The sequence below is a fragment of the Nocardia sp. CA-120079 genome, assembly GCF_050955745.1.
Taxonomy (GTDB): domain Bacteria; phylum Actinomycetota; class Actinomycetes; order Mycobacteriales; family Mycobacteriaceae; genus Nocardia.
The window spans coordinates 7663598-7778940 of record NZ_CP192088.1; the positions used below are offsets into that span (position 1 = coordinate 7663598).

Annotated in this window: 94 protein-coding genes, 2 tRNA genes and 2 pseudogenes (2 of these 98 running past the window's edge); 42 read left to right on the plus strand and 56 right to left on the minus strand. The window is 66.3% G+C overall.

The features are described from left to right. Positions 1 to 450: the end of a glutamine synthetase gene (locus tag ACQPYR_RS34965; RefSeq protein ID WP_433623210.1), read on the plus strand. It extends 924 nt beyond the left edge of the window; 450 of the gene's 1374 nt are visible here — the last part of the coding sequence; the start codon falls outside the window, past its left edge; the stop codon is at positions 448 to 450. 1 nt (position 451) lies between these two features. Beyond that, positions 452 to 1507 carry an amidohydrolase family protein gene (locus tag ACQPYR_RS34970; protein ID WP_433623212.1) on the plus strand — a complete coding sequence of 352 codons (1056 nt, stop codon included), beginning with the start codon at positions 452 to 454 and terminating at the stop codon, positions 1505 to 1507. Here ACQPYR_RS34970 and ACQPYR_RS34975 read toward each other — a convergent pair. Further along, positions 1504 to 2244 carry a DsbA family protein gene (locus ACQPYR_RS34975; protein ID WP_433623214.1) on the minus strand — a complete coding sequence of 247 codons (741 nt, stop codon included), beginning with the start codon at positions 2242 to 2244 and terminating at the stop codon, positions 1504 to 1506. The two genes, ACQPYR_RS34970 and ACQPYR_RS34975, sit on opposite strands and share 4 nt — an antisense overlap. Before the next feature lie 204 nt (positions 2245 to 2448). On the opposite strand from ACQPYR_RS34975, the gene ACQPYR_RS34980 reads away from it, so the two are divergent. After that, the gene (locus tag ACQPYR_RS34980; protein ID WP_433623216.1) at positions 2449 to 3672 is read left to right on the plus strand and encodes an RtcB family protein; all 1224 of its coding nucleotides are present in this window, start codon (positions 2449 to 2451) and stop codon (positions 3670 to 3672) included. A 186-nt stretch (positions 3673 to 3858) separates the two neighbouring features. Here ACQPYR_RS34980 and ACQPYR_RS34985 read toward each other — a convergent pair whose 3' ends face one another. Next, on the minus strand, positions 3859 to 4341 hold the full coding sequence (locus ACQPYR_RS34985; RefSeq protein ID WP_433623218.1) for a hypothetical protein: 483 nt from the start codon (positions 4339 to 4341) through the stop codon (positions 3859 to 3861). A gap of 322 nt (positions 4342 to 4663) precedes the next feature. Here ACQPYR_RS34985 and ACQPYR_RS34990 point away from each other — a divergent pair, with 322 nt between their 5' ends. Both ACQPYR_RS34990 and ACQPYR_RS34995 read left to right on the plus strand, forming a co-directional pair. Further along, positions 4664 to 6796 carry a RecQ family ATP-dependent DNA helicase gene (locus ACQPYR_RS34990; RefSeq protein WP_433623220.1) on the plus strand — a complete coding sequence of 711 codons (2133 nt, stop codon included), beginning with the start codon at positions 4664 to 4666 and terminating at the stop codon, positions 6794 to 6796. 205 nt (positions 6797 to 7001) lie between these two features. Further along, positions 7002 to 7160, plus strand: coding sequence for a hypothetical protein (locus tag ACQPYR_RS34995; protein ID WP_433623222.1), 159 nt, complete (start codon positions 7002 to 7004; stop codon positions 7158 to 7160). A gap of 28 nt (positions 7161 to 7188) precedes the next feature. On the opposite strand, the gene ACQPYR_RS35000 is transcribed toward ACQPYR_RS34995, so the two are convergent. The 4 genes from ACQPYR_RS35000 to ACQPYR_RS35015 form a co-directional block, all read right to left on the minus strand. After that, positions 7189 to 7398: a hypothetical protein gene (locus ACQPYR_RS35000; protein WP_433623224.1), complete on the minus strand. Its 210-nt coding sequence runs from the start codon at positions 7396 to 7398 to the stop codon at positions 7189 to 7191. Positions 7399 to 7461: 63 nt separating this feature from the next. Then, positions 7462 to 8043: a hydrolase gene (locus tag ACQPYR_RS35005; RefSeq protein WP_433623226.1), complete on the minus strand. Its 582-nt coding sequence runs from the start codon at positions 8041 to 8043 to the stop codon at positions 7462 to 7464. A gap of 3 nt (positions 8044 to 8046) precedes the next feature. Continuing rightward, complete coding sequence (locus ACQPYR_RS35010) at positions 8047 to 8739, minus strand: MFS transporter (RefSeq protein WP_433623228.1); 693 nt, start codon at positions 8737 to 8739, stop codon at positions 8047 to 8049. Between the two features lie 108 nt (positions 8740 to 8847). Next, positions 8848 to 9288 carry a MarR family winged helix-turn-helix transcriptional regulator gene (locus tag ACQPYR_RS35015; protein WP_387291032.1) on the minus strand — a complete coding sequence of 147 codons (441 nt, stop codon included), beginning with the start codon at positions 9286 to 9288 and terminating at the stop codon, positions 8848 to 8850. Positions 9289 to 9401: 113 nt separating this feature from the next. Here ACQPYR_RS35015 and ligD point away from each other — a divergent pair, with 113 nt between their 5' ends. From ligD to ACQPYR_RS35050, 7 genes are all read left to right on the plus strand, one after another. Next, the gene (ligD, locus tag ACQPYR_RS35020; protein WP_433623230.1) at positions 9402 to 10358 is read left to right on the plus strand and encodes a non-homologous end-joining DNA ligase; all 957 of its coding nucleotides are present in this window, start codon (positions 9402 to 9404) and stop codon (positions 10356 to 10358) included. A 109-nt stretch (positions 10359 to 10467) separates the two neighbouring features. Then, a complete protein-coding gene (locus tag ACQPYR_RS35025) occupies positions 10468 to 11424 on the plus strand; it encodes a D-isomer specific 2-hydroxyacid dehydrogenase family protein (protein ID WP_433623232.1) in 957 nt (318 codons plus the stop codon). A 212-nt stretch (positions 11425 to 11636) separates the two neighbouring features. After that, positions 11637 to 12623, plus strand: coding sequence for an alpha/beta hydrolase (locus ACQPYR_RS35030; RefSeq protein WP_433623234.1), 987 nt, complete (start codon positions 11637 to 11639; stop codon positions 12621 to 12623). A gap of 1 nt (position 12624) precedes the next feature. After that, positions 12625 to 13605: an SDR family NAD(P)-dependent oxidoreductase gene (locus ACQPYR_RS35035; protein WP_433623236.1), complete on the plus strand. Its 981-nt coding sequence runs from the start codon at positions 12625 to 12627 to the stop codon at positions 13603 to 13605. A gap of 50 nt (positions 13606 to 13655) precedes the next feature. Next, positions 13656 to 14570 (plus strand): ferritin-like domain-containing protein, encoded by a 915-nt coding sequence (locus tag ACQPYR_RS35040; protein ID WP_433635322.1) that lies wholly within the window; start codon positions 13656 to 13658, stop codon positions 14568 to 14570. A gap of 38 nt (positions 14571 to 14608) precedes the next feature. Continuing rightward, the gene (locus tag ACQPYR_RS35045; protein WP_433635323.1) at positions 14609 to 16132 is read left to right on the plus strand and encodes a flavin-containing monooxygenase; all 1524 of its coding nucleotides are present in this window, start codon (positions 14609 to 14611) and stop codon (positions 16130 to 16132) included. Positions 16133 to 16234: 102 nt separating this feature from the next. After that, positions 16235 to 17005 (plus strand): MerR family transcriptional regulator, encoded by a 771-nt coding sequence (locus ACQPYR_RS35050; protein ID WP_063047106.1) that lies wholly within the window; start codon positions 16235 to 16237, stop codon positions 17003 to 17005. A gap of 300 nt (positions 17006 to 17305) precedes the next feature. Here ACQPYR_RS35050 and ACQPYR_RS35055 read toward each other — a convergent pair whose 3' ends face one another. Together ACQPYR_RS35055 and ACQPYR_RS35060 are read right to left on the minus strand one after the other, a co-directional pair. Further along, a complete protein-coding gene (locus ACQPYR_RS35055; RefSeq protein ID WP_433623238.1) occupies positions 17306 to 20047 on the minus strand; it encodes an ATP-binding protein in 2742 nt (913 codons plus the stop codon). A gap of 60 nt (positions 20048 to 20107) precedes the next feature. Then, positions 20108 to 20407 carry a hypothetical protein gene (locus tag ACQPYR_RS35060; RefSeq protein ID WP_433623239.1) on the minus strand — a complete coding sequence of 100 codons (300 nt, stop codon included), beginning with the start codon at positions 20405 to 20407 and terminating at the stop codon, positions 20108 to 20110. A gap of 149 nt (positions 20408 to 20556) precedes the next feature. Here ACQPYR_RS35060 and ACQPYR_RS35065 point away from each other — a divergent pair, with 149 nt between their 5' ends. Both ACQPYR_RS35065 and ACQPYR_RS35070 read left to right on the plus strand, forming a co-directional pair. After that, the gene (locus tag ACQPYR_RS35065) at positions 20557 to 20730 is read left to right on the plus strand and encodes a hypothetical protein (RefSeq protein ID WP_433623241.1); all 174 of its coding nucleotides are present in this window, start codon (positions 20557 to 20559) and stop codon (positions 20728 to 20730) included. A 77-nt stretch (positions 20731 to 20807) separates the two neighbouring features. Further along, positions 20808 to 21275, plus strand: a complete 468-nt coding sequence (locus ACQPYR_RS35070; RefSeq protein ID WP_433623243.1) for a hypothetical protein — start codon at positions 20808 to 20810, stop codon at positions 21273 to 21275. Between the two features lie 26 nt (positions 21276 to 21301). On the opposite strand, the gene ACQPYR_RS35075 is transcribed toward ACQPYR_RS35070, so the two are convergent. The 8 genes from ACQPYR_RS35075 to ACQPYR_RS35110 are packed head-to-tail and all read right to left on the minus strand — an operon-like array spanning position 21302 to position 32357. After that, positions 21302 to 22234, minus strand: a complete 933-nt coding sequence (locus ACQPYR_RS35075) for a hypothetical protein (protein WP_433623245.1) — start codon at positions 22232 to 22234, stop codon at positions 21302 to 21304. Continuing rightward, positions 22231 to 22863 (minus strand): nitroreductase family protein, encoded by a 633-nt coding sequence (locus ACQPYR_RS35080; protein WP_433623247.1) that lies wholly within the window; start codon positions 22861 to 22863, stop codon positions 22231 to 22233. The genes ACQPYR_RS35075 and ACQPYR_RS35080 overlap by 4 nt, the downstream gene beginning before the upstream one ends. Next, positions 22863 to 23849 (minus strand): ScbA/BarX family gamma-butyrolactone biosynthesis protein, encoded by a 987-nt coding sequence (locus ACQPYR_RS35085; RefSeq protein ID WP_433623249.1) that lies wholly within the window; start codon positions 23847 to 23849, stop codon positions 22863 to 22865. Before ACQPYR_RS35085 ends, ACQPYR_RS35080 begins: the two co-directional genes overlap by 1 nt. After that, positions 23846 to 24766 (minus strand): nucleoside-diphosphate kinase, encoded by a 921-nt coding sequence (locus tag ACQPYR_RS35090; protein WP_433623251.1) that lies wholly within the window; start codon positions 24764 to 24766, stop codon positions 23846 to 23848. Before ACQPYR_RS35090 ends, ACQPYR_RS35085 begins: the two co-directional genes overlap by 4 nt. Beyond that, positions 24763 to 25854, minus strand: coding sequence for an SDR family oxidoreductase (locus ACQPYR_RS35095; RefSeq protein WP_433623253.1), 1092 nt, complete (start codon positions 25852 to 25854; stop codon positions 24763 to 24765). Before ACQPYR_RS35095 ends, ACQPYR_RS35090 begins: the two co-directional genes overlap by 4 nt. After that, entirely contained in the window at positions 25851 to 26177 is a 327-nt protein-coding gene (locus ACQPYR_RS35100; RefSeq protein ID WP_433623256.1) for an acyl carrier protein, read from the minus strand. The genes ACQPYR_RS35095 and ACQPYR_RS35100 overlap by 4 nt, the downstream gene beginning before the upstream one ends. Further along, positions 26174 to 29575 (minus strand): AMP-binding protein, encoded by a 3402-nt coding sequence (locus tag ACQPYR_RS35105; RefSeq protein WP_433623258.1) that lies wholly within the window; start codon positions 29573 to 29575, stop codon positions 26174 to 26176. Before ACQPYR_RS35105 ends, ACQPYR_RS35100 begins: the two co-directional genes overlap by 4 nt. Next, a complete protein-coding gene (locus ACQPYR_RS35110) occupies positions 29562 to 32357 on the minus strand; it encodes a phosphoenolpyruvate synthase (RefSeq protein ID WP_433623260.1) in 2796 nt (931 codons plus the stop codon). Before ACQPYR_RS35110 ends, ACQPYR_RS35105 begins: the two co-directional genes overlap by 14 nt. Positions 32358 to 32608: 251 nt before the next feature. Here ACQPYR_RS35110 and ACQPYR_RS35115 point away from each other — a divergent pair, with 251 nt between their 5' ends. Both ACQPYR_RS35115 and ACQPYR_RS35120 read left to right on the plus strand, forming a co-directional pair. Further along, the gene (locus ACQPYR_RS35115) at positions 32609 to 33322 is read left to right on the plus strand and encodes an ESX secretion-associated protein EspG (RefSeq protein ID WP_433623262.1); all 714 of its coding nucleotides are present in this window, start codon (positions 32609 to 32611) and stop codon (positions 33320 to 33322) included. 86 nt (positions 33323 to 33408) lie between these two features. Next, positions 33409 to 33783 (plus strand): hypothetical protein, encoded by a 375-nt coding sequence (locus tag ACQPYR_RS35120; protein ID WP_433623264.1) that lies wholly within the window; start codon positions 33409 to 33411, stop codon positions 33781 to 33783. 34 nt (positions 33784 to 33817) lie between these two features. On the opposite strand, the gene ACQPYR_RS35125 is transcribed toward ACQPYR_RS35120, so the two are convergent. Then, positions 33818 to 34300, minus strand: coding sequence for a hypothetical protein (locus tag ACQPYR_RS35125; RefSeq protein ID WP_433623266.1), 483 nt, complete (start codon positions 34298 to 34300; stop codon positions 33818 to 33820). Between the two features lie 1144 nt (positions 34301 to 35444). Between ACQPYR_RS35125 and ACQPYR_RS35130 the strand changes: the two genes are divergently transcribed. Together ACQPYR_RS35130 and ACQPYR_RS35135 are read left to right on the plus strand one after the other, a co-directional pair. After that, positions 35445 to 35666, plus strand: a complete 222-nt coding sequence (locus ACQPYR_RS35130) for a type II toxin-antitoxin system VapB family antitoxin (RefSeq protein WP_433635324.1) — start codon at positions 35445 to 35447, stop codon at positions 35664 to 35666. After that, a pseudogene (locus ACQPYR_RS35135) lies at positions 35666 to 36049 on the plus strand (type II toxin-antitoxin system VapC family toxin); the annotation flags it as partial. The gene ACQPYR_RS35130 and the pseudogene ACQPYR_RS35135, both read left to right, overlap by 1 nt. Positions 36050 to 36107: 58 nt before the next feature. On the opposite strand, the gene proB reads toward ACQPYR_RS35135, so the two are convergent. From proB to ACQPYR_RS35180, 9 genes are all read right to left on the minus strand, one after another. After that, positions 36108 to 37235, minus strand: a complete 1128-nt coding sequence (proB, locus tag ACQPYR_RS35140) for a glutamate 5-kinase (RefSeq protein ID WP_433623268.1) — start codon at positions 37233 to 37235, stop codon at positions 36108 to 36110. Between the two features lie 198 nt (positions 37236 to 37433). Further along, complete coding sequence (obgE, locus tag ACQPYR_RS35145; RefSeq protein ID WP_433623270.1) at positions 37434 to 38888, minus strand: GTPase ObgE; 1455 nt, start codon at positions 38886 to 38888, stop codon at positions 37434 to 37436. Positions 38889 to 39076: 188 nt separating this feature from the next. Further along, positions 39077 to 39343 (minus strand): 50S ribosomal protein L27, encoded by a 267-nt coding sequence (rpmA, locus tag ACQPYR_RS35150; RefSeq protein ID WP_063047669.1) that lies wholly within the window; start codon positions 39341 to 39343, stop codon positions 39077 to 39079. A gap of 40 nt (positions 39344 to 39383) precedes the next feature. After that, positions 39384 to 39695, minus strand: a complete 312-nt coding sequence (gene rplU / locus ACQPYR_RS35155) for a 50S ribosomal protein L21 (RefSeq protein WP_040687720.1) — start codon at positions 39693 to 39695, stop codon at positions 39384 to 39386. A gap of 305 nt (positions 39696 to 40000) precedes the next feature. Further along, positions 40001 to 43258 (minus strand): translation initiation factor IF-2 N-terminal domain-containing protein, encoded by a 3258-nt coding sequence (locus ACQPYR_RS35160; protein ID WP_433623273.1) that lies wholly within the window; start codon positions 43256 to 43258, stop codon positions 40001 to 40003. A gap of 560 nt (positions 43259 to 43818) precedes the next feature. Then, complete coding sequence (ndk, locus tag ACQPYR_RS35165) at positions 43819 to 44235, minus strand: nucleoside-diphosphate kinase (protein ID WP_433623275.1); 417 nt, start codon at positions 44233 to 44235, stop codon at positions 43819 to 43821. 95 nt (positions 44236 to 44330) lie between these two features. Next, a complete protein-coding gene (locus tag ACQPYR_RS35170; protein ID WP_433635325.1) occupies positions 44331 to 44657 on the minus strand; it encodes a DUF4233 domain-containing protein in 327 nt (108 codons plus the stop codon). A 315-nt stretch (positions 44658 to 44972) separates the two neighbouring features. Beyond that, entirely contained in the window at positions 44973 to 46433 is a 1461-nt protein-coding gene (gene folC / locus ACQPYR_RS35175; protein ID WP_433623277.1) for a bifunctional tetrahydrofolate synthase/dihydrofolate synthase, read from the minus strand. Next, positions 46430 to 49108, minus strand: a complete 2679-nt coding sequence (locus tag ACQPYR_RS35180) for a valine--tRNA ligase (protein ID WP_433623279.1) — start codon at positions 49106 to 49108, stop codon at positions 46430 to 46432. Before ACQPYR_RS35180 ends, folC begins: the two co-directional genes overlap by 4 nt. Before the next feature lie 457 nt (positions 49109 to 49565). On the opposite strand from ACQPYR_RS35180, the gene ACQPYR_RS35185 reads away from it, so the two are divergent. Next, positions 49566 to 50255: an AAA family ATPase gene (locus tag ACQPYR_RS35185; protein ID WP_433623281.1), complete on the plus strand. Its 690-nt coding sequence runs from the start codon at positions 49566 to 49568 to the stop codon at positions 50253 to 50255. Between the two features lie 10 nt (positions 50256 to 50265). On the opposite strand, the gene ACQPYR_RS35190 is transcribed toward ACQPYR_RS35185, so the two are convergent. Beyond that, positions 50266 to 51222, minus strand: coding sequence for a YegS/Rv2252/BmrU family lipid kinase (locus ACQPYR_RS35190; RefSeq protein WP_433623283.1), 957 nt, complete (start codon positions 51220 to 51222; stop codon positions 50266 to 50268). Beyond that, positions 51219 to 52796 (minus strand): FAD-binding oxidoreductase, encoded by a 1578-nt coding sequence (locus tag ACQPYR_RS35195; RefSeq protein WP_433635326.1) that lies wholly within the window; start codon positions 52794 to 52796, stop codon positions 51219 to 51221. The genes ACQPYR_RS35190 and ACQPYR_RS35195 overlap by 4 nt, the downstream gene beginning before the upstream one ends. Positions 52797 to 52949: 153 nt before the next feature. On the opposite strand from ACQPYR_RS35195, the gene ACQPYR_RS35200 reads away from it, so the two are divergent. Then, the gene (locus ACQPYR_RS35200) at positions 52950 to 53558 is read left to right on the plus strand and encodes a TetR/AcrR family transcriptional regulator (RefSeq protein ID WP_433623285.1); all 609 of its coding nucleotides are present in this window, start codon (positions 52950 to 52952) and stop codon (positions 53556 to 53558) included. 28 nt (positions 53559 to 53586) lie between these two features. Then, a complete protein-coding gene (locus tag ACQPYR_RS35205; protein ID WP_433623287.1) occupies positions 53587 to 55140 on the plus strand; it encodes a glycerol-3-phosphate dehydrogenase/oxidase in 1554 nt (517 codons plus the stop codon). A 2-nt stretch (positions 55141 to 55142) separates the two neighbouring features. Here the strand turns inward: ACQPYR_RS35205 and ACQPYR_RS35210 are convergent, their stop codons facing one another. Further along, positions 55143 to 55685, minus strand: coding sequence for a GNAT family N-acetyltransferase (locus tag ACQPYR_RS35210; protein ID WP_433623289.1), 543 nt, complete (start codon positions 55683 to 55685; stop codon positions 55143 to 55145). A 5-nt stretch (positions 55686 to 55690) separates the two neighbouring features. Further along, positions 55691 to 56362 carry a TetR/AcrR family transcriptional regulator gene (locus tag ACQPYR_RS35215; RefSeq protein WP_433623291.1) on the minus strand — a complete coding sequence of 224 codons (672 nt, stop codon included), beginning with the start codon at positions 56360 to 56362 and terminating at the stop codon, positions 55691 to 55693. 226 nt (positions 56363 to 56588) lie between these two features. Between ACQPYR_RS35215 and ACQPYR_RS35220 the strand changes: the two genes are divergently transcribed. Both ACQPYR_RS35220 and ACQPYR_RS35225 read left to right on the plus strand, forming a co-directional pair. After that, entirely contained in the window at positions 56589 to 57419 is an 831-nt protein-coding gene (locus ACQPYR_RS35220) for an SDR family oxidoreductase (protein WP_433623293.1), read from the plus strand. 433 nt (positions 57420 to 57852) lie between these two features. Beyond that, positions 57853 to 59331 (plus strand): FHA domain-containing protein, encoded by a 1479-nt coding sequence (locus ACQPYR_RS35225; protein ID WP_433623295.1) that lies wholly within the window; start codon positions 57853 to 57855, stop codon positions 59329 to 59331. 126 nt (positions 59332 to 59457) lie between these two features. On the opposite strand, the gene ACQPYR_RS35230 is transcribed toward ACQPYR_RS35225, so the two are convergent. The 3 genes from ACQPYR_RS35230 to ACQPYR_RS35240 are packed head-to-tail and all read right to left on the minus strand — an operon-like array spanning position 59458 to position 63739. Next, positions 59458 to 61908: a protein kinase domain-containing protein gene (locus ACQPYR_RS35230; protein ID WP_433623297.1), complete on the minus strand. Its 2451-nt coding sequence runs from the start codon at positions 61906 to 61908 to the stop codon at positions 59458 to 59460. Continuing rightward, positions 61905 to 62738 carry a hypothetical protein gene (locus ACQPYR_RS35235; RefSeq protein ID WP_433623299.1) on the minus strand — a complete coding sequence of 278 codons (834 nt, stop codon included), beginning with the start codon at positions 62736 to 62738 and terminating at the stop codon, positions 61905 to 61907. The genes ACQPYR_RS35230 and ACQPYR_RS35235 overlap by 4 nt, the downstream gene beginning before the upstream one ends. After that, the gene (locus ACQPYR_RS35240) at positions 62735 to 63739 is read right to left on the minus strand and encodes a hypothetical protein (RefSeq protein ID WP_433623301.1); all 1005 of its coding nucleotides are present in this window, start codon (positions 63737 to 63739) and stop codon (positions 62735 to 62737) included. Before ACQPYR_RS35240 ends, ACQPYR_RS35235 begins: the two co-directional genes overlap by 4 nt. A 324-nt stretch (positions 63740 to 64063) precedes the next feature. On the opposite strand from ACQPYR_RS35240, the gene ACQPYR_RS35245 reads away from it, so the two are divergent. The 3 genes from ACQPYR_RS35245 to ACQPYR_RS35255 all read left to right on the plus strand — a co-directional run bounded on the left by ACQPYR_RS35245 (position 64064) and on the right by ACQPYR_RS35255 (position 67805). After that, the gene (locus ACQPYR_RS35245) at positions 64064 to 66373 is read left to right on the plus strand and encodes an FdhF/YdeP family oxidoreductase (protein WP_433623303.1); all 2310 of its coding nucleotides are present in this window, start codon (positions 64064 to 64066) and stop codon (positions 66371 to 66373) included. Continuing rightward, the gene (fdhD, locus tag ACQPYR_RS35250) at positions 66370 to 67203 is read left to right on the plus strand and encodes a formate dehydrogenase accessory sulfurtransferase FdhD (RefSeq protein ID WP_433623305.1); all 834 of its coding nucleotides are present in this window, start codon (positions 66370 to 66372) and stop codon (positions 67201 to 67203) included. Before ACQPYR_RS35245 ends, fdhD begins: the two co-directional genes overlap by 4 nt. A 68-nt stretch (positions 67204 to 67271) precedes the next feature. Beyond that, on the plus strand, positions 67272 to 67805 hold the full coding sequence (locus ACQPYR_RS35255; protein WP_433623307.1) for a hypothetical protein: 534 nt from the start codon (positions 67272 to 67274) through the stop codon (positions 67803 to 67805). A gap of 63 nt (positions 67806 to 67868) precedes the next feature. Here ACQPYR_RS35255 and ACQPYR_RS35260 read toward each other — a convergent pair whose 3' ends face one another. Both ACQPYR_RS35260 and mihF read right to left on the minus strand, forming a co-directional pair. Next, positions 67869 to 68252, minus strand: a complete 384-nt coding sequence (locus tag ACQPYR_RS35260) for an NUDIX hydrolase (protein WP_433623309.1) — start codon at positions 68250 to 68252, stop codon at positions 67869 to 67871. A gap of 79 nt (positions 68253 to 68331) precedes the next feature. Further along, complete coding sequence (mihF, locus tag ACQPYR_RS35265) at positions 68332 to 68646, minus strand: integration host factor, actinobacterial type (protein ID WP_040687687.1); 315 nt, start codon at positions 68644 to 68646, stop codon at positions 68332 to 68334. A gap of 549 nt (positions 68647 to 69195) precedes the next feature. Here mihF and ACQPYR_RS35270 point away from each other — a divergent pair. Then, complete coding sequence (locus ACQPYR_RS35270; RefSeq protein WP_433623311.1) at positions 69196 to 69573, plus strand: nuclear transport factor 2 family protein; 378 nt, start codon at positions 69196 to 69198, stop codon at positions 69571 to 69573. 60 nt (positions 69574 to 69633) lie between these two features. On the opposite strand, the gene ACQPYR_RS35275 is transcribed toward ACQPYR_RS35270, so the two are convergent. The 6 genes from ACQPYR_RS35275 to ACQPYR_RS35300 form a co-directional block, all read right to left on the minus strand. Further along, positions 69634 to 69972, minus strand: a complete 339-nt coding sequence (locus ACQPYR_RS35275; RefSeq protein WP_433623313.1) for an STAS domain-containing protein — start codon at positions 69970 to 69972, stop codon at positions 69634 to 69636. Positions 69973 to 70380: 408 nt separating this feature from the next. Next, positions 70381 to 71661, minus strand: coding sequence for an ATP-dependent Clp protease ATP-binding subunit ClpX (gene clpX / locus ACQPYR_RS35280; protein ID WP_063044679.1), 1281 nt, complete (start codon positions 71659 to 71661; stop codon positions 70381 to 70383). 428 nt (positions 71662 to 72089) lie between these two features. Continuing rightward, positions 72090 to 72758 carry an ATP-dependent Clp protease proteolytic subunit gene (locus ACQPYR_RS35285; protein ID WP_063044696.1) on the minus strand — a complete coding sequence of 223 codons (669 nt, stop codon included), beginning with the start codon at positions 72756 to 72758 and terminating at the stop codon, positions 72090 to 72092. A 47-nt stretch (positions 72759 to 72805) separates the two neighbouring features. Further along, on the minus strand, positions 72806 to 73414 hold the full coding sequence (locus ACQPYR_RS35290; RefSeq protein ID WP_084509095.1) for an ATP-dependent Clp protease proteolytic subunit: 609 nt from the start codon (positions 73412 to 73414) through the stop codon (positions 72806 to 72808). Positions 73415 to 73672: 258 nt separating this feature from the next. Then, positions 73673 to 75046, minus strand: a complete 1374-nt coding sequence (tig, locus tag ACQPYR_RS35295; protein WP_433623315.1) for a trigger factor — start codon at positions 75044 to 75046, stop codon at positions 73673 to 73675. A 168-nt stretch (positions 75047 to 75214) separates the two neighbouring features. Next, positions 75215 to 75805 (minus strand): FKBP-type peptidyl-prolyl cis-trans isomerase, encoded by a 591-nt coding sequence (locus ACQPYR_RS35300; RefSeq protein WP_433623317.1) that lies wholly within the window; start codon positions 75803 to 75805, stop codon positions 75215 to 75217. Between the two features lie 270 nt (positions 75806 to 76075). Here ACQPYR_RS35300 and ACQPYR_RS35305 point away from each other — a divergent pair, with 270 nt between their 5' ends. The 4 genes and pseudogenes from ACQPYR_RS35305 to ACQPYR_RS35320 all read left to right on the plus strand — a co-directional run bounded on the left by ACQPYR_RS35305 (position 76076) and on the right by ACQPYR_RS35320 (position 84567). Next, complete coding sequence (locus ACQPYR_RS35305; RefSeq protein ID WP_433623319.1) at positions 76076 to 78544, plus strand: phosphoketolase family protein; 2469 nt, start codon at positions 76076 to 76078, stop codon at positions 78542 to 78544. Positions 78545 to 78598: 54 nt separating this feature from the next. Next, on the plus strand, positions 78599 to 80293 hold the full coding sequence (locus ACQPYR_RS35310) for a 3' terminal RNA ribose 2'-O-methyltransferase Hen1 (RefSeq protein WP_433623321.1): 1695 nt from the start codon (positions 78599 to 78601) through the stop codon (positions 80291 to 80293). Continuing rightward, a pseudogene (locus tag ACQPYR_RS35315) lies at positions 80293 to 82862 on the plus strand (polynucleotide kinase-phosphatase). Before ACQPYR_RS35310 ends, ACQPYR_RS35315 begins: the two are co-directional and overlap by 1 nt. 466 nt (positions 82863 to 83328) lie before the next feature. Then, positions 83329 to 84567 carry a serine hydrolase domain-containing protein gene (locus ACQPYR_RS35320; protein ID WP_433623323.1) on the plus strand — a complete coding sequence of 413 codons (1239 nt, stop codon included), beginning with the start codon at positions 83329 to 83331 and terminating at the stop codon, positions 84565 to 84567. A 234-nt stretch (positions 84568 to 84801) separates the two neighbouring features. Here the strand turns inward: ACQPYR_RS35320 and ACQPYR_RS35325 are convergent, their stop codons facing one another. Beyond that, positions 84802 to 85518, minus strand: a complete 717-nt coding sequence (locus ACQPYR_RS35325) for a TetR/AcrR family transcriptional regulator (RefSeq protein ID WP_433623325.1) — start codon at positions 85516 to 85518, stop codon at positions 84802 to 84804. A gap of 98 nt (positions 85519 to 85616) precedes the next feature. On the opposite strand from ACQPYR_RS35325, the gene ACQPYR_RS35330 reads away from it, so the two are divergent. Next, positions 85617 to 86318, plus strand: coding sequence for an NAD(P)-dependent oxidoreductase (locus ACQPYR_RS35330; protein WP_433623328.1), 702 nt, complete (start codon positions 85617 to 85619; stop codon positions 86316 to 86318). 35 nt (positions 86319 to 86353) lie between these two features. Here ACQPYR_RS35330 and ACQPYR_RS35335 read toward each other — a convergent pair whose 3' ends face one another. From ACQPYR_RS35335 to ACQPYR_RS35350, 4 genes are all read right to left on the minus strand, one after another. After that, positions 86354 to 86530 (minus strand): hypothetical protein, encoded by a 177-nt coding sequence (locus tag ACQPYR_RS35335; RefSeq protein ID WP_433623330.1) that lies wholly within the window; start codon positions 86528 to 86530, stop codon positions 86354 to 86356. Between the two features lie 62 nt (positions 86531 to 86592). Beyond that, positions 86593 to 88092, minus strand: a complete 1500-nt coding sequence (locus ACQPYR_RS35340; protein WP_433623332.1) for an ATP-binding protein — start codon at positions 88090 to 88092, stop codon at positions 86593 to 86595. Next, complete coding sequence (locus ACQPYR_RS35345; RefSeq protein ID WP_433623334.1) at positions 88089 to 88805, minus strand: response regulator transcription factor; 717 nt, start codon at positions 88803 to 88805, stop codon at positions 88089 to 88091. The genes ACQPYR_RS35340 and ACQPYR_RS35345 overlap by 4 nt, the downstream gene beginning before the upstream one ends. 66 nt (positions 88806 to 88871) lie before the next feature. After that, positions 88872 to 91475: a LuxR C-terminal-related transcriptional regulator gene (locus ACQPYR_RS35350; protein ID WP_433623336.1), complete on the minus strand. Its 2604-nt coding sequence runs from the start codon at positions 91473 to 91475 to the stop codon at positions 88872 to 88874. Positions 91476 to 91588: 113 nt separating this feature from the next. On the opposite strand from ACQPYR_RS35350, the gene ACQPYR_RS35355 reads away from it, so the two are divergent. Continuing rightward, the gene (locus ACQPYR_RS35355) at positions 91589 to 92803 is read left to right on the plus strand and encodes a styrene monooxygenase/indole monooxygenase family protein (RefSeq protein WP_433623338.1); all 1215 of its coding nucleotides are present in this window, start codon (positions 91589 to 91591) and stop codon (positions 92801 to 92803) included. Positions 92804 to 92828: 25 nt separating this feature from the next. Here ACQPYR_RS35355 and ACQPYR_RS35360 read toward each other — a convergent pair whose 3' ends face one another. The 4 genes from ACQPYR_RS35360 to ACQPYR_RS35375 all read right to left on the minus strand — a co-directional run bounded on the left by ACQPYR_RS35360 (position 92829) and on the right by ACQPYR_RS35375 (position 95966). Then, a complete protein-coding gene (locus ACQPYR_RS35360; protein ID WP_433623340.1) occupies positions 92829 to 94079 on the minus strand; it encodes a cytochrome P450 in 1251 nt (416 codons plus the stop codon). 25 nt (positions 94080 to 94104) lie between these two features. Next, positions 94105 to 95214, minus strand: a complete 1110-nt coding sequence (locus ACQPYR_RS35365) for a GAF domain-containing protein (protein WP_433635327.1) — start codon at positions 95212 to 95214, stop codon at positions 94105 to 94107. A gap of 560 nt (positions 95215 to 95774) precedes the next feature. Continuing rightward, positions 95775 to 95848, minus strand: a tRNA-Pro gene (locus ACQPYR_RS35370). 44 nt (positions 95849 to 95892) lie between these two features. Next, a tRNA-Gly gene (locus tag ACQPYR_RS35375) sits at positions 95893 to 95966 on the minus strand. 513 nt (positions 95967 to 96479) lie between these two features. Between ACQPYR_RS35375 and ACQPYR_RS35380 the strand changes: the two genes are divergently transcribed. Further along, positions 96480 to 97433: a diguanylate cyclase domain-containing protein gene (locus ACQPYR_RS35380; RefSeq protein ID WP_433623342.1), complete on the plus strand. Its 954-nt coding sequence runs from the start codon at positions 96480 to 96482 to the stop codon at positions 97431 to 97433. A 40-nt stretch (positions 97434 to 97473) separates the two neighbouring features. On the opposite strand, the gene ACQPYR_RS35385 is transcribed toward ACQPYR_RS35380, so the two are convergent. The 6 genes from ACQPYR_RS35385 to ACQPYR_RS35410 all read right to left on the minus strand — a co-directional run bounded on the left by ACQPYR_RS35385 (position 97474) and on the right by ACQPYR_RS35410 (position 101783). After that, positions 97474 to 98256: an alpha/beta fold hydrolase gene (locus ACQPYR_RS35385; RefSeq protein ID WP_433623344.1), complete on the minus strand. Its 783-nt coding sequence runs from the start codon at positions 98254 to 98256 to the stop codon at positions 97474 to 97476. A 24-nt stretch (positions 98257 to 98280) separates the two neighbouring features. Next, positions 98281 to 99216, minus strand: a complete 936-nt coding sequence (locus ACQPYR_RS35390) for a PDR/VanB family oxidoreductase (protein ID WP_433623346.1) — start codon at positions 99214 to 99216, stop codon at positions 98281 to 98283. Continuing rightward, the gene (locus ACQPYR_RS35395) at positions 99213 to 99407 is read right to left on the minus strand and encodes a hypothetical protein (RefSeq protein ID WP_433623348.1); all 195 of its coding nucleotides are present in this window, start codon (positions 99405 to 99407) and stop codon (positions 99213 to 99215) included. Before ACQPYR_RS35395 ends, ACQPYR_RS35390 begins: the two co-directional genes overlap by 4 nt. Next, on the minus strand, positions 99404 to 100483 hold the full coding sequence (locus ACQPYR_RS35400; protein WP_433623350.1) for a Rieske 2Fe-2S domain-containing protein: 1080 nt from the start codon (positions 100481 to 100483) through the stop codon (positions 99404 to 99406). Before ACQPYR_RS35400 ends, ACQPYR_RS35395 begins: the two co-directional genes overlap by 4 nt. A gap of 85 nt (positions 100484 to 100568) precedes the next feature. After that, positions 100569 to 101312, minus strand: a complete 744-nt coding sequence (locus tag ACQPYR_RS35405; RefSeq protein WP_433623352.1) for an IclR family transcriptional regulator — start codon at positions 101310 to 101312, stop codon at positions 100569 to 100571. A gap of 12 nt (positions 101313 to 101324) precedes the next feature. Continuing rightward, positions 101325 to 101783 carry a MarR family winged helix-turn-helix transcriptional regulator gene (locus ACQPYR_RS35410; protein WP_433623354.1) on the minus strand — a complete coding sequence of 153 codons (459 nt, stop codon included), beginning with the start codon at positions 101781 to 101783 and terminating at the stop codon, positions 101325 to 101327. Between the two features lie 189 nt (positions 101784 to 101972). On the opposite strand from ACQPYR_RS35410, the gene ACQPYR_RS35415 reads away from it, so the two are divergent. From ACQPYR_RS35415 to ACQPYR_RS35450, 8 genes are all read left to right on the plus strand, one after another. Further along, the gene (locus ACQPYR_RS35415) at positions 101973 to 103427 is read left to right on the plus strand and encodes an aldehyde dehydrogenase family protein (RefSeq protein ID WP_433623356.1); all 1455 of its coding nucleotides are present in this window, start codon (positions 101973 to 101975) and stop codon (positions 103425 to 103427) included. A gap of 19 nt (positions 103428 to 103446) precedes the next feature. Continuing rightward, on the plus strand, positions 103447 to 104547 hold the full coding sequence (locus ACQPYR_RS35420) for an NAD(P)-dependent alcohol dehydrogenase (RefSeq protein WP_433623358.1): 1101 nt from the start codon (positions 103447 to 103449) through the stop codon (positions 104545 to 104547). 26 nt (positions 104548 to 104573) lie between these two features. Then, positions 104574 to 105497: an SDR family oxidoreductase gene (locus ACQPYR_RS35425; RefSeq protein WP_433623360.1), complete on the plus strand. Its 924-nt coding sequence runs from the start codon at positions 104574 to 104576 to the stop codon at positions 105495 to 105497. Next, entirely contained in the window at positions 105494 to 106369 is an 876-nt protein-coding gene (locus ACQPYR_RS35430) for an amidohydrolase family protein (protein WP_433623362.1), read from the plus strand. Before ACQPYR_RS35425 ends, ACQPYR_RS35430 begins: the two co-directional genes overlap by 4 nt. Before the next feature lie 41 nt (positions 106370 to 106410). Beyond that, a complete protein-coding gene (locus ACQPYR_RS35435) occupies positions 106411 to 107871 on the plus strand; it encodes an acyl-CoA synthetase (protein ID WP_433623365.1) in 1461 nt (486 codons plus the stop codon). Positions 107872 to 107907: 36 nt separating this feature from the next. Continuing rightward, a complete protein-coding gene (locus ACQPYR_RS35440) occupies positions 107908 to 108366 on the plus strand; it encodes a MaoC family dehydratase (protein ID WP_433623367.1) in 459 nt (152 codons plus the stop codon). 163 nt (positions 108367 to 108529) lie between these two features. Continuing rightward, positions 108530 to 109879, plus strand: a complete 1350-nt coding sequence (locus tag ACQPYR_RS35445) for an alpha/beta fold hydrolase (RefSeq protein WP_433623369.1) — start codon at positions 108530 to 108532, stop codon at positions 109877 to 109879. Continuing rightward, positions 109876 to 115343: the 5' portion of a hypothetical protein gene (locus tag ACQPYR_RS35450; RefSeq protein ID WP_433623371.1), read on the plus strand. Its footprint extends 112 nt past the window's final position; the window shows 5468 of its 5580 coding nt (coding positions 1-5468); it begins with the start codon at positions 109876 to 109878; its stop codon lies beyond the right edge, outside the window. Before ACQPYR_RS35445 ends, ACQPYR_RS35450 begins: the two co-directional genes overlap by 4 nt.

Sequence of the window (115343 nt, forward strand, 5' to 3'; positions counted from 1 at the left end):
CAACCCTCGCGGTGGGCCGGGGTCTGGCAGTGCTGGGGCCGGGAGACGCGGGAGGCGGCGCTGCGCTTCATCACCGGCGTGCAGGGCACCGAGGAATGGGCAGCCAACGCCGAGGTCAAATGCTTCGATGCGACCGGCAATCCGTATCTGACCGTCGGTACGGTCATTGCCGCCGGACTCGCCGGTATCGCCGAGGAATTGCGCCTGCCCGCCGAAATCAGCGGCGATCCAATAGGATTCGATGCCGAACAACTGATGCTGTCGGGTGTGCGACGATTGCCGACCAGTTCGATGGAGGCCGCCGACGCACTCGCGGACTCCAAGGTGCTCGCCGAGGCGCTCGGCGTCGAGCTGCACGACGCGCTGCTCACGGTGCGCCGGGCAGAAGCCGAACGCTATCGGGATATCAGCCCGGCCAAGGTGATCGAGATGACCCGCTGGCGGTTCTAGCGTGCTCACCGATGGTGTCGCACTCACCGATCACCATTGCCACGGCGTCGTCGCCGCGGATCTGGATCGCCCCGGCTTCGAGCGACTGCTCGGCGAAGGGCAGCGAGGCACCTTCGATTCTGCTATCGGCCTTGCCGTAAGGCGTTGGTGCGCACCCATTCTCGACCTGGAGCCGCATGCCGATCCGGAAAGGTATCTGGCGCGCAGGGCCGAACTCGGCTGGCGTGAAACGACCACCCGACTACTGCGCGCCGCCGGCACCACGCGATGGTTTCTCGATACCGGATTCGGCGGTGGCCGAGCGGAATTCGCCGCTGTCGCCCCTGGCGAGGTGCGCGAGATCGTCCGGCTCGAACAGATAGCCGAACAGGTGATCGCCGAAGTCAGCATCGCGACGATGCCTTTCGAGGATATCGAAACCACATTGCGCGGTCGGGCCCGAAATGCGGTCGGCCTCAAGACCATCGTGGCCTACCGCTATGGTCTGAACTTTCCCGTCACCGATGCCCTGCCATCGACGATCATCCACGAACTGCGCCTCACCGATCCGGCGACGCTCGGCTGGCTGGTCGGACTCGGTGCCCGCATCGGAGCGGAATTCGGCCTGCCGCTGCAGTTCCACACCGGATTCGGCGACACCGATCTGCGGCTCCAGCACACCGATCCGCTGCTGCTCACCGACTTCCTGCACGCCACCGCGGGCTCCGGATTATCGGTCATGCTGCTGCACTGCTGGCCCTTCCACCGCAATGCCGCCTACCTCGCGCACGCCTTCGATCATGTGCACCTAGACCTCGGCCTGACAATCCCCTACGTGGGACAACGAGCCACGGCGGTACTCGGCGAAGCCCTCGAACTCGCGCCGTTCCGCTCGATGCTCTACTCCTCCGACGGCTACGGACTCCCCGAGCTGCACTACCTCGGCGCACTGCTGTGGCGGCGCGGTCTCGGCCGACTACTGGACGAATGGATCGCCGACGACGCCATCACCCTCGCTGATGCCGAAGGGCTCGTCATCGCGATCGCCCGTGGCAACGCCGTGCGCACCTACCCCTAGCGTGCGGCGGCGATGGCGGCGTCGAGTCCGTTGGACAGCTGGCTGGAGTCGAGTTTCTTACCGTTGACGAAGACGGTCGGAGTGGCGTTGACGTCGCCGTTGAGGACCTGCTCGGTCTTGTCACGGAGATAGGTGTCGTATTTGCGATCGGTAATGCACTGGGCAACCGATGGGTCGGTGTAGCCCGCATTCTTGGCGATCTCGACGAGTTTGCTATCGGGCAGGCCACTGCCACCCTCTGCGGGCTGCTGTTCGAACATCGCGGCGAACCAGCCCTGATACTTCGAATGGTCTTGTCCGGCAACACAATACGACGCGTTCGCGGCGCGCGAGGAGTACTGGGTGCTGGAGGCGCGGTCCAAGAACGAAATGACGTCGTATTCGATGATCGCCGCGCCGTTCTTGGCGGCGTCTTCGAGCGTCTGGGCGTTGCGTTTCTCGAATTGTTTGCATGCGGGGCACTGCAGGTCCGCGACCACGCGGACGACGACCTTCGCATTCGAATCGCCGACGCGGACCGCACCGGTGGCGGTCACGCCCGCCGGGGTCGTCCCGGAACCGGCGCCCGCTGCCGTCGCGGCACCCGAAACGACGTTGCTCTTCTGCACCACCACGACGCCGACCACGCCCACGACGACGAACAGCACTGCGGCGACCACCACCAGAATGACGACAGCGCGGTTGCTGGACCGGGACGGTGACGGTGGAACGGCCCATCCCCCCTGAGGGTTGCTCACGGTACCTTCACCACGCTTTCGCTCGCCGAAAAGTTCCGTCCCGCACGATAGCGGTCGCCGAACGCGGCATGCACGTCCGGTCGCGCGCTGAGGACGCCTGACCGCCGATTCCTCCCCGTCTGGTTCTCGAATATTGAAGTGCGCACAGCCCTGCGTGAATCTAGCGTTGATAGGGAACAGACCGAACGAGAAAGGACGCTTCCCATGTTTCCCGTCGAGCTGCGTGGCACCAGGGCGCAGACGCTCATGTGGGCCAACAAGCACGAAATCGAGCAGTCCGCGCTGCGGCAGCTGCGGAATATCGCGCAACTGCCTTGGGTCCACGGCGTCCGCGTAATGCCCGACGTGCACCTCGGCAAGGGGGCGACCGTCGGCTCGGTGATCGCCATGCGCGATGCCGTCGCACCCGCGGCTGTCGGCGTGGATATCGGCTGCGGCATGGAGAGCGTGCAGACCGACCTCACCGCGGCAGACCTGCCGGACAATCTGCATTCGCTGCGCTCGCGCATCGAGGCGGCGGTCCCGGTGGGATTCCAGGCGCACAAGAACGCGGTCGACGTTGCGAAGCTGGGCGCGCAGTTCGCCGCCTCTCATGGCGAGTTGGCCAAGCACGTCGGCGGCTGGAAGCGTTTCTGGTCCGAGTTCGGCGCATTGAATCCAGGCGTGCAGGCGCTGGAATCGAAGGCGCACAAGCAGATCGGCTCGCTCGGCTCCGGCAACCACTTCATCGAGGTCTGCCTGGACGAGCACGATTCGGTGTGGATTCTGCTGCACTCCGGTAGCCGCAATATCGGCAAGGAACTCGCCGAGCGGCATATGACGGTCGCACGCGCATTGCCACACAACCAGGACCTACCCGATCGCGATCTGGCCGTATTCCTCTCCGGCACACCGGAAATGGAAGCCTACCGGCGCGATCTGACCTGGGCACAGGAATACGCAGCACGCAACCGCGCGGTCATGCTGTCGCTTGTGTGCGGTGCCGTGCGCGCGGAATTCCCCGGACGCGAGGTGCGTTTCGACGACCCGATCAGCTGTCATCACAATTATGTGGCGGAGGAGGAGATCGACGGCGTGCCGATGCTGGTGACCCGTAAGGGCGCGGTGCGAGCGGGCGCAGGAGATCTGGCGTTGATTCCGGGTTCGATGGGTACGCGCTCATATGTGGTGCGCGGCAAGGGAAATCCGGCTTCGTTCCAGTCGGCGTCGCACGGTGCGGGTCGGCGGATGAGCCGGAATGCGGCCAAGCGGCAGTTCACCGTCGCGGATCTGATCGCGCAGACCGAAGGCGTGGAATCGCGTAAGGATGCGGGTGTAGTCGACGAGATCCCAGCCGCGTACAAGGATATCGACGAGGTCATCGCCGCACAGAGCGATCTGGTCGATATCGTCGCGACCCTGCGTCAGGTGCTGTGCGTGAAGGGGTGAGACGTGGCCGAATTGCGGTAATTACAACCGCAATTCGGCCCGAGCGAGCTCAGCGATATCCGAGGTGCTGCGTTGCCACATTGCGGAGCCACCACTTGCGGACCGACACGCTGGAAACTGTGCGTCCCAGAAATTCGGGCGGAGCCGAATTACGTTTAACAACAACGCAATTCGTCCTGAACATATTCAGCGCCGCCGCATCGTACCCGCGACGCCCGCACCGAGCAGCAAGACGCCGAGAATGAATGCGTATCCACTCGTCACCCAGGTGATCAGCGCTAACCGCATCTCATCGGACAACAGCGGCAGATCGTCATGAATGATCCGCCAGGTGTCATCCGGGAACAGGAAGTACACGAATCCCGGCACCACACCCCACACCAGACCGGCCAGCACCGTCCCGGCTGGTGCATATGCGGCGAGCGCCGCCACGAGGAGCAATAGCAGCGCCCCGCCGACGATCTGAAACGTCGACCCCGCCCGATTGGCCGCGGACCCGAGAATCACCCATTGCCGGGTATCCAGTGCCGCGTGCGCGGCCAGTCCGATCCCGACCGGGGTCACCACCAGACCGGTCAGTATGCCGAAAACGGTCCGCCCGAATCCACCAGTACTGCGGAATTGAGCACCGGGTGGCGCCCATTCCGGCGGCGGCTCGTAGTTGGTCATGGCTGCCTCCTGCGCGGTCCCACGGTGCGGAGCAATGATCTCACTCTATTGTCCGTTGCCCAGGGATATTTCGCCGTTTCGGCTGCGGTGCCGGTCGCCGGAGAGTCGTAACTCGCCGCCCCGAACTCGCCTGTCACTATCGCGGGCATTCCCGTCGGCGTCGAAACGTTTCGTGCGAATACCCAGGGTGCGCTGCCCTGGCGAGGCCAGAGATATCGGTGTCCACCGGTAGCGCGGAGGGACCTTCGATCCGCAGAGCCTTTCGCCGAACGGATACCGCGCGGCACGGTCGTCGGCATCGGTGTCGGTGGCATCGGGCACGATGGAGTCCATGACCACCGCGGCCGGTACTTCAGCGATCGACCTCACCGCGCCCGATCTGCGGGAACGGGCCGAAGAGTTGCTGCGCGACCTCGCGGGACCGCAGGCGAGACTGCGCGAGGATCAGTGGACGGCGATCGAGGCGCTGATAGTGCAGCGGCGGCGGGCCCTCGTGGTCCAGCGCACCGGTTGGGGTAAGTCGGCGGTGTATTTCATCGCGGCCAAGCTGCTGCGGCGGGCGGGGCGTGGGCCGACGGTGATCGTGTCGCCGCTACTGGCGCTGATGCGCAACCAGGTCGCGGCCGCCGAGCGGGCGGGCGTGGTCGCGGCGACCATCAACTCGGGCAATGTCACCGAATGGGATGAGATCCACGATCGGGTGGCGGCGGGCGAGGTCGATGTGCTGCTGGTCAGCCCGGAGCGGCTGAACAATCCGGACTTCCGCGACCAGGTATTGCCCAAGCTGGCCGCCGACGCCGGACTGGTCGTGATCGACGAGGCGCACTGCGTCTCGGACTGGGGTCACGACTTCCGGCCCGACTACCGCCGCATCCGCACCCTGATCGCCGATCTCGGCTCCGATGTGCCGGTGCTCGCCACCACCGCCACCGCCAACGATCGGGTGGTCACCGATGTCGCCACCCAGATCGGTACCGACACGCTGGTGCTGCGGGGAACCTTGGACCGCGAATCGCTGCACATGTCGGTGGTGCGTTTCGACGACGCCGTCGAGCGCACCGCATGGCTCAGCGGACACCTCGGCGAGTTGGCAGGCTCCGGCATCGTCTACACGCTCACCGTCGCCGCCGCGCACGACCTCGCCGACGTGCTGAATTCGCACGGACACAATGTCGCCGCCTACACCGGGCAGACCGATACCGCCGAACGCGAGGCGCTGGAGGCGGCGCTGCTGAACAACGAGGTGAAGGCGCTCATCGCCACCTCGGCGCTCGGCATGGGCTTCGACAAACCCGATCTGGGTTTCGTGGTGCACGTCGGTGCGCCGTCCTCCCCCATCGCCTACTACCAGCAGGTGGGTCGCGCCGGTCGTGGCACCGATCGCGCCGAGGTGGTGCTGCTGCCCGGTCCGGAGGATGCCAGGATCTGGAGTTACTTTGCCTCCGTTGCCTTTCCGCGCGAACACATCGTCCGCTCGGTACTCGACGCACTGGATTTCGACCGGGCCATGTCGACGGTCGCGCTCGAGCCCATGGTCGAGCTGAACCGCTCGCGCCTGGAAATGGTGCTCAAGGTGCTCGATGTGGACGGCGCGGTGCGGCGGGTGCGCGGCGGCTGGATCGCCACCGGACAGCCGTGGGTCTATGACACCGAACGCTACGAACGTCTCGCCGCGGCCCGCGAGGTCGAACAGCAGGCGATGATCGACTATCAGCGCACCACCGGCTGCCGGATGCAATTCCTGCGCCGCCAACTCGACGATCCCGGCCTGCCCGCACTCGAAGCCGACGCGCCCGGCTGCGGCCGCTGCGACAACTGCACCGGCATCCGCCTCGATACCACCATCGACTCCTCGGCCATCGCCGCGACCCGCGCCCGGCTGGACCGTCCCGGCCTCGATCTCGCTCCGCGCAAGCAGTGGCCGACCGGGATGGCGAAACTCGGTATTCCGTTGTCCGGCAAGATCACCAACGGCGCGGAGACCGGACGTGCGCTGGGTCGGCTCACCGATCTCGGCTGGGGTCAGCGCCTGCGCGCGCTGCTGGACGCGCCCGACGATCCGGTTCCGGATGCGGTCTTCGACGCCTGTATCGCGGTGCTGCGCGAATGGAATTGGACCACGCGACCGACCGCGGTCATGGCCCTCGAATCGCACCGCTATCCGGTACTCACCGCCACCCTCGCCGCCCGCCTCGCCGAGGTCGGTCGTCTGCGTGACCTCGGCACCTTGCAATTGCGTCCGGACCGGCCGCCGGTGTCCGCCGCGAACTCGGCCCACCGGGTGGCCGGACTGTTCGATTCCTGGCTGATCCCGGACCTGAGTTCGGTGGACGGTCCGATCCTGCTCGTCGACGCACTCTCCGATACCGGATGGACGCTGACCGTGGCCGCTCATGCGCTGCGCAACGCGGGGGCACCGGCAGTGCTGCCGTTCACACTCGCCACGCAGACCTAGACTCACGTCCGCGAGCCCGATGTCTGCCGCGCTGGGATGTCGACAGGGCCGATTACCGGCGTAGGTGATCATCGCGGATCTGCCACATGCCCTCGGTCGCTGCGGATCTTGACGAAGCCGCAGCGGCCCGCCACCACAACTAACAATGTGGCAAATATTTGGCTAACTAATGTTTCGGACCGGAAATATCGGTCACGATATGCCCATGTACTCGAACCTGCCCGCAAAACGGCTGTTAGAAGAGGTCAAAGCGCGGTACGGCTCCGCCGAGGCATTCTTCGAATCCTTGGACAAACAGCGCATCGACCCGATGGCCGACACCACCGAGCTACCACCCATGCCGGAACTGCGCAGGCCCGATTGATCCCGCATCGGTGACTACCGGACACGCCCTACTGGCGCGCGTCCGGTAATCGAAGCGTCGGCGGGTCCGGCTCGATCCGCACGGTGTCGCTCAGGCTGGTATCCGGTGGTATCGGCCTGCGCGGCTCGCGGACACCCGCGGCACCGCCACCGGCCTCACCTGGCCCCCGACCACCACCGGCGGACACCGCGCCCCGGCCGAACAGTCGACGAATCGCTCGCATCAGCTTGGTCATCATCTCGCCAGTGTGCGCCCCTTCGACTCGGATGGCATCGGTGTTCACAACTGGCGAAGCCGCGGGTCAGCGGGTCGCGGCGAGCAGTTCGACGATTTCGGCGGTGCTGCCGGTTTCGCCGAGGCGCGGGAAGATCTTGCTGATGCTGTGCTGGTGAGCCTCGGCGTCCGAGTCGGTCATGGCGTCGACGGCCAGAGTGATGTGGTAGCCGTGTTCGTGCGCGGCGCGGGCGGTGGATTCGACGCCGATGCTGGTAGCGATTCCGACGAGCACGATCTGGGTGATGCCGCGGCGGCGCAGTTGCAGATCGAGGTCGGTGCCGTAGAAGGCGCCCCAGTTGCGCTTGGTGACGTGGATATCCTCCGGATGGCCGGTGAGCTCGTCCACGATCCGGTCCCAACCCTCGGGCGGATTTCCGCCCGGATACGGAAATTCATTGCGCCCCTTTACCTGATCGGCACCATCGAGCGCGAAGGAGACGCGGACAAGTACGACCGGCAGGCCGTGCTCCCGGAACGCGTGGGCGAGTGCGGCGGAATTCTCGATGACCGCGGCAGCCGAATGCGGTTGGCGCGGTGCGGCGACAATGCCTTGCTGGAGGTCGATGACGACCAGGGCGGTGCGTTCGTCGAGTGTGGTGACCGGCATGAATTACCCTTTCTGAGCTGAATTACCTTGGGCCATAACAAGATCAGGTGCAGTCGCGTCCACCCGCGCGAGCGAGCGGTCGGTGAGCGTGACGATGGCCAGCAGCACCGACACGATGAGCAGCAACAGTGCCAGCTCGTGCACTCCAGCACTGTCCGCGGCGTGCGGGAATACCGCGGCATTCGCCGCCGCCGCGATCAGCGCACCGAGATACGTTCCGGTGCGCAATAATCCGGCCGACGATGCCATTCGTGCCGGATCTGCCTGGTGGTACAGGGCATTCTGATTGGCGAGCCCATTGAGTCCCTGCGGCAGGCCACTCAGCACACCGACCACCACGAGCAGCCAGATCCCGGTGTGCGGACCGAGCAACAGCAGGCACGCACTCGCCGCGACTTGCAGCAGACCACCGGCGACGAGCTTGCCGCGCACCTGGCGACGCCGCCCCGTGATCGCGGTAATCGCGATGGCGCTCAACGACATCGGCAAAAGCACCAGTCCCGCTACGGACGCACTCAGCGACCGTCCCTCCTCCAGCCATTGGGTAAAGCCGTACAGGAAGGCATAGGCCGTGACGAAGGCGAGCACCTGACGGCCATAGGTGGCCAGCAACGGCGCATTGCCGCCGAGCACTCGCAGATCGATGAACGGCTGGGCGGCGCGCAACTCCCAAAGCACGAATCCGATGCCCGACACACCGGCGAGCGCGAGCAGATAGAATCGAGCCGAGAATCATCGGCGCGATCAGCTTGCGATCGAATCCCCTTACATCAGTGGATGATTCGGCGCGCTCTTCGACGGCCATCATGATTGCGCCACATCGTCGAGCAGTGCCAGGGCCTCGAGGATGGTGCGCCGCTGCGCCTCCGTGTACCGCTCGTGCAGCGTGCGCGCCAACCACTCCTGACGCACCTGCCGGTCGCCCTTCAGCCGCTCACGGCCCGCGTCGGACAACGACAGCAATTGCCTGCGCCCGTCCGTGGGATCCGGACGACGCTCCACGAATCCGTAGCGATCCAACGCCGCGACGGTCATCGCCATCGACTGTGGCCGCACCCGTTCGGCCGCCGCCAGATCGCTGGTGGATGCCGCGCCGTCCCGATCCAAGCGACTCAGTACCGCCGCCTGCGAGGGGGTGAGGTCGTCATCGGCGGCGAGTTCGCGCAGGCGCCGCCGCAGCCTGCCGACGACAACCCGCACCTCACTGGCGGCTCGGACGGCCGATTCGGAGATCTTCTCGTCCATGCCATCGACTCTAATTTATCCAGTCTCAACTGTACAGTTTTACCTACACAGTTTGACCTGTATATCACGTGGGATGCGGGCGGCGGACCCACCGAGCCGTTATCGTCGGACAGGTGGCCAGTAAGTCCGCGTCGCCCGCAGTCGAACTCGATGTCGGCGACCGCACCGTCCGCATCACCAACCCGGACCGGATCTACTTCCCGGAGTCCGGCGCGACCAAGCTCGACCTGGTGCAGTACTACCTGAGCGTCGGCGACGGCATCGTCCGCGCGCTGCGGGACAGGCCCTGCATGCTGCACCGGTTCCCCAAGGGGCTCGCGGGCGACAAGGTGCATCAGAAGCGGCTGCCAGCCGGCGCGCCGGACTGGATTCCGACCGTGCGCGTCTTCTTTCCGCGCTACAGCCGACATGCGGACGAACTCTGCGTGGACAAGCTGGCCGATGTCATCTGGGCGGTGCAGATGTCCACGGTCGAGTTCCATCCGTGGAACTCGCGCCGCGATGACACCGAGCGCCCCGACGAATGGCGCATCGACCTGGACCCGATGCCGGACTGCCCGTGGTCGCGAGTGCAGCGAGTCGCGGGCGTCGCGCAGGAAGTGCTCGACGAGCTGGGCGCGGTCGGCTGGCCGAAAACCTCCGGCGGCAAGGGCATGCACATCTATGTGCGCATCGCGCCGGAGTGGGGTTTCACCGAAGTTCGCCGGGCGGCGCTGGCCTTCGCGCACGAGGTCGAGCGCCGCGCACCCGACGATGTGACCACCACCTGGTGGCGCAAGGACCGCGATCCGAAACTGCTGTTCGTCGACTACAACCAGAACGCCCGCGACCACACCATCGCTGCCGCCTATTCGGTGCGCGGCGTTCCGGAGGCGACGGTCTCGACCCCTATCCGCTGGGATGAGATACCCGACGTCGACCCGCGCGACTTCACCATGAAGACGGTCCCCACTCGCTTCGCCGAATTCGGCGATCTGCACGAGGGCATCGATGAGGCGGTGTTCCGCATCGACCAACTGCTGGAGTGGGCCGAACGCGACAATCTGGACGTCGACCTCGACGAAGACTGACCGCAGCCGAGTGGCCATGGACCGGACAAAAGGTGCCGGTGCTACGGTTCGCTTCGGAGTCAGCCGCAGGCGGCGTGCCAGTGGTTCTGCCCGCGACAGGAGGTCGTCCATGAGCCCCACCGAGGTTCCGGTGCCGGTCGCGATCGGCCCGTCGACGCCGCCGCCGACGTTGCTGCGCAAGGCCGTGGTCGAGGGCGGCGCGACCGTCGCGGATCTGCCGCAGGCTCGAGCCTTGATCTGGGCGGGCGGGCCAGGTGAATTCCCGGACGAGTTGCCGCCGTCGGTCGAATGGGTGCAGTTGCCCGCGGCCGGTGTCGAGGACTGGTTCACCGCGGGCATTCTCGCTCGGCATCCGGAGGTTCGATTCACCTCCGCCGCAGGCGCTTTCGCCGCGAGCGTGGCCGAGCACGCGCTGATGCTGCTGCTCGCCGGGGTGCGTTATCTGCCGGAGCACCTGCGGGCGGGCAGTTGGCGACAGTACGACTTCTTCCCGCATGTCGGCACACTGCACGGCAAGACGGTGACCATTGTCGGAGCCGGCGGGATCGGGCGCGCGCTGATTCCCATGCTCGTCCCGCTCGGCGCGCACATCATCGCCGTCAATCGCTCGGGCCGCCCGGTGACCGGACCCGGCATCCCGGACACCGTCGAGACCCTTCCGGCCGAACATCTCGCCCGCATCTGGCCGCGCACCGATCACGTTGTGATCGCCGCCCCCGCGACGCCCGAGACGAAACACCTGGTCGGAGCCGAGGAACTGGCCCGGCTGAAGCCGTCTTCCTGGGTGATCAATGTGGCGCGCGGCAGCCTCATCGATACCGACGCACTGGTGGCCGCACTGGCCTCCGGCGCGATCGCCGGCGCCGGTCTCGATGTCACCGATCCCGAACCGCTGCCGGACGGCCACCCGCTTTGGGTGCTACCGAATGCCATTGTCACACCGCATGATTCGAATCCCCCGCAGCTGCGGCTCGCGGCTTTCGCGGACCATGTGGGGGCGAATGTGCAGCGCTTCACCACCGGGCGCGATCTGCTCGCTCCGATCGATATCAAACGGGGTTACTGACCCACCCAGGCCCCAGGTCGGTGCCGGCTTCGGCTACGCGCACTGGTGATCCACCGCGGCGCGCTTCAGGACCCCTGTCGCGAAGGCTGAACGGTCAGCGCTACATTTCGTCGGACTTGATCGAGACCTGGCTCATGGTTGGCCGCGCCGTAAAACAGCCTGTTTTAAATGTGCCATTGACAACTGGCACATTCATGCCTGACGCTTAGGTCATGACAAGGTCAACGAGGACCTCGGTCCCCGGCGTTCCGACGGTGCCGTCGGCACGGTCCAGACTCGCTGCCGCGGCATGCGAGATCGGGCTGCGGCCGCTGAACAATGCGGTACCCATGAACGCACCGGGAGTGTGGTTCGCACGCAAGCTGATCGCGACGATCATGGCCACGGCCGGTCCGACGCCGGGTGACATATCCGTCGTCCAGGTCCGGTCCGGCGCTGTCCGCGGCGAATGGGTCCGCGCACCCGGCGTGGATTTCGGACAGCGCGCCATCTACTACATTCACGGCAGCGGCTACGTCCTCTGCTCGGCCCGCACCCACCGCGGCTTGGCCGCGCAACTGTCCAGAAAGACCGGACTGCCGGTCTTCCTCACCGACTACCGGCTCGCGCCGGAGCATCGGTTTCCGGCCGCCGCCGATGATGTCGAGGCCGGATACCGCTGGCTGCTCGACCGCGGTTTCGCCGCAGCAGACCTGGTGATCGCCTGCGATTCCGCGGGCGGGCATCTGGCGCTGGATCTGCTGATCGAGAACGACCGCCACGCCCGGCCGCAACCCGCCGCCGTCGCGATGTTCTCCCCGCTGATCGATCTCACCCTCGGTTTGGCCGCCGAACAGGAACGGCGGCAACGGGATCCGGTCATCTCGGCCCGCGCGGCCGGTCGGCTCCCCCACGCCTACACCCGCGACCTGCCCGCCGACGCACCGCGCCTGCGGCTCCGAATTCCGCCGGGCACAGCCATGCCGCCGCTGCTGATTCAGGCGGGCGGCGCCGAAATGCTCTGCGCCGACGCCCGACACCTGCACGCGATGGTGCGCGATGCGGGCGGCGACTGCGCACTCGAGATCTGGCCGGGCCAGGTGCACGTCTTCCAAGCGTTGCCGCTGCTGATTCCGGAGGCGGACAGGGCATTGGATCGGGCCGCCGAATTCTTGTGTACCGCACTGATTTCCCAGACCGTCACGAAGAAGGTGAGCTGAGATGTTCGGACTGGAGAGGCTCATTCCGATCGGTATCCGACCGCGGCGCAGCCACGGCGCCCGCGCGGTGGTGACCGGTGCGGGCAGCGGCATCGGCCGGGCCTTCGCACTCGAAATCGCCGAACGCGGTGGACAGGTGATCTGCGCCGATATCGCTGAATCCCGCGCCGATGAGACCGTCGCCCTCATCGAGCGCAACCATCCAGGTGCCGCGCATGCTTTCCGCTGCGATGTTTCGCGGCGCGAGGAGGTGGAAGTGCTTGCGCGCTTCGCCGAATCGCTGTTCGAACGCCCGGTCACGCTGGTGGTCAACAATGCCGGTGTCGGCATCGGCGGAAAGCCGGTCGGCGAAATCGGTTTCGACGACTGGGAGTGGGCGCTCGGCATCAACCTGTGGGGTGTGGTGCACGGATGCGAGATCTTCGCACCGCAACTGCGCGCCGCCTGCGGTGGCGGGAGCGACGGGCCCGAAGGCGGTAGCTCGCGTAACCACGCAGGGCCCCGCGTACGCCCCCATCAACACAGGGGCGGCATCATCAATGTCGCCTCCGCGGCCGCCTTCGCCGCCGCACCATCGATGGCGGTCTACAACGCGTCCAAGGCCGCGGTGCTTTCGCTTTCGGAGACCATGGCCGCCGAGATGAGCGGCACCGGAGTGGCGATCACCGTGCTGTGCCCGACCTTCGTCAAGACGAATGTGGCTCGCGACGGCCGCATTACACCGCAATCGGCCCGATTGGCCGACACCCTCATGCGCTTGACCGGCTTTTCCCCCGACAGCGTCGCGCGCACCACCCTCGACGCGCACGACCGCGGGCAGCTGTATGTGCTGCCGCAGCTGGACGCGCACCTCATCTGGCTGCTCAAGCGCTACTTCCCCGCCCAGTACACCTATGCACTCGGCCTCCTGGATCGGCTACTGCCACAGGAGAACTCGACCGAAACGGACCGGACCTCGGTCTCCGACAAGACGGGAGTCTGATCATGGCCAACGCCGGCCCTTTCGAGCGACCCGCAAGCGATCGCTCCGGTATGGACTTCGACGACATGCTCCGCAAGATCAAGGATCGCCAATGGGCGCTGGCCGATATCGACTGGGATGCCCCCGGCGCGGAAACGATTTCGCCCGAACTGCACGCCAAACTCAAGCCGTTCATGGCCGATCTGATGTGGATCGAGAATGTCGGTGCGCGCGGCTTCGCCGCCATGGCGAAGAAGGCGCCGACCGAAACGCTGCGCGAGATCTACCGCTACTTCCATGCCGAGGAGCAGAAGCACGCCAATGCCGAACTCGCGCTGATGCGGCGCTGGGGCATGCTCGACGGCGATGAGATTCCGCAGCCGAATGTGAACGTCAAGCTGGTGATCGACTTCCTGGACCAGTACTCCGACGATATGTCGCTGTCGTTCCTGGGCACGGTGATTCCGATGCTCGAGGTAGCCCTCGACGGTGCGCTGATCAAGTTCATCATGGACGAGATCGAGGATCCGATCTGCCAGCAGGCCTTCAAGAAGATCAATGCCGACGAATCCCGGCATCTGGCTGTGGATTTCGCGGTGATGGATCTGCTCGGTCACGCACAGATGCGCAAGCTTCTCATCGATCTGGTCGGCGGGTGGGCCAAGCCGACGTTCATCATCGGCGTGCTGAGCTATGTGCCGCTGCTGAACAAGATGCGCGACAACATCGTCGAGATGGGCGTCGACGAGGAGAAGTTGTACGCGGCGCTGAAGCGCTACGCGAATGTCGGCGAGCGCAGTGAATTCGCGCGCAGACTGCCGATGTATCAGATCGTGAAGATGCACGGCGGCTGGGTGATCAACCGCGGCCACCCCTATCACCTGCTTGCCGACGCGCTGGTCAAGATCACCGCCCGGGTGCCGAAGCGGCTGCTGCGGCCGCAGCCGACCTGGTCCAAGGAACTCACGTACGAGCCCGCGGCATGACGAGGGACGAGATGAATACAGCATCGCACAGCGATTCGATGAGGGGCGACGGTCGGGCGACGGGTGGGCATACCCTGGATGTCGCCATTATCGGCGGTGGTTTCGCCGGAATCGGTGCCGCGATTCGCCTGAAGCAAAAGGGAATCGGCGATTTCGCGATCTTCGAACGCGGCACCGCGATCGGCGGGACCTGGCGCGACAACACCTATCCCGGTGCGGCGTGCGATATTCCGTCGCGGCTGTACTCCTACAGTTTCGCGCCGAACCCGGATTGGTCGCACACCTACTCCGGCAGCAGTGAAATCCTCGGCTATATCGAGTCGATGGCCGCGAAGTTCGGACTGCACAAGCACTTCCGCTTCGGCCACAACGTCACCGGAATCGGGTTCGACGAGGACGCCGGGGTCTGGCGCATCACGATCGAGGACCGTGCGCAGACCGTCCGCGCCAGAACGGTGGTGTTGGCCTCCGGGCCGCTGGCCAACGCGAGCCTGCCGAACATTCCCGGCATCGCGGACTACCGGGGCCACAAGATCCACAGTGCCCGTTGGGACCACGACTACGACTTCACCGGTAAGAAGGTGGCGGTAGTCGGCACCGGGGCCAGTGCGGTGCAGATCATTCCGGAGCTGGTGGAGCGGGCGGCCTCGGTCAAGGTGTTCCAGCGGACGCCGGGATGGGTGCTGCCCCGAGTCAATCGGCGCACCACCCCGTTGACCAAACAGCTCTACCGGCGGGTGCCCGCAGCCGAATCCCTCTCGCGTCTGGCCTGGTTCTACGGGCATGAATCCGTCGCGCTCGGCGTGGTGTGGAATACCCCGCTGACCAGGGTCGTCGAATTGGTCGGGCGGGCCCAACTGCGCAGGCAGGTGAAGGATCCGTGGCTGCGCCGCCAGCTCACCCCGGACTTCCGCGCCGGCTGCAAGCGACTACTGATGACCGACGACTACTACCCGGCCCTGCAGCGCGACAACTGCAAGCTGGTCACCTGGCCGATCGCCCGCATCGCCGAACACGGCATCCGCACCGCGGAAGGTGTTGAGCACCAAGCCGATTGCATCGTCTTCGCCACCGGATTCGATGTCTCCAAGACGGGCACGCCCGTCCCGGTCGTCGGCCGGGCCGGGCGGGTACTCGCCGAGGAGTGGCACCACGGCGCGTATGCGTACAAGAGCATCGCGGTTTCCGGCTATCCGAATCTGTTCTTCACCTTCGGGCCGAATTCGGGGCCGGGACACAATTCGGCGCTGGTGTACATGGAGGCCCAGATCGACTATCTGGTGAGCGCGATCGGCACCATCCTGGACCGGGATCTGCGCATGCTCGATGTGCGCAAGGACCGGCAGAACCGCTACAACGCGGCGATCCAGCGGCGCCTGGGCGGCACCACGTGGAACTCCGGCTGCCGCAGTTGGTATCTCACCGAGGACGGGTTCAATGCGACCATGTATCCGGGTTTCGCCACCCAGTACGTCGGCCAGCTGCGGACAGTGAACCTCGCTGATTATCACGTCGTGCCGGCCGCGCGCACGACGGAGCAGCGGATCGCGGCGGTTTCCTAGGTGACGGGCACAGGTGGCCGGGACGCTAGACTCGGTCGGTTCGAAGACCGCATTCCGGCCGCCGGTGCAAGCGTGCCCTAGTCGCTATCGGAGGTGATATCGGTGCCGGAGTACCGGATCGATGATCTCGCCCGCGCCGCGGGCACCACGAGCCGGAATGTGCGCGCCTACCAGGAGCGCGGACTGCTACCGCCCCCGGTCGGCAAGGACGGGCGCGCCAGCATCTACGACGATTCGCATCTGGAGCGGCTGCGACTCATCGACGCGCTGCTGCAGCGCGGCTTCACCACCGCCCATATCGCCGACTTCATCACCAGCTGGGAAACCGGCAAGGACCTCACCGAGGTGCTCGGCCTGCAGCACGCGGTGACGGCCCCCTGGGCGAAGGACGAAACCTTCGAGGTGCCCCGCGAACTGATCGGGACCATTCTCGGCACAGATACCGACGAACTCGTCGACCGGCTCGCGGAGATGAAGCTGGTGCGGATCGAGGGCGATACCGTCGCCTTCACCGATACCGCTCTGCTCACCTCGTTCGCCGAACTGCACGAATACGGCCTGGAACTGCGCACGCTGATCGAGATCTACGCCAAGGTCGCCGATCGCATCGATGACATCACCCACATCATGATCACGGCCGCCAAACAGCACATCGTCGACGAACACGGGCCCGGCTGGCTGCCCGAGACCAGCAGCGAAATCGCCGACACCACAACGATGCTCAACAAAATGCGCGAACTGGCCGTCGCCTCGGTGCACGCCACCCTGGTCCGGTCGCTCGATGTCACGCTGCGCCGCGAGTTGGGCGATTACCTCGCCACCGCCGCGGAGCGCGAACGCGGACGTACCGGTTCATTGCCCGACGCGCCCTGACCGCCAGCGAAATTCGCTGGGGTGCGCGTTGGTTTCGGGGGTTCACGCCGCCGATTGTCCGAGCTCGGGCCGACCGAGCGTTTCGGCTCGACAGGCTCGGTGCTCGGGGCACAGGTAGACAAATCCGGGCCGGATGAATGCCGGGTCCAGTCGCTGTGCGAACGTCAAGTTTTCGCGACGCCAGCAATCGCCGCATACCACTGTGTTCATGTGGCACCTCATTCCGCTCACGGGACGTGTGAGCAAGGATTCCCAATTCCGGCGAAAACAACGCGACGTGAGCCCATGGCAACACAACCGTTACTTCGGACCCGGGTTCCTGCTCGCCCAGGCCGCGATCTGGCTGCGGTTGGTGAATCCGAGCTTGGTCAGGATGTGTTGGACATGGTTCTGCGCGGTGCGCTCGGATAACACCAGCGCGGTCGCTATTTCGCGGTTGCTCTTGCCAGCGGCGACGAGACCGGCGACTTCGCGTTCCCGTGGGGAGAGCGTCGCGCGGTTCAGCGGTGTCGCGGCGAGGGCGAGCAGGCGCTGCACCCAGGGGGCCATACCGTAGGACTGCGCCAGTGGCAGTGCGGATTTGGCCATGGTTACGCCGTCCTCGGTGGCGCCGCGGCGGATCAGGAGGTCGGCCAGTTCACAATCGGCTTCCACGGCGAAGCAGCGGGCGCCGATCTCGCGACAGACCTTGCGCGCGGTGCCAAGATCCTGTTCGGCGGTGGCCGAATCGCCGAGGGCTGCCGCGAATTTGCCGAGCCACAGGGTGACCGGGCCGAGGTAGTGTCCGTTGCCGCCTCCGCCGACCACATGACCGTCGCGATACCGGGCGAGGCGCCGCGCGAAGTAGCGGATGTCCTGATCCAGGCCGAGAGCCAGTGCGACGGAACCGCCGACCACCAGCGCGTTGAGCACGAAGTACGGCGGGATCAGCCACTCTTCGGGCGGACCGAGCCCGCGATACAGCGGTTCGGCCGCTGCGGTCCGACCGTCTTCGACCAGTGAAAATGCCGTGCCCAGCCGGGCGAAGATCTCGTTGCGGACCTCACCGCGCATGGACAACGGCGGCAAATCGAAGCTGATATCGAGGTGGCCGCGGTGATGGCCGATGGTGCCCACCAGCGCTCGATACGCGCCGTAACCCGCCGGATGGCCGATCGATTCGGCCAGTTCGCGCGCCTGCCCGCCGAGCCGCAGCGCCTCGTCCAGATCCCCGTGCCCCTGTGCCAAGGCCGCCTCGGCCACCAGCAGATTCCAGCGCGCCATCGGCCCGCCGGTATGCCGCACACACCAGCGCAGCCGCGACAGCTCACTGCCGATCGCCGCGAGTTCGCCACGCTCCCAATGCGAGTCGATGGCCCACAGCCTGCCCCACAGTTCGATCGATGGGCTGCGCAGGCTCAGTCCGGCATCGGTCATGCGGGTGGCCAACTCGGCGCGCTCCACCCGGTGTTCCGGTGCGGCGCAGGCGAGTTGACGGGCACGCAAGGCGGCGACCACAGCCTCCGGATCGCCGCACGCGTCGGCGAGCTGCAGTGCGGCGCGGCTCGTCTCGTCGACATCATCGAGCAGACCCAGATAAACCGAGGCCTCCGTCGAGCGCGCGAGCAGCCGCGTCCGCAGCAGATCCGACAGACCGTCGAATTCCAGTGCCGCCGCGCACCATTCACGGATGTCGCGATCCCAGACACGATCGCCGACCGGCTCGAGTACCAGTGCACACTCCGCGATCAGGGTGGCATCGCCGACGCGACGGCCGATGGTCAGCGCGGCAACGCAATCCGCGCGGGCCGCATCGAGATCGCCCGCCCGTAGCCTCGCCGTGGCCTTGGCCAGCAGCAATCTGCCGCGATCGGCGGCGTCCGATCCGGCGGCATGGTCGAGTGCCAGACCGTAGAGCCGCACGGCTTCCTCGAACGCCAATTCCCGCATTGCCGCATCGCCCGCGCGACGCGCCCAGTGCACCGCGGGACCGTGCTCGCCGGTCACCGCCGCACCTGCCCAATGTCGGGCCAGTGCCGCCGAATGGTGTTCCAGCGCATCGGGATACAGTTCCTCGATGGCCTGTGCCGCCCTGGCGTGCAGGATCACTCGCTGCTGCAACAGCAGGCTTTCCTGCAGTGCGGCACGCACCAGCGCATGCCCGAATCGCACCGCGCCCGGCTCCGTACCAACCACCAGCAATCCCGCCGCGACGGCCTCGTCCACCGCGGCCAGACACTCCAGCGCAGGCCTGCCGATCAACCGCGACGCCACCGCGATCAGAAACTCCTCGCCGAGAATCGAGGACGCCCGCAGCAACTCCTGAGTGCGCGGCGCGAGCGGCACCAGTCGGCCGCGGACCACCTCACGCAGGGTCGCTGGCAGTTGCAGCGCACCCGTCTCCTGCAGCGATCGCCCGAGCTCGCGCAGGTAGAACGGGTTTCCAGCGGTCATCGTGTAGGCGTCGAAGGTGATCTGATCCGGGACCTCCCGTCCGGCCTCGGCCTGCAGGCACCGTGCCGAATTCTCCGGGGACAGACCGGTCAGGCCGAGTGTCCTGGTCACCGGCTCCCGCAGCAGATCTGGTTTGATCGCGCGCCAGCCGGCCGCGGCATCGGATACCGCGTCACGTTCGGTGGCGCACACCAGGATTCGCTTACCACGCAGATTCTGGATCAGATGCAGCAGCGCCTGCAGCGACGGTTCGTCGGCCCAGTGGATGTCATCGATGACGAACAGGGCCGCGGCGCCATCGAGACGATCGGCGAAGCTTTCGAACAGCGCGGTGCGCTCGACCGGTGCGACATCGACGGCCGGTAGATCGGCAAGGGCCTGCCGCCACAGCCAGAACGGCGGTGCGTCGGGCATTTCCAGCGCCCGGGTCCACAGCGTGCGCACACCCCGCGCCTGCGCGTGCTCGGCTAATTCGGACACCAACCGGGTCTTGCCGATACCCGCCTCGCCGGAACACACGACCAACTGCGAATTTCCGTTCACCGCAGCGTCGAGCCAGCGGAGCAGATCGGCAAGTTCGTCTCCCCGCCCGATCAGCTCGGTCGACACGCGCCACCTCCGAGACGTTGACATTACCCGCGCGGTGGTGCGCACGAGCCGGCATCGCGACTAGGACGCCTCACGTTCGGTCAGGCCGTCGGTGCTCACATCGCCTTCGAAGGCGTGGATGCTCGCGTCCGGACCCGGACGCACCCCCGCGCGTTCGAATGCCGGGAACAGCCGTTCGGCCGCATATCGGTCGGCCGCGGCCGCCGATTCCCAGACGTCGACGATGTGCAATGCCCCGTCGGACACCCCGACGATATGCAGCAATTGCCCGGCGATCGGCTCACCTCCGAGTTCGGCCACGACCGCGTGGTATTCCGGTAATCCCACTCCGGGCGTGTGCGTGATGTTGATGAACGGCATCGGTTCCTCCTACCTCGAACCACCGCCGGGTGCGGTGGGTACAGCGAGATTACGAAGCAACCGCCAGCCCGACGTCCGCCGAACTACTCATCCCAGCTACTCATTCGCTCAGGTAGCCTCGTAGGTAGCACAATTCGGGAGGGTCGATCATGGTGTCGGAAAATTTCGAGAGCGAAGTCGCGGACCCGCGCGCCCGGTGGCGCCACCTGCCGAAGGAGCCTGACCAGTACGTCGAAGAGGCCCAGGTCGAGCCGACATATTCGTCGTACACGCTGCCCGCGGTCGACCCCACCCAGGATTTCATCCGGCTCTACGGCGGCTGAGGCCTTTTAGATCTTGCGGTGGGGCGCGTGTCTATCGAAACTGGATCGGTCGAAGTTTCGCGAGTGCAGGAGCCAACATGGCCGTCACAGCTGTTCGTCGTATCTCGTCCGGGTTCGCGGTTCTCACCGCGGTCGTTGCGTTGGCAGGCGGGTCGTTGCTGGCGTCCGGCGCCGCCGTCGGCGCACCTGGAGATGTCACGACCACGGTGACGCTATCGGGACAGGCTGCCACCGGATGTACGGCGCAGGTGAAGGCAACGGTGGCAGGCAGTTCCGCGCTCGGGCTAGGGAATTACATTCCGCCCGTGGAGTTCTGGGATGAGGGCACCTTCCTCGGAAGTGTCACGCCGACGGTGAACAAGGCGACGCCGTCGAACGGTGTTTCGTTGACCGCCCAGGTCGACTGGAAGCCCGCTACGACCGGCAATCACACGGTGCGGGCGAAGTATGTGGGCGGCAACTACACGCCGGAGTCGGCGGGCTCGGTCGTGGTGCGCGTCGGAACAGGCATGGATCTCGGATCGGTGTGCTTGCCGATCGGATGACACCTGCTGCGGGTGTCGGACTTACGTCAGGTGATCGCCTGCACGATCAGCACGATGTACAGCGTCAGGATGAACAGGACGGCCGGGAGCACCGGATAGTCCGGCTTGCTGCCGCGCACGAACTTTACGGCTCCCCAGATGGGAAGCAGTAAGAGCGCCAACGGAATCCAGGCGACAATGGCCCGCGCTGATGTGTATGTCCATGGTTGGACGAGAGCGATGTCGGTGGCGGCGGCGATGGCGGCGCACAGCAGTCCGAACGCGGTACTGCCCGTCGCGCCGAGCGCATTGGAGTAGAAGTGCTCGTCGGTGCGTCGCGTGCGAGATGTCTTGCGGGCGAATTCGAATTGCAAGAACGCGCCCGCGAAGATCAGGGCCACGGCCGCGGTCTTCGAAGTGGCGCGAACCTCACCGGTGTCAGCGGCCGATAGGACGACGTAGGCGGTGACGAGCAGTTGAACCGGATAGGTAACGGCCAGATTCGCCAGAATATCGGTTCGAATGGTTGCCGATAGGCGCTCGAGACCCCACAGCGCCAGGCCGTAGGCGAGGACGGCGGCGATCATGAGCGCGGAGACCACCGAGAGCGTCAGGCTGGCGGCGATCGCGCCGACGGCGATGACGGCCATGGCGGCACGCAGTTCGGAAGCGGAGATCGCGCCGGTGACCAACGGGCGGTCCGGGTTGTGCACGCGGTCGTAATCGAGGTCCTTCTGCTCGTCGACCATGCGCAGATACAGCAGGACGAACGCGACGACGACGATACGCAGAACCGTGGCCCCCGTCGGACGCCAGGCCGAATCCGGTTGTGACACAAGGGCCGCGGTGCCCTCCAATGCCAGTACCCATAGCACGCCATACAGGACGTAGTGCGGCTTGTACATAACCGCAGTGAAGCGGCCGATGCGCACCGCGGAATCGAGGAACCCAGAGGGTGACGGGCCGGCGACCTCGCTCATGCCTCACTCCACCGATCCCACATGGTCACCTCCACGGCGGGCGTGCGCCGCGACCCCGGCCCCCGAGTGCCGGGCAGCAGATGCGCGACCGGCAGCATGGCGACCTGGGTGACCTGCTCGAACGGAATCCCGAGCAGGTCGGCGACGTCTCGCTCATACGCCAGATGTGCGGTGGTCATGGTGGAGCCGAGCCCACGTTCGTGCAGCGCGAGCATGAAGTTCCAAACCGCCGGGTAGATCGAGCCGTAGAGACTGGCCAGCAGCAGCGGCGACGCGTTCGCGGGCAGGCGACCGAGGGAGCACACGATGACCAGCGCGGGCACCTCGTGCAGATGCGCCGCGAGATGCTGCCCGGAGGCCAGATCACCGAGTTGGTCCGGACGGGGTGTGCGCGCGGAAAGGTAAGCGGCGAAACCCTTTCGGTAGTACTCGGCGATCTGCTGTTTGGTTGCCGGATCCTCAACCACCAGGAACCGCCACGGCTGACGATTGGTGCCACTCGGCGCGTGCACCGCGATATCCAGACAGTCCAGCAGGTCTCGGCGCGCGACCGGACGCGTCAGATCGAGCCGGCGGCGGAAGGCGCGGGTGGTGGTCAGCAGGTCGGTGCCCGAGAACTCCTCGCCCATCAAACTCCTTCTGGGTCGGTCTCGGAAACCAGTGCGTCCTCAGCGAATTCGAGATCGACCTGGGCGGCCACGGCATCGGCTTGGAGGATCTCGCAGTGGATGACGGTATTGCCCGCCCCTTGGTCGGTGATCTCCGCAGTGCATTCCGCGGGCAGGTCGAGCTCGACAAACCGGTCGAAAGTACTTGCGACACATTCGAGTTGGGGCAGATCGCGCACGACCATCGACAATGCGGTCTGCCGGCAGGCCTCGATGAGCAGACTGCCGGGCACATGGTCGAGTTGGTGGTCGAACAGGAACGGATGGCCGAGATCGGGTACCAGCCGCGCCCGTGCGACCGCGCCGTCGCGCACCGGGGAGCCGATCACCACATTGCGCCAGTTCTCCCGGCCCACCGCGGCGGGTGCGGCGCGTTCGGTCAGTGCCGAGGCGCCGCGAAACTCACCGAGCCCCAGGCTGTCCCGGAATCCGCTGCGCAGCCCCGACCACTGTCGCCCGGTCACCCAGGAGAAGGATCCGTCGACCGTCAGCATCGGCTCGCCGTCGGATTCGATCTCGAGCACCATATCGAGCCCCTGCAGCACGCCACCGCGCTGATGGCGCTGCGGCACATGCACGTGCATCACCAGATCGGCGGGCGCGGTGCGCACCTCCCACGCGGTCGTGTCGGATCCGGTGCCGTTGAAAGTGCGTACCACGAATGCCATTTCGTTCGGCACTCCGTAGAACTTGTGCGTCAATGCGATGGCGGCCTGCCGGGCAGCCTCCATGACCACCAGCGGATCATGGCGCACCGCGAGCGATCCGGCGTGGTCGCCGTAATACGCATGCATTCTGGGTAATTGGGCTCCGGCGACGAAGGTGTGCGCGCCGACGGCGTCCAACGAGGTGACGAACACCTCCGAGACCGCGCATCGGTGTGCGAGTTCCCGGGAGATCGTGCGGGTATGGCTCGCCGTCTGTACGGCGGCCGCGTCTGTGGTCACGTTCGACCCTCCAACCATTCTTCGGCGGACACCGGTCGCAACGTCTGCGACGCGATGCCGGTCCGCATGGGAAGTACATAGGATCCGAGTACGATGGCCGACCACGGATCCAGATCCCAGCCATCGGCCCAGGCTCGATACAGCAACTGCGCGCAGTCCGCATCCGAGGCCGGATCGAAGCCGGATGGGGCCGCCCTACCGGCCCGTGCCGAATCGTGTAGCACCCGGTCGAGCGCGTCCGCCCGATCGAAGCTGCGCGCGGGGGTGCGCGCATACAGTTCTTCGGCGATCGCGGCCGCGTCCGCCGCGCGGTCCGCGCCGCCGCAGGCTTGTGCGATCACCGCTTCCCGACTCCATTCGTCCAGGTAGATGGCGAGTTCCCGCAGTACGTCGGCGGGATCGTCGGGCGAATGCACCAGGTTCAGCAGGTAGTTGTGACGGCCGAGCAGATACCGCAGCTCACCGGGGCGGCGCTTGCGCGGATCGGTGGCGCCCTTCGCCTCGGTCAGCCGCACCGGTACGGGCAGCTCGCCGTCGGGCGCGTGCACGACGAGTACGAGCACATCCGAGATGGCGACCAGCAGATCGGCCAGGCGGCGGCGTTCGGGAGAGGCGATATTCCACGCGAAGTACCACAGTGCGCGGGCCAGATGCCGGTCGACCGGGACGCGGAACGCGCTGACCACCCGAAAACCGTTGTCGGCCAGCCAATTCAGGGTCGGCTCGACGGAGCGCGCGACAATCGCGTCCGGCTTGAGCAGCAGCAGGGAATGCTCTCTGGCGAATTTGGCCGCGTCGACGCCGAGTCGATCGAGCTGGTCCACCGTTTCCTGCACGTAGGTGTCGGCAACGTAGGCGTCGACCTTCTGCGGAGACGGCGTCAGCGCGCTCAGCAATTCCCGCAACAACTCACTCATGGGGCCGCTCCGTCGAAATCGTTGCTGGCCAGAATGTCCGCTATCGAGGGCAGCGGCACGCCGAGGTATCCCGATTCCAGGCAGTAGTCCAGCAGTACCCGCAGATACTCCTTGCCGCTCGACGGGGACGGCTTGCCGAGCAGTACGTCGGCGCGGGCGGTGTCGAATACCAGCCGCCGCCGGAAATAGCTGGTGTAGAGCGAACCGATGCGGCGGTAGTACTCGCGCTCGATCGGCTCGAGATCGTCCTCGGCGAAGGTCGCCTCCGGCACGAAGGTGGCGACCTCGAAGGACGGATATTCGGCGAGCACATCGGAGACCTCGCGCAGCGAGAGGGTGTCGCGGCCGAGAGCGTGCAGCGTGCGATTCTGTGCGGAGTCGAAGTCCAGCACGGCCGCGGCGATTACATCGGCGACATGGTCGACCGGCGCCAGTGACAGCGTCGCGTCGTAGCGGCCGGGCAGCGAGCGCAGCTTGCCCTCGACCATGAGTTTCACGACGGTATAGAGGTTCTTGTACTCCCGGATCGTTCCGGTATCGCTCGCTCCGGTCACGATACCGGGGCGCACGATAGCCCACGGCAGACCCTGCTCCCCGGCCGCCCGCACCAGCTTTTCGGCGCGAAACTTGCTGTCTTCGTAGCCATTTCCGAAGGCCTGACCGGCGTCGAGTTCGTCCTCGGTGATGGTGCCGCCCCGCATACCGCATACGTAAGCGGTGCTGACGTGTACGAGCGGCACCTCCCACTCGCGTGCGAGCGCGATGGCATTCGCGGTGCCGACCACATTGAGTTCCTCGTAGTCAGCCGCGGATGCGTCGAATGCCGTTGTGGCCGCGCAGTGCACGATGATGCCGACCCGCTCGGCCAGATCCTCGGTATCGCGCTCGGACAGGCCCAATCCGGGCAACCGCACGTCACCCGCGACGGCGGTACCGGCCTCGATCAGGGTGCCGTCATTGCGCACGATGGTCGAATTACTGTGCAGCACAGCGGCAACCGGCCGACTCGCAGCCGCGAGCCTGGCCACGACCTCGGCGCCGACCAGTCCGGCCGCACCGGTCACCAGCACCGTATCGCCGGAGTTCACAGTGGCACCTCGGCAGCGGCCGAACTACCCGAGACCAGGGCGATCACGGCATCGACCCGACGCACACCCACCAGTTGCTCGGGTCGGTAGCGCGGCAGTTCGAACGCACGCTCGAGGACGACGGTGAGTTCCATCAGACGCAGTGAATCGAAGCCGAGATCCTCCACGAGGCGGTGCTCGTCGGACAATTCGGCGGGCGGTTCCGGGGCCATGGCCAGGACGATCCGGCGCACCTTGTCGGCAGTCGTGGTACCAGCCACCGCGGGCCCACCCGTCACCCGGCCGCCACCGCTCATCGAATCGCTGCGCGATGCTGCCCTCACGACTCTCCCTCCCGCAGATGCGGTTGTTGGCCACCGGAGGCCAGCAGATCGCGGGCCTCGTCCAGGGGCAGGTCGGTATTCAGATACCCGGCGATGCGCAGCCAGTCGTAACCGATCGCCAGCGTGCGCCGCCACTGCTCACGTGAATCGAAGGAGGCCGGGAATCCCGTTGTCGTCTCCGCCCCCGCCGCGACCCATCGGACCAGTGTGACGAAATCATCCAGCACCGCGAGACCCGCGAGAGTATCTCCGCCCGTTCCGATTATCTCCGAGAAACGGACCCGCCGTGCCGATTCCAATTGCGTCAGCAGATCGTCACGACGCAGGGCATGGTTCGGCAACATCCGCCGCAGGGTCTGCGCGGGCGCGACGTCGGCGGGCAGCGAGTGAATCCCGAATGCGGACAACAAGACACGAACCGCCATGGCGATGAGCCGGTGTGCGGCGATATCGGCGACGGCGCCCTGGGAGTTCTTGACCGCACCCGCCAGGTCCTCCCTGGCGTTCTCCAAGACGACATTGGACCACACCAGGTTCAGCGCGCATTCGGTGAATCTGGTTGCGGGCAGGGGTGACAGCGTCGCGATCACATCGTCGCGGGTGGCGCCGGTCAGGCCGAGGGCGGGCGCGGCCGCGTAGGGCACCGGGGTGTACGGCTTCACCGGCTTGCACATGGCCAGCGCGGGTTCGATGAGTGCACCGCCGCGCCACTGCAATCCGACCAGGCCGAGTCCGAGGAACTCGAGCAGATCCTCGGCGATGTCATGTTCGGAGCGGGCGAGGACATCGCGCAATGAATGCCGGAACACCACCGAACGCCAGGCACGGGCCGCGCTGTCCGACAGTGCGAAGACGTCATGATCGTCCCGGATCACGTGGATGTGCCCGCCGATCGCCCAGGTGGTGACTCCTGGACGCCGTGCGAACAGGATCTGGTGCGGGTCATCGGTGATCTCGGGCACGCCGAGCTCCGCCGCCACCGCCCAAACCTGTTCCCACGCGAGGTGTTCGGTCGGCTCGGTGAGGTGGTTGTAGCGGTCGATGAGCGCATCGGTTCCGATGCGGTCGAGTTGGTGCGGCAGCCATTTGGTTTCCAGGTAGCTTTCGCCCTTGCGGGCAGCCCAGCCCTTCATCGCCTGGAGCAGTCCGTCGCGCGCCCAGTCGGCGGCTTCGGCCTCGGCGTGCAGGGCCCGCAGCGCGACCGCGTATCGCAGCGCCTGCGTCGCGCGCCGAGTCCACCAGTCGGCCACCAGCGCCGTGAACCTCGAATGCGGCAGCAGTGCACGCAATTCCGCGACGTTCGGTGCGCCGTGCCGAACCACGGTCGCGCGCAGGAATCGCTGACACCGGTTGAGCAGATCCTCGTCGATCTTGTCCGAACCACCCGCCGCCAGCTCCAGCTGATTGCGCAGCTGCGCCTCGGACCGCGTCCGCACCTCCACGCGCCGACCATCGATGAACAACACCGTCGGCAGTGTCGGCAACTCCTCGTCACCGGGGGCGACGACCAGGAAGTCGATATCGGATCCGGCATTGCCGAATCCCTCCGCCAGCGAACCCTCGAACAACACGGTCGAATCGGGCGGTACCGCAACACTTTCCAGTGCCCGATCGAGCAACTGTCGCACTCGTTCGGCAGGCAGCGCGGGCTCGGGCACGGCATCGCCGGTAGCCGGGCTGTCCATACGCGGTTCCGATTCGGTGGTGGCGTCTGCCGCGTGCAGCACCGCACCCGCCAACGCGCCGTCCGCGAACAGCTGCCACATATGCCTGCGCCGCGGTTTACCGCTCGAGGTGCGGCGGATGATGCCGCGCGGGCCGGTCACGATGTGCACCGTCTGCGCGGGCCCGAGTTCACCGCGAATAATTCTGCGCGCCTCGGCAATCCAGTATCCCGGTGCCGATTCGGCGAACAGCGCGATGCCCTGGGCACCGGCCTCGGCGATCGCGACGGCGGCGAGTTTGCCCTTGGTGATTCCGGTTTCCTGAGCCACCCGGGATTCGATGTCCTCCATGAACACCGACCGGCCGCGGACCTTCAGGCTCGAACCCATCCGGCCGAGGACGAAAACCTCACCGTTGTGCAGGAATCCGGCATCGCCGGTAAACAGCACCCGCTCGACGATCCGCGTCGATGAACCTGCGTTCGGTTCGCCGGAGTAACCCAGCGCGACCGAATCCCCGACGACGATCATCTCGCCGAGGGTGCCGTCGGGCAGTTCCCGCCCGTCTTCGTCGACCACCCGCACGGTCGATTCGGGCATCGAGTAGCCGAGTCCGGTGATCCACCCGGAGCCCTCGACACGGTGGGTGTCGTCTAGCAATTCTTCGGCCAGGATCGTAATGGGTTGGCCGAAGCGAAGATTCGGATTGTCGAGCCGCAGTGCGGTGATGGGCCGGTTGCGCGCGGAAGAGGTCACCATCAGCGTGGCCTCGGCCAGACCATAGGCGAGGGTGTACGCGTTGGTCGAAAAGCCTTGTCTGCCAGCCAGTCCCGCGAAGGACTGAAGATCGGCCACCTCCACCGGCTCGGAACCGACAGCCAGCGTGCGCCAGCCGGATAGATCCAGGTCCGCGATCTCCTCCGGCGCGACGCGATGTGCCACATAACCGAGCGCGAACGACGGCGACGGCGTGTGCTGTGCGTGCGACATGGCGCGCAGCCAGCGCGCCGGATCGCGGACGAACTGGTCCGGACGCATCAGATACAGCTCGCCCTGATTGGTCACGGTGGTGAGGAATGCCCCGACCAGGCCCATATCGTGATACAGCGGCAGCCAGGAGACCATGGTTTCGCCGTGCCGCCAGTCGATCAGCGTCGAGATCATCGCGATGTTGTTGGCCAGGTTGTGCCAGCTGACCCGCACCCCGCGCGGCGTTCCGGTGGACCCGGAGGTGAATTGCAGCAGCGCGCATTCATCGGGCTCGCCGAATTCGCGCTCCGTCGGCGCGGGACCCAGATTCGCGGCATCAATCACCAGCGGTTCGTCCGTGCGGCCCGCCGCCTCCGCCGCTTTGCGCACCAACTGCTCGAACTCGGTCGAGGTCACCACCAATCGCGGCCGGGCCTGCTCCAGAATGGCCGCGATATGGGCGATGATCTGGTCGAGGTCGCCGAACATCGGCGGCGCGACCGGGGTGAAGACGCCACCGCAGGCCCATACCGCGTAAAAGGCGGCGGCACAGGGGAATCCGGTCGGCATGATCACGCATGCGCCATCGCCGCTGCCCATACCGTGTTCGCGCATGCGCGCGGCGATCGACCAGCTCAGCTCCGCGAGATCGTGATAGCTGCGGTACTCCCAGCCGTCGGCCTCGTCGGCGAGGTGGATCCCGGCGTCGCGTGCCGGATCGGCCAGCCAATTGCGAACCGCGGCAACGTCTTTATCCGGCTTCATCCCGCAGCTCTCCTCCCGACAGCACGGTAACGGTACCGTTCGTGCCGTCGACCCGTATTCCCATACCGGAACGTATCTTCTTGGTCAGGTCCTTGATCTGGACCACCGTCGGAACTCCCAACTCCCGTGCCACGATCGCGACGTGAGTGAGGGGACTGCCGCGCTCGATCACCAGCGCCGACGCCGAGGGCAGCGCGGCCACCCAACCCGGATCGGTGCGATATGCCACCACGATGCCGCCTGCCACGTCGCGTGGCTCGTCGACGACCACCGCAGTGCCCTCGACGATTCCGGATGCCGACGGCGTGCCGGGCAGGACGGTGCCGACAGTCGCGGCCGGGGTATCGGTGACCGGCACCCAGCCCTGGCGCGCGAGCTCCGCGCGCCCGAAGATCGGCCCCGAGGTGACGAAGCGGGCGGGGGCGACGAGCTCGGCGTCCCTGGCGCGCTGGGCTTTCCGTGCGGCGACCAGATCGCGCAGGCCGCCGCTGGCGACTGCTTGCAGGTCGCTCGAAACAACGCCGCTAGCGACTGCTTGCAGGTCGCTCGAAACAACACTGCTGTCGTAGCAGCTGCGCAACTCCTGGACGGTCAGCGCGAAGACATCGTCGAATTCGTCGATGACACCGCGCGCGACCAGATCTCGGCCCATTACCCGGATCATCCGCTTGACCATCCCGAAGGCCCTGGTGCGGCAGAACCGCAGCCGCTCCCGATGGGCGGCGCACCGATTCACCTTGCCGCGCAGCCGTTCATAGATCCGCCGCCGGAAGCCGCGCAGATTGGCGTCGAGGTACTCGTCGGCCTCCGCACCGCGGCTGTGCTGCGCCGCCTCCCCGACGCGACCGATCGCGCTGCGCAGCATGACGAAAAGGCTCGCGGGCTCCTCACGCAGATCCGGGGTTTCCAGCTTCAGTTCGTCCAGGCTGCGGTAACCGTAGCGATCGATGTAATCCTCGATCCGGTCGCGGAATTCGGTGCGGTCGCGCACGGCATCGTAAATCTGTTCCGGCGCTGTCGAATTGATCAACGACACCAGTTCGGGATCTTTGCGAACGAACTGCGCGAGCTCGGTCATGGCGCGAGCCGGTTCGGCGGATTCGACATCCGCGCCGGGGCCGACGACGGCGTACAGGAACCACTCCGGCGCCTTCGGCAGCAGCAGTTTGGTCAGCAGATACATCAAACCGGTGCAGGTCAACAGGATTGCGTCCAGGACCATCAGCGGACCCCAGCGCTCGACCAGGTCCCGGTCGACCTTGCGATAAGCCGCGTAGGCCTGTTCGCCGGTCAGCGTCGAGTAGTCGAGCGCGTCGTATTCGTCGTAGACGCGGTAGAAGTCGCTCATGAAGGTATCGACCATCTCGTCGATACCGAACAGCCGCCGCACATAGGTCACCGTGGTGATCGCCCGCGACCGCAGCCGGGCCAGCGGTGTGCGGAAGGTGAACGGGCGCAAGGTCTTCGCGATCTCGTCGGGCAGCGGTTCGTCGACGCCGAGCGCGGCCTCGAGCACCTTACGGTTCAGCGGGTATCCGGGCGCGATGCCCACCATCCGGTACCAGTGCAGCAGGTTGTAGTAGACCCGGCCGTGAAAGTAGCCGAGTAGCACCGGAGTCCAGCGATCGGTCTGGCGCAGTTGCGCGTCGGGCACCCGCAGCGATTTCGCGTAACCGTGGTACACGCGGCCGTAGATGTCGGCGGCGGTCGTATAGGTCAGCGGGGAGGTGATGCCGCTGAAACTCTCGATGATGTTGGAGTTGTCCCAGATTCGCTCGTCGCCGTCGGCGAGCACCTCGCCGGCGCCGCGCAGTACCGCACCGCGCACCGGGCCGTCGGTGACCGCCGTGGTGATCGGCCGTGACTGCAGGAACCAGAGGCCATCTGCATCGATGGCCCACTCGATGTCCTGTGGCGCACCGAAATCGGCCTCCAGCTTGCGTCCCCACTCCACCAATTCGGCCAGTTCGGCATCGGCGAGCACCGCTGCCTCGCGGCGCTGCGGCTCGACCTCGAGCGTCGTGCAGCCCTGCTCCCCCGAGGGTGCATAGCTTCGATCCTTGTCCCCCACAGTCGTTTCCAGCACCGTGCCGGAGGATTTGTCGACCACGACCGAATCGGCGTCCACCGCGCCCGACACCAAGCCCTCGCCGAGCCCGTACACCGCACTGACGACCAATTCGTCTGCGGCGCCGCTGATCGGGCTCGCGGTGAACATCACTCCGCTGGATCGCGCATCGATAAGGCGTTGCAGGACAACGGCTATGGCGTCGGCGCGCGACTGCCCGTGCGCGAAGGCATAGCGGATGGACCGTTCGGAGAATGCCGAGGCCCAGCAGTCGCGCACGCGCGCCGCGACCGCGTCGACACCGTTGACATTGAGGAACGAATCGAACTGGCCCGCATAGGACTGGCCGGGACCGTCCTCGACGACCGCCGACGATCGAACCGCGATCGCGACCGCCCCCAGGCGGCCGTAAGCATCGGCGATCAGTTCGAGTACCGGCTGCGGCAGTGGCGCATCGACGATCGCGGCGCGTAGTTCCGCACCGGCGGCCAGCGCCGAATCCAGATCGTCCGACGATGTGACATTCAACACAATAGTCGCCAAATCGGCGCCTGTATCGGTCTCGATCAGGAACCGGTTGAAGACGTCGGTGCCGAGCACCACCCAGTCCGGGACCCGGAAGCCACCATTGTGCAAGGTGTACAACCCACGCGCTTTACCCCCGCCTAGCGCGGCAAATGTCGCCGAGTCGGTCCACGGTCCGAGTACCTGCAAGACTTTTCTCCCATCACCCCCGTTCACCGCACCGGAGCAGGCGCTCCGGCACCACAAGGCAGCGCAAATCGAAGGGGCTGTCTGGATATATCCGAGATTTGCTTTCGACGTTAGCCCGCAAACCTTGGGTACTGCTTGGTAAAGACTTGGTTCCAACGCCCAGAGGCACCAGTAAGCTGACCATTCCGAGCGACCTGCAAGCAGTCGCTAGCGATGCGATGACGTTCGTGGGTTGTAAGGAGTGATTCGGCGTGGGTTGGACCTTCACCCCGGACGAGTTCGCCCATGTCTGGCGCGAGACCGAAGTGGACCGTCACCCGTATCCGCTGCGCATCCTCGAGACGCCGCGAACCGAGGCCGAAGCCGACAAATTGCGCGCACAATTGCAGGAGCGACTACCGCCGCGCAGCGATCCGGACCTATCGGCGTGCCTGCGGATCATGGCCGCACCGCAGACCAGGATCGTGGCGATCGGCGGCGGACATGGTCCCGGCACCGAGATCCGGCTGCTGGCCTGTGCGATCTACGACCGCGCTGTCCTCGCCATCCAAGAACCCGGTACCGGACCGGATTTCGGTGGGCGCGTACGACTTTCGATCGGACTCAGCGCCAAACTCGGCGCGCGGATCGCCGCATTGCTGCCCACGGTCCCGGCCGGACACGAACCGGCGCGGGCGGCATCCGCCGACGCGATCCGCGACGACGAGACAGTGGTCGTAGCGCAGCGAGCGGTGCCCTCGATCCGGCGGCTGCTGCTCAAGCCCCATACCGCCGAGGGACATATCCGGATAGAGGGGCGGCTGGACCACCCGTCGCCACAGCCGCCGATCCACTACACCTGGATCGATGTCAAGGGCGACGGGCGCTATCTGATCAAGGCGGGCGATACCGTGCACATCGTCCCCGCCTCGGCCGAACAACTCGCCACGCAGCTGCAGAAACGTATTCCCGCGCAGGCCCGATAAGTCGCCACCGGCCGGAACTATTTCATCCGGAGGCATGGCCAACGGCTAGTCTGAGGCGGACCGACCGATCCCCGGGGGTGTGGTTCATGACGATCGAGAGCAGCCGAGCCGATATTGCCCGCTTCAAACAGGAGGCACAGGCGGGCACCGTCAAGTTCGATCCGGAAGCGGCGCGACGTTGCGCCGAAATGTACGACAACCAAGCCGACCGACTCATCTATCTACGCCAACGTCTCGAATCGGCGGGCGAGCTGGACGGCTTCGGCGGATTCATCTCCGCACAGCAATTAGCGGCCGGATTCGCGCACAAGGCCCGCGACGCCGCAACCCTGCTAGACCACTACATCGAAGCCGCCTACCGCATGAAAGAGGCTTTCCTGATCAGCGGCGGGCTGTTCGAGGAGGCCGATGCCGCGAACGCCGCGGCGCTGCGTGCGATCGAAACGCGGGTGCCGCGATGAGTGGTGCTGCCGCGCAAGGCGGCTGTCGCGCGGGTCAGGACGCAGGGACAAGCGTCTGCGAGGCGCGGCGATGAGCGGTAATGATCCCGATTACATCAGCTCGATGGAGCATTTCGAGTCGATGAAGCATGAGGAGATCTACACCAAGACCCAGCAGATCGATGCCGCGCAGATCCTCAATGCATCGGTCACGTGGCTGGAAGTCGCAGGGACGCTGGCCAGTTCGTTTCCCTTGACTCGAGCCGGCTCGGATCGGGTAATGAATTCGATGGCCTGGGAGGGCGCCGCCGCCGAAGCCGCCTATGCGAGTGCCCGCAGCTACGCCGCCTCCGTCGATGAACTCGCTGCGATCATGGGACAGGTCGGCACCCGCCTCGGTGCGGTGGCCGCGGCCGCCGAAGCCGTGAAGATCGCCGTTGTGCCACCGGGCAATTCGGGCCCGATCGGCACCGTAGCCCGACTGCTCGAAGCCGCCCATGTGATCAATGCGCAAATGGCGGAAGAGGCGCTGCGCCAAGAAGCCGTCCTCGCCATGAACATGATCTACAAACCCGCCTACCAAATGGCAGGCACCGCCGTCCCCGCCCTCCCGGCACCCCCCGCCTTACCCGGCATACCAGGCGCGACACCGTCGGCCCCAAGTAAGCCCGGCGCACAGCCCCCTCAAATTTCACCCTCCTCCCCGGAATCCCAAGCGCCACAACCAACTCCGGACTCAACAACACCGGCACCTGGCGCCCAGGATTCCCAGCCACCACAAACCACCCCGGCACCCAGCACCCCGGAACCCGCTCCGTCCTCCCCGGAATCCCAAGCGCCACAACCAACTCCGGACTCAACAACACCGGCACCTGGCGCCCAGGATTCCCAGCCACCACAAACCACCCCGGCACCCAGCACCCCGGAACCTGCTCCGTCCACTCCGGAATCTCGAGCACCACAACCAACTCCGGATCCGACGACACCCGCGCCCACAACTCCGGCACCCGGAACCCCGGAGACCCACGCACCGCAACCGCAACCCACCCCCGCTCCGCCCAGCAGCCCGGATTCCCAGGTGCCACAGCCCACCCCGGCACCCGGCCCGCCGGAATCGGCACCCACCCCCTCCACACCGGAATCTCGAGCACCACAACCAACTCCGGATCCGACCACACCAGCACCCACAACTCCGGCCCCCGGAATCCCGGAGACCCAGGCACCCCAACCCGCGCCGGAATCCCAGGCACCCCAGCCGACCCCCGCTCCGCCCCCTCAGCCTGCTCCAGATCCACAGCCGTCCCCTGCACCTGCCACGCCGGAGTCTCCAGCGCCGCAACCAACAGCGCCCCCGACACCGGAATCCCAGGCGCCACAGCCCACCCCGGCCCCGCAGCCGGCGCCCGCCCCAACGCCGGAACCATCAACCCAACACGCACCTCCTCCGGCCCCACCCCAACAGGCCCCGCCCCCAACGCAGGAGACCCAACCTCCCGCACCCGCGCCGGCACCCCCTACCCAACAGGCACCCCAACCCCCGGCCCCCGTCCCCTCGCAACCAACCCCTGCCCTGCCCGACCCCGGCGGCCAGCCCGGCATAACCGGCCCCATCCCCGACCAAACCGGCCCCGCCCAACCCCCACCGACCTCCAACCAACCCGGCGTCATACCAACTCCAGACACTGGTCAGCGATGAGCTGGCGGCGCAAACCGGCGAAACTTTGACCGAGGCGGTCGTCGTCGCACTACGCGAACGGCTCGCGCGCGAAACCGGCCGAGCCCGAACCGTCCCGCTTCGCAACGAACTCGCGGCAATTCGCCGCCGGTGCGCCGCCCTGCCGGTGATCGACACGCACAGCCCGGACGAGATCATCGGATACGACGAGCACGGCCTGCCGACCTGATGGTTATCGACACCTCCGCAATCTTCGCCATGCTGAATGACGAACCCGAGGCGGACCGTTTCGAGGCAGCAATCGAAGCCGACCCCGTCCGTTTGATGTCCACGGCAACGTATCTGGAGATCTCGATCGTCATCGAGGGCCGATTCGGCGACGCCGGTGGACGTGAACTGGACCTGTGGATACATCGAGCCGCAGTCGATCTCGTTGCGGTACATCCGGAACACGCGCATCTGGCGCGACTGGCCTGGCGAGAATACGGCAAAGGGCGGCATCCGGCCGCTCTGAACTACGGCGACTGCTTCTCCTATGCGTTGTCGAGGGTGAGCGGCGAACCTCTGCTTTTCAAAGGCAACCACTTCCCACGCACCGACATCACTGCGGTTGAGTTGCCGCAGGACGATACGCAAGGCGAATCGCCGGAGGCAAGTTCGGCGGCACCCGCTAAATCTTGACCAGGTCGTCGGCGTGAATGACGGGGCGTTGCATGGTGTCCGGGAGTTCGGTGGTGGAGCGGCCGAGCATGCCGGAAAGTTCGGTGCTGTCGTATTCGACTACGCCGCGGGCGACTATGCGGTTGTCGGGGGCGATGAGGTCGACTACGTCGCCGCCGTGGAAGCGGCCGCGGACGCCGGTGATGCCCGCGGCGAGCAGGGAGCGACGACGGTGGGCGACGGCTTGGACGGCGCCCGCATCGATGAGGATGGCGCCGCGGCTGTCGGCGGCGTGGCGGACCCAGAATTTGCGGGCGGAGAGGCGGACCGGGCGGGCGGCGAAGGCGGTGCCGACGGTGCCCGCGCTGAGCGCGATATCGGCCTCGGTGGCGGCGGCCAGCAGGACGGGGACGCCCGCGTCGGCGGCCAGCCGGGCCGCGGAGAGTTTGGAGGCCATGCCGCCGGTGCCGAGTGCGCCGCCGCTGCCCGCGATGACGCCGTCGAGGTCGGCGCTGCTGCGGACCTCGGGGATGAAGTTGGCGGCGCCCTTGCGCGGATCGCCGTCGTAGAGTCCCTCGACATCGGAGAGCAGGACCAGCGCGTCCGCGCCGACCAGATGGGCGACCAGTGCGGCGAGGCGGTCGTTGTCGCCGAATCGGATCTCTTCCGTTGCGACGGTGTCGTTTTCGTTCACGACAGCAACCGCACCGAGTGAGCGCAACCGGTCCAGGGTGCGCTGAGCGTTGCGGTGATGTTCGCGCCGGGAAAAGTCGTCGGCGCTCAACAGCACCTGCCCGACCGTCCGCCCGAACCGCGCGAACGAAGTCCCCCAGGCATGCGCCAATGCCAACTGGCCGACGCTGGCGGCGGCCTGTTTGGTGGCCAGATCCCTTGGGCGACTTGTCAATCCGAGCGGAGCGAGGCCTGCACCGATGGCACCGGAGGACACCACGATCACATCGGATCCGGCCCGCATCCGCGCCTCGACCGCATCGGCCAGCCGATCCAGTCGCGCCATATCGAGACCGCCCTTAAGGCTGGTCAGCGCTGAAGACCCGATCTTCACCACCACGCTGCGCGCCGAAGCAATCGCCGTCCTGGCTTCACTCAGCCCGGACTGCGACATCACCTCAGCCATCCCCGAACTCACCTGCATCGCAACCGAACTCCCTGTACCGCAACAGAACTCGTCGTACCCGCGGGGCGCGACAATGCCCCCACAACGCGCTGGCCACCACTGAATCCCGACGCACGCCGGATGCGCGAACCGAACCGCGGCGCTCGCCGTAACGCCGTGCCAGACCCCGGCGCACACCACAAGCCCACGGCGTTCACGCTATTCCTCGTCGTCCTTGACCAGACCACGGCGTACTCGGGACGCGTGTTTGCGTTCGGCGGCACTGATCCGGTCGTTCTGCTCCAGGCGGATGTCGGTGCCGCGGCCGGTGGGCACCATATCCACACCTGCGGAGATCTGCGGCTCCCAATCGAATGTGACATCGCCGATGGTGACGGGCGCACCGGGCTCGGCGCCCTGCTTCACCAGTTCGTCTTCGACGCCGAGGCGGGCCAGGCGGTCGGCGAGGTAGCCGACGGCTTCGTCGTTGTCGAACTGGGTCTGGCGCACCCAGCGCTCCGGCTGCGGCCCGCGCACGATGAAGCCACCCGGCTCCTCGGGATCGGCGATCACGCTGAAGCCGGACTCGTTCACCGCGATCGGGCGGATCACCGGACGCTTCGGCGCGGCCTTCGGATGCGCGGTCCGATACTGCTCGACCATCTCGGCGAGCGCAAAGGTCAAGGGACGCAGGCCCGCCCGGCTCACCGCCGAGATCTCGAAGACCGGCCAGCCACGTGCGGCGAATTCAGGCGTGACCATCTCCGCCAACTCGGCGGCATCGGGCACATCGACCTTGTTCAGGATCACCACGCGCGGCCGATCGGCCAGATCACCGAGACCGGTATCGGCATCCAGAGCCGGTTGGTAGGCCGCGAGTTCGGCCTCGAGCGCATCGACATCGGAGACCGGATCGCGTCCCGGCTCGAGGGTCGCACAGTCGACGACGTGCGCGAGCACCGCGCAGCGCTCCAGATGCCGCAGAAAATCCAGCCCGAGCCCACGCCCCTCGCTCGCACCCGGGATCAGACCGGGCACATCGGCGATGGTGAAGGTGGTGTCACCGCTGGAGACCACACCGAGATTGGGCACCAGCGTGGTGAACGGATAGTCCGCGATTTTGGGCTTCGCAGCCGAGAGCACCGACACCAGCGAGGACTTCCCCGCCGATGGGAACCCGACAAGCCCCACATCGGCGACGGACTTCAGCTCGAGGACGAGATCGCCTTCATCGCCGTCCTCGCCGAGCAGCGCGAAACCGGGCGCCTTGCGCGCCTTGGAGGCCAGCGCGGCATTACCGAGTCCGCCGCGTCCGCCACGGGCCACGATGAACTTATTGCCCGAACCGACCAGATCGACGAGCACCTTGCCGTCGTCGTCCAGCACCACGGTGCCATCGGGCACCTTCAACACCAGATCGGTGCCCTGCTTACCGTCACGATTGCTGCCCTCGCCCGGCTTGCCGTTGCTCGCCTTGGCGTGCGGATGGAAGTGGAAGTCCAGCAGGGTGTGCACATTCGGGTCGACCTCGAGGATCACATCCCCGCCGCGTCCGCCATTGCCGCCGTCCGGACCGCCGAGCGGCATGAACTTCTCGCGGCGCACGGAGGCGCAGCCGTGACCACCCTTGCCCGCACGCACGTGCAATACGACACGGTCGATGAATTTGGACATGTCCGAATCATCCTCCTCGGTGGGCGTAGCGACTGCTTGCAGGTCGCTCGAAACGGTCAGCCGTAGCGACTGCTTGCCAGGTCGCTCGAAAGAACCTGCATTATGGGAACGCGATCTTTCGAGAACGCGAAAAGCGGGCCAGGGAATGCACCCTGACCCGCTCAGCTTTTCCGGAATGCCAGAGGCGGTCAGGCCTCGGCCGGCTCCGGAACCACGATGTTGACGGTCTTGCGGCCACGCTTGGTGCCGAACTCGACCTTGCCCGCCGCCAGGGCGAACAGGGTGTCGTCGCCGCCACGGCCGACGAGCACACCGGGGTGGAAGTGCGTGCCACGCTGGCGAACCAGGATCTCGCCCGCCGAAACGGTCTGGCCACCAAAACGCTTGACGCCGAGTCGCTGAGCATTCGAGTCGCGACCGTTGCGCGAGCTGGATGCACCCTTCTTATGTGCCATTTCTGAACTCCTGTGAAGTAATTCGAGAAAGCGCGGAGGCTTACTTGATGCCGGTGACCTTGAGGACCGTCAGCGGTTGACGGTGACCCTGACGCTTGTGGTAGCCGGTCTTGTTCTTGAACTTGTGGATGCGGATCTTCGGGCCCTTGGTGTGCTCGACGACCTCCGCGGCCACGGAAACCTTGGCCAGCTTGTCCGCATCGGTGGTCAGCTCGGCGCCGTTCACCACGAGAACTGGGGCCAGCGCCACGGACGAACCCGGCGCACCCTCGATCTTCTCGACCTTCACCAGGTCACCGACCGCGACCTTGTACTGCTTTCCGCCGGTCTTGACGATCGCGTACGTTGCCATCGGTCGGCTGCCCTTCTTCCTGTAATGCGCGCGGCTCGCGCTCGCGCGGCTGCGTGCTCCCGCTCGGATGACTCCGGCTGGAAACCACAGCACTCTGGTCTGGTAGTCACCGCCGCCTCAGCAACCTGATGGCTCTCGGCTTCGAGCCGAGTCACAAACACAGCGCAGATAAGCGCTGTCGCCGGGCAGCGACTGTCCAAGATTACAGGACGGATACCACCCCGACCAAACCGGTGCCCGTGAAAGGCAGGACCCCCGTCGCGGAATGCGGCGGGGGTCCCAGGTTTTCGATCCGATCGTGGCGATCAGTTCGCGTCGTCCACCGGCGGTCCGGCCGGACGACCGACGGCCCGGCGGCGCGGCTTACGCGTCGGCACCACGACCGGCACATCCGCCGTGTAGTCAACGACGGGCCCTGCCGCGCCCTGATCCGCCGTCGGCAGCACGAAGACGGCCCCGGCGCTGTCGGCGGCCGGTGCGGCGGCCGAACGCGCGACGCGACGTCTGCGGCCGGTCGAACGGGGTGCCGCGGATTCGGGCACACCGTTGAACGATGTCGCAACCGGCTCCACCGGGGGCTCGGCGGGTTCATCCGTCACGGACGTCGAAGCCGCGGCAGCGACCGGTGCGACCTCCTCGGATGCGGACGCGACGGCCTCCTCGGCCACCAATTCCGCCTCCGCAGCTCGCTCGGTTACGGCTTCCGCGACTTCCTCGGCTACCGCCGCCGCGACTTCCTCGGCGACCGCCGCAACCGACTCGGAGACAACGACCTCCTCGACCGGAGCCGCATCGCTTGCGGCGACGACATCCGCAACGGCTTCCGCCACCGCGACGTCCTCGAGGTCCGCCACATCCTCCGCGTGCACTTCCTCCGACTGATGCGCCGCCATCGCCAACGCCACCGGATGCGCCCGCTTGACCGCGATCTCCGCCTCGTCTTCGGCGGGATGCGCGGTGCCATTCGCGGCCGCGGCGGGCGCACTCGCCGCCGCACCCTTGTCCCGGCCACGCCGCCGCCGCGATCCGGTCTCCCGGCCACCGCGCGTGCTGTCCTCGGCACCGGTGAGCTCCACCGGGTAGGTGTGCACGACGATGCCGCGTCCATGGCAGTGCTCACAGGTCGTCGAGAACGCCTCGACCAGACCGGTGCCGAGCTTCTTGCGGGTCATCTGCACCAAGCCGAGCGAGGTCACCTCGGAGACCTGGTGGCGGGTGCGGTCGCGGCCCAATGCCTCGGTCAGCCTGCGCAGCACCAGATCGCGGTTCGATTCCAGCACCATATCGATGAAGTCGACGACGATCATGCCGCCGATATCGCGCAGCCGCATCTGGCGCACGATCTCCTCGGCGGCCTCCAGGTTGTTCCTGGTGACCGTCTCTTCCAGATTGCTGCCGCCCGCACCGGTGAACTTGCCGGTATTGACGTCGATGACGGTCATCGCCTCGGTCCGGTCGATCACCAGGGTGCCGCCCGAGGGCAACCACACCTTGCGATCGAGCGCCTTGGCGAGCTGTTCATCGATCCGGTAGGTCTCGAAGACGTCGATACCGTTGTTCTCGTGCCGGGCGACCCGGGCGAGCATGTCCGGCGCGACCGTGCGGATGTAGTTCTCGACTGTGCTCCAGGACCGCTCACCCTCGATGACCAGCTTGGAGAAGTCCTCGTTGAACAGGTCTCGGATGACCTTGACCAACAGGTCCGGCTCTTCGTACAGCGTCTTGGGCGCGCCGTTGTCCTTGGCCTCGGCGGCCTTCTCGATGGTGCGCCAGGTCGCCTGCAGCCGCTCGACGTCGCGGGCCAGTTCGGCCTCGCTGACACCTTCCGATGCGGTGCGGATGATCACTCCGGCATCGGCGGGCACGATATCGCGCAGGATCTCCTTGAGCCGCTTGCGCTCGGTATCGGGCAGCTTGCGGCTGATACCGGTGGACGAACCGCCGGGCACGTACACCAGGAAGCGTCCGGCCAGGCTGATCTGGGTGGTCAGCCGGGCGCCCTTGTGCCCGACCGGATCCTTGGAGACCTGGACCAGCACCTGATCGCCGGGCTTGAGCGCCTGCTCGATCTTGCGCTCCTTACCGCCGAGACCGGCGGCCTCCCAGTTCACCTCACCGGCGTAGAGCACACCGTTGCGGCCGCGGCCGATATCGACGAATGCCGCCTCCATCGAGGGCAGCACATTCTGCACCTTGCCGAGGTAGACATTGCCGACCATCGACGCCGAGCCGGTATTGGTGACGAAGTGCTCGACCAGGATGTTGTCCTCGAGCACCGCGACCTGGGTCGCGGTCGGGTGCTCCGAGAAGGTCTTCTCGCGCACCACCATGACCCGGTCCACCGCCTCGCGGCGGGCCAGGAACTCCGACTCGGTCAGGATCGGCGGGCGACGGCGACCGGCCTCGCGACCGTCACGCCGACGCTGCCGCTTGGCTTCGAGCCGGGTGGAACCGGTGATGCCCTGCACCTCGTCGACCGTGGCGCGGCTGCGGCTCTTATTGCGCGGCTCCCGCTCGTGCACGACGGTGTTCGGCGGATCGTCATCGGAGACGCCCTCGCTATCGGCGCCCTCCCCCGCCACCTTGCGGCGACGACGGCGACGGCGACGGCGACTCGAACCCTCCGGCAAACCGGATTCGTCGTCCTCGGTCTCGGTGTCTTCGCCTGGCTCGGCTTCGGCCTCGCTCTTGACCGAGGCCTGCTCGTCTTCGGCGCCCTCGTCCGTGACTTCGGTGTCGTCGCCCTCGGATTCGGCGTCAGCGTGCTGTTCGCCCCGGCCACGACCCCGACCGCGACGGCCACGGCGACGACGACGCGGCTGATCCGCCTCGCCCTGCTGTTCGGTCGACTCGTCCTCGGTGGTTTCGGGCTCTTCCTCGACGGTTTCGACTGCGGCTTCCTCGGCGCGACGGCTGTCGCGCTCGGCCCGACGCTGCCGACGCGCCTGTTCGGCGGCCGCGGCGTCCGGCGGTAGGAACAGCGGTGCGGCGACCGAGGCAGCGGCCTCGAAGACGACCGGCGTCGCTACGTGCTGCTCTTGCGGAACCGAATGGGTGAACAACTGCACCGACGGCTGATGCGCCGCGGGCTGCTCCCCCGATGGCAGCGATTCGGACTGGTCGATCACCTGGTCCGGTGCGGAAAAAATGGGCCCGGGCTCGCGCTCGGCCGCAACCGACTCGGCCGCTACCGGCTCCGGCGCAACCGGCTCCGGCGCTACCGGCTCGGCCGCTACCGGCTCCGGCGCTACCGGCTCGGCCGCCACCCGCTCCGGCGCAACCGGCTCGGGCTCGGCCGCAACCGGCTCTTGCGTGGCGGTCTCGGGCGCCTCGGGTTCGACGACCTCCGATTCCACGGTGCCGAGCGCATCGCGGACAGATTCCGCCACCGCTCGATCGACATTCGATTGCGCACTACGTGCGTCGGCACCCAACTCGGCGAGCTTGGCCAGGATGCGTTTGCTGGTTACCCCCAGCCGCTTGGCAAGCGCGTGAACTCGGATTCGCTCCGGCAATTGTTCGGCATCCTGTGATGTTGTTGTCAGCGGCTCTTGATCGGCCACGAAGTCTCCTCGGGTCCCCGGGCGCGTCCCTCCTGGCAGGAGTGACGCGGCCGACGCGGGGGCACTGTCCGTTCACCTCACGCGGTTGGCGCGAGGTCAAGTGGTCTCGCCCCGCGTGTCCGGTTAACACCCATGGTTTTCGTCGGTCGGGCTAACTGGTCACGCGGCGCCTGGCTGTTGGCTGAACTCCACGGCGCGAGCGCTCATCCAGCGTGCCGACGCGAACCTCCGGCCCTAGCAACGGGCCAGTTGTTCGTAGCAGCGATGATCGGCATCGAACCGCAGTGTCATCCGGTTACCGTCCGGCACCGATCGTCCGCGTACCTGCGCGAACAGTCGGTGTCGTCAGCAACCACTGCCAGTATCCCACACCGTGCGGCGACGGCTCTCCATCACCGCACGACTTCGCCTCGCCGGGGCTCGGCTACGTCCTGCGACCACGCCAGCTGTGTTGCCTATTCGCGCAGCTCACGCCCTTCGCCTCGCCGGCGCTCGGCTACGTCCTGCGACGACGCCGGCTGTGTTGCCTGTTCGCGCAGCTCACGCCTCGAAGGCCTATATCAGACCGGGAACTCGGGAAACCAGAGCGCGATTTCCCGCTTCGCCGATTCCGGCGAATCGGAGCCGTGCACCAGGTTCTCCTGGGTCTCCAGCGCGAGGTCGCCGCGAATGCTGCCGGGGACGGCCTTCTCGACCGGATCGGTGCCGCCGGCGATCTGACGGAACGCCGCAATGGCGCGCGGACCCTCCAGGATGGCCGCGACGACCGGGCCGGAGGTGATGAACTCGATCAAGGAACCGAAGAACGGCTTCTCGGCATGTTCGGCGTAGTGGCCGCGCGCCAACTCGTCGGATACCTGCTTCAGCTCCAGGGCGGCGATCTTCAGCCCCTTGCGCTCGATCCGGGCCAGCACCTCACCGACGAGGCCACGGGCCACACCGTCCGGCTTGATGAGTACCAACGTCTGCTCAGTCACGGCGCACAGCCTAATAGGCGATACCCCCGGTTACCGAACCGGCGGCTAGGAAGAGCCCTGGATGCTGACCCTTTCGAGCGACCTGCAAGCAGTCGCTAGCGCTGACTGGGCAGCAGGCCGAGTTCCATCCGGCGCTTGACGTCGGCGCGCAGCACCAAGATGAAACCCCAGACGACGGCGAAGAAGACACCCATGACGCCGATGGAGATGTGCACGAAGACGCCGAGGATCAGCAGGACCTGCAGGCTGAGATTGAACGGGATGGCCCATGGGCGGCGTTGCAGTCCGGCGCCGAGGATCATCACCAGCGCGAGGACGACGAGGTAGCTGCCGGAGAACCAGCCGATACCGCCGCCGACGGACCCGACCACGGGCAATGCGAGCAGCACCGTGATCGCCTCGAGGATCAGTGTGCCCGCCATGACGCCGCGCAGCCCCTTCCACGGGTCTGCGGCGGGCGGGGGGACCTGCGGCTCGCCGTCGGCCCGCTCGGGCTCGGCGGCGTCGCCGGTCGACTCGGTCACGCTGTCTCCTTCTCGGCATTCGCGGGGCCTCACGTGTTTACGCATGCTGCCGTATCCGAACCGGGCGGCTCATGCTGTGTTCACTGCGGCATTCGCGGGGCCCTCCGTGGTTACGCACGCTGCCTCCTCCGGGCCTGACGCTCATGCTGTGTTCATCGCGGCATTCGCGGGGCCCTCCGTGGTTACGCACGCTGCCTCCTCCGGGCCTGACGCTCATGCCGGGTCCTTCCCGAACAGGGCGCGCGCCGCACCGGCGGTGACCACCGATCCGGTTACCACGACCCCCGCACCGGAAACCATCTCGCCCGCATCGCCGACCTCCTCGGCAATGGCAATGGCCGTTTCCAGCGCATCGGGCAGAGTCTCGGCGGTGACCACTCGTTCGTCACCGAAGCGCTGCACCGCGAGGTCGGCGAGACGTTCGACATCCATGGCGCGCGGCGAACCGTTGTTGGTGACGACGATCTCGTCGAATACCGGTTCCAGCGCGTCCAGGATGCCCGCCACGTCCTTGTCGCCGAGCACCGCGACGACGCCGACCAGCTTGCGGAAGTCGAATTCCGCGGTCAGCGTCGCGGCCAGGGCCTGCGCGCCCGCCGGATTGTGCGCGGCGTCGATGAAGATGGTCGGGGCGTTGCGCATGCGCTCCATCCGGCCGGGGCTGGTGACACTCGCGAAGCCCGCCCGCACGGCCTCGATATCGAGCTGCCGATCCGCACCGGCACCGAAGAACGCCTCGACCGCGGCCAGCGCGAGTACCGCGTTGCGGGCCTGGTGCTCACCGTGCAGCGGCAGGAAGATCTCGTCGTAAATCCCACCGAGACCCTGTAATTCGAGCTGCTGGCCGCCGACCGCGATCTGGCGGGCCAGCACCCGGAACTCCGAACCCTCGCGCGCCACCGCGGCATCGACCTCGACGGCCCGGCGCAGCAGCACGTCCATGGCCTCGGGTTCCTGTTCGGCGATGACGGCGACGGTATCGCGCGGCACCAGGCTCTCCGGGGCACGTTTGATGATCCCGGCCTTCTCCCCCGCGATGGAAGCGAGATCGTCGCCGAGGAAATCGGTGTGGTCCAGCCCGATCGGGGTGATCACCGCGACCTGTCCGTCGATGACATTGGTCGCGTCCCAACGGCCGCCCATGCCGGTCTCGACGACGGCGACATCCACCGGCGCCTCCGCGAAGGCGGCATAGGCCATGCCGGTGAGCACCTCGAACTTGCTCATGGCCGGACCGTCCGCGGCGGCGGACTGCTTATCGATCATTTCGATATAGGGCAGCAGTTCGCGGTAGGCCTCTACATACTTGGCCGGGGTGATCGGCGCGTTGTCGATGCTGATCCGCTCGGTGGCCAGCTGCAGATGCGGGCTGGTGATCCGGCCGGTGCGCCGGTGTAGCGCGGTCAGCAGCGCATCGATCATCCTGCTCACCGAGGTCTTGCCGTTGGTGCCCGCGATGTGGATGGCCGGGTAGTTCTGCTGGGGCGAGCCGAGCAGATCCATCAACGTCGCGACGCGGGTGAGCGAGGGCTCGATCTTGGTCTCCGGCCAGCGCCGATCCAATTCCGCCTCGACCAACGCCATTTCGGCCAGATCCACCGGGGACGGCCCCGAGCCGAGCCGCCGCTTCGGGTGCTCGTCGTCGGCGTACTGGGGTTCCGGTTCGGCGTTCATTTGCCGCTCAACTCCGCGAGCCGGGCGCCGATGCGCGCGACCTCGCCCTCGGCGACATCGCGACGTCCCTTGATCTTGTCGACCACCTGATCCGGCGCCTTGGCCAGGAACGCCTCGTTGCCGAGTTTGGCTGTGGTGGTGGCCAATTCCTTCTCGGCCGCGGCGAGGTCCTTCTCCAGGCGGCGGCGTTCGGCATCGAGGTCGACCGCGCCGGAGGTGTCGAGTTCGACCGTCACCGTGGACCCGCTCAGGCGCACCTCGACCGAGGCGGTCGCGGCGAATTCGGCACCGGGCTCGGTGAGCCTGGCCAGGTTGGTCACCGAATCGTGCAGTTCGGTGAGGCCTGCGGTGTCCAAGCCGATCAGCTTGGCCGCCACCTTCTGTTTATCGGCCAAGCCCTGGTCGCTGCGGAAGCGACGGATCTCGGTGATCAGGCGCTGTGCATCCGAAATCCGTTGTGCGGCAATCGCATCCGAGGCTACGCCGGTGGCCTCCGGCCAGGTGGCGACGACGACGGATTCGCCGCCGGTCAGCGCCCGCCACAGCGATTCGGTGACGAACGGGATGACCGGATGCAGCAGCCGCAGCACCGCGTCGAGCACATTGCCGAGCACGATGCTGGTCGACTCGGCGCGCGAACCACCGGCGGCGAACTGCACCTTGGACAGTTCCAGATACCAGTCGCACAGCTCGTCCCAGGCGAAGTGGTACAGCGCCTCGCAGGCTTTGCCGAATTCGTAGGCGTCGAAGGCCGAATCCACCTCGGCGCGAACCTGGTCGAGCCGATCGATGATCCAGCGGTCGGCGTCGGTGACTTCGGAACGATCGGGCATCGCGCCAGTCTGTGCGCCGTTCATGAGCGCGAACTTGGTGGCGTTGAACAGCTTCGTCACGAAGCTGCGCGAGGCGAGGGCATGCGATTCGCCGACCGAGAGGTCGCCGCCGGGCTGTGCACCGCGCGCCAGCGTGAAGCGCAGCGCGTCCGCGCCGTAGGAGTTGATCCAGTCCAGCGGGTCGATGCCGTTGCCGCGCGATTTGGACATCTTCTTGCCGTACTGATCGCGAATCAGGCCGTGCAGGAACACATCCTTGAACGGCACCTGCTTCGCGCCGCCCTTGCCCGCGGTGAGCACGTGATCGTCGGAGACGAAGGTGCCGAACATCATCATCCGGGCCACCCAGAAGAACAGGATGTCGTAGCCGGTGACGAGAACGCTTGTCGGATAGAACCTCTGGAGCTCCTCGGTGGAATCGGGCCAGCCCATGGTGGAGAAGGGCCACAGGCCGGAGGAGAACCAGGTGTCGAGCACATCCGGGTCCTGCACCCAGCCCTCGGGGGCGGTCTCGTCCGGACCGACGCAGACCACCTCGCCGTCGGGGCCGTACCAGATCGGGATGCGGTGGCCCCACCACAGCTGCCGCGAGATGCACCAGTCGTGCATGTTGTCGACCCATTCGAACCAGCGCGGTTCCTGGCTGGTCGGGTGGATCACGGTGTCGCCGTTGCGAACCGCGTCACCGGCGGCCTTGGCCAGCGACTCCACCTTGACCCACCACTGCATGGAAAGGCGCGGTTCGATCGCTTCGCCGCTGCGCTCGGAATGTCCGACGCTGTGCAGGTACGGCCGCTTCTCGGCGGCGATCCGGCCCTCGGCCGCGAGCCGCTCGCGCACCTTGACCCGCGCTTCGAACCGGTCCATACCGTCGAATTCGGTTCCGGTGCCGGTAATCCGGGCGCGCTCGTCCATGATGTTCGGCATGGGCAGGTTGTGCCGCAGGCCCATCTCGAAGTCGTTGGGGTCGTGCGCGGGCGTGATCTTCACTGCACCGGTACCGAATTCGGGATCGACGTAGTCGTCGGCGATGATCGGGATCTGACGTCCGGTGATCGGATGTTCGAGGGTGCTGCCGATCAGATCCTTGTAGCGCGGATCCTCCGGATGCACCGCCACCGCGGTATCACCGAGCATGGTCTCCACCCGGGTGGTGGCCACGATCACATGCGGCTCATCGTCTTTCAGCGAGCCGTAGCGCAGCGAAACCAGCTCGCCCTCGACGTCCTCGAATTTGACCTCGATATCGGAGATGGCGGTGCGCAGTTCCGGCGACCAGTTGACCAGCCGCTCCGCCCGGTAGATCAGGCCCGCGTCGTACAGGCGCTTGAAGATGGTTTGCACGGCCCGCGAGAGCCCGTCGTCCATGGTGAAGCGGTCACGGCTCCAGTCGACGCCGTCGCCGAGGGCGCGCATCTGCCACTGGATCTGTCCGCCGGATTCGCGCTTCCAGTCCCAGACCTTGTCGATGAACAGTTCGCGGCCGAAGTCTTCCTTGGTCTTGCCGTCGACCGCGAGCTGCTTCTCCACGATGGTCTGGGTGGCGATGCCCGCATGGTCCATGCCCGGCAGCCACAGCACCTCGTAACCCTGCATGCGCTTGCGGCGCGAGAGGGTGTCCATCAGGGTGTGGTCGAGCGCGTGCCCCATGTGCAGGCTGCCGGTGACGTTGGGCGGGGGCAGCACGATCGAGTAACCGGGCTTGGCACTGGCGGGGTCGGCGGCGAAGTAACCAGCCGCTACCCAGCGCTCGTACATCTCGGCCTCCACCTCGCTGGGAACCCAGCTCTTGGGGAGGGCATCGGCACGATTACGCGGGTTGTCAGGGGCTGCGCTGGTCACCCAGGCATTCTAGTGGGATGCCCGCTGAGCTCATAAAAGGGCCGGGGCATAAAAGCGGCGGAGTCTTCGGTGGATGAGGGACACCGAAGACTCCGCCTACACCTGGAGAGCTTACCGCCGAAACCGGCCCGAGCCCCTAATCCACAACCAATTCTCAGCTTCTTGACGAGTTCATTACCCGGTCACCGGAACGGCACTCTTTTCCGGCGCTGACGGCGCGCTCGCTGCTCAGACGGTCGCCGAGCACGCCGTCGCCACGGCCCGAAGAAGTCCAGCGAGAATCAGCCACCGCTGGGCCTCAGCCCAGTCTTACACGGTTTCCAACGAGCGTTCAACGTCCGACGCAACTCGCCTAGACGATGGCACAATGTAACGAAAGACCGACTGGCAGCTTGGTTTTCGCTGCCAGTCGACTACGCCTAATCTACATCACGAAGTCAAGTTCGGACGCAAAACAGTGAACAGCTACGACCCTCCGCTTGATTCGCCCGATCCCGGTTCGCAACCGCGACTCCCCGATATCCGCGTCGTAACACCGGATTCCGTGCACGATCTGCGCGGCCGCACGATCGAGGAACTGCGGTATCCAGCGCGGTCGGCGCTGCTCGTGGCCGGGATTCCGGGGGCGGGCAAGAGTACGGCGTTGCGCTTGTTCTTCGGCGCGCAGGCCGATGCCGAGGAGCCGCCGCGCGGCCCCGGGGGCACGGTGGTGCTGGATTCACACCATTCCCGAAATCGATGGCGGCACAAGCTCGGTCGACTCCCGTATCCGCTGTGGCGGCCGGTGGTGCACGTCGCGCATTACGCCGGAATCCGGGCCGCGCTGCGAGACGGTGCCGGACCGGTGGTGATCCATGATTGCGCCACCTTCGGCTGGGCCCGACGAATGATCGGCCGCTGGGCGACGCGCTACGGCCGGGAGCTACACGTGATCCTGCTCGATGTGCCCGCCGGTGTCGCGCGCGCCGGTCAGCTCGCCCGCGGACGCCGGATCAATCCGATCTTCTTCACCCTGCATTGCCGACGCTGGGATCGGCTCATCCGCGCCGTCGATTCCGGCCGTCCACCTCGGCCCGAGCCGGTGTCGACGGTCGTCCTCGACCGGACCGCCATCGACCGCATGAGCCGGGTCAGTTTCGCGGCTTGACCAGTAGCGATCAGGGAACCAGCACGGTAAGCGCGCCGGGGACCGCGCGGAGCGAGACGGGGAGGGTGCCCGCCGGTTCGCCGTCTGCGGTGGCGGGAGCGCCCGGAGCGGTCAGCGTCACCTGAGCGACGCGATACTGCTTGGACTCCGGGTGATCGATTCGCTTGCCCGCCGACAGTGCCGGCAGCAGGCGAAGCATATCCAGGCGCGAAACCGCGCCTACGACAGTCAGATCAAGTAGCCCGTCGTCCATCACCGCATCCGGACAGACCCGCATGCCGCCGCCGTAGGTGCGGGTATTGCCGATGGCCACCATGACGGCGTCGGTCTCGATGACGGTATCGGCGTCGGGATTGTCCAGTGCGCCGGGCACGACGCCGGACAGCTCGATTCGGTACGGCACGGTGAAGCGGCCGGAGATCTCGGCCAGCGCGGCGAAGGTGTAGCGCAGCGGGCCCTTTGGCCAGCGCATATCGTTGGCGCGCAAGGTGACCCGCGCATCGAAGCCGGTGCCCGTGACGGTGGCGAACCACTTGGGGGTGAATCCGGGCGCGGGCGATTCGATGCGGCCGAGGTCGATGGTGCGGGTGCGACCGCCGAGGATCAGGTCTGCGGCTGCGACGGGATCGTTGGTGGGAACGCCGATTTCGCGCGCGAGATCGTTACCGGTGCCCGCGGGGACCAAACCGAGCGGCACGCCCGTCTGCGCGACGGCTTCCAGTACGACGTTCATCAACCCGTCGCCGCCGATGCAGACCACCGCGTCCGGCTGGGCGCTTCCGGTGATCGAATCCCGGACCTGACGCACGGATTCGGCGGCCGAAGGTGCGCGCACCTCGGTGACCTCGACACCCTGTGCGGCGAAGCGCGCCAGCGCGGCCGCGGCCACCTCCTGCCCTCTGCCGACACCCGACTGCGGGTTGGTCACCACGGTGACCGCACGCACCGGGCACGAATCCTGTTTCACGGGACCAGCTTTCCGGGGTTGAGGATGCCCGCGGGATCCAGTTCCCGCTTCACCGCGCGCAGCACGCGCACGCCCAGATCGCCGATCTCGTCCGGAATCCATGGGCGGTGGTCGGTGCCGACCGCGTGATGGTGGGTGATGGTGCCGCCCGCGGCCACGATCGCGTCACCGACCGCTCGTTTCGCGATGTGCCACTGGGCGATCGGATCGTCCAACTGCTTGGCGATGACGGTGAAATACAGCGAAGCTCCGGTCGGATAGGTGTGCGAGATGTGGCACATCACCAGCGGCGGGGTGCCCTGCCCGGTAAGCGAATCCGTCAGTGCCGCGGTCACGTTCGCCTTGAGCTCGACCAGATTCGACCAGGTGGTCGCGGTTTCCAGGGTTTCGCAGAGCACGCCGAGATCGAGCAGCGCATCGCGCATATAGGGCGCGGCGAAACGCCCGGACTCCCACTCCTCGGCCGGGGTCTGTCCCAGCGCATTCCCGCCGGCCGCCGCGAGCAATGCGCCTGCCTCCGCGCTGCGGGCCGCGACATGCGCCTCGGTGCCTTCGAAGGTGGTGATGGCCAGACAACCGGCCACCGCCTCGCCGCCGATATCGGCGGAGCGCGCCAGGTTGACACCGGTCTCGACCTCATCGGACAAACGCAGCACCGTGGGCGCGGCACCCGCCTGCACCACCGAACGCAGTGCGGCGGCGCCGGTTTCGAAGTCCGGAAACGACCACGCCTGGTAGCCGATGGTCTCCGGCACCGGATGCACCCGCAGCGTGACCTCAGTGATCACACCGAGCGCACCCTCCGACCCGACGAACAGTTCACGCAGGTCCGGGCCCGCGGCGGAGGCGGGTGCGCGGCCGAGTTCGATGGTGCCGCCGGGGGTTGCGATCTTCAGGTGCTGGACCATGTCGTCGAAGCGGCCGTAGCCCGCCGATGCCTGACCGGAGGACCGGGTGGCGGCGAATCCGCCGATGCTGGCGAATTCGAAGCTCTGCGGGAAGTGGCCGAGCGAAAGTCCATGGGCGGCAAGCAGTTCCTCGGCCTTGGGGCCGGTCAGTCCCGCGCCGAGGGTGGCGGTGCCGCTGACCGGGTCGATCTCCGAAATACCGTCCAGGCGGCGCAGATCCAGCGCGATGACGGTGTCGAAGCGACCACGGACCGGATCGACGCCGCCTACCACGCTGGTACCGCCGCCGAAGGGGACGACCGCGATGGCATTGTCGGCGCAGTAACTGAGCACCGCGAGTACCTGCTCGTGATCGGCGGGGAAGATGACGGCATCCGGAGCGTCCTGCGGACCAGCGGCGCGACGGCGCAGCAGGTCAGGGGTGCTCTTACCGCCCGCGTGCAGTAGACGATCGTGGTGGTCGACCGAAATGCTGCCCACGCCGACCACCGCGACCAACCCGTCCCGTTGAGCCGGCGTCAGTGTCGACTCGCGTAGCGGCACATCGCCCTCATCGCGGCGCGCCACCGGGTCACCGGACACTCCGAATACCTGCGTCAACAGGTTTCGGATCGAAGCCGAAAGCGGCTTGTGTCCGGCGGGGATGCCCCAGGCGTCCCAAACCATACTCGCCGCGTACGTCGGCGCGCCCGGGTTTGCGGCGGGCGCCCCGGTCCCGGACGATCCGATTTCGTCGGTGTGCTGTTGCGTCTCGACCATGCGTTACAGTTTGACATAGACTGTCAAGCAGTAACGATCAGGACATGGTGGTGATACTCGATGACCTCCCCAGCCTCCGCCCCCGATGACGCGCTCTCGGCGACCGATCTCGCGATCCTCGACGCGGCCAGGGCCTGCGTGGAGGAGTTCGGGGTGCGCCGCACCACGCTCACCGAGGTGGCCCGCCGCGCCGGGGTCAGCAGACCGACCGTCTACCGGCGCTGGCCCGATACCGGATCACTGGTGGCCGAACTGCTGGTGCGCGAACTGCGCGCGATCGTGGCCGACGCCATGCCGACCGCAGGCGATGCGCGCACCAGGCTGGTCGAGGGCGTGGTCGCCGGGGCGGCCACGGTTCGCTCGAATCCGTTGTTCGGCAAGATCTTTCGCACCGATACCGATTTGATGCTGACCTATGTCTTCGGACGCCTCGGCCGCAACCAGCGCGCGCTGATCGAGCTGTTCAGTGCGGGCATCCGGGAAGGCCACCGGGACGGCACGATTCGCGCCGGTGATCCAGCACAGATGGCGACAATGCTGCTGCTCATCGCGCAGTCGGCGGTGCAATCGGCCGGTACGGTCGCGCCGCTGCTGGCCGGGCCCGCGCTCGATAGCGAATTGACCCGTGCGATCGACGGCTACCTGGCTCCCGTCGACAACGCGCGATGACCTCCGTAGGCAATCGAAAAGGATTGTAATGACCGCGAATTCGGCTGATACCCACGGCAATTCCGCGCTGAATGCCGGACGCCGCAACCGTGAGCTGCAGCTGCTCGGCGACGGCGGCGAAATCGATGTGCTGGTGATCGGCGGCGGCGTGACCGGTGCCGGTGCGGCGCTCGATGCCGCCGCACGCGGGTTGCGAACCGTGCTGGTGGAGCGGCACGATCTGGCGTTCGGCACGAGCCGGTGGAGTTCGAAGCTGGTGCACGGCGGACTCCGGTACCTGGCCAGCGGACAGGTCGGCATCGCACACGAAAGTGCGGTCGAGCGTGGGATTCTGATCACCACCACCGCACCGCATCTCGTTCGCCCCCTGCCGCAGCTGGTGCCGCTGCTTCCGGAAATCGGAATAGCACAACGGACTTTGATTCGCGCGGGCTTCGTCGCCGGAGATGTGCTGCGCCGCAGTGCGGGCACTTCGCCCGGGACACTGCCGCGTTCGCGACGGGTCGCAACCGCCGAGGCGCTGCGGTTGGCGCCGACCGTGCGTCGCGACGGGTTGCGTGGCGGCCTGCAGGCTTGGGATGGACAGCTGGTGGACGATGCGCGGCTGGTAGTGGCGCTCGCTCGTACCGCGGCCGCACAGGGCGCGACGGTCCTCACCCGCGTGGAAGCCCTTGACGTGACCGGAGATTCGGCCACCCTGCGCGACACCCTGACCGGCGACACCATGTCCGTCCGGACGCGCACTGTCATCAATGCCACCGGCGTCTGGGCCGACCAAGTCGACCCGAGCATCGAACTGCGCCCGAGCCGCGGCACCCACCTGGTCTTCGACGCCGAATCATTCGGCGGTCTGACCGCCTCGCTGACCGTCCCCGTACCCGGCAGCACCAGTCGCTTCGTCTTCGCCTTCCCCGCCGCGCACGGTCGGGTCTACGTCGGTCTCACCGATGAGGACGCCCCCGGTCCGGTCCCCGACGAGCCGAAGCCCACCGAAACGGAAATCGATTTCCTTCTCGACACCATCAACACCGCTCTACGAGAGCCATTGGCCCGCAGGGATATTCGCGGAACCTACGCCGGACTGCGCCCGCTACTGAAGACATCCGCTAACAGCACCGCCGATATTTCCCGCCGACACGCGGTCCTGCACTCCCCCACCGGCGTCGTCACCATTGTCGGAGGCAAGCTCACCACCTACCGCCAGATGGCCGAGGACGCCGTCGACGCGGCCATCGCGCACGGCAACCTCACCGCTGGGCCGTGCCGAACCAAGCGACTTCCGTTGGTCGGCGCGGTCTCCGGCGCCGCACGCGACCGCATCAACGCCCCGACCGTGCTGGTCGAGCGCTACGGTAGCGAGTCCGCGGCCCTACTCGAACTGGCCGATCGGAATCCCGCCCTGGCCGAACAGGTCGCGCCCGGAATCGACGTCACCGCAGCCGAATTCGCCTTCGCGATCACCCACGAAGGCGCGCTCGACACCGACGATCTGCTGGACCGCCGCACCCGGATCGGTCTCGTCCCCGCGGACCGCGCCGCGGCCGTGCCCGCCGCGGAGGCCGCCTTCGCGCGGCAGCATTAGGTTCAGTCCAACTGCCAGGCGTCGAGTTCGGCTCGCATGGCGGCGCGCGGCCAGAGATCGAGGCCGTGCGCGGCCTCGGCGGCACGAATTTCGCGTAGTTCCGCAGTCTCCTCGGCGGGAGTCAGAAAGCGGAAGCCGAGCCGTTCGTAGTATGGGCCGTTCCAGGCCACATCGACGAAGGTGGTCAGCGTGATCGCCTGCATCCCTTGGGCTTTCGCCCAGCGCACGGCATGGTCGATGAGCCGCTTGCCGATCCGCTTGCCCGCGTGATCCGGATCCACCGAGACCTGGTCGATGTGGGCGTTACCGTCGACGATTCCGAGGATCAGATAGCCGATCGGGCGGCCTGTGTCATCGGGGTAGATCCAGGCGCGCCCCGCCCGCTGGAAATCCCGGAGCGTATCCAGTGACGGCGGCTCGTCATCGGCAACGGCCATCATGCCGATGTCGGCGAATGGTTTACCCGCCACACGCTCGATATCTTGCAGTGTCGGCAGGTCGTCCTCGACCGCCGGTCGAATCATCCGCATGGACGATTCTCCCACGACATTCATTCGACCGGAGTCGCCAGGATGCCGTTTACCAGTGCACGCAGCGCCCAGCGGGACCGATCGTCGCCACCGCCGGCCAGCATCTGTTCGCGCATGCCGACCAGCGTCGGGTATCGGTCGGCGGGGAGTTCGGCGAAGTGCCGGGCGACCTCGGCGACATAGTCCTGCTCGTCGGTGTCCCTGGTGTTGTATGCGCTCTGCTCTACGGCCTGCGCGGATATGTGCAGGTAGATCAGGTCGACGGCCCAGGAATTGGTCTGCGGGTCCACTCCGCCCTCGGCGAGCAGGGAAAGCAGCCGCTCGACGATCAGCAGGGCGTTCGGGCTCGTCGGTATCGAACCGAGCGCGACCAGTGCGAGTCCCTCGTGTTTGGACATCACGTCCACGGTCGTTTCGACCAGTGTCGTGAGGCGGTCGCGCCAGGTGTCGCCGGTCGGCTCGGGCACCGTGCCGAGCACGTGGTCGAGCATGGCGGCCATCAGGTCGTCGCGGTTGGCGACGTAGACGTAGAGCGAGGCCGCACCGGTATCGAGGTCCTGCGCGACGCGGCGCATGGTGAGGGCGGCCAAGCCGTCGCGGTCGAGAATGCGCAGACCGGTTTCGATGATGACGTCACGACTGAGGGGTGCCTTCGCGGGACGGGCCCGGCGGCTGACGGGTGTGGCGCTCATATCCCGGAGCATACGCCGTGACGAACACCGTTTGACACGAACAGCGTTCGTTACATATGGTTCACCCGCAACTCGCCAGGCAGCCGCCATCACGACGGTGTACGTCCACACAGTCGGCTCGGGTGAGGTGCACGTACTTCGTGTCACCACGGCACGCTGCTCAGCCTCGCACCGGTGCGACTGCTATCGCGCCACGCTCAGGCCGAACCGACCCCAGGGACTTCTCATGATTCTCATTACCGGAGGCCGCGGCGCGGTCGCCACCAATCTCTCATCCCTGCTACGCGCCGACGGCCATGCCGTCCGCGTCGGCTCCAGATGCCCCGAGCGGATTCCACCGGAAGTGGCCGCCGTCGCTTGCGACCTGCGGGACCCGGCCACCTTCGCAGCCGCGCTCGACGGAATCACCTCGGTGTTCCTGTATGCCGAACCCGAGTGCGGCGCCGAATTCGTTTCCGCCGCAACCGAAGCCGGAGTCGATCACATCGTGTTGCTGTCCTCGTCCGCGGTGCTCGATCCGGATGCGACCACGAATCCGGTCGCGAAGTCCCACCTCGACGCCGAGCTCGCACTCGCCGACGCACCGATGACCGTCTCCGTGCTGCGTCCCGGCGCTTTCGCCGGCAATGCCCGCGGCTGGTCGTTCGCGATCAAGGCCGACCGCCCGGTCAGCCTCCCCTACCCCGATGCCTACGCCGATCCGATCCACGAACTCGACGTCGCCGAGTGCGCCCATGCACTGCTCACGAAACCGGACCACCGTGGTGGCGTCTACACCCTCACCGGCCCGCAGACCTTGACGTTCACCGCACAGATCGACCTGATCACAAAGGTCACCGGACGTGCCGCGACCATCGCACACGTCACCCCCGACGCGTGGCGACAGGAGATGGCCGAATTCATTCCCGCCCGCTACGCCGACGGGCTCCTCGACTACTGGCGCCGCTGCGATGGCGTTCCCACCCCGATCACCGACACTGTCACCACCCTCACCGCCCATCCCGCACGGCCCTTCACCACCTGGCTCGAAGACCATGCATCCGAGTTCACCGGCTGAAACCTTTCCGGCTGGACGTGCCCGGCAGGTCGAACCACGATCCAGCACATTGATCACTTCGTGGGCCTTGGTCGTTCGCCTAGCGTCAACGCGCTGCTAGTGCCCCGTCCAGCTGGCTGCTGAGGCAATCACGATCCGTCGAGCACAGTCATATGGCGGTGCCGCAGGACGTGTCGTGCCGCGTTTCGACTGCTCTCGGCGAGAACCGGACCTGATGCCGCGGCAACCCATCTGGACGGGTACTAGCTCGCAGCGGGCAGCGCTTGCGCGAGTGAGCCGTTGGATTCGTGGCATCGAGTGATGCACGACACTTCGTCGATCGGAGCGGATAAAGATCATTGCGCGTGCGCGCTCGCGGTTCGTCGAGGGCCGGTGTCGGGTGCTGGGCACGTTCTATGCTGGACGCCGGTAGTGGTCCGGGAAGGAGGCGCGAGTGCGGAATGACGCGTCTACGGTGGGGATTGCGCTTGGCGATGGTCTGATCGCACGATTCGGTGCGGTTGTCGTGTATCTCGCGGGCGAAACCCCTTCCACCGACCGCATACTCGGTGCGATCGAGGCCGTGGCCGATACGCGCCATCCCGGGGCGGCGATCGCGCAGCGGCTGGCCGCAGTGGTTTTCGGCGGCAATTCCGAACCGCCACCCTTCGGCGTCATCGCACCGACGGCCGACGGCACCGTCATTCTGCTGCGCGGACAGGTCAGCGCGGAGATCCAAGGCGCGGAAGGAACCCGGCGACTCTCCGGAGCCCGCGCGTTCACCTGGGTAGACGAAATCGTGCGAGAACCGGTGCGCCGGATCTCGGTCGGCGCCGATACCGCCTTTCCGATCCACGAACTCCCACGCACCGACCTGCGCGCCGGAATCGTCCCAGGCAGCGGCTTCGTTCTACGAATAGCCGCCCGCCGCACCGGAAAATCCACATCCGCCCGAGCCCGCACCACCGCCACCCCGACCGCCGAGCCGCCACCCACCGCTCCGGCCGGATTGGAAGCCCTGCGCGAGCCGACCGCGAAATCCGAGCCCACCCCGACCGGGCAACGCGTCGGCACGCCCCGCCACACCAGATCTGCCCAGCTCGGCAACTCAGCGCAAGCCGCCGAGTCCGTGCGCTCATCCGAATCCGCACACGACGAGCCAACCGAAAAGGCAGTCCCCACCGGATCAATGCACTCCGGCCGGTCCCCGCAACGATCGGCCACGCAGGCCGTGGGATTCGGCGAGGCGAGCGATAAGGCCGGGCCTACCGGATCGACGGCCGATGCCCAGCCGAACGAAGCATCATCGGAGGCGCGGCCGAGTGGTTCGGCACCCTCCGGTGAATCCGGGCAGGTAGGCGCACCGGAGGAGATCAGTACCCAGGCCATGTCCGCCCAGGAACGCGATGAGGCCGCTGGAACACGGTCGGGTTCGGCAGCGCGGCCGGAACCGATTGCACTACACAAGATTCCGGCGTTGCAGGGGGTACGACCGCGACCATTGCGACCGGTGGGCAGCGCGAAAAACCCGGAAAACTTGGGGGCGGGACAGCCCGTCGGCGCCCTGGTTCTCGCGGATGGCTCCACGTTTCCACTGGACCGACCATATGTTGTCGGACGCAGCCCGATGATCGACGAGACGGTGCGTGCCGCCACGGCCACGCCCCTCGCGGTCCCACGCGACCGCCACGTCTCGCGGGTGCACGCCTATGTCTCGGTCGACCGCGGCAAGGTCTACGTCCGCGACGCCGCAACCCCCGCAGGCACTTTCATCGCCGCCCCCGGCGCCGACGAATGGACCCGCATCGGCACCACCCCCACTGAGTTGCATCCCGGTTGGAGCTTGCGCATAGGCCAACGCATCCTCACCTACCGCACCGAGGCCCATCCGAAACACCCGACCGAGGCCACCAGCAAACGCCGCCGCTCCTGAGCAGCTCCTACCAACGGCCCGACCAACACCGGCCCTGCCCGACGCAGGAGGCGCAGTCGAGCACCGCCACAGCAGCGTGCACAGCGCCCGGGCCGTCCCGTTCAGCACATTCGCGGAGCCACTGCGTCAATGGTTTTCGCGCCGTGCGCGGCGAAGGAAGCGGTGGCGCTTGCCGATTCGTCGTGCGCCTAGTGCGGCGGCGACCCCGGCTCCGGCGGCGAGGACCCCGGCGACAGCGAGGGTGGTGCTGGTGGGCGGAGTGCCGCGAAGAATCCAGGCACCACCGGCAACGGCAGCGGATAGGATGACCGAACTCGCGGACAGGCCGATGATGTTGGCGAGGCCGCCGCGGCCGCGGCGTAAGGTGCGGGTGTTGGACTCCAGATAAGCCACGGCGAACAGGACGAGGACAACGATCACGGCCGCGGCTGCGGTGCGTGTCGGGTTCTGTGTGGTGCGGAATTCTATTCTCTGCGTGGCGATTTCGGTTCCACTGCGGAGGAGTGTGAGCTCGCCGTCGAGGTTTCCGGCCAGCACATGTGAATTCACCGGATCGGGCAGGTCGGCCACGCCGCCGGGCTGCAGCGGCACCGGATCCCCACCCGACCGGACGCCGAATACTTCTACCGTGAGCAGGGCAGAGTCGACATCAATTCCGTTGACCTGCAATGGAATCGGCTCCGAAAGATCGACTTCGATCGGATTCGGCCCCGTCGCATCGATACCGGCGACAGTGACCGTGCCATGCACCAGATCCCCTCCGGCTGTCGGCGCACCCACCCCGATCACCGCGACCGCACAAGCACCCGCCGCAAGCAACGCACCCACCAAGAACAACGGCCACGGCGAGGCAAAGCTGACGACATCGCGGATCGGCACCAGATCCCGCCGATCGACATCAGCCAACCGAACACCGTTGTCCTGCAATCCATGCACGGGACGCACCCGAACCATCGGCGGCCGCAAGGGCGCCGCCCCGGACGGTCCAGGCAACGGCCTTCCGGACGACGGCGGCATCGGCCGGGCCGACATGCCATACTCCGACGAACCCTGTCCGGCTCCGTCAACAGGCCGTCCTGGGGGCACATCTCCGGGCATGTGCGACGCCGCCCCGCCTCGCCCCAACCCGGTCGGCTCGGCCGCAGGCCACCCAGATACGGACGGTCCCGACGCGGGCGGCTCAGGCGCTGACGACCCCGAACCGGCCCGCGCCCCGAATGCCGCATCTCCAAGTGTCGGCCCACCAGACGCGGGCGACCCCGACGCGGACAACCCGGATACAGCCGGCGGCCTTGGCGTCGCGCCTCCCGCAGCCTGCGCCCCCGGCGCGGTCCGTGCATCTGGTGTCGCGGCGCCGAACTGCTCGGAACCACTCGTGATACCTCCGTGCACTGGTGACACCGGCGATATCGGTCCATCTGGAACCGAATCCGTACCGTCCGGGCCCGGCGAGATTTCGGTCGGGGCCGACGAAGCGGGTGGCACCTCAGCGGGAATCACCCCATGGCCGGTACCGGTCGGCGGCAGGGTGGGGTCGGCGGTTACCGTGCGGGGTCCGAAGCCCGCGGGCGGCGCGCCTGTCCGCTGCGTGACGGCGGCCTGCCCAAGCTTGCCTTGCGCTCTCGGCGTCTGAATACCGGATCGTCCGGCGGCACGAGTACTCCCGGTAGCGGCGGCGACGATGGTGTCCGCACCGATGACCGGAATGCCCACGGGGGTAAGCCAATCGCCACCCCAGCACAGGGCTGCGAATTCGGCGAGAGCGATCCCGAAGAGTTCGGCGGTGTCGAAACGATCGGCGGGATCGGTTGCGAGCCCGCGCATCACCACATCGGCGATCGGCTCCGGCACGCCGGGTGCGACCTCGACGAGCGGTATGGGGTGACCGAAGGCGTGTGCGAAAAGCGTTGCCAGATGATCTTCGTGCGGCGGAAACGGCAGCACCCCGGACAGCAGCTGATACAGCATGGTCGCCAGCGCGTAGACGTCGGTCGCGGCCGAAAGCGGCTGTCCGCGTGCCTGTTCCGGTGCGATATAGGACGGAGTTCCGACGATCTCACCGGTCCTGGTCACCAATGTCTCATCGCCACCGACGATCTTGGCGATCCCGAAATCGGTCAGCTTTATCGCACCGCCGGTACCGAACATCAGATTCGACGGTTTGACGTCGCGGTGCAGAATCTTGTGGCGATGCGCCGCTTCCAAACCCGCGGCACAGGCCAGCCCGACCGCGACCGCGGTAGCCGCGTCGAATCCCTCGGTCGCGAACCGACTGCCAACGGTCCCGCCGGGCAGATACTCCATAACCAACAGGCACAGCTCATCGGCCTCGATGTAGTCGAAAACCCGCACCACGTGTGGATGATCGATGGCCGCAAGCAGCCGCGCCTCGGCGACGAACCGGCGCCGCACCTGCTCGTCGTGCGCGAACTGCGGCGGAATCTGCTTGATCGCAACCGGTCGCCCCAACCGACGATGCGTACCAGCGAGCACCACACCGCATCCGCCCCTACCGACCTGCGCACCGATGTCATACGCGGGCAGCACGGCCCGCAATCGGCCGGTATCAGATGTCAAGATGCCGCCCCATCCGGGAAGCGCGCGGTTTCCACATCGGCGGTTTCGTCCTCCTCGGTCAGCGCCAGATCCTCGACTTCCGGTGTCGGCGAACAGTATCCGAGCAGGAACCCGACCGAAGCCGAAACACCGGCAACCGCGAGCCACAATCCGGTATCCGGAACCCACCACCGCAACACCGATGTGGTGAATCCGAACATCAGTCCGATGCCGATACCCGGCGCAAGTAGCCGCAACCCGCGCTGCCACCGGTTGGTGGACAGCCGGTGCCGGGCAATTCCCAGCGCCGCATCTGCAATGGCGAGCGCGGTCAGCACCGCCAACGCGATCCCGAACAGTCCGTATACCGAATACAACGAGCCGCGCACATCGGTGTCCAGCGGTATCGAGGCGATCGGTGCGCCGGCGTCACCGATCACCGCCAAATCCGCGACGATCAGTCCGGTCGCCTGCCCCTCGAGTCCGGTCAGATCGAGCCGATACTTCAGCGCCTCGGATCTTCCCGGTGCGATGGTCAATTCGACGGCGGTCGAGTACGAGAAGAAGGTGAGCCCGAGCACATGCCCGGCCAGATCGACCCGCCGAATACGCAACGCCCCATCACTGTTGTTGGTCAACGCGACAGCCACCCGGATGGTGCTGTTCGGTTGCAGCCGTAGCGGTTCGGTGGCGGAGGTTTCGGCGATATCGCGATCGTCGATGGTCGCCGACATGTCGACACCCTGCGGCTTGGCCGCGACCGGCGCCGCGAACAACACGGCGAGCACGAGGGCGAACACACTGGGCAGCAGGACAATTCGGGTCGCCGCCGAGACGCGGGCTCGCATCATGGTTCCCTCCGCGCGGGTAGGTGCGAGACGAGCCGATGCCCGTAGAACCAGGCACCGATCAACAAGAAGAACAGAATCACCGTCAATGTCGACGTGGCGGAGCTGACCCGGCTGACCAGCACCACATCCAGCGGCGCGGTGAGCGTGCGACCGCAGCGCGCCGTCACCTCGTATCGCCCGACTTCGATCGACGTCAGCGCCAGCGGTGCCCGGAACCCGCCGTCCGCCCCCGCGACGGCATTACCCACCGGCGTCTCCCCGACCAGCAAGCTGACATGCGACTGCGGATCGCACCCCGATCCGGCCGCGGTGACATCGCCACCGAGCCCGATGGCCGTGGGGGTGAGCTCGAGCGCGGCGGGTTGGGGCGCAATCGGCGGTGCCGGTGCCACCGTCGCCGGCATCGGCGCAGGTCCAACGGTCGGCACAACCACCTCGGGCTGCTTATTCGACGGAGATCCCGGCAACCGTGGATTCTCCGGTATCTGCTGCTGCGGCGGCAGCGTGGTGGACGAATCCGCAGGCGGGTCCGGCGTGCTGGGCAGCTGCGGAGTCGGCGTGATCGGCTGCTGTGGCGCCGGAGGCAAAGTGACGGTGATCGGCGGCAGCACAATATCGGGCAGCCGCGGCTGTTCGGGATTGGAAGTCGGCCCGGAGCACCCATCCGACGACCGCCCGGCGCACGGATCAGCGGGGACCCGACTGGTCGTCGTCTGCGTCCCGGTCCCGTCGCGTGTCCCGGTACCGTCGCGGGTTCCGCCGCCGTTCGAGTTGTCATCCGGCACCGCCGTGCTGGATTGGGCCGCGGACCCGTCCCGCGTCCCCGACCCGTGGTGCCCGGGCGTCGGCGATGGCGAAACCGCCGACGAAGTCGGCTCCCCCGATGCCGGAACGCCGAAGGCCGATACCCCGCCGAACCCGACCGGCGCCAGTGCGACCAGCAGTGTGGCAGAACAGAGGATCCCCCACCGAACACCGAATTTCGCGCGCCGAGACCTCACGTGCCGACGCTCCCCGCCGGCACGCGTCGGAATTGCCGCCAGCGTCCCCATCGCCCATGCCTCAGATCAGCGATTTGATCAATTGCAATGGTAAAGCCCGCACCCACCGGCGCGGAGCCTTCTCGCCGAGCCCGAACCAGGCGAAAACCGCTGGCTACCAGGTAGCGTCACCGATGTAACCGACACCGAACCAGCCACCGATGCATACGATCCGAACCAGGTGGTACCCGTCGGACGGGAGCCGACGGCCGCCACGTGAGCACCCGGGATCAGGACAAAGGGTGGGTCCGCGACAAACTTCGCGGGGAGAGGACAATATCGGGCATGCACCGCAATGGGCCGACACAGGACATCGACGAGTCCGAATTGACCGTCACCCAGCCGAAGGAGCAGGCGGCGGGTGTGACGGCTGTGGCTGTTGCGCTCAAACGTGGGGTCGAGGAGATGGGGGTGCTGCGCACCGCGCGCACCTTGGCCCGCCTCAACCAGGTGCACGGCTTCGACTGCCCGGGCTGCGCCTGGCCGGAGCCGACCGGGCATCGCCGCCCGGCCGAGTTCTGTGAGAACGGCGCCAAGGCCGTCGCCGAGGAGGCGACGCTGCGCACCGTCACCCCCGAATTCTTCGCTCGGCATTCGATCGAGGAACTGGCGAGCAAATCCGGTTACTGGCTCGGCCAGCAGGGCCGCCTCACCCATCCGATGGTGCTACGCCCCGGCGCGACCCACTACACGCCCATCGAGTGGGACGACGCCTACCAACTCATCGTCGAGCACCTGCGCGCGCTGAGCTCCCCCGATGAGGCCCTGTTCTACACCTCCGGTCGCACCGCCAACGAGACCGCATTCCTCTACCAACTCCTGGTCCGCAGCTTCGGCACGAATAATCTGCCGGACTGTTCGAATATGTGCCACGAGTCCTCCGGCGCCGCGCTGACCAGCTCCATCGGCATCGGCAAGGGGTCGGTCTCGATCGATGACTTCGGCAAGGCCGATCTGATCATCGTCGCGGGCCAGAATCCGGGCACCAATCATCCGCGCATGCTCAGCGCGCTGGCGGACGCGAAGGCCAACGGCGCCAAGGTCATCGCGGTCAACCCGCTGCCGGAGACCGGACTGCTCGGCTTCCGCGACCCACAGACGGTCAAGGGTTTCACCAGCGGCGTCACCATTGCCGACGACTTCCTGCAGATCCGGCTCGGCGGTGATATGGCGCTGTTCCAGGGCCTTGGCAAACTCCTGTTCGAGGCCGAGGACCGCGCACCGGGCACGGTGGTCGACCGCGAATTCGTCGATGCGCATTGCGCGGGCTTCGCCGAATACGAAAAGAATGCGCGTGCAGTCGATCTCGGCACGGTGCGGGCGGCAACCGGGCTCACCGACGACGATTTGTACCGCACCGCAACACTTTTGGCCGCATCGAAGAACATCATCATCTGCTGGGCAATGGGCCTGACCCAGCAGAAGCACGGCGTCGCCACCATCGAGGAAGCGACCAATCTGCTGTTGCTGCGCGGCATGATCGGCAAGCCCGGTGCGGGCGTCTGTCCGGTGCGCGGCCACTCCAACGTCCAGGGCGACCGCACCATGGGCATCTGGGAGAAGATGCCCGACACCTTCCTCGACGCACTCGACCGCGAATTCGGCATCACCAGCCCGCGCAAACACGGCTACGACACCGTCGATGCCATCCGGGCCATGCGCGCGGGTGCGGCACAGGTGTTCATCGGCATGGGCGGCAATTTCGTGTCCGCCACCCCGGATACCGGGGTGACCGAGGCCGCGCTGCGCAGCTGCGCGCTGACCGTGCAAGTCTCCACCAAACTCAACCGCAGCCACGTTGTGCACGGGGCGACCGCACTCATCCTGCCCACCCTCGGCCGCACCGATCTCGATCTGCAAAACGGCACGAAACAGCAAGTGTCGGTGGAGGATTCGATGTCGATGGTGCATCTGTCCACCGGTCGGCTGAAGCCGGTCAGCGAGCAATTGCGCAGCGAAGTCGCCATCGTCTGTGAACTCGCACAGACACTGTTCGGCGCCGATCACCCGGTGCCATGGGCGCAGTATCAGCAGGATTACGACAAGATCCGCGATGCGATCGCCCGAGTCGTCCCAGGCTGTGACGATTACAACAAGCGGGTGCGCGACCGCAACGGCTTCGTATTGCCGCATCCGCCGCGCGACTCCCGTGAATTCCGCACCGCCACCGGCAAAGCCAATTTCGCGGTGAACGAATTGACCTGGGTCCCGGTGCCCGAGCGCCGGTTGATCCTGCAGACCCTGCGCAGCCACGACCAGTACAACACCACCATCTACGGCTTGGACGACCGATATCGCGGTGTGCACGGCGGCCGCAAGGTGATCCTGATGAATATCGACGACATCACCGAATTCGGATTCGTGGACGGTGATCTGGTGGATCTGGTCTCCGAATGGACCGACGGCACCGAGCGCAAGGTGACCGGCTTCCGCATCGTCGAATACTCGACCCCGCGCGGCAATGCCGCCGCCTACTATCCCGAGACCAATCCACTGGTTCCGCTGGATCACGTTGCGGCACGGTCCAATACCCCCGTGTCCAAGGCCGTGACCATCCGGGTGGACCCGCACGTCCATGTGGGGCAGCCATCGTGAGTAGAGTTACCGCGCGCCGCAAGACGCGCCGCATCTCGCCCAACGGCGTGATCGAACGCCCGGATTCCGTCGCGGTAGAAGAACCGTTGGAGTTGCGCCTCGACGGCCAATCGCTCACCGTCACCATGCGCACCCCGGGCAGCGATATCGAGTTGGTGCACGGATTCCTCCTGGGCGAAGGCATTATTCGAACCGCCGAGGATGTGGTGAGCGCCCGCTACTGCGCGGGCACCGACGAGAACGGGCAGAACACCTACAACGTCCTCGATGTCCATCTGCGCAACCCGATCCCAGTGCACGGCCGCAACTTCCTCACCACCGGCGCATGCGGCCTCTGCGGCAAAACCGCACTCGAGGAGGTCCGCACCCGGACCAGATTTCCGCTGCCGACCACCTCGATCATCGTCGACACCGAAACCCTCGCCGCCATGCCGGACCAATTGCGCATCCGCCAAACGGTTTTCGACGCCACCGGCGGCCTGCACGCCGCGGGACTGTTCACCACCGACGGCACCGCACTCGCCGTGCGCGAGGACATCGGCAGGCATAACGCCGTCGACAAGGTACTGGGCTGGGCCCTGCTCGAAAACCGGATCCCCGCAAACGATCTCGTGCTCATCGTGAGCGGCCGGGCCTCCTTCGAACTGGTCCAGAAGGCCGTGATGGCGGGCATCCCGATGCTCGGCGCCGTATCGGCCCCCAGCTCGCTGGCCATCGATCTGGCCGCCGAATCCGGCCTCACCCTGGTCGGCTTCCTGCGCGGGGACACCATGAACATCTACTCCCGCGCGGACCGGCTGACCATCACCGACGAGGTCGCCGCCTATTGATCGTGACCCGAGGTCCGACTTACGGTTGCAGCACCAGATCCCTGGTTCGGCGATGAACGGAGAGACCGATGCGGATCACGGTAGATGGCAAATCCGGCGGGCTACGCGTGCGGATGCGGTTCGAACAGCAGCGCAATCGCTGGCTCGCGGTGCGAATCATGTTGGGGGTACTGGCGTTTCAGGGCGCAGTCGTCGGGCTGTGGGCGGTCTTGGCACCGCACTCCTGGTACACCAGCTTTCCCGGCTTCGGCATGCAGTGGATCTCCGCGGACGGCCCGTACAACCACCATCTGGCCTCCGATGTCGGCTCGTTCTTCTTGGCGCTGACCGCGGTGACTCTGGCCGCGCTATTCCTCGGCGGCAGCGCACTCGCCCAGGTCGCGGGCCTGGGCTGGCTGGTCTTCGGCCTTCCGCACCTGATCTATCACGCCTTCCACAAACCCGCCGATATGGGCGGGGCCAGTTTCACCGTCAGCGTCATCGGTGCGGCGCTGATCGTCGCGCTCGGTCTGGCCCTGATCCTGGTCACCCCGCGCGGGCCACAGCTGCGCGATCCCGCCCCGATCACCTTCCAGCGCCCCCGCCGCCGTACGAACCGCTAGACCGCCGAAACAGTAACGCCCCACAGCGCATGCTGTGGGGCGTTCTCCGTGCGAAGTGGGCGTTCAGGACGCGTGCCAACCTCCGACCTCGGTCAAATGGTCGAGGGCCTGCACAACGGCCGGCGCACACAGGTGTCCGTCGTCCGGTCCGAGCCACGCCATTTCGGCGATCTCCGCCGCCGGAGCCGGCGCGCCGTGACCGGGTGCGCGGAAGCAGTGCATCTCGACCAGCGTTCCGGGACGCCCGTGGGCGGGGGCAGTAATCGTAACCACGGGCGTGATCCGGTGCGCCTCCAATTCGACGCCGACTTCCTCGCGAACCTCCCGAACAAGCGCTCCCGCCAGGGTTTCTCCGGGCTCGGGCTTGCCGCCCGGCAGATAGAAGGCGTCGCGTCCCTCGGTCCGGACCGCGAGTAAGCGGCCGTTCTCGACACACAGCCACGCCACCGACGTAAGCATTCGTTCCCTGATCACGGTCCGACTGACCCTTTCGAGCGACCTGCAAGCAATCGCTACGGACGACGTGTCAATCCTTCAACGCTTCGAGCAACGCCGCACGCTGGCGGGCGCCGAGTCCACCGATGCGGCGGTCCTCGGGAATCTCCGCCTGGTCCATCAGCTTGGCCGCCTTGACCGGTCCGACACCGGGCAGCGCCTTGATCACGGCAGCGACCTTGGTCTTCTTGACCAGGTCATCGCTGTCCGCCTTCTTCAACAGGTCGGCGACCGAAACCTTGCCGGCCTTCACCTTGCCGATCAGTTCGGAGCGCGCCTTGCGGACCGCAGCCGCCTTGGCCAACGCCTCAGTGCGCTGTTCCGCGGTCATGGTAGGCAGTGCCATGTCTCCTCCGCTTTCACTCGTCACTCGAACATCTGGTTGACCGGACCGAGTAAACAGCACGACGAGCACCACACAAGCTCGACACACCGGGTTCGAGCAGCGAGAAATAGCGACGAATTTTCTGAAACACCCCGCCCCACCGGGCTGAAGATCCATGCGGACCAGGCGAAAAGGACAAAAGGAATCCAAAGCTGCGGCGGCGGTAACACACGGAGGGTTTCTGGCGACACCAAAAGCAGACGCACAAGTGCGGGACAGAAGGTTCAACGACGAACCAGGGAGTCAACGGCGACTCCGAGCCCGGGCGCGATCGGGCGGCACAGTGATGTGACAAGCGGTCGTCACCGTATCCAGAAGCACTAGCGCGCCAACAAGATAGCCGAGGGGGCGAGGATCGGCCCGTTCGGTGCGCAATACAGTTCGACGAGTGCTGGCGCGGGGGGCATCTGCGCCAGTACGTCCGCCCAGCCAACGGGATTCCATGTCACGTGATCACCGGACACTGCTACGCTCCGAATTAGAACACGTTTCAATTCGTGAGAGGTTTCCATGGCAGCCAAGATCCGCGATGTGATCGAGCAGTACGTGAAGTTGGTCGGTTCCGGCCCGACCGAGGCGATCGTCGACCTCTACGCACCCGATGCGGTGGTGGAGGACCCGATCGGCACCGAACCCAAGCGCGGGCACGACGCCATTCGCGAGTTCTACGAGGTGCTCGGAAACCTCGATCGGGAAACCGAGCTGCACACGGATTCGGTTCGAATCGCAGGCAACCACGCCGCCTTCATGTTCACCCTCGTCACCAAATTCGGCGATCAGCGCTTCACCCTCTCACCCATCGATGCGATGGACTTCGACGACGAGGGCAAGATCGTTGCCATGCGCGCCTACTGGAGCCAGGACGATATGCGCAACGAAGCGCCCTGAGTCCACCCAGAACGTGGGTGCGGCAGTCGAATTCGACTGCCGCACCCACGTTCTCGATTGTCAGGCGCTCGCGCGAGCCAACTCGAGCGGTTTCGGCCGCGCGACCGCGGCGAGGCTCGGGATGACATCGAAGACCGCGGCATGACCCGCGACCTCGAGTAGCCGATCCACGCAGCGCGGGCCCGTGATCAACTGGAGTCGACGGCCGCTGTGGCCGAACCAGGATCGGGCCTCCATCAACACCCGCAGCCCGGCGACGCCGAAGAACGTCACCTGCGATAGGTCGATTACCACCACCGCGCCCGCCGTCGGCAGTGCCTCCAGCAGAGACTGCCGAAGGACATCGGCCGTCAGGTAGTCCATCTCGCCGCCGACGGCACACAAGGTGACCGAATCCACCGGCGGCGACACGACTACGCACAGACGATCGGCGGACCGCTTCGGTCCGGATCCGTCCGCGGCAGCAGCGATACGTTGATCTGAGGAAACTAGAACTGTCGACATGAGGACCTCGGTCCGTCGCATCCGCCGGAGAAACCTTGTCGGCGGGAACTTTTCGCCCTGATCATCCAAAGACCAGGACTAGGCTGGTTACTCAACCGTGACCTAGGAGTACCCCAACCGGCAGGCCGATACACATCGAATTAGTCCGAACGTGATCGCCGCAACATCGCGAGATATTTGCGCTGGTATGTACGCATATCGACGGTGCCGCTGAGGATCGCGGCGGCATCCAGCAGCGTGCCCGGGCCAGCCGGAAGCAACCGAGGTTGCGGTTGCATTCGTCTGACCCGGTCCCCGTAACTACTATGCCGACTTCTCCCGGCGCTCGGCGCGCTGCGCCTTGCGCGGCACGATGGTCGGCAGCACATTGTCGTTGACGGTGTCGGCGTTCACGACCACCTTGGCGACGTCGTCGCGGCTGGGGATGTCGAACATCGCCAACTGCAGGACCTCCTCCATGATGGCGCGCAGACCACGAGCGCCGGTGCCGCGCAGGATCGCCTGATCAGCGATCGCCTCCAGCGCGTCATCGGTGAACTCCAGGTCCACGCCGTCCATCTCGAACAGCCGCACGTACTGCTTCACCAGTGCGTTCTTCGGCTCGGAGAGGATCTTGACCAACGAGTCCTTGTCCAGGTTCGTCACCGAGGCGACGACCGGGAGGCGGCCGATGAATTCCGGGATCAGACCGAATTTGATCAGATCCTCCGGCATCACCTCGGCGAAGTGATCATCGGTATCGATCTCCGCCTTGGACCGCACCTCGGCGCCGAAGCCGATGCCGCGGTGTCCGGTGCGATCGGAGATGATCTTCTCCAGCCCCGCGAACGCACCCGCAACGATGAAAAGCACGTTGGTGGTGTCGATCTGGATGAATTCCTGGTGCGGATGCTTGCGCCCGCCCTGCGGCGGCACACTCGCCTGCGTACCCTCCAGGATCTTCAGCAGCGCCTGCTGCACGCCCTCACCGGAGACATCGCGGGTGATCGACGGGTTCTCGCTCTTGCGGGCGATCTTGTCGACCTCATCGATGTAGATGATCCCGGTCTCGGCTCGTTTGACGTCGTAATCCGCGGCCTGGATCAGCTTCAGCAGGATGTTCTCGACATCCTCACCGACATATCCGGCCTCGGTCAGCGCCGTCGCGTCGGCGATGGCGAACGGGACATTGAGCATCTTGGCCAGCGTCTGGGCCAGATAGGTCTTACCGCAGCCGGTGGGACCGAGCATGAGGATATTGGACTTGGCCAGTTCGACAGTCTCGCCGCGGCTGTCGCGACCCTTGTCGCCCGCCTGGATGCGCTTGTAGTGGTTGTAGACGGCCACCGCGAGGGTGCGCTTGGCGGTGTCCTGCCCGATCACGTAGTTCTCCAGGAAATCCCGGATCTCGGCAGGTTTGGGCAGCTCATCGAGTTTGACCTCGCTGGACTCGGCCAGCTCTTCCTCGATGATCTCGTTGCATAGATCGATGCACTCGTCGCAGATGTACACCCCTGGTCCCGCAATGAGCTTCTTGACCTGCTTCTGGCTCTTTCCGCAGAACGAGCACTTCAGCAGATCGCCGCCATCTCCGATGCGCGCCATCTCGTGGGTCCCTACTTCCTTGTCCGCGTGCAACCGTCTATCCAGGTTGCCAGCAATCCGCCACCCTCGGGTGTAATCACGAACACCTCGAGCGATTCCGACGGTTCGAGCACTGCCGTCAACCGGGAGCAAAGGTCCCTAGGTCGACCGTACCCGGTGTGTGCGACGGAGGTCGACAACTCGAGCATGTTTCTCACGGGGGTCGTCCGAGTTCTCACCACTATGGAACACGTTCACCCCGATCGACGGCCATCCGACACTCCTGGCCGCCCGCCTCGGAAACCCTTCCGCCCGACACCCTTCCGGCCGGTCGGCTTCCCTGAAGCAGTCCGGCCGGGGCACATGCCGAGCGGCATGTGGCCCGGCCGGATTTTCCTGACATAGAGCAACTTACGAGCGATCGGCGCGCCGCGTCCGGCGCGTCCGCCCTACTTCTGAGCGCTGAGCTTGCGGTAATCGAAGACCGTGTCGATGATCCCGTATTCCTTGGCGTCCTCGGCCGTCAGGATCTTGTCGCGGTCGGTGTCCTTGCGGATGGTGTCCGCATCCTTACCGGTGTGGCGCGCCAGCGTGGTCTCCATCAGGCGACGCATGCGCTCGATTTCGGCGGCCTGGATCTCCAGGTCCGAAACCTGCCCCTGGATGCCACCCTCCAGCGACGGCTGGTGGATCAGCACGCGGGCGTTGGGCAGGCAGGCGCGCTTGCCGGGGGTACCGGCCGCGAGCAGCACGGCCGCGGCGGAAGCGGCCTGGCCCAGGCAGACGGTGGCCACATCGGCGCGCACGTACTGCATGGTGTCGTAGATCGCCATCAGCGAGGTGAACGAACCACCGGGCGAGTTGATGTACATGGTGATGTCGCGATCGGGATCCAGCGACTCGAGCACCAGCAGCTGCGCCATGATGTCGTTGGCCGAGGCGTCGTCGACCTGCACGCCGAGGAAGATGATGCGCTCCTCGAACAGCTTGTTGTACGGGTTGGACTCCTTGACACCGAAGCTCGAGTGCTCGATGAACGAAGGCAGGATGTAGCGCGACTGCGGGCTCGCCGGGGCGGTGCCGCCGAGGCCGGCGCGCGGGTCGAACAGATTGGCCATCTTCGTCTCCAAAGTCGTTGAGGGGGAACGGGGCAGCTCGGCAGTTGCTAGTTACCCGCGCCGTTCGCCTGCGCCGCATGGGTGATCACGCGGTCGATGAAGCCGTACTCGAGGGCCTGCTGCGCGGTGAACCAGCGGTCACGGTCGGCGTCGATGGTGACCTGCTCGATCGGCTTGCCGGTGTGCAGCGACTGCAGCTCGTTGAGCTCACGCTTGGTGTGCGCGAACTGCTCGGCCATGATCGCGATATCGGCCGCGGAACCACCGATACCCGCCGACGGCTGGTGCATCATGATGCGCGCATGCGGCAGGGCGTACCGCTTGCCCTTGGTACCTGCGGTGAGCAGGAACTGACCCATCGATGCGGCCAAGCCCATACCGTATGTGGCGATATCGCACTCGGCAAACTGCATGGTGTCGTAGATGGCCATACCCGCGGTCACCGAACCACCGGGCGAGTTGATGTAGAGCGCGATGTCGCGGGTGGGGTCCTCCGCCGTGAGCAGCAGGATCTGCGCGCACAGTTTGTTGGCGATGTCGTCGTCGACCTGAGTGCCGAGGAAGATGATGCGCTCACGCAGCAGGCGCTCGTACACCGAATCACTGAGGTTCAGACCAGCAGTCGCGGATGTCATGACGACCCCTGCCTTGTTCATTGTCACGGATACCTGCCTTCTCTTACCGGCTCGTTGCTGATACCGAACAGCCATCTCTGGTTCGCTTGTCACAAACATTAACGAAGCCGGGCGGCACCGAACTCCCGGTACCGCCCGTCTTCGCTCACAGCGCAATCTCGCTGACGCTCGATTGCACTGTGCGCGAGAGCGCACTGTGCTTTTGGTTCACTCGCTACGCTCGCTCACAGCGCAATCACCAAACCACATACGTCCAGATCACGCTGCTCCTCCATGGAATTATTCGGCGCTCGCGGCGGTGGTCTCTTCGGCGCCTTCCGGCTCGGAACCCTCAGGGGCGCCGAACATTTCGGCGGTGTCCACGGCGTTGCCGTCGGAGTCGGTGACCTTCACCTTGCCGACCACACCGGCCAGCGCCTTACCGCGACGCACGTCCGCGAAGACCGCGCCGAGCTGGCCCGCCTGCTGCACCTGCTGGATGAATTGCTCGGGCGAGAGGCCGTAGCGCTGCGCCTGGAACAGGATCCGCTCGGTGAGCTCCTCCTGGCCGACCTGGGTGTTGTCCGCCTCGGCGATGGCGTCCAGCAGCAGCTGGGTCTTCACCGACTTCTCGGCGGACTCCTTGGTGTCCTTGTCGAATTCCTCGCGGCTGGAACCCTGGGCCTCGAGTGCCTCGGCGAGCTTGGCTTCGTCGTGGTCGAAGCCGTGCACGGCATCGTGCACCACGGCGTCGATCTCGGCCTGCACGACCGCCTCCGGCAACGGCACCTCGACCTGCTCGAGCAGGGTCTCGAGCACCTTGTCGCGGATCTGACCGGCCTGCTCGACCTTCTTGACGCGCTCGACCCGGTTGCGCAGGTCTTCCTTCAGCTCGTCGAGGGTGTCGAATTCGCTGGCCAGCTGGGCGAAGTCGTCATCGGCCTCGGGCAGCTCGCGCTCCTTGACCGAGCGCACGGTGACGGTGATGACCGCCTCCTTGCCCGCGTGCTCACCGGCGACCAGGGTCGAGGTGAACTCCTTGGACTCGTCGACCGAAAGCCCGTTGAGCGCCTCGTCCAGGCCCTCGATCAGCTGACCGGAGCCGACCTCGTGGGACAGGCCGGTGGTGGCCGCCTCCGGCACGTCCTCGCCGTCGACGGTGGCCGACAGATCGATGGAGACGAAGTCGCCGTCCTGGACCGGACGCTCGACCCCGGTCAGGGTGCCGAAGCGCTGGCGCAGCGACTGCAGCTGCTCCTCGATGTCCTCGTCACCGATGGTGAACGAGTCGACGGTCACCTCGATGCCGTCGTAGGCGGGCAGGGCGATCTCCGGGCGCACGTCGACCTCGGCCGTGAACGCCAGCTCCTGGCCGTCCTCGATCTTGGTGATCTCGATCTCGGGCTGGCCGATGACCTTGACCTCGGAGGTGGTGACGGCCTCGCTGTAGCGGCCGGGCAGCACGTCGTTGACGACCTGCTCGAGGATCGCGCCGCGGCCCAGGCGGGCCTCGATGAGCTTGGCCGGGGCCTTGCCCGGACGGAAGCCGGGGATGCGGACCTGGTTGGCCAGCGCCTTGTAGGCCTTGTCGAAGTCCGGCTTCAGCTCCTCGAAAGGCACCTCGACGTTGATCCGGACCCGGGTCGGGCTCAGCTGCTCGACGGTGCTCTTCACGGACATGCTCCTTGTTCGTTGGTTCTGGTCGACTTGCTTGTGGCCGACTTGCTGGGGGTAATCACGAGCGAAATCGCCGCACGGCTCAACGTGCGTATCTCGACCAGGTTAGTTGACCCGTCGCGGCGGGCTGCAGGCAGCACCACCGCCGCGGACTGCGTGTTGCGATTACTTGCCGACGCCGACCGCGTCGGTGACGAAGACCAGCGTTTCGTTGGGCTTGATACCGTTGCCGCCCGCGCCGTACCCGAGGTTCGGCGGGATGATCAGCAGCCGCCGCGCGCCCGCCTGCACGCCGACCAGCCCCTGCTCCCAACCCGGAATGACCTGTCCGGCACCGAGCGTGAGCTGGAAGGGCTTGCCGCGGTCGAACGAGCTGTCCAGCTTCTTCTTATCCGACCAGGTGATCAGCGTGTAGTTCATGGTGAGCGGCTGACCTGCGACCGCACCGGGACCGCTGCCCGGAACGAGATCCTTGACCAGGAGCTGGGTCGGCGGGGTGCAGGTGTCCGGGATGGTGATCTTCGGCGTGGCACCGAAGCCGCCGACCACCACGATGTCGTCGGCGGTGCATTCGGCGCCGGTGTTCTGCGCGGGCAGCTGACCGAAGGTGGGCTGCGCCGATGCCGCTGCGGCCGATGACGTGGCGGCAGAGGTGGTGGCGGACGCGCCCTTGTCATCGTCCGAGCCACAGGCGGCCAGCGCGAATGTCGCCGCGGCGATGGTGCCGATACCGATGATCCTGCGCAGTGTTTGCATGCGGCGGACCATAATCCACCGCGACTCGCTCGGCCCAACCACCCGCCGATAGCGCGACGACGGATGGCATCGGATCGGGTGACCTCCGGACCAGACGGACCTTCGCGGACGCGAGACCGTGAGAACCGATCGGCGCGCGCCCACGTAGGTAGGCTGGCTGTGAATTCTCCATCCGGCGTTGTCAATCGACGTCGGCAACCGCGCAGGACCCGGTAACCGGCGGTCCCTCCAGGTGCCGCCGCTGATGCCCGAGTGTGAGGAGAGTCGAGCATGACCCAGGTAGCCAGCGCCGGGGGCGATACCTCGGCCGACAATGTCGAAAGCAGCGTCGGCGCGACCGTCGCACCCCGGCCGTATCGGCTCGCGGAGGCGCCGGGCCCGCTCGATCGCGCCGAACTGGAATCGCTCGACGCGTGGTGGCGGGCCGCGAATTATCTGGCGGTGGGCCAGATCTATCTGATGAGCAATCCACTGTTGCGCGAACCGCTGCGGGCCGACCACATCAAGCCGCGGTTGCTCGGACATTTCGGCACCGTGCCCGGCCTGAATCTGGTCTGGGTGCACGCCAATCGGGCGATTCGGCAGCGAGATCTCGATGCGGTCTTCGTCGCCGGACCAGGACACGGCGGACCGGGGCCGAATGCCTGTGCGTGGCTGGAGGGAACGTACTCCGAGCTGTACAGCCATGTGCCGCAGGACGAGACCGGGATGGGCGCGCTGTTCGCCCAGTTCTCCTTCCCCGGCGGGGTGCCGAGTCACTGTGCGCCGGAGACGCCCGGTTCCTTCCACGAGGGCGGTGAGCTGGGCTATTCACTGCTGCACGCGTTCGGGGCGGCGCTGGACAATCCGGATCTGACGGTGTTCTGCGTGGTCGGCGACGGTGAGGCGGAGACCGGGCCGCTGGCCACCAGCTGGCATGCCGGTAAATTCCTCAACCCGGCGCGCGACGGTGCGGTGCTGCCGATTCTCGCGTTGAATCAGTACAAGATCGCCAATCCGACCATCCTGGCGCGCATTTCGGAATCGGAATTGCTGATGCTGATGCGCGGATACGGCTATGAGCCGATCGTCGTCGCGGGCAGCGATCCCGCGAACGTGCACCAGGAAATGGCCATTGCTGTCGACACCGCGCTGGATCGCATCGCGGAGATTCAGCGGACCGCACGCGCGGGAACCGATGGGGCGCGCCCGAGTTGGCCGATGATCGTGCTGCGCACACCGAAGGGATGGACCTGCCCGCCGGTGGTCGACGGCGATCCGGTCGAGGGCACCTTCCGAGCACATCAGGTGCCGCTCGCGGCCGCGCGTACCGATGACGGACACCGGGCGGTGCTCGAACAGTGGTTGCGGTCCTACCAGCCGGAGGAGCTCTTCGATGAGTCGGGCAGGCCGCTAGCGGCGCTGGTCGACCTGGCGCCCGATGGCAATCGGCGGATGAGCGCGAATCCAATTGCCAATGGGGGCATGCTTGTTCGGGATCTGCGGCTGCCCGATTGGCGGTCCTACGGCGTCGAGGTGCGTGAGCCGGGCGCGACACAGCACGAGGCGACCCGGGTGCTCGGCGCGTGGCTGCGCGATGTCACCGCGCGCAATGCGGACAACTTCCTGACCTTCGCCCCCGACGAATTGGCGAGCAATCGGCTGCAGGACATTCTGCAGGTCACCGGTCGTAACTGGCAGGCCGAAATCGGCGAATTCGATGTGGATCTCGACCGCACCGGACGGGTGATCGAGGTGCTGTCCGAGCATATGTGCCAGGGGCTGCTCGAGGGATATCTGCTGACCGGCAGGCACGGGGTGTTCACCTGCTACGAGGCCTTCATCCACATCGTCGACGCGATGTTCAATCAGCACGCCAAATGGCTGGACGCGAGTGCGGCGGTGCCGTGGCGGCGACCCATCGCGAGCCTGAATTACCTGCTGTCATCACATGTTTGGCGACAGGACCACAATGGCTTCACCCATCAGGATCCCGGCTTCCTCGATGTCGTGCTGAACAAGAAGCCATCGATCGTGCGGGTGTATCTGCCACCGGACGCGAATACGCTGCTGTCGACCTACGATCACTGTCTGCGTTCACGGCATTACGTCAATGTGGTGGTCGCCGGGAAACAGCCGCAGGCGGACTGGCTTTCGGTTTCCGATGCCGCGGTGCACTGCGCGCGCGGTGCCGGAATCTGGGGCTGGGCCGGACAGAACGACGATCTCGGCACCACGCCCGATGTCGTACTCGCCTGCGCCGGAGATGTGCCGACGCTGGAAACGCTCGCGGCGGCGGCGATTCTGCGTGCACGGCTGCCGGAACTGCGGATGCGAGTGGTGAATGTGGTCGACCTGATGCGGCTGCAACCATCGGACGAACATCCACATGGCCTGTCCGATAGCGAGTTCGACACACTGTTCACCCGGGACCGGCCGGTGATCTTCGCATTCCACGGGTACCCGTGGCTGATCCACCGACTCACCTACCAGCGCACCAACCACAGCGAGTTGCACGTGCGCGGATACAAGGAAAAAGGCACCACCACAACACCTTTCGATATGGTGATGCTCAACGATCTGGACCGGTACCACTTGGTCATGGACGTGATCGACCGGGTGCCGACCTTGCGGGAGAAGGCGGCGGGACTGCGACAGGAGATGGTCGACGCCCGCTGGAAGGCCCGCGCCTGGACTCGCGAACACGGCGAGGACATTCCTGCGGTCGCCGACTGGACCTGGCCGAACCTCAGTCTCTGATAAGCCTCGCGAAACTTCCTTGCGTGCGGTGTGCGGCTCGGCGACGATCGCAAGATGCTGTTGACGATCACCTGCACACCGCCGGAGGGCGCGGCTTGGCCCGCGACCGATCTGGGCTTCTTGCTGCACAAGAACCCGGACCGGGTGCAGGCGTTCGAGCAGTCCTATGGCACCGCGCATGTGGTGTACCCGGAGGCGACCGCGGCTCGGTGTACGGCAGCGCTGTTGTTGGAGGTGGATCCGATTCGGTTGGTGCGCGGGCGATCGCGCAGCACACCGGATTTCAGCCTCGGGCAGTATGTCAACGATCGGCCGTATGCCGCCTCGTCGCTGCTGTCGGTGGCACTCGGCACGGTATTCCGCACGGCACTGCACGGACGTTGCGATCAGCGGCCCGAGTTGGCGCAGACGGCACTGCCCTTGCGGATCGTGTTGCCCGCGGTGCCGTGCAAGGGCGGACCGGAGGCGGCCGAGCGGGTCTTCGCACCGCTGGGCTGGACCGTGCTCGCCGAACCGCTCCCCCTCGATCCGGCCTTCCCGGAGTGGGGCGATTCGCATTATGTGCGACTGGAACTCGCCGGAACCATCCGCCTTGCCGACGCCCTCGCGCACCTGTATGTCCTGCTGCCGGTGCTCGACGGGGCCAAGCACTACTGGCTGGCCGCCGACGAGGTCGACAAGCTCATTCGCGCGGGGGCCGGCTGGCTGGCCGAGCATCCGGAGCGGGGCTGGATCACGCGACGCTACCTGGCGCGACGTCAGTCGCTGGTACGGACGGCGCTGGCGCGGCTGGCCGAGGTGGACGATGCGGAGGCCGAGGAGCTCGATGCCGTCGAGGAGGGGGTCGACGAGGCGCTGGAAGCGACTGACGGAGCGGCTGTCGCAGCCGGTTCGCCGGGCAGTGGACCCAAGGCCGTGGGCAATAGCGCCGGAGCAGGTGTACCGGCAGCGACCCGGTCGACCGAGATCTCGGCGGCAGAGGCCGCACCCACAGAGGTCACGTCCTCGGAAGCCACGACCGCTGAACCCACGGCCGCAGAGGCCACGGAGTCGGAAGCCATGTCGGCGCAGGCAACGGCTGCGGAGCCGGCGGCGACCGAGGGCGAAGAGCGGGCACCGTCGTTGGCGGTCATGCGAAGGGCGGCGGTGCTGGCCGCGCTGCGGGGCGTCGGGGCGCATCGGGTGCTCGATCTCGGCTGCGGCGAGGGGGCATTGTTGCGGGAACTACTGGCCGACAAGGCTTTTACCGAAGTTGTCGGCGTCGACGTATCGATGCGCGCCTTGAACGTCACCAAGCGGCGGTTGCGGCTGGATCGGATGCCGGAGCGAGTGGCGCAGCGTTTGACATTGCTGCAGGGTGCGTTGACGTATACCGATGCGCGGCTGCGCGGATACGACGCTGCCGTGCTGATGGAGGTTGTCGAGCACGTCGACGAGCCGCGGTTGGGTGCGCTCGAATACTCGGTATTCGGCTCGGCCGCACCGGGGTCCGTAGTAGTGACGACGCCGAATGCCGAGCACAATGTGGTGTACGAGACGCTGCCCGCCGGCAAATTCCGGCACTCCGATCACCGCTTCGAATGGACCCGTGCGGAATTCGCGGATTGGGCCTCTCGCGTGGCCGAACGGTATGGCTACACGGTGCGGTTCGCACCCGTCGGTGTCGAACATCCTGAATTCGGCCCACCCACGCAACTGGCCCTGTTCACCAAGGCCACAATCGACAGCAGTACGAGAGGAGCCGCGTGATGACCGAGCTATCCGTCCCCGAGCTCTCCCTCGTCGTGCTGATCGGCAGCACCGGCTCGGGTAAATCGACTTTCGCGCGCAAGCACTTTCGGCATACCACGATCGTCTCCTCGGATGCCTGTCGCGGCATTGTCAGCGATGACGAGAACGATCAGTCGTCGACGCCGGACGCTTTCGCACTGCTGCACCACATCGCCGGTGTCCGGCTGCGGCGCGGCCTGCGCACCGTTATCGACGCCACCAATGTGCAGCCCAAGGCGCGTCAGGAACTGATCGCGGTCGCGCGAGCGCACGACGTACTGCCGGTGGCGATCGTGCTCGACGTGTCCGATGACGTGTGCTTCGAACGCAATACGCAACGTCCCGATCGAGCGCACCTGGCCAGGCACGTGGTGTCCCGGCAGCAGCGCGAACTGCGCCGCGGCCTACGCGGTCTGGAACGCGAGGGCTTCCGGAAGGTGTACATACTGCGCGGCGTCGAGGAGATCGAGTCGGCGACCATTGTCGACGAAAAGGCCTGGAACGATAGGCGTGAACTCACCGGACCGTTCGATGTGATCGGCGACGTGCACGGCTGCCGCTCCGAATTGGAGACGCTGCTCGGCGAACTCGGCTACGACCTGGCGCGTGACGATGCCGGCCGGGCTGTCGGCGCGAGCCACCCGGCCGGGCGCACCGCGGTATTCGTCGGCGATCTGGTCGATCGCGGACCGGATACCCCGGGTGTGCTCCGACTCGTCATGGGGATGGTGGGCGCGGGAACGGCGCTGTGTGTCACCGGAAATCACGAGAACAAGCTGGTGCGCGCACTCGACGGCAAGAAGGTGCGTATCGCGCACGGCCTCGCGGAATCGCTGGCCCAGTTGGAGACCGAGGACGAGGATTTCCGCAAGGCGGCGCTGGACTTCTGCCGCGGACTGATCAGCCACTACGTGCTCGACGGCGGCCGCCTCGTGGTCGCGCACGCCGGGCTCAAGCAGGAGTACCACGGGCGTGCGTCGGGCCGGGTGCGCGCCTTCGCGATGTACGGCGAATCCACCGGTGAGACAGACGAATACGGTCTGCCGGTGCGTTATCCGTGGGCCGAGGATTACCGTGGCCGCGCCACCGTGCTGTACGGCCACACGCCGGTGACCGATCTGCGCTGGGTGAACAACACTCTCTGCCTGGACACCGGCGTCGTCTTCGGCGGCGAGCTCTCAGCCCTGCGCTATCCGGAGCGCGTGCCGGTTTCGGTTCCGGCCGAACGGGTTTGGTACGAGCCGGTGCGTCCGCTGCAGGCCACCACCATGGCGACGCCCGGCGGGGTAACGCACCGCGATCCCGGCGTGCTCGATCTCGACGATGTGATGGGCCGCCGGGTAGTGGAGACCCGCCAGCACGGCCGCGTCGGCGTGCAGGAGGAAACGCCGGGGCCGCATTGGAAGTGATGAGCCGCTTCGCCATCGATCCGCGCTGGCTGGTGTACCTGCCGCCGACCATGGCGCCGTGTGCGACCACGCAGCTGGACGGCCACCTCGAACATCCCGCCGAGGCCTTCGACTACTACCGGTCCGAGGGTGTGCGACGCGTGGTGTGCGAGGAGAAGCACATGGGCTCGCGCGCAATCGTCCTCGTGACGCGCTCGGCGCCGGCCGCGTCCGATCGGTTCGGCGTCGACGACGGCAGCACCGGTGCGCTCTACACCCGCACCGGGCGTCCGTTCTTCGACGACGCCGCGCGGACCGAGGAGTTGCTCGCCCGCGTGCGTGCCGCGGCCGAAACAGCCGGCCTGTTCGAGGAATTGAACACCGAATGGCTGCTGCTCGATGCCGAGCTGATGCCATGGTCGGCCAAAGCCGTCGGCCTGCTGCGCAATCAGTACGCCGCCGTCGGTGCGGCCGCCCGTGCCGCACTCGGCACCGCGACCGATCTGCTGACCGCTGTCGCCGCCCGTGGCTTGGACGTCACCGATCTCGCGGAACGCACGGCCGCACGCGAGACCGACGCGGCGGCCTTCACCACCGCATACGGCCGCTACTGCTGGCCGGTGGACGGCCTGGCCGGTCTACGGATCGCGCCGTTCCAGATCCTGGCCGGTGCGGGCATCAATTACGCGGTGCGCGACCATGATTGGCAGCTGTCGACGATCGACCAGCTGGTCGCCGCCGACGCAGGCCTGTTCGCCCCGACCGGCCGAAAGATCGTCGATCTGACCGATCCGGACAGCGAAGCCGCCGCCACCAGCTGGTGGACCGAGCTGACCACGGCGGGCGGCGAGGGCATGGTGGTGAAGCCGTACGAGGCGCTGGTCCGTAGCGAAGGTGACCACTTGGTCCAGCCGGCCGTGAAATGCCGCGGCCCCGAATACCTCCGGATCATCTATGGCCCGGAATACCTGCGCGATGACAACCTACGCAGGTTGCGCACCCGCGGTCTGGGCCGCAAGCGCTCGATGGCGCTGCGCGAGTACGCACTGGGCCTGGAAGCGCTGGACCGATTCGTCGCGGGCGAGCCGCTGTGGCGCGTGCACGAAGCGGTATTCGCTGTCCTCGCCCTCGAATCGGAGCCGGTCGACCCACGCCTGTGAAGGGTCACCCCCGCGGCCGGTACCTGGTCATGGCTCGACCACCCGGCCGTGGGCGGATCCTTCGATCAGCTCTACATAGGACCGGACTACATCGGCGACCGGAGTGCCCGCAGAACCGTCACGCCCGAGCGTAATCAGGGTCTCCGAGATCCAGCCCGGACTCACCGAGTTCAAGCGGATTCCGCGCGGCAGCTCGAGCGCCGCCGCGGGCACGAAGCCGCCCAGACCCGCATTGACCGCGGCCGCGAAGGACAGGCGGCCCGGCTCGGAGAAGGTGGAGATGCCATTGGTGAGCGTGATAGATCCGGCGTCATCGAGGTGCCGGATGGCGTGACGAACCAGGTATTCCGCCCACCGGTACGCACCATTGCATCTATCGCGTAACGCTGGTTACAGTAAGTTAGCAGGCCGCTTGCAACTGCTAGCAGCAGCCTGGGCGTTATCTGACAGACAAAGGAGTCTGACCATGCCAGCTGCGAGCACCGATGGCGCGGGCGTGCCCGGCCACATGCTGGTCGATGACCGATTCACCGCCGTCGCGGCGAAGTTCTTTGCGATGTTCCGGCGCAAGAACCAGGGCGGCGGCGCACTGGCGGTGTACCTCCGCGGAGAGCCGGTCCTCGATATCTGGGCCGGGTGGGCAGATAGCGACCGGCGGTGGCGGACCAACTCCATGGCACTGTCCTATTCGACCGGCAAGGGCGTCACCGCGACGGTCGCGCATCGGCTGATCGAGCGCGGCGTACTCGAGTTGGACGCGCCGGTGGCGAACTACTGGCCGGAATTCGCGGCGCGAGGCAAGGGCGACATCACGATTCGCGAGGTACTGAATCACCGCGCCGGATTGCAGCGCACCCGCGATCTGGTCGCCGACTCGGACGATCTGCTCGACCACGATGCCGTGGCGGCCGCAATGGCCGCATCCGCGCCGGATCCACTGCGGCTGCGGGCTTCCGGATATCACGGCCTGACCTTCGGCACCCTGGTCGCGGAGATCGCGCAGCGCGCCACCGGCCGCGACTTCACCGACCTCGTGCGCAGTGAACTCCGAGAGCCGCTGGGCGACAACGACTTCTGGTTCGGTGTACCCGACAACCAGCGGCAGCGGCTGGCTCGGCTCTCGCCCCGTCTCGGCATCGCCAGGGTCCCGTTCGACACGCTCATCGCACCCTTCGCCTCGGTGAAGGTGATGAATTCCGCCCGCAGCGCGGTCTACGACGGTTGGGCCGATATGACCCTCGGCATGCGTCCCTACGATGCGATGATGCCCGGATGGAACGGCGTTTTCACCGCCCGTGCCATCGCCAAGATGTACGGCGCAATCGGCAACGACGGCTTGGTCGGCCACCGCCGCCTGCTCCGTCCCGAAACCACACGCCGCATCGCGGAAATGCCGCCGAACAGCCGCTACGACTACGTCCTCGGCGCCCCACCGCATTTCGCACTCGGCTACCACCGCGCCATTGTCGGCACCCGCCTCACCCGCCAGGCCCTCGGCCACTTCGGCATCGGCGGCTCCGGCGGTATCGCCAATCCCAGCCTCGGCCTCGGCATCGGCTTCGTCACCAACCACCTCGGCAATCACGCCATGTCCCTCGGCGACGCTCGCCTCCCCTTCCTCGCCGCCCTCACCGAACGCGCCGCCCGCGCGGCCATCGGCGATCCGGCTGCCGACACGCTGGACGGCACCCGCGCCGCCAGCTGATACAGCACCACCGAGTGCCATCGGGCGCGGGCGATCAGTCCGAATCCCCGTGCACGCCCTCAGGCTCGAGGCCGGGGGCGAAACCGCGTGCCGCACCTCGCGAATTGCCACGGCCACCGCGACGATGCAGAACGCAACGGTCGGCTGAAGATTCCAGTCTGCATGCCCACCTGGCAGTGCGATGCCGATGCGGAAGGCCGCCGAAACGGCAGCCGCCGGAGCCCACAACCGGGCTCAGCGCTCGGGTGTCTTCAAGCCCAGCGATCGGATGAGATGGCGAATCTCGTTGCGGTACAGCTTTTCCGGATCGGTGGTCTGGGAGCGCAGGTGGCCGAGGATTTCCAGGGAGACCAAGCCGTGCAGGTGGCCCCAGATGCGCAGGGCGATCGCGACAGCGGCGGGCGGTAGGCCGGGGAACTCCGCCTTGACCTCTTCGACGAGTTTCGGTTCGAAGTCCGACCACTCGAAGCCGTTGTCCGCGTAGAGATTTTCTGCGTGTGGCCACGCGCCTGCGGCCAAACCGGTCAGACCGGCGCACACTCGGTGCTCCGCGTCCGGGGCCGCGCCACCCTCGGGAGGCTCGTAGTTGGGCACTGGGTCGCCGTAGATGAGGCGGAACCCGGCCGAATTCGCCAATGCCCAATCGCGAAATGCACAGGCCCACGCGAGGATTCGGCCGGATGCATCGGTTGCGGGACGGGCATCGCGTGCCGCCTCGACCGCATCGGCGAGTTCGGAGTACACGTCGTTGATCAGCGCGGTGATCAGGTCATCGCGGGTCGGGAAGTAGCTGTAGACGGCGTTGGCAGTCATGCCCATTTCGCGCGCGATCGCCCGCAGCGTGATGGCGCCCGGTCCACCCTCGGCCATCAACCCGAGCGCGACCTGCTTGATCTCCGCTGTCGTCTCGGAGCGTCGTAACTCCCGCCGGCTCGGCGTCGCAGTGCCCACGGCGGCAACTCTACAGCGGCGTGAGAAAACTTGACATTGCACAAATACTTCACGGCGTATAGTTTCTACACGCCGTATCAACCAGTTCGAGGAGAACAATGTTCATCGGAATCGTCGGCGCGACCGGCAATATCGGCCAGCGAGTACTCACCGAGGCCGTTGCCCGCGGCCACCACGTCACGGCGTTCACCAGGGACGCAGGCCAGATCACCACCAGCAGGCCGAACGTCACCTGGCGCAGCCTCGACATCTTCGACAGCGCGGCCATCGCCGCGGCGCTCCCCGGCATGGACGTCCTGATCAGCTGCTACCAACCGGGAAATGCGGCAGCGGATTTCGATGACACCGTCGCGCGCTCGATCGCCGATCCGACGGTCTACGCGAGTGCCGCTCGCGCACTGCTCGATGCACTGCACACGCACCCACGCACGCGGCTGATCGTCGTCGGCGGCGCAGGGAGTCTGGAGTACGAGCCCGGCCGAGTCACCGCCGATGACGACCAACGCCTCGCCGATACCCTCGAAGGACTCGGCCTCCCCCGCGAGTACGCCGCCGCGGTACGCGGCCACCGCGCCGCCCTCGATGTCCTGCGCACCTCGAATCGGCTCTGGACCTACCTCAGCCCGGCAGAACTCATCGCCCCCGGCGAACGCACCGGTCGCTACCGCGTCGGCGGTGACCAGCCGGTCCGCGATACCGACGGCCAGAGCCGCATTTCCATCGAGGACGCCGCGGTAGCACTGCTCGACGAAGCCGAACTACCGCGATTCATCCAGCGCCGCTTCACAATCGGCTACTGATCGGATACTCCCGCACCAACTTCCGGTGCGGGAGTTCAGTTTTCACGTTTCAGCTTGCGCCGACCGCCCGCACGGTTGTCGGCGATGATCTGCTCGAACATCGCGAGACGGGCTGGCGTGTTCAGCTTTTCGCCTTCATGGATGGCCCCGGTCCGCCCGGTCTTGTTCTCGTGACCGCCGGTGATGATGCCCTCGGGATCGGCGGCGTGCACCAGCTCGCGCCGGAAACAGAACGGGCATTAACTTAACCGATCCGCGTCGAATCCGCCGACGATCAGGAAACGGCGAAAAGGATCCGGAAGGTGGCACCCGCACCGGGCGTGCGCAACAGCTGGATCCGGGCGCCGTGCGCGCCGAGGATCGCATCGGCAATGGCGAGTCCGAGTCCCGAACCGCCGGTGCGGGAACGCGATTCCGCGGCCCGGTAGAAGCGATCGAAGATGCGCGGCGCGTTCTCCGGCGCGATGCCGGGTCCGTCGTCGTGCACATCGAGTACGGCGAATTCGGACACGTCGGGCAGTACCGCACCCGCTTCGGCGGCGATCGGATCGGTCAACGCGGCCGCGGCTCTGATCCCGACGCTGACGGTGATCGACGCCTCGGGTGGCGTATGCACCAGCGCGTTATTGACCAGATTCGTCACGACCTGCCGCAATCGATGCTCGTCACCGACCACCCGAACCGGATCATCCGAACTCTCCAGACCGATGTCCCGCCCCGGGGCTCGGGTAGCGGCATCGCGCACCACTTCCATCGCGAGCACCACCAGATCGAGCTCCGCCAGATCCAGCGCCCGTTCCTGATCGGATTTGGCCAGCAGCAACAGGTCGTCGACGAGCACCCCCATCCGGATCGCCTCGCCCTCGATCCGGCTCATCATCTCGCGCACGCCCACCTCGTCGGACGCACCACCGCGCCGATACAGCTCGGCATAGCCGCGGACGGAGGTCAGCGGGGTGCGCAGTTCATGGGAGGCGTCGGCGATGAACGCCCGCATCCGCTGCTCGGAATCGGCGAGCTGGCGCAGTGCCGTGGACAGCCGGGTGACCATCACGTTGAACGCGGTGCCGAGCCGACCGACCTCGGTGTGCGGATCGGTCTGTGCGACACGGCGATCCAGATCCCCGGCGGCGATAGCCTCGGCCGTGTGCTCGATCCTGGTCAGCGGTCGCAGGCCGATGCGTACCAGTACCGCCGCGATCACGCAGATGGCGAGCAGCAGCGTCACACCCGCCGCCAACTCGATCGTGCGCAGGTTGCCGGTGGTCGCCTCGGTGGTCGCCAGCGACATCGCGATCGCGACGGTACCGCCGTCGGGCTGCCACTCGGTCGCGGGCTGCACGACGGTGCGCACCCGCCAACGGATATCGCTCTTCTGGTCGCCGACGGTGAACGCAGTGTTCGGGCGGGCGCGCACCGATGCCGCGTCCATCGCGGGCAGCGCGGGCACAGTGCTCATCAGGGCCGATGCGCCGAGCTTGCCGATCTGATGACCGTCCACATCGAAGAACATCAGCCGGAAATCCGATGGCAACTGCTCGTACTCCGGCGGGCCGGACGGTGGGGGCGGCGGTGGCCGCTTGGTCGAAGTCATATCGCTGGCAACGTGATTCAGCTGGTCGTCCACCCGGTCGAGCAGCGCGCGATCCAACATGGTCACGCTGAGCAGCCCGAAGGCGGCCATTCCGATACCGGCGATCGCGACGAGGGCCAGCAGCAGCCGGGTGCGTAAGGTCAACCGGCGAGCCCGATTCCACACCCGGCGTCCGTTCATGAGCGCCCGCCGCCGCGGCGCAAGGTGTACCCGACACCGCGAATTGTGTGGATCAGCGGCGGATTCCCGGCATCGACCTTGCGCCGGAGCTGGCTGATGAAGGTCTCCACGACCCGCCCGTCGCGCCCGGTTTCCGCGCTCCATACCCGATCGATGATCTGCTGCTTGCTGACCACCTTCTCGGCGTTGACCACCAAATACCGCAGCAGGCTGAATTCGGTGGCCGACAGCCAGATCTCGGTGCCCGCCCGATATGCCGCATGCGCGTCGACGTCCAGTTCCAGGTCCGCATACTCGAGCACCCGATCGTCACCGGACTCCGGGCCGAGGGTGCGCCGCAGAATCGCGCGCAGTCGCAGCAGGACCTCTTCGATGCTGAACGGCTTGGTCACATAGTCGTCGCCACCGGCGGCCAGCCCGGCGATCCGATCCTCGACCGCGTCCCGGGACGTCAGGAACAACACCGGCACCTGGCTGTCGGACTCCCGCAGCCGCCGCGCCACCGCATAGCCGTCCAGATCCGGCAGCATCACGTCCAGCACCACGATGTCCGGCGGGTGCGCCGCTGCCTCGGCCAGCGCGGCGTACCCGCTCGCGGCTGTGTGCACGTCGAATCCGCTCATCCGCAGGGCGGCGGAGAGCAGGTCCAGAATGTTGGGCTCATCGTCGACCACGAGAACGGTCGCGGCCGGTGACGTGTCACGGGCAGGCACGCCTACACACTATGCCGCACGGTCGACCGGGCAGGCCCACAACATCGCCCCTACCGCTTTCGCCGGTCAGCGGCCCCGCTCGGGTGCCGGCCCGCGCCGTGCACGTGTCGGTCGACGTGCAGCCGCATTCGTGACGTCGCTGCGCCGGTCCGCGGGCACGAAGGTGATGATGTCGGCTCGCGATGTGATCATCAGCTTCTGGAAGATCGAAACCATCTGTGCGTCTATGGTTTTGAACGAATTGCCGCGGCTGGCCGCGATCGCCGTATTGGTCCAGCCCGCCGCTGCGAGCGTGGCCACCTCCTGTTCGGCGGTCGAGAGTTCCTGCCAGGGTGACGGGCGGTCGCGCCGGATGGGATGGTCCACCTCCAGCTTGCCCATCGCCAACGTGCCCAAAGCCAGCCGTGCCACCTCGCCGTGCTCCGGCCGCAACATGGCACCCTCGCGGTGAGTGGCTTCGAACAGCTGGTTTCCGAGCACATCCCGCGCGATGCCGATAGCTCTGTCGGTTTCGGTTTCGAATGGCACCAGGTTCGCGATGTTCACGCCCAAGCGCTGCCGCCAGGTGGCGACGCCGCCGCCCAGCAGTGCGATTTCGGTTGCCCTCGCAAGCACCTGATCCGAGACGGCGCCGTCCGCGGTCCGCGCATCGCCCGACATGCGCGCGAGCGTCCACATCCGGATGTGCACCGCCCAGAGGGCACCCCATTGGTCACGCATCGCGACCTGATCCGCCAACGCGGAGCGCCCGACGGCGAGCGCTTCCTCGGGGTCACCATATTTGGTCAGGGAAATCGCCCATGCCAATTCGGCCCAGGATTTCGCCCAGCGCGCCCCCGCCGCAACGGCGTTGTCGAGATGACGCCGGGCAATCTCGATGGCCTGCACAGCGGTGCCGCCGAAACCGGCGGCAAGTGCCTCGAACAGCTCGCACATGGCCGCACCACCGAGATCACCACCAGCGGCGAACTTCTGGCGAGCGCTCCCGAGCACTGCTACCGCACGCGCATCGCCCTGCACCAGCATCAGTTCGCTACCGCGCGTGAACTCGACGGGTGCGGGCAGACCGAGATCACGCTCGGAGGTATTGCGCCAGTTCGCCCGTGCCGCCGGATCTGTCACGCATGCCGCGACGCACGCCTCGAGCATCCGCTCGGCGTCCTCGTGCACACCCTGGCACAGGCTGATCCAGCCGATCAGGGCCATCGCCGATATCTGGAGTTCGACGGGTTGTGGGTCGAGTTCGCGCGTCGCCGCCAGCGTCCGCTCGGCCCAGCGCCGAGACTCGCGCAGCGACCCCTTGATGAAGGGGACACGCAAGGAGATCAAGCCGACGACGATTTCCAGCCCGATCACCGATTCCCCCGGGGTGGTAAGACTTCCGTCGATCGCGCAGAGCAGGTTGTCCCAAGCCGCCCGCGCCCAATCGAGCAGATCCTGTTCCGCCGGGCTGCACCATTCGGCGCAGGCCAGCATGACTTTGTCGCGGTAGTAGCGCCGATGCCGGGCGGTCAGTCGCTCCCATTCGGCGCCGGCCGAGCGCTCGCGCAATCGCTGCTGAGCGAATACGCGGAAGCTCTCCAACAGTGAGTAACGGACCGTATCGGAAGTCAGGTGTACCGACACCAGAGACTGATCCGCCAAACGCTCCAAAAGACCCTCGACCTCGTCCGTCGCGATGCTGACGCGCGGGTCGCCGCCGACGATGTCGAGATCGGCGCAGACACCCTCGATCGCATCCAGTTCCGCACCGACATCGAGCACGGACGCATCGGCTTCATCGTCGGGATCCACGTCGTAACCCGCGGCGAAGACCGACATCCGATCGAAGAGCAGGCGTTCCTGTTCCGTGCACAGGTCGTAGGACCATGCGATGACATCCCGGATGCCCTGATGCCGTTCCTCGGCGCCGACGCGTGGACCGGGGGACCACCGCAGCCGCCGATCGCCTGCCTCACCGCTCAGGTCGCGCAGAATCATGCGCAACGGTTGGCGCCGTAGGCGGGCGGCGGCCAGCCGGATGTAGAGCGGGTGGTTGTCCACATGCCTGCAGATCGAATCGACCAGCGCGAGTTGATCATCGGCGATGGCGCGCCCGGTGAGTTCGGCTCGCTGGCGGAACAGTCGCGTCGCCTGTTCCCGCGGCAAGGAACCGATCGGCACCAATTGCTCATCGACCCAGCCGACCGCCTCGCGACTGGTCGCCAGCACCGTCAACCCGGGCACCGCGTCGAGTAGGTCGCAGATCAACCGCCCGGCGCCGTCGAGGACGTGCTCACAATTGTCCATCACCAGGACCGTCTGCAGTCGGTGGCCCACGGCGTCGGAACGAGTGAGGGTGTCGACCAGAGCGGCCCATACCGATCTATCGGAGAAGTCGGCGTCGACGATCGACTGCGCGACCTCGTCCTCGACCGCCGACACATCCGCCCCGCTCGCCAGCCGCGCCAGCCGAACCCAATGGACGGGAACCCGACGAGCCTTGTGGTAGCGGTGCACCGCCTCGGTGGCAAGGCGAGTCTTGCCGATACCACCCGAACCGATCAAGGTGATCAGACGCGCCGAATCCAGCAGCAACTCCGCGATCTTGTCCAGCTCCCGTTCACGTCCGACGAAATCACTGGCGGCTGACGGCAGCGATCCGAGGCTCGATGAATACCGCCCGGTCATGGTGAGCACACTAGTCAGCCGGTATCTGAAACATTCGTCGTTGCACCCGATGTCCGTGACCTACCTATGTCGCGAAGCTGAGACCAGCGAATTCACCATCGGAAGGATTTCACGTGCGCGGAATTCAGATACTCGGCGCCGGCGAGTGTGGCCTACCGCTGGCACTGCGGCTGCGGCACAGCGGCATCCCGGTCACCCTGGTGACCGATCGCGACGCGGCCGCGGTGCTGTCCGGCTCGGTGACCAGCACACAGGTGAAGTTCGTGCCGACTTTGGACCTCGAATCTCGAGCGGGGCTGGGTATCTGGCGCTCGATTGCGCCCCGGATCCTGGGCATCCGGTTCAGCCTGGTCGTCGACCGTAACGTGGTGTCCGGGTGGGCCGGACGCTTCAGCGAACCAGCGCAGAGTGTCGACCAGCGGACGGTGTTCGCGCGCTGGCTTGCCGACTTCGCGGCTGCGGGCGGCAATCTGGAGATCGCCGACCTGTCTGTGCCGCAACTGGATCGGCGCGCTGCGGAATACGATCTGACCGTTGTGACCCGAGCATCGCGTGAGCTCGCCGCGTACTTTCCCGCCGACCCCAGCTGGTCGGTTCCGACCGAGCCGATGCGTCGACTGGCGGTGCTGTACCTCGACGGCGTCGAGCCCGATCCGGACGACCTCGGAACCTACACGGCCCTTCCCGGCCACGGCGAGATCATTTCCTATCCGGGCCTGACCGGTCCTCCCGGACAGGAGAGGCGTTGCGAAATACTGCTTTTCGAGGGATTGCCCGGCAGCGGATTGGATGTTTTCGCGCATACGGTCCCGGCCGAGCGACTGCCGCGGGCTGTACAACTCTTGCAAAGGTATCTGCCTGCGGCACTTTCCGATCGGTATCGCAATGCCGAATTGACCGACGGTGGCGCGACTCTGGTCGGCGCCGTACCGCCGACCATGCGCGAGCCGATCGGCACCCTGCCCTCCGGCACCCTCGTACTCGGCGGCGGCGATGTCGTGTGCCGGATGGATCCCGGCGGTGCGCAGGGCGCCAACAGCGCCGCGCACTGCGCCGCCCAGTACAGCGCGGCGATTCTGGACAATCCCACCGGCCCGTTCGACCGGGCCTGGATGACCTCGGCGGCACAGCCGTGGCTGACCGCGATCGCCCATGCCGCGGCACGCTGGACAATGGCCGTGCTCGACCCCCCACCGGCCGTGCGGGAATTGATGCTGGCCGCACAGGAGGACACCGCACTGGCCGACGCCTTCGCCGAAACCTTCGTCCGCCCAGCGAATATGGTGAATTTCGCCGCGGCCGCGCCGGTGGAAACCACGCCGCACTGAGCTGGTGCGGATCGCCGAATTGCGGTCAGCGCGTCGTCGACACCGGGAAGACCACGGGCAGGGCAGCAAGAGCGCGGTGGAACGGACCGGGCCGCCAGCTCAGTTCATCCACCGGCACGGCCAGCGTCAGATCGGGCAGGGCGTCGAGGAGTTGATCGATGGCATCTTGGGCGATCAGATAGGCCGCAGTTCGCGCCGGGCAGGCGTGCGGTCCAGCACCCCATGCCAAGTGCGAACGATTGCCGAGGTACTCACCGCCGCTGATCGTTGGATCGTTGTTGCAGGCGGCCATGCTGATGACGACCGGTTGGTTCGCTGGCAGCCAGATATTGCTGGACAGAATCGGTTGCCGTGGATATGTGACGCAAAAATTGGCCATCGGTGGGTCTGCGAACAACACCTCGTCGAGCGCGTCCCGGGTCGATAGGCTGCCGCCCAACACATTTCCCGCGAACCGCTCGTCGGTGAGCATGAGCAGCAGCGTGTTGACGATCAGATTCTGTTGCGGTTCGATTCCCGCGCCATACAAGATGGCGAGCTGATGAATCAACTCCGACTCGTCGAGGCGGGTGGGATGTTCGAGTAGTCGCGTGGTGATGTCGTCGCCGGGTTCGGCTCGCTTCGAGTCGATCAGGTCCAGCAATGCCTCGCTGAGCATTTTGTTGCCTTGTTCGGCGTCGACCCCGTCGAAAATCGCGGCAGTCGCTTGTGCGACCCGCTGGCCGATCTCCGGTGGACAGCCCAGCATCGCGTTGATCGCGCCGAATGCGAGCGGTAAGGCGTATTGGCTGATCAGGTCCACCGAACCGGACGAGCTGAAGGCCTCGATCAGCGGTACGGCAATGGACTCCACGGTGGCATGCAAGGCATGGAGATCGGCTCCATCGATGGCCGCGGCGATGGCCTGCCGATAGCGGGTGTGTTCGTTACCGGCACTGCGCAGTGCGTTCGGACGCCACTCGAGTATCGGCCGTACCGGACATTCGACGGGGATCGCCTGCTGCCAGCCGCGTGGATCAGCAGGGAAGTGGTCTGGATCGTTCAGGATGCGCACTGCGGTGTAGTAATCGAGCACCAGGGTCGCGGGCACTCCCGGCGCGAGTTCCACCGGCGCCATCGCGCCGTAGCGGCTACGCATCTCCCGGTAAGCGGTGTGTGGATCGGCGGCGAATTCCGGGGAGTACAGCGGGACGTAGTCGCCACCGTCCCCGGCGGGCGATACGTGGTGCGGAACGGGACAAGCATCGGGCTCGAGTGGAGGCTGTTGCGTGTTCAAAACGAAACTCCGAACGGCGGCAATGTCACACAGGCAAGTGGTGGGTCGCGGAAACATTGGACCGACAGCGCCACAGTTGTTCGTCGTAGCCGACAGGTTCACTCGGTTGAGCGATCGGGAGGTCGTCGCCGATGAAGACGAGTTGGGCGATGGTGAGGCGGCGGACCGAGTATCCGGGATATGGATAGAGCAACAATGCTGTCGGTGTGTATCCGCCACCGTAGTTCAGCGTGCGGACAGTAACTTCCGTCGCATCGCCGGATGCGAGCCTGCCGCCGAGGCCGACCAATCGAGCGCGATCACCGGGATGGAATACATCGACCGGCCGGAACAGGTAGTCCCACCGGACCCAGGGAGCAGGCTCGGTGAGCCAATGGGAGATGGTGGCGTGCTCGAGTTGCACGATGGCCAAATGCGTCCCGGCACGGCGGTGAGCTTCCCGCAGCCCGATGTGATCGAGAGTCGGCGCCATCGAGGGCATGGTGTCGGAGGTCACGTCTTCGATCAACAACCAAGCGCCGCGGGTGCGTTCGTCATCGCGAGCCCGCATGGTGATCCGCCATTGCCCTCGTCGTGCGGACCCACTGGTCACGATCACGTCGAACTGGAGCTTGTGCCCCGGCACCGGACCGTAGAGCAGATCGAGCACCTCCACATGTCGATCGAATCTCGAAATCCGGTGGAACAGTTCGGCAATAGAACGTCGCGGCACATACTCTTCGTCCTCGACACCGCACAACCGCCGAAGTCCGACGGGCTGGTGGATCAACTGCGTATCGAGTTCCCAGATCAGACCGACCGCCGGACGCAATGGGGGAATCGGTGCCGCCGCGGGACCGAGCCACAACCGCACCGCGTGCACGTCGCCTGCCGGACCGAGCACCGGCCGCAGCATCAGCTTGTGCGGCCCGGCACCAGTCGGGATCGTCAGATCCATTTCCTCGCCCCGAAGGTGCACCAGGCGGATCATCCCGGTGATATCGCGGGTCGTCAGAGTGTCGTACAGCGCCGGACTCTTCGCCAGCAATCGCTGCACAACACGGTCGCAACTGGCGAAATTGCGCGACGTTTCCCCTATCGAAGCCACCGAAGCGATCCCCGGCGCCAACGTCTCCACCGTCGCCCACGGAATCATCACACCTCCCTCCGCCCCGACCGTTCCCTGCCCGCACACGCGACTGTCTGCACGTCGGTTCAGTATTCCCAGATCGGGGAAGTGTCGGCATCGGGTGCTGCCACGTAAGCAGCCGAGTTCACTACCTAGGTGTGTGGCCGCGCCGCGCTCGGTCCTCCCGCCAACCAGCGCCACACTCCCCGAACACGCCTACGCGCCCAGCACAATTCATCACTGTCCGTGGCCGAACCCCGCGATCTCACCGTGGTCGACACTGCTCGAGATCATGCACCTCGCTGTGCGCTACCGCCGAGAATCCGGTGCGCGAGACGCGACGCATCAAGCGCCGCACGAGATTCCCGGCTGCCCCGTCTAGGGGAGCGGACCGCCGCGCAATCCGACGATGCTCGACATCGCCGAGGTTTCTCGACACCGGAACAGGCCTCGGGCAAAGCGCTGGCTATCCACGGGTGCGGTTGCCGGCAAACCACTCCGACTACCGATCCTCCTCAGCTTCGCCGGTCGGCGAACCAGCTTTCGCCTTCACCTCATCCCTCCCCGAGCCCCACTTGCTACTTCTGTCGGGGTGACAGGATTTGAACCTGCGACCCTCCGCTCCCAAAGCGGATGCGCTACCAAGCTGCGCTACACCCCGTGGCCTCGCGGCGAAAGACGATGCCGACGAGGATGAATCCTGCGTGGAGCGGGTGACGGGAATCGAACCCGCACCATCAGCTTGGAAGGCTGAGGTTCTACCATTGAACTACACCCGCAGGCATACGACATCTGATGGGATCGCCACGATGTCGTGTGCGAACCGACTGTACCGAATCGGGCCTCGGATACGCCAATCAGCCCCCACCAAAGCGTCCAGCGAGGCCGATGCGGCCGCGATCCGAGCCGTCAACAGTAGCCGGTCGCTATCACTGATCGAGTCGAGCCGGTGAGTGAGCCGGAAACCTCCCCTTTCGGCGTGCTGTCGGCGTGTCGGTCCGCGACTTTCCGGCGAACAAAATTGATGTGTAACGCCGGCGGTGCGACAGCGATGACATACCCGATCGCCATTCGCGAGGGACCGATAACTCGTTATAAAACGGCGTTTTTCAGTGCCGAGTGGCTTGCTAGGATCCTTTTTGCCGGACGGGGGTATCTGGAAAGGGGGCGGTGAGCGTGCACCAAGCGAGGTGGACACAACCGCGTAGCAGTGGGAACGATCGGGGTGACGCCGGCACCTGCATGGGAACAGGGCACCCGGGTACCGACATCACCCGTGGCGGGTGAGTGCGATGTCTGCGGATATCGAGCCACCCGTAGCGCAGATGGCAGGCGCGTGGGCGCGTGCGGTCTGCGCGGAACCGGGATCACACGCGTCACCACAACAGTTGCAGCCGGTATTGGTCGAAATCATCGAGCGGCTGCTGTTGCTGGCCAGGTCCGAGCCCTTCCCGGTGCCCGAGGCGCGGAACTTGGGGGCGCGGCTGGTCGAGGCGCCGTTCGAACGGACCAGAATGCTGGCCCAGGCCACCCGCTGGCTGCTCGGCTTCCCGGCGGGGGCGCCCGGGTCGCTGGTCGCCACGCGCTGGCCGCTGGTGGCCAGTCAGGCCATCGACAGCTATGCCCAGGCGCTGCAGGAGCGGGCGCTGGCCCAGCAGGAGCAACACATTTCGGCCGCGGTGTCGTTGCGGGTACAGGAGATCGCCGCGCTACAGCATCGGCTGCGGCACGAGGCCACCCATGACGCGCTCACCGATCTGGCCAACCGGACGCTGCTGCAGGACAAGGTGCGGCTGATGGCGGCCGATCCGAACCGCGGCGTCGGTCTGCTGCTGATCGACCTGGACCGGTTCAAACAGATCAACGACAACTACGGACATGCCGTCGGCGACGAGGTGCTCGTCGAGCTGGCCCGCAGGCTGCGCGAGATCTGCCCGCCGGATACGGTCATCTGCCGCTACGGCGGTGACGAATTCGTGCTCGCCACCAACCCGCTGCACAACACGCTCGGCGAAATCGCGCATCGGATCGTGGCCGCGCTGCGGGATCCGGTGTGGTCGACGGCCGGTCCGGTGCCGGTTTCGGCCAGTGTCGGCACCGCATACTGTCCGCCGGGCGACTCCTGCGATTTCACCGATCTGCTGCGTCGCGCCGATCGCGCGATGTACTCGGCGAAGACCGCGGGCGGTCGCCGCTTCGCTCTCGCCGACTCCGATAAACCCGAAATCAAGGCGGTCGCAGGCTGATCCGATACAGGCCCCTGGTCACCCCAGAGGGCCTGTCCAGTCAGCTGGCCGGGTGCAGGAAACCCCGCACAAGCGATACGAGTTCGGCGGGCTTCTCGAAGAACACCACATGGCCGCTGTCGATTTCGGCGTATCGACTGTTCGGGATCGCGGCGTGCAGATCACGGGCGTGGGCGACCGGCACCAGCTGGTCCTGGGTGCAGCCGATCACCAATGTCGGTGCGGCGATACGGCCCAGCTCGTCCCGGATGTCCACTGCGAGGTTCACCTCGATCTGCCGCAGCGTTCCGGGTTCGGGTTTCGTGGCGCGCAATTGCGCCAGACCCGCATGGCCGAGTCCGCTCAGGAAGGCCGGGCTGAACGCCAGCAACGGACCGAATGCGGAGGCCATTTCGGGTCCGGCCGCCAATGAGGCCGCCCAGCCGTGCAGGGTGAGCAGCTGCCGCGGATCCTGCGTCACGGACCAACCGGCCACCAGGACGAGTCGGTGCACCAGGTCGGGACGCCGTCCCGCGACGGCTGCCGCGACGACCGCGCCGAGGGAGAACCCCACCAGGTCGGCCGGGCCGGTCGACGTATCTTCGATGGCCGCGATGATCTGCGCGACAAGCAAATCCAGGGTCAGTCGGCCGTCGGGCGCGGTGGTTTCGCCGCTGCCCGCATAGTTCGGTGCGACAACGGTGTGGCGGTCGGTGAACTCGGAGATGAGATGTCCGAAATTGGATTCGGCACTCATGCTGGTGCCGTGGACGAGGACCAATCCTGGCCCGGCACCGGACACGGAGTAGTGGACATCGGTATCCGAGATACGGACAACGGGCATAGCGGGAACCTTTCGATGGGGGGATCAGATATCCAGGACCAGGCGCGGGGTGTGGGCGCGTGAGCGGCAGATCATCATCACGTCGGTGTCCTGTGCGGTGAGGATGCTGTCGCGATGGTCGGGGATGCCGTCCAGGACAACGGTTTCGCAGGTACCGCAGGTGCCTTCGCGGCAGGAGGACAGGACCGCGATACCGGCCTCTTCGATGGCGTCGAGGACGGAGGTGTTCGCCGGGATGTGCACGGTGACACCGGATTGCGCGCATTCGACCTCGAAGGCGGAATCGGCAGTCACTTCGGTCGGCTTCGGCGCGAACCGCTCGAGATGCAAAGCATCGGCGGGCCAGGCTGCGGCGCAGCGGCTTTCGACGGCGGCCAGCAGCGACTCCGGACCGCAGCAGTACACCAGCGTGCCCGGTTCCGGCGTGGCGAGGATGGCGTCGAGATCGAGCGGACCGGTCTCGCTCTGCGGACGCACCTCGATCGGCCCGAGCGCCGACAGTTCGGATACGTAGGCCATGCTCGCGCGGCTGCGACCGCCGTAGTGCAGGCTCCACTCACCGCCGCGACCCGCGACGGTGCGGATCATCGGCAGCAGCGGTGTGATGCCGACGCCACCGGCGATGAACAGATAGCTTTGCGCGTCCCGGAGCGGGAAGTTGTTGCGGGGACCTCGGATTCGCAGAGGCTCGCCCACTGTCAGTCGGTCGTGGACGTAGGCCGATCCACCACGGCTGCTCACCTCACGCAGGACCGCGACCGTCAATCGGTCGTGGGCGTCGGGATCGCCGCACAGCGAATACTGGCGCACCAGGTCCGGGCGCAGGATCAGGTCGATGTGGGCGCCCGGCTGCCATTTCGGAGTGTGTCCGTCGGTCACGGCGAGGGTGAGTTCGACGATGCCGTCGGCGAGGGCGCGGCGGTCGGTGACGGTGACGGTGAATTCCGGTTCGGTGGTCATGTTCCGACTCCGATCAGGGGCGCGGGCCGCGGATCGGGCGCGCCATCGTGGTGACCGTCCGGGTGGGCGAGCAACCATTGCCAGATCTCGATCGGGTCATCGGCGATCCGGGTTGCGCCGCAATGGCATCGGCCGAGCAGCTGATCGGTGCCCGGAAACCACTGCACGCGGTGGCAGGCAGCCGCGGTCATGCTCGGGTCGCTTCGGTCCGGGTGAGCTCGGCGATCAACCGACGTGCCGCCAGCGCGCCGGTGTCGATATTGATCGACAGCTCCTGGTAGGTGCCCCCGGCGCGTTCCTCGGCGGCGATGACCTCCTCGACCAGGTTCAGCGCCACCACGTCCTGCATGACCACGGTGTGATTGCTCTTGTGCAGGTAGTCGGTCACGGCCTGGTCGTCGATCGCGAAATCCCTTGCCACCATCCAGAAGTCGTGTACCGAATGCTCGGTTTCCGGAGTGAGGGCGTACACGATTTCGGTGTGGAACGCGCCGGGATCAGTGTCGGCACCGCGTCCGGGCAGGTAGCCATCGGGTGGATAGGTGCCCTGCGGCGCGACGCGACTGTGCAGCCGGTACAGGCACGGGGGCTGGAACTCGATGTCCTGCCAGCGGGTGATACGCCCGGTGATACCGGTCGAATTGGCATAGAACGGCGGGCATTCGGCATCGTCCATATGCCTGCTCACTCGCACGACACCGGCTGCCTGGTCGACCTCGGTGGTGATCGGCGTCTGCGCGACCTCCGGGGTGCCGATGTAGCCGCCGTGCAAATAGGTTTCGTGGGACAGGTCCATCAGATTGTCCATCAGCAGCGCATGCCTGGCCCGGATGGTCTCCAGGCCGCGAATAGTGGTCCAGCCGTCCTGCACCAGCCACGGTGCACGCGGGATCGCGGCCGGGTCGGCCGACTCGTGGTCGCCGATCCACACCCAGACGAACGAATCCTGTTCCACCACACGGTAAGAGGCGACACGGGCACTGCGGGGAATGCGGGTCTGCGCGGGTACGGCGACACAGGCGCCGGTGTGGTCGTAGGTGAAGCCGTGGTAGCCGCAGACGACACGATCACCGACCAGCCGCGACTCCGACAGCGGGTAGCGGCGGTGGATGCAGCGGTCCGACAGTGCCGCCACCGCGCCGTCCTCGGTCCGGTAGAACACCAGTGGCTCGTTGCAGATGGTCCGCGCGAACAGGTCGCGGCCGATCTCCTGGCTGTAGGCGGCCACATACCACTGGTTGCGGGCAATTGCGGTTGTCGGGCTCATGGGAATGCTCCTGAAACGTGGGCGGTGCGGTCCATCGTGTGGGCCGCCGATGCGTGAGCCAAGACACACTTCCGTCGAACGGAAGTCAGCGCCCGCCACCCAACTGCCTGGTGATGCCGTGGGCCGCGGTGCGCACCGCCGGAGCCCACATGGCCCGGCGGGAGTCCCCGGCCGGTACAACGATCGACAGCGCCGCCGCGACCTGACCGTCCGAACCGAAAATCGGTGCGGCGACGGAATATCCGTCGAGGGTCACCTGTCCGTCGCTGATCGCGACCCCGGTGCGGCGCACCTCGGCCAGTGCCCGCCGCAGCACCTCGGGCGTGCTGATCGTCTTCGTGGTGAATACCGCCAGCGGCCGGTCGGCAATCTTGTCCACGAGCTCGGCGGGGGCGTAGGCCAGGATGGCCAGCCCGACGCCGGTTGCGTGCATCGGCCAGCGCGCACCCACTCGGGTGCGCACGAACACGGCGTCGCGGCCGGCGAGGAATTCGACATAGACCACTTCGGTGCCGTCGCGGACCGCCAGCTGCACGTTCTGGTGCGTCGCCTCGTACAGGTCCTCCATGAACGGCAGCGCGACATCACGGATGGGCCTGGCGCGCGGGCAGTAGGAGGCGATCTCCACCATGCGCAGACCGATCTGGTACCCGCCGCTGGCGGCCCGATCCAGCGCACCCCACTGCACGAGATCGACAACGTGGCGATAGACCGTGGTCTGCGGCAGACCGGTGCGCTCGGCCAACTCCGACAGCTTCAACACCGGATGGGCGTTGTCGAACGCCTCCAGCACCACCAGTGCGCGGGCCAGGACCGACGACTGGGTCATCGCCGAAGCCTGTCAGGACAGCGCATGCCAGGCTCGGACCAGCGCCGAGCGGAAATCATCGGCCTGCTCGGCCGTCATACCACTGATCATCTGCTGTTCCACCGCGTCGACCGCGGCGGCGACATCGGCGAGCAACCGCCGCCCCGCCTCGGTGAGATGGATCAGCAGCTCGCGCCGGTTGCGTGAGTTGCGTTCGCGCGCAATGAGTCCGCGAGTCTCCAGCGCGCGGACCACATCGGCGACGGACTGTGCCGTGACGAACGAATCCCGCGCCAGCTGCGCGGCCGGTAAGCCGTCGTGCCGTTCGAGTACGGTCAGCGCGGTGTACTGCAATGTGGTGATCCCGATCGGGCGCAGCAGCTCGTCCAGGCGCGCCCGCACCGCCAGCTCGACCCTTTTGACCGCGTACAGCAGCGAGGTCTGACTACGGGGCAGTCGGCTTGCGGTCGGCTTCGCCTCCGAGATCGTCACCAGCACTCTCCTCACCTCGTCGCGGGCGCCGAACCGGGATGTTCGGCGAAATCGAGAATAGACCATTGACAGGAATCCTGTCAGTGGCGAATAGTGGCTGACATCACTAAAACCATCAGGTTTCCTGTTGATGAGAGCAGACGCATCTCGGCAGAGCGGCCGGAATCGTCGGGACGGGACCGAGCAAGCATGAGCACGAACGACAACGTCGACGGACAGCTGTACATCGACGGTAAATGGCGGAACTCCGCATCGGGTGGCCGCAGCGATGTGGTGGACCCCTCGACCGGTCGGGTAATCGGCACTGTCGCCGAGGCCGACCGCACCGACGTCGACGACGCGGTCGCGGCCGCACGCGCGGCATTCACCGGTGCCGAATGGGGCGGCCGCAGCGGTCGGGAACGAGCACGCATCCTGCTCCGGATCGCCGAGCTGGTGCGCGAGAACGCCGACGAGTTGGTCCGGCTGGAAAGCCTCGACGTCGGGAAGCCGGTCACCCTCTGCCGATCGGTGGACGTCGCGACCACCATCGAACAGTACGAGTACTGCGCCGCGCTCGCCCAGACCATCGATGGCACTACCCGCCGCACGCCGCTACCCGCGTTCGCCTATACCCGCCGGGATCCACTCGGTGTGGTCGCCGCCATTACGCCGTTCAACTTTCCGCTGATCCTGTCGAGCTCCAAGATCGCGCCCGCGCTCGCCGCGGGCAATGTCGTCGTCCACAAGCCCGCCGAGGAAACGCCGCTCAGCGCGTTGTTCATGGCGACGCTGTTCGAACGGGCCGGCGTGCCGCCGGGTGTGGTCAACGTCGTCACCGGCTCCGGGCCGGTGGTGGGTGCGGCGCTGCTCGAGCATCCGGGCGTGGACAAGATCGCATTCACCGGATCGACCGAGATCGGCCGGCGAGCGGCGAGCGTGGCCGGTGCGGCGTTGAAGCCGGTGACCATGGAACTCGGCGGCAATGCCGCGCAGATCGTGTTCGCCGACGCCGATGTAGAGAAGGCCATTGGCGCGATCATCAAGGGTTTCGTCTTCAATACCGGGCAGTTCTGCATGGGCGGTCCCCGGCTGCTGGTTGCGCGGCCGCTCTACGAGACCGTCATCGGCATCCTCGCCGAAGCGGTCGCAGGCGTACGCGTCGGCGACCCGCGCGATCCGGCGACCGTGGTCGGACCGATGGCCGCGCAACGGCACGTCGCGAAGGTCGAAGAATATGTCGCGCTGGCCCGCCGGGAGGGCGGCCGGGTGGTGTGCGGTGGCGAACGCCTGGATCTGGACGGCGGCTATTACTACCAGCCCACCGTGATCGCGGACCTCGCCGACGACTCCCGCGCCGTGCAGGAGGAGATCTTCGGACCGGTGCTCACGGTGCAGGCCTTCGATACCGAGGACGAAGCGATCGCGCTGGCCAACGGCACGCGCTACGGACTCGCGTCCGGCCTGCACACCACCGATCTCGCCCGCGCGCACCGCGTCGCCGACAAATTGCAGGCCGGAATCGTCTGGGTCAACGACTGGGCGATGCTCGACCCGGCCATGCCGTTCGGCGGTGTCAAGGACTCCGGCTTCGGACGTGAATACGGACCCGAGGCCCTCGCGTCCTACACCAAGGTCAAATCCGTTGTCATCGCACTCGATTGAAGCCGCAAGGACATCTACCATGACCACCTCCACATGGGCAGCCGTCGTCGAATCCGGCGGCGCACCCTTCACCCTGTCCCCGATCGAACTCGATGAACCACGACCGCACGAGGCGATCGTGCGCATGGTCGCGGCCGGTGTCTGCCACACCGACCTCGGTGTCGCCAGTGGCGGACTGCCGTTCCCGCTGCCCGGCGTCCTCGGCCACGAAGGTGCGGGCATCGTCGAACGTGTCGGATCCGAAGTCACCGGTGTCGTACCCGGTGATCACGTCCTGCTGTCGTTCACCTCGTGCGGAGCGTGCGCGAACTGCCGCGACGGCCACCCGGCCTATTGCGCAACCTGGTTGCCGCTCAACCTGATCGGCGGTGCGCGAGCCGATGACAGCCACACCATCACGCGCGATAGTGCACCCTTGGGCGGGCACTTTTTCGGGCAGTCGTCGTTCAGCCGACTCGCGCTGGTCGACGAGCGCAGCATGATCGTCGTCGACCCCGCTGTGCCGCTGGAATCGATTGCCCCGCTCGGGTGCGGAGTCCAGACCGGTGTCGGCGCGATCTGGAATGTCGTACAGCCGCGCCCGGGATCGAGCGTGGTCGTACTCGGCGCCGGTGCGGTCGGATTGTCCGCGATCATGGCGGCCACGCTGTCACCGGCCACGACGATCATCGCCGTCGACAAGATCGCCGAACGTCTCGAACTGGCCTGGGAACTCGGCGCCACGCACATCATCGATGCGACGACGACCGATGTCGCCACCGCGATCACCGAAATCACCGGTGGCGCCGACGCCGTCGTGGAAACCACCGGCAGCACCGCCGTGCTGCGCACCGGCGCGGATGTCCTCGCCGCGCGCGGCACGCTGGTCGTGGTCGGCGCACCACCGTTCGGCGCCGAGGTGGCGCTCGACGTCAACGCGATGCTGCCGGGCCGCAAGGTCGTCGGACTCACCCTGGGCGATCATGAAACCCGCGCCGCCATACCGGCTTTGGTCTCGCTGATGCAGAGCGGGCGGCTCCCGATCGACAAACTGATCACCCGGTACCGATTCGACGATATCGGCCAGGCCGTCGCGGATATGACCTCGGGCAAGGCGATCAAACCCGTCCTCATCTTCTGAACCCTCTTTCGAAAGGAACATCGCATATGGATCTCACCGGCAAAGTCGCCATCGTCACCGGCAGCGGCCAAGGTCTCGGCCTGGCCTACGCCAAGGCTTTGGCCGCCGCCGGCGCGTCGGTCGTGGTCAACGATGTGGCCGCCGACCGTGCCGAGAAGGCCGCCGCGGAAATCGCCGAGACCGGTGGTCGGGCACTCGCGGTACCGGTCGCCGTCGGCACCACCGAGGCTGCGCAGACACTGGTCGCGACGGCCGTCGACGCTTTCGGGCGACTGGATGCGATGGTGACCAATGCGGGCATCCTGCGCGACAAGGTGCTGTGGAACATGTCCGACGACGACTTCGACGCCGTCATCCACGTCCATCTGCGCGGCACCTTCACCTGCGTTCGGGAAGCGGTCAAACACTTCCGTCAGGCCGGTCACGGCGGGCGGGTCGTGCTCGCCGGATCCCCCGCCGGGCAGCGCGGCAATTTCGGTCAAACCAACTATGCGGCAGCCAAAGCCGGTATCGCGGCGATGGCGCGCACGTGGGCGATGGAATGCGCGAAGGCCGGAGTCACGGTCAATGCGATCATCCCCAACGCGGCGACCGCGATGACCGAGACCATTCCCTTCCTCGCCCCCTACGTGGAGGGAATGAAGAACGGTGAGCCGATCCCCTCGGTGGTGCGCCGCGCGGCCTCGTTCGGCACCCCCGAGGATGTCGCCGGACTGGTGGTTTTCCTGGCCTCCGACGCGTCCGCCGATATCACCGGCCAATGCATCGGCATCGGCGGTGACCGGTTGTCGCTCTGGTCGCATCCGAGCGAAGTCCGCAGCGCCTTCCTCGACGGCGGCTGGACCGCCGACGCGATCGCCGAGGCGTTCGACTCCTCGATCGGTGAGCAGCTCGAAACCTACGGCATTCCGCTGCCCAAGATCCCGACCACCGCGCAGCAGCTGTCATGAGTCTGGACCTGGACCAACTCGTCGCGATCGACGTGCACACGCACGCCGAAACCGATGGCTGCGGCCACTTTTCGCTACCGGACCAGCTCCGGGCAGGCGCCGACGCCTACTTCGGCGCCGAATCCGGCCCGCCGACCATCGACGAGATGGCCGCTTACTACCGGGAACGCCACATGGCCGCGGTCGTATTCACCGTCGACGCCGAAGCCGCGCTCGGCCATCGGCGGATCAGCAATGAAGACATCGCAACCGCGGCCGCCGCGCACAGCGACGTCCTCATCCCGTTCGCCAGTATCGATCCGGCCAGAGGAAGGGCGGGACTGGCCGAAGCCCGGCGACTGGTCGTCGAGTACGGGGTCCGCGGCTTCAAATTCCATCCGAGCGTGCAGGCTTTCCGGCCCGACGATCGTGCCGTCTACCCGCTCTACGAGACCATCAGCGAACTCGGGGTGCCCGCCCTGTTCCACTCCGGTCAGACCGGAATCGGATCGGGACTCCCCGGTGGCGGCGGCATCCGGCTCAAATACTCCAACCCGATGCTGCTCGACGATGTGGCAGTCGACTTTCCGGATCTGACGATCATCATCGCCCATCCGTCGTTTCCCTGGCAGGACGAAGCGCTGGCCGTGGCCACGCACAAACCCAACGTCTATATCGATCTGTCCGGGTGGTCGCCGAAATACTTTCCGCCGCAACTGGTCAAGTACGCCAACAGCCTGCTCAAACGAAAGGTGTTGTTCGGCTCGGACTTTCCACTCATTTCCCCGGATCGGTGGATGAAGGACTTCGAACAACTCGATATCAAGGACGAGGTCCGTCCCCTGATCCTGCGTGAAAACGCCATCACCGCATTGGGATTGAGGACGACATGATGGACCAGGGAGTCGGCTCGTGGCCGCGTCGGAGGTCCCGGATGGAGCCCGACGCCATCGCGCTGATCCAACAGGACCGGCGCGTCGACTACGCCACCCTCGCCGACCGCGTGGACACCCTCGCCGCGGCCCTCGCCGATTTCGGCGTCGGGCCGGGCGACCGGGTCGCCTACCTCGGACCCAACGACATCGCAACCTTCGAAACACTGTTCGCCACAATGCATCTCGGCGCCATCTTCGTGGCACTCAACACTCGGCTGGCTGCGCCGGAGATCGCCGGTCTACTCGACGATGCCGACCCGACTGTGTTCGTCATCGGTGCCGAAGCCGGTATCGACGCACTCGCACGAAGTTCCGCCGCTCCCCGGCCGCTGCACCTGGGCGAGGAGTACGAGAACGCGATCACCGAGCACACCAGCCGAACACCGCCCGCCCACGCGGTCGGACTCGACGATCCCGCATTGATCCTCTACACCTCCGGCACCACCGGCCGCCCCAAGGGTGCCGTGCTCACCCACGGCAATATCGTCTGGAATACCCTCAACCAGTTCGCCCACTTCAGTCTCGGCCGCGACGATGTCAGCCTGTGTTCCGCGCCGCTGTTCCACGTACTCGGCCTTGGGCAGATCACGCTGCCGACCCTCTACGCCGGCGGAACCGTCGTTGTCATACCGAAATTCGATCCCGGCGAGTTCCTGGCCACCATCGAGCGCAGGCGCGCCACGGTTTTCCCGCTTGCCCCGACCATGCTGAAAATGCTGTGCGAGGCGCCGGAGTGGGAGACCACCGATCTGTCCAGCGTTCGCTGCGTCGCCTTCGGCGGCTCCCCCGTCCTCGAAGCCGTGGCCAAGGCGTGGCTGGCCCGCGGCATCCAGGCCCTACAGGGCTACGGCATGACCGAGGCGGCACCCGGCGTGCTCATGGCACTGCGCCACGGCGCCGACGCACATCCGGTATCCGCGGGTGTTCCGCACTTCTTCACCGACGTCGCGCTGCTCACCCCGACCGGCGAGATCATCGAAGGACCCGGCCAGGGCGAACTACTCGTCAAGGGCCCCAACGTCTTTGCCGGATACTGGAATCGACCCGACGCCACCGAACAGGCGTTCATCGACGGCTGGTTCCGCACCGGCGATATCGTCCGCATCGACCATGACGGCTGGGCGCACATCGTCGACCGCGTCAAAGACATGATCATCTCTGGCGGCGAGAACATCTACCCCGCCGAGGTCGAGGCGGCCATCTCCCGCTTGGACAGCGTCTGCGACTGCGCCGTGGTCGCCGTTCCGGACGAACGATGGGGTGAGGTCGGATTGGCGTTCATCGTCGTCCGCGCCGGTCACGAAATCGATGAAGACGCGATTCGCACCCATCTCGAAGCGAATCTCGCCCGATACAAAATCCCGAAATATTTCATCTTCCGCGAGCAGCTGCCCCGCAACGCCCTCGGCAAGCTCCAGCGTCTGCTGCTCCGCGACGACGCTCGCCACTGCGTGGGCTGACACCGTAAATACACAACAACCGAAGGAGCGCGCCACATGGCGACCACCGTCGACAAACCCACCGACCTACTCGACCTCATCGGCACCGAACTCGGCAGCAGCGACTGGCTCGAGATCCCGCAGCGCGATATCGACATGTTCGCCGAGGCCACTCACGACGGGCAGTGGATCCACGTCGATGTCGAACGCGCGAAGACCGGCCCGTTCGGCGGCACCATCGCCCACGGCTATCTGACCCTGTCGCTGCTCATTCCGCTCTGGTCCGAAATACTCGTTATCGAAAACCGCGGCATGGCAATCAATTACGGCCTCAACAAGGTCCGGTTCCCGGCCCCCGTCCCCGCGGGCGCCAAGGTCCGCCTCACCGCCACCCTCGCCGACGCCACCGACCTCGGTGACGGCGCGGTCCAAGTCACCGTCGATGCGGTCATGGAACGCGAAGGCGCCGACAAGCCCGTCTGCATCGCCCAGATGGTGCACCGCTACTTCCAGTAGAGCTGATATCGCACATCCGCAACTGGTAACGCGGACTGTGCTTTTGCGCGATCATGTGGATATGTCGGACGGGTGGGAGTTTCCCGACGCGGTGTCGATCACGACCGATGAACACTCGTGGAAGCAGTTCGATCCACGCGAGCCATCGAAGGTGACAAACCGTGTGACCGATGATGCCGTCGTCGTGATTCCGGGCATCATGGGCACGGAGTTGATCGATGCCGCGACGGGAAAACTGCTGTGGGGCATGAGCCCAGCGCTGCTGGCGCGCTTGTGGACGGCTCCGGCCCGGCACCTGAAACCACTGGGGTTCGATCCGGAGAACAACACCGTCGTGCCCGGCCGATTGCTCCGGCTTCCCTCGTTCGCACCGGTACTGGCCGGGATCGAACCCTATAGTCGCCTGGTCACAAAGCTGCGCAGTGTCGTACGACATCCCAGTGCCGTAACGGAGTTCGGATACGACTGGCGACGCCCGGTCGTCGACAACGCCCGTTTGCTGGCGGAAGCGATCGACCGACATCTTTCGGCCTGGCGCGCGCAATCCGATCGTCCGGACGCGCAAGTCCACTTGGTGGCCCACTCCATGGGCGGGCTGCTCTGCCGGGCCTTGGCGGCGATTCCGGGCGCGACCGACCACGTGGGATCTGTCATCACCTTGGGCACCCCGTTCGAAGGAGCAGCGAAAGCCGCCCTGCTGCTCGCGACCGGACAGGGCTCGCCATTGCGCGCGCAAGGGATGCAGCAGGTCGCGGTCACCATGCCGGGCATCTACGACCTGCTACCGAGCTACCGGTGCGTGGACGAGGGCACGACGGCGCGCTGTTTGACCGCTGCCGATATAGGTGGAGTCGGCGCCAGCACCGATCTCGCCGCGGCGGCGTTCGCGCAGCGGAACCGGTTGGCGGCGGTCGCGCTCCCGTCGCACCGCCCGCTGATCGGTGTCGCGCAGCGCACGATGTGCAGCCTCACCCTCGAAGCGGGTTGCGTGGAGCCGCAATTCCATACGTTCGCGGTCGACGCCGACGGTGCACTCGCCCGCCACAGCAATGGCACGCTCCGGCGGTTGAGCGGGCTCGGCGACGGCACCGTACCGCGCAATTCCGCTGTGCCGCCGCACCATCGCGAACCGGCGCCACTCCCACAGCAGCACGGCGCGATCGCCCGGACCGATGAGGCGATCGCGTTCGTCGTCGATCGCCTGCTACACCGGGATTTCGGGCCTCGGCTCGGCGGCGGCGAGATCGGCGTATCGACGCCGGACGTGGTGCGCGTGGGCACCGAATTCGAGGTCGAAGTCTCCGGCGTCGAGCATCCCAACGACATCCGGACCACGGTGTTCGATGCCGCTACCGGTGCGCGCGTCGCGGGTCCGCATGCCCAGCGTCAGGACGGCCGTTTGGTCGTCGTGACATCGATCTTCGAACCCGGGTTGTATCGCTTCGCTGTCGCCGGCGGTGCGACATCAGCGGTGACGCAACTCGTGCTGGCCGTGGGAGACGGTGACCGGTGAGCGACGGTCCGGAACTGTTCCCGATCGCTATCGGCTGGTACAGGAACTTCGAAAAACTCTCCGTCGATGACGAAATGGCGGCTATCGGAACGATTCTCGCCGAGTTCGACTTCCACACCGTCGGCTGGGACGTCACGATGGCAGCGCGCGACATGGACGCGGTGGACGCGCGCCTGCAGCAGTGGTCGGAATCCGGTGCCGAGCACAGCATCCTCTACTGGGTCGGACACGGTTGGTCCGATGACCGGGATACGGCGTTGGCACATGTCAACAGTCCCAGGCACGTCCGATCACGGGGGATTTCACCGCAGCGAATTGCCGACGCGATCGCCGCACGGAACGCGGCGCCTGACTCGTGGATGATCGTCGTCATCGATGCATGCCAGTCGGGGTCGTTCGTGCGGTCGTTGAAGAGCGAGATCTCCCAGCGTCCAGGCAGACCGAGCTATTTGCTCATCGGCGGAATGAACGGTGACGGCGCCACCGAACTCGGTCGGTTCAGCGATGCCTTGCGCTTCTGCCTGCACACCGTATGCGCGGCCGACTACGAAATCCCGCTGCACAAGCTTGCGCGCCACTTCGAGAACGCCGATGCGGAGGTGGAGCAGAAGCGCTTGCTCGACGGCATTGTGCTTCGGCGACGTCACGCGGTGCTGGTCAATATCGACCTGGATTCGCTCAACGAGCTCAATGCCGCACTCGCCGGGCTGGATTCCGACGAACTGCGGCATTTCCTGCCGAAGGCACACGGCGGGGATATGCCGTTCGAGGAGACCATGCTCGGCGAGCAGTCCTGGTACTTCGAGGGCCGCCATGTGGAGGCAGGCCGGATCGTGTCCTGGCTCGACGACCCCACGTCGGGAATGTTCGTCGTCACCGGCGCCGCCGGTTGCGGCAAGTCGGCGCTCCTCGGACAACTGGTCGTGCACGCCAACCCGACCCTGCGCACAGCCCTGCGCCGTGCGAATCTGCTCGATGAGCGCTCCCTCCCGAATCAGCCACCCGACAACGCGTTCGATGCCGTGATCCATCTGACCGGCTCGTCGACCCAGGACGTCATCGCACGGATCGCCACATCCGCGGAGGTCACCATCCCCGCGGAGTACGAGATAGATCGGGCGGTAAAGCACCTGGCCGACCGGTTGAACGAGCACAAGCAGTTCACGATTCTCACCGATGCCTTGGACGAGGCGATCGATCCACTGACCATCGCCGAGCGCGTACTGCGTGTACTGGCCGAAGTCGCCACCGTGCACATTCTCGTGGGCACACGGGCCAGTACCTACGAAGACCCGGATCGCCCCGCCCCGGATACAAATCTGCTTGACGCCCTCGGTGCGAACCCCAGGGCCACAATGCATCTCGACCGCGATTCCACAGCGGTGCACCGATATGTGCGCAAGCGGCTTCGGGCCGCGCGGCAGCACGACGAACTAGCCGCACAGCTGGATATCGACGCCTTCGCCGACGCTGTACGCGCTCGCGACCCGCATTTCCTCTTCGCGCGCTTAGTCGTGCACGAACTCCTCGCCGACCCGGGTGCGCGCACACCGACCGGATGGCAGCGACTGCTCGCGGGCGAACACCGCGACCTGTTCGCCACAGCGGTAGCTCGGCTCGAGACCGAACATCCCGCGAACCGCCCGCTGTTGCAGGCACTGGCCTACAGTCGGGGGCGCGGTCTGCCTGCCGCGGACGATATCTGGGCCACCGTCGCCCACACTTTGGCCGATGACGTGACGATTACGGCTGTGGAAGTCGACCATCTGACCGTCGCCGCGGCCGCGTACGTACTCACAGATCGCGAGCACGGTCAGACCGTGTACCGACTCGCACATCGGACCTTCGCCGAACATTTCACCAATGAGACCGAACCAACCGAACGCGATCGTGTCGTTCACTCGGCCATCGCACGTTCCTTGATCGACCAGACGGAACGGGGTCTGGAGGATGCGGTCAGCGGCCGGAGGCCACTCAATCCCTACCTGGCCCGGCTGCTGACCGGACACATCGCAAGCGCCGGTCGATCCGGCTGGCAGCTCCTGAACGACCACCCCCGGATTCTCGTTGGCCTCGAACCCGACGCTCTCGCCATCGACGCCACGCGCTCCGCCTTCGGCCGCTTCGACCTCTCCTCGGAAATCAGCGGGATCGTGACGACCAGTCAGCATCTGCAGTCGCTGTCGCCGCGCGAACGACACGTGCCGATTCAACTTGCCGCGGCTCGTCACCGCGGCAGCCACGCGTCCGAGGCGAATGCCTTCGACCCGGCGCTGATTTTCGGTGCAACGGTGCATTTCGCGGTCATGAACGCCCGTCCTGCGCAACGGGTGCTGTCCGGCGACGGCATCACGGTGAGCGCGATGACGGTACTGAGGCTGCGGGATGGCCGCACGATCCTGGCCGCTGCGGGCAGCGAGGTGTGGTTGTGGGACCTCGAATCGGGACAACCGCAAGGGCAGCGGCTCGCCGGGCACTACGGCATCGTGCGCGCCTTGGCGGTTGTCGCTACCAAGGAGCGGACTCTCCTCGCTTCGGCAGACGCTGAGGGGACGATACGGTTGTGGGACGCTGCTACCGGTCGTCCACATGGGCAACCTCTGGTCGGCCACATCGGCTCGGTAGACGCGCTGGCGTCAATCACATTGCGCGACGGGCGATCGCTGCTCCTCTCCGCGGGTGTCGACGAAACCGTGCGTGTATGGGATCCCGTCGCCGGGTGTGCGTACGAGCCGCCGAGGCAGTTGTCATGGTGGCAGCGTAGGGATATCCGGCGATCGGATCGTAAGCGAAATGGGTACCGGTATCCGCCGCAGTCCATGGTGGTATTCGAGTCGAACGACGGTCGTGTCTTCGTGGCGACCACCCTTTACGGCCGCTCCGTGTGGCTATGGGAACTCCATACGCCGCGATTTCGCGGCCGGCGGTTGCGCGGACATACCGACAGGGTCCTCGCATTGACTACGGTCACGCTCCCGTATCGGCGTGTGCTGCTTGCTTCCGGAGGCCGAGACAAGAAGGTGCGACTGTGGGATCTGACTGCAGGCCGTCGATCCGGCCGAGCGGTGGTTTTCCATAAAGGCTGGGTGCAACAGTTGGCCGAAATCCCCTTTCCGAATGGGCAACCGCTGCTTGCTGTCGCGGGCACCGGCGGCACGGTCGACCTGTGGGACCCTTCGACCGGACTCGCGCACGGTCAACCCATCGCCGTGTCGACACGTTGGACCAATGACATCGCGGTCGTCACACTGCCGGATGGACGTGCCCTGCTGGCACACATAGGCAACGACAACGATGTGCAACTGCTGGACCTGGTCTCCGGACAGGCGCACGGTCAAACCCTGACGGGCCACACCGAACAGGTGCAAGTGCTTGTCGCAGTGCCGCTTCGGGATGGCAGAACGCTGCTCGCCTCCGGAGATACCAAAGGAACGGTACGGCTCTGGGATCCCAGCACCGCCAAGGCCGCGAACGGCGTAACCAGCGGTCGCGGCATCACTGCCTTGGCCGAAATCCGCTTGCCACATGGTCGAACCGTGCTCGCATCCGGAGCTGAGGACACTGTGCGACTGTGGGATCTCGAGCGGGGTGACCATCCCGGCCCGATAGCCGACCACTTGGCGGTACAAGCGTTGGCCACGGTGGCGACCCCGAACGACCGCTCTCTGCTCGCCATCGCAGGCGTCAGGGGTGTGCAGTTCTGGGATCCCGTCACCGAGCAATTGAGACCTGAACCGATTACTGGACACAAGGACGATTCGGCGATGGCGCTGGCCGTCGTCCCTCTCCGAGACGGTCGAATCGTGCTCGCCGGCGCCTATTTCGATAGCAGATTTCAGACTCGAGGTGCCCGCCGCAAGCTTCGGCTGTGGGATGCCGACACGGGCCTGCCATATGGACAACCTCTTCCCCTCGATCAACGTGGGGATGCCGACACGGGCCTGCCATATGGACAACCTCTTCCCCTTGATGAACATAGGGAAACGACATTCGCAACCATCAATCTCCCGGACGGCACGACACTGTTGGCAGCCACAGTCAACAACGGTGTGCAGGTCTGGGACCCCACCAGCGGAGAACCCTACAATTCCCCTCCGATCAGGTATCACGGCAACGCGAAAGCACTTGTCGCAGTCCACCTTTCCGACGGGCGCATCCTCCTCGCCGCCGCAATCGACGACCGAGTGCACGTATGGGACTTCGCAACCGGAGAACTCCATCAACGTTCTCTGACGATCTACGACAAACCCACTCCAGCAGATACCACGGCGGCGTATTCCTGGCCATCCGGCAATCGCTATTCCCGGCCGATCACGGACTTGGCGCTGATCACCACGCCAGGAGCGCCGACGCTGCTCGCAGGCGCGTTCGGCGATCGCGTTCAGTTCTGGGATCCCGAGACCGGAGAACCCCGCGGGCGAATCTTCAGCGGTGGCACACGATGGGCGCACACGATTACCACCATCCACCTCCCCGACGGTCGCCCCCTCCTGGCAACTGCGGGTGCGGGTAGCGCCGTTCGACTGTGGGACCCCTACACGTGCCGACCACACGGTCGACGGCTGACCGGTCACACGGGCCGTGTCCTGGACCTGGCGGAAGTCCGCCTATCGGACGGTCGAGTCCTGCTCGCCTCAGCGAGCAAGGACAAAACCGTGCGGCTGTGGGATCCCGCCGCGGGGATTCCTGTCGGACAGCCGATTCCCTGCCGTGCGGCCGCACGCGCCTTGGTTTCGTTCATACCCGGCGACGGGATGTCCTACCTGATGTTTCTCACGGCTGGCAATCCGCATCCGCAAATATGGAACGTGACTTCCGGCGAAGCCCTCAGACGAACGATCAATTCCAATCCTGATGAGAACTCCGGCCCGTATGACCAACCCCCATACATAAGCGCGATGACCACACTCCGTGTTCGCGGTGGCCGACCCATGCTCGTCACTGCCCACGAGGCGGGCCAAGTGCAACTGTGGGATCCCGAAACCACGCTCCTGCACACGGAGTTCGATGCCGATGAGGATTCCGACTCTCGCGTCGAGGCACTTGCGCCCATTCACCTTCCCGAGGGCAAAGCCCTGCTCGCCGTAGTCGGAGTAGAAACACCAGTACGGCTCTGGGATGCCGCCACCGGTCGGCCAGACGAGGTTCAACTGACCCAAACCATTGTGGCGAGCGCCTTGGCGGAGGTCCCGCTGGCGCACGGTCGATCACTTCTGGCCACGGCGGACCGCAATGGAGGAACTGTCCGGTTGTGGGACCCGACCACCGGTGAACCTTATGGACAACCACTCATCGGGCATTCCGATCGGACAGTGCTGGCGGCGGTCCGGCGCACCGACGGCCGCACCGTCCTTGCCTCCGCAGACAGCGAAGGAACGATACGGCTATGGGATCTCACCGACGGCGAGCCCGATGGATCGGCGGCAATGATCCTCCACGTCGGTGCGGCGGTCCGGAACCTTTG

What these genes read in the sequence shown, in the direction of transcription:
- rpmA (WP_063047669.1), bottom strand. Translation starts at nt 39,343, where the DNA reads ATGGCACATAAGAAGGGTGCATCCAGCTCGCGCAACGGTCGCGACTCG.
- ACQPYR_RS35215 (WP_433623291.1), bottom strand. Translation starts at nt 56,362, where the DNA reads ATGAGCGCCACACCCGTCAGCCGCCGGGCCCGTCCCGCGAAGGCACCC.
- ACQPYR_RS35435 (WP_433623365.1), top strand. Translation starts at nt 106,411, where the DNA reads ATGGAGCCCGACGCCATCGCGCTGATCCAACAGGACCGGCGCGTCGAC.
- ACQPYR_RS34995 (WP_433623222.1), top strand. Translation starts at nt 7,002, where the DNA reads ATGTACTCGAACCTGCCCGCAAAACGGCTGTTAGAAGAGGTCAAAGCG.
- ACQPYR_RS35390 (WP_433623346.1), bottom strand. Translation starts at nt 99,216, where the DNA reads ATGACCACCGAACCGGAATTCACCGTCACCGTCACCGACCGCCGCGCC.
- ACQPYR_RS35075 (WP_433623245.1), bottom strand. Translation starts at nt 22,234, where the DNA reads ATGAGCGAGGTCGCCGGCCCGTCACCCTCTGGGTTCCTCGATTCCGCG.
- ACQPYR_RS35320 (WP_433623323.1), top strand. Translation starts at nt 83,329, where the DNA reads ATGCCAGCTGCGAGCACCGATGGCGCGGGCGTGCCCGGCCACATGCTG.
- clpX (WP_063044679.1), bottom strand. Translation starts at nt 71,661, where the DNA reads ATGGCGCGCATCGGAGATGGCGGCGATCTGCTGAAGTGCTCGTTCTGC.
- ACQPYR_RS35105 (WP_433623258.1), bottom strand. Translation starts at nt 29,575, where the DNA reads ATGAAGCCGGATAAAGACGTTGCCGCGGTTCGCAATTGGCTGGCCGAT.
- ACQPYR_RS35000 (WP_433623224.1), bottom strand. Translation starts at nt 7,398, where the DNA reads ATGATGACCAAGCTGATGCGAGCGATTCGTCGACTGTTCGGCCGGGGC.
- ACQPYR_RS35405 (WP_433623352.1), bottom strand. Translation starts at nt 101,312, where the DNA reads ATGACCCAGTCGTCGGTCCTGGCCCGCGCACTGGTGGTGCTGGAGGCG.
- ACQPYR_RS35120 (WP_433623264.1), top strand. Translation starts at nt 33,409, where the DNA reads ATGACGATCGAGAGCAGCCGAGCCGATATTGCCCGCTTCAAACAGGAG.
- ACQPYR_RS35365 (WP_433635327.1), bottom strand. Translation starts at nt 95,214, where the DNA reads ATGATTCCGTGGGCGACGGTGGAGACGTTGGCGCCGGGGATCGCTTCG.
- ACQPYR_RS35270 (WP_433623311.1), top strand. Translation starts at nt 69,196, where the DNA reads ATGGCAGCCAAGATCCGCGATGTGATCGAGCAGTACGTGAAGTTGGTC.
- mihF (WP_040687687.1), bottom strand. Translation starts at nt 68,646, where the DNA reads ATGGCACTGCCTACCATGACCGCGGAACAGCGCACTGAGGCGTTGGCC.
- ACQPYR_RS35430 (WP_433623362.1), top strand. Translation starts at nt 105,494, where the DNA reads ATGAGTCTGGACCTGGACCAACTCGTCGCGATCGACGTGCACACGCAC.
- ACQPYR_RS35380 (WP_433623342.1), top strand. Translation starts at nt 96,480, where the DNA reads ATGTCTGCGGATATCGAGCCACCCGTAGCGCAGATGGCAGGCGCGTGG.
- ACQPYR_RS34980 (WP_433623216.1), top strand. Translation starts at nt 2,449, where the DNA reads ATGTTTCCCGTCGAGCTGCGTGGCACCAGGGCGCAGACGCTCATGTGG.
- ACQPYR_RS35035 (WP_433623236.1), top strand. Translation starts at nt 12,625, where the DNA reads ATGTTCGGACTGGAGAGGCTCATTCCGATCGGTATCCGACCGCGGCGC.
- proB (WP_433623268.1), bottom strand. Translation starts at nt 37,235, where the DNA reads ATGGCTGAGGTGATGTCGCAGTCCGGGCTGAGTGAAGCCAGGACGGCG.
- ACQPYR_RS35195 (WP_433635326.1), bottom strand. Translation starts at nt 52,796, where the DNA reads ATGGTTTGGGACGCCTGGGGCATCCCCGCCGGACACAAGCCGCTTTCG.
- ACQPYR_RS35340 (WP_433623332.1), bottom strand. Translation starts at nt 88,092, where the DNA reads ATGAACGGACGCCGGGTGTGGAATCGGGCTCGCCGGTTGACCTTACGC.
- ACQPYR_RS35330 (WP_433623328.1), top strand. Translation starts at nt 85,617, where the DNA reads ATGTTCATCGGAATCGTCGGCGCGACCGGCAATATCGGCCAGCGAGTA.
- ACQPYR_RS35290 (WP_084509095.1), bottom strand. Translation starts at nt 73,414, where the DNA reads ATGAACAAGGCAGGGGTCGTCATGACATCCGCGACTGCTGGTCTGAAC.
- ACQPYR_RS35045 (WP_433635323.1), top strand. Translation starts at nt 14,609, where the DNA reads ATGAGGGGCGACGGTCGGGCGACGGGTGGGCATACCCTGGATGTCGCC.
- ACQPYR_RS35065 (WP_433623241.1), top strand. Translation starts at nt 20,557, where the DNA reads ATGGTGTCGGAAAATTTCGAGAGCGAAGTCGCGGACCCGCGCGCCCGG.
- ACQPYR_RS35030 (WP_433623234.1), top strand. Translation starts at nt 11,637, where the DNA reads ATGACAAGGTCAACGAGGACCTCGGTCCCCGGCGTTCCGACGGTGCCG.
- obgE (WP_433623270.1), bottom strand. Translation starts at nt 38,888, where the DNA reads ATGTCCAAATTCATCGACCGTGTCGTATTGCACGTGCGTGCGGGCAAG.
- ACQPYR_RS34985 (WP_433623218.1), bottom strand. Translation starts at nt 4,341, where the DNA reads ATGACCAACTACGAGCCGCCGCCGGAATGGGCGCCACCCGGTGCTCAA.
- ACQPYR_RS35385 (WP_433623344.1), bottom strand. Translation starts at nt 98,256, where the DNA reads ATGCCCGTTGTCCGTATCTCGGATACCGATGTCCACTACTCCGTGTCC.
- ACQPYR_RS35025 (WP_433623232.1), top strand. Translation starts at nt 10,468, where the DNA reads ATGAGCCCCACCGAGGTTCCGGTGCCGGTCGCGATCGGCCCGTCGACG.
- ACQPYR_RS35205 (WP_433623287.1), top strand. Translation starts at nt 53,587, where the DNA reads ATGACCGCGAATTCGGCTGATACCCACGGCAATTCCGCGCTGAATGCC.
- ACQPYR_RS35440 (WP_433623367.1), top strand. Translation starts at nt 107,908, where the DNA reads ATGGCGACCACCGTCGACAAACCCACCGACCTACTCGACCTCATCGGC.
- ACQPYR_RS35200 (WP_433623285.1), top strand. Translation starts at nt 52,950, where the DNA reads ATGACCTCCCCAGCCTCCGCCCCCGATGACGCGCTCTCGGCGACCGAT.
- ACQPYR_RS35300 (WP_433623317.1), bottom strand. Translation starts at nt 75,805, where the DNA reads ATGCAAACACTGCGCAGGATCATCGGTATCGGCACCATCGCCGCGGCG.
- ACQPYR_RS35255 (WP_433623307.1), top strand. Translation starts at nt 67,272, where the DNA reads ATGCGGATCACGGTAGATGGCAAATCCGGCGGGCTACGCGTGCGGATG.
- ACQPYR_RS35395 (WP_433623348.1), bottom strand. Translation starts at nt 99,407, where the DNA reads ATGACCGCGGCTGCCTGCCACCGCGTGCAGTGGTTTCCGGGCACCGAT.
- ACQPYR_RS35415 (WP_433623356.1), top strand. Translation starts at nt 101,973, where the DNA reads ATGAGCACGAACGACAACGTCGACGGACAGCTGTACATCGACGGTAAA.
- ACQPYR_RS35285 (WP_063044696.1), bottom strand. Translation starts at nt 72,758, where the DNA reads ATGGCCAATCTGTTCGACCCGCGCGCCGGCCTCGGCGGCACCGCCCCG.
- ACQPYR_RS35235 (WP_433623299.1), bottom strand. Translation starts at nt 62,738, where the DNA reads ATGATGCGAGCCCGCGTCTCGGCGGCGACCCGAATTGTCCTGCTGCCC.
- ACQPYR_RS35005 (WP_433623226.1), bottom strand. Translation starts at nt 8,043, where the DNA reads ATGCCGGTCACCACACTCGACGAACGCACCGCCCTGGTCGTCATCGAC.
- ACQPYR_RS35220 (WP_433623293.1), top strand. Translation starts at nt 56,589, where the DNA reads ATGATTCTCATTACCGGAGGCCGCGGCGCGGTCGCCACCAATCTCTCA.
- ACQPYR_RS35245 (WP_433623303.1), top strand. Translation starts at nt 64,064, where the DNA reads ATGCACCGCAATGGGCCGACACAGGACATCGACGAGTCCGAATTGACC.
- folC (WP_433623277.1), bottom strand. Translation starts at nt 46,433, where the DNA reads ATGAACGCCGAACCGGAACCCCAGTACGCCGACGACGAGCACCCGAAG.
- ACQPYR_RS35170 (WP_433635325.1), bottom strand. Translation starts at nt 44,657, where the DNA reads ATGGCGGGCACACTGATCCTCGAGGCGATCACGGTGCTGCTCGCATTG.
- ACQPYR_RS34990 (WP_433623220.1), top strand. Translation starts at nt 4,664, where the DNA reads ATGGAGTCCATGACCACCGCGGCCGGTACTTCAGCGATCGACCTCACC.
- ACQPYR_RS35425 (WP_433623360.1), top strand. Translation starts at nt 104,574, where the DNA reads ATGGATCTCACCGGCAAAGTCGCCATCGTCACCGGCAGCGGCCAAGGT.
- ACQPYR_RS35015 (WP_387291032.1), bottom strand. Translation starts at nt 9,288, where the DNA reads ATGGACGAGAAGATCTCCGAATCGGCCGTCCGAGCCGCCAGTGAGGTG.
- ACQPYR_RS35420 (WP_433623358.1), top strand. Translation starts at nt 103,447, where the DNA reads ATGACCACCTCCACATGGGCAGCCGTCGTCGAATCCGGCGGCGCACCC.
- ACQPYR_RS35400 (WP_433623350.1), bottom strand. Translation starts at nt 100,483, where the DNA reads ATGAGCCCGACAACCGCAATTGCCCGCAACCAGTGGTATGTGGCCGCC.
- ACQPYR_RS35310 (WP_433623321.1), top strand. Translation starts at nt 78,599, where the DNA reads ATGCTGTTGACGATCACCTGCACACCGCCGGAGGGCGCGGCTTGGCCC.
- ACQPYR_RS35090 (WP_433623251.1), bottom strand. Translation starts at nt 24,766, where the DNA reads ATGAGTGAGTTGTTGCGGGAATTGCTGAGCGCGCTGACGCCGTCTCCG.
- ACQPYR_RS35060 (WP_433623239.1), bottom strand. Translation starts at nt 20,407, where the DNA reads ATGCCGTTCATCAACATCACGCACACGCCCGGAGTGGGATTACCGGAA.
- ACQPYR_RS35305 (WP_433623319.1), top strand. Translation starts at nt 76,076, where the DNA reads ATGACCCAGGTAGCCAGCGCCGGGGGCGATACCTCGGCCGACAATGTC.
- rplU (WP_040687720.1), bottom strand. Translation starts at nt 39,695, where the DNA reads ATGGCAACGTACGCGATCGTCAAGACCGGCGGAAAGCAGTACAAGGTC.
- ACQPYR_RS35070 (WP_433623243.1), top strand. Translation starts at nt 20,808, where the DNA reads ATGGCCGTCACAGCTGTTCGTCGTATCTCGTCCGGGTTCGCGGTTCTC.
- ACQPYR_RS35350 (WP_433623336.1), bottom strand. Translation starts at nt 91,475, where the DNA reads ATGACCGGGCGGTATTCATCGAGCCTCGGATCGCTGCCGTCAGCCGCC.
- ACQPYR_RS35040 (WP_433635322.1), top strand. Translation starts at nt 13,656, where the DNA reads ATGGACTTCGACGACATGCTCCGCAAGATCAAGGATCGCCAATGGGCG.
- ACQPYR_RS35080 (WP_433623247.1), bottom strand. Translation starts at nt 22,863, where the DNA reads ATGGGCGAGGAGTTCTCGGGCACCGACCTGCTGACCACCACCCGCGCC.